General features: G+C 40.1%; 86 protein-coding genes and 1 CRISPR repeat array. Of the genes, 49 read left to right on the top strand and 37 right to left on the bottom strand.

Translation table 11 applies throughout. The features are described 5' to 3' along the window. Nucleotides 1-314 precede the first annotated feature (314 nt). Complete coding sequence (locus tag PL11201_RS00425; RefSeq protein ID WP_079676678.1) at nucleotides 315-908, top strand: peroxiredoxin; 594 nt, start codon at nucleotides 315-317, stop codon at nucleotides 906-908. Nucleotides 909-1020: 112 nt separating this feature from the next. Next, nucleotides 1021-1578 (top strand): peroxiredoxin family protein, encoded by a 558-nt coding sequence (locus tag PL11201_RS00420; RefSeq protein ID WP_079676677.1) that lies wholly within the window; start codon nucleotides 1021-1023, stop codon nucleotides 1576-1578. On the opposite strand, the gene PL11201_RS00415 is transcribed toward PL11201_RS00420, so the two are convergent. Next, nucleotides 1559-2191, bottom strand: a complete 633-nt coding sequence (locus PL11201_RS00415; protein WP_079676676.1) for a DUF4241 domain-containing protein — start codon at nucleotides 2189-2191, stop codon at nucleotides 1559-1561. The two genes, PL11201_RS00420 and PL11201_RS00415, sit on opposite strands and share 20 nt — an antisense overlap. Before the next feature lie 338 nt (nucleotides 2192-2529). Here PL11201_RS00415 and PL11201_RS00410 point away from each other — a divergent pair, with 338 nt between their 5' ends. From PL11201_RS00410 to glyS, 3 genes are all read left to right on the top strand, one after another. Continuing rightward, the gene (locus tag PL11201_RS00410; protein ID WP_079676675.1) at nucleotides 2530-3879 is read left to right on the top strand and encodes a glycerol acyltransferase; all 1350 of its coding nucleotides are present in this window, start codon (nucleotides 2530-2532) and stop codon (nucleotides 3877-3879) included. Between the two features lie 151 nt (nucleotides 3880-4030). After that, nucleotides 4031-4711: a Uma2 family endonuclease gene (locus PL11201_RS00405; RefSeq protein WP_079676674.1), complete on the top strand. Its 681-nt coding sequence runs from the start codon at nucleotides 4031-4033 to the stop codon at nucleotides 4709-4711. Nucleotides 4712-4871: 160 nt separating this feature from the next. After that, complete coding sequence (gene glyS, locus PL11201_RS00400) at nucleotides 4872-7025, top strand: glycine--tRNA ligase subunit beta (protein ID WP_079676685.1); 2154 nt, start codon at nucleotides 4872-4874, stop codon at nucleotides 7023-7025. 148 nt (nucleotides 7026-7173) lie between these two features. Here the strand turns inward: glyS and PL11201_RS00395 are convergent, their stop codons facing one another. Genes PL11201_RS00395 through PL11201_RS00380 form a run of 4 tightly spaced genes read right to left on the bottom strand, consistent with a single transcriptional unit; the run spans nucleotide 7174 to nucleotide 12845 of the window. After that, the gene (locus tag PL11201_RS00395; RefSeq protein ID WP_079676673.1) at nucleotides 7174-10386 is read right to left on the bottom strand and encodes a pentapeptide repeat-containing protein; all 3213 of its coding nucleotides are present in this window, start codon (nucleotides 10384-10386) and stop codon (nucleotides 7174-7176) included. A gap of 12 nt (nucleotides 10387-10398) precedes the next feature. Continuing rightward, nucleotides 10399-10887 (bottom strand): prepilin-type N-terminal cleavage/methylation domain-containing protein, encoded by a 489-nt coding sequence (locus PL11201_RS00390; protein WP_079676672.1) that lies wholly within the window; start codon nucleotides 10885-10887, stop codon nucleotides 10399-10401. Nucleotides 10888-10933: 46 nt separating this feature from the next. Continuing rightward, nucleotides 10934-12151 carry a DUF1822 family protein gene (locus PL11201_RS26345; RefSeq protein ID WP_159451485.1) on the bottom strand — a complete coding sequence of 406 codons (1218 nt, stop codon included), beginning with the start codon at nucleotides 12149-12151 and terminating at the stop codon, nucleotides 10934-10936. A gap of 34 nt (nucleotides 12152-12185) precedes the next feature. Further along, nucleotides 12186-12845: an RNA polymerase sigma factor gene (locus tag PL11201_RS00380; RefSeq protein WP_079676671.1), complete on the bottom strand. Its 660-nt coding sequence runs from the start codon at nucleotides 12843-12845 to the stop codon at nucleotides 12186-12188. 177 nt (nucleotides 12846-13022) lie between these two features. On the opposite strand from PL11201_RS00380, the gene PL11201_RS00375 reads away from it, so the two are divergent. Beyond that, on the top strand, nucleotides 13023-14531 hold the full coding sequence (locus PL11201_RS00375) for a UbiD family decarboxylase (protein ID WP_079676670.1): 1509 nt from the start codon (nucleotides 13023-13025) through the stop codon (nucleotides 14529-14531). 407 nt (nucleotides 14532-14938) lie between these two features. Here PL11201_RS00375 and PL11201_RS26975 read toward each other — a convergent pair whose 3' ends face one another. Then, on the bottom strand, nucleotides 14939-23272 hold the full coding sequence (locus PL11201_RS26975; protein WP_079676669.1) for a glycosyltransferase: 8334 nt from the start codon (nucleotides 23270-23272) through the stop codon (nucleotides 14939-14941). A 210-nt stretch (nucleotides 23273-23482) separates the two neighbouring features. On the opposite strand from PL11201_RS26975, the gene ftsH3 reads away from it, so the two are divergent. Then, entirely contained in the window at nucleotides 23483-25321 is a 1839-nt protein-coding gene (gene ftsH3 / locus PL11201_RS00365) for an ATP-dependent zinc metalloprotease FtsH3 (protein ID WP_079676668.1), read from the top strand. A 185-nt stretch (nucleotides 25322-25506) separates the two neighbouring features. On the opposite strand, the gene PL11201_RS00355 is transcribed toward ftsH3, so the two are convergent. After that, nucleotides 25507-26112, bottom strand: a complete 606-nt coding sequence (locus tag PL11201_RS00355) for a CPP1-like family protein (protein ID WP_079676666.1) — start codon at nucleotides 26110-26112, stop codon at nucleotides 25507-25509. Nucleotides 26113-26180: 68 nt separating this feature from the next. Continuing rightward, nucleotides 26181-26951: a peptidoglycan editing factor PgeF gene (gene pgeF, locus PL11201_RS00350; protein ID WP_079676665.1), complete on the bottom strand. Its 771-nt coding sequence runs from the start codon at nucleotides 26949-26951 to the stop codon at nucleotides 26181-26183. A gap of 68 nt (nucleotides 26952-27019) precedes the next feature. On the opposite strand from pgeF, the gene PL11201_RS00345 reads away from it, so the two are divergent. The 3 genes from PL11201_RS00345 (at nucleotide 27020) to PL11201_RS00335 (ending at nucleotide 30183) form a co-directional block, all read left to right on the top strand. Continuing rightward, nucleotides 27020-27838, top strand: coding sequence for a biotin--[acetyl-CoA-carboxylase] ligase (locus PL11201_RS00345; protein WP_234996580.1), 819 nt, complete (start codon nucleotides 27020-27022; stop codon nucleotides 27836-27838). Nucleotides 27839-27958: 120 nt separating this feature from the next. Further along, the gene (locus tag PL11201_RS26970; RefSeq protein ID WP_079676664.1) at nucleotides 27959-29524 is read left to right on the top strand and encodes a M23 family metallopeptidase; all 1566 of its coding nucleotides are present in this window, start codon (nucleotides 27959-27961) and stop codon (nucleotides 29522-29524) included. Nucleotides 29525-29607: 83 nt separating this feature from the next. Beyond that, a complete protein-coding gene (locus tag PL11201_RS00335; protein ID WP_079676663.1) occupies nucleotides 29608-30183 on the top strand; it encodes a Uma2 family endonuclease in 576 nt (191 codons plus the stop codon). A gap of 18 nt (nucleotides 30184-30201) precedes the next feature. Here PL11201_RS00335 and PL11201_RS00330 read toward each other — a convergent pair whose 3' ends face one another. The 3 genes from PL11201_RS00330 to PL11201_RS00320 all read right to left on the bottom strand — a co-directional run bounded on the left by PL11201_RS00330 (nucleotide 30202) and on the right by PL11201_RS00320 (nucleotide 32273). Then, a complete protein-coding gene (locus PL11201_RS00330; protein ID WP_079676662.1) occupies nucleotides 30202-30822 on the bottom strand; it encodes a J domain-containing protein in 621 nt (206 codons plus the stop codon). Between the two features lie 120 nt (nucleotides 30823-30942). Beyond that, nucleotides 30943-31557: an ATP-dependent Clp protease proteolytic subunit gene (locus tag PL11201_RS00325; RefSeq protein WP_079676661.1), complete on the bottom strand. Its 615-nt coding sequence runs from the start codon at nucleotides 31555-31557 to the stop codon at nucleotides 30943-30945. Between the two features lie 29 nt (nucleotides 31558-31586). Then, on the bottom strand, nucleotides 31587-32273 hold the full coding sequence (locus PL11201_RS00320; protein WP_079676660.1) for an ATP-dependent Clp protease proteolytic subunit: 687 nt from the start codon (nucleotides 32271-32273) through the stop codon (nucleotides 31587-31589). A gap of 55 nt (nucleotides 32274-32328) precedes the next feature. On the opposite strand from PL11201_RS00320, the gene PL11201_RS00315 reads away from it, so the two are divergent. The 5 genes from PL11201_RS00315 to mtnA all read left to right on the top strand — a co-directional run bounded on the left by PL11201_RS00315 (nucleotide 32329) and on the right by mtnA (nucleotide 37516). Next, entirely contained in the window at nucleotides 32329-33567 is a 1239-nt protein-coding gene (locus PL11201_RS00315; protein ID WP_079676659.1) for a vWA domain-containing protein, read from the top strand. A 297-nt stretch (nucleotides 33568-33864) separates the two neighbouring features. Then, nucleotides 33865-34401, top strand: a complete 537-nt coding sequence (locus PL11201_RS00310; RefSeq protein ID WP_144017627.1) for a hypothetical protein — start codon at nucleotides 33865-33867, stop codon at nucleotides 34399-34401. A gap of 105 nt (nucleotides 34402-34506) precedes the next feature. Then, nucleotides 34507-35733: an NAD(P)/FAD-dependent oxidoreductase gene (locus tag PL11201_RS00305; protein WP_079676658.1), complete on the top strand. Its 1227-nt coding sequence runs from the start codon at nucleotides 34507-34509 to the stop codon at nucleotides 35731-35733. A gap of 55 nt (nucleotides 35734-35788) precedes the next feature. Continuing rightward, nucleotides 35789-36385 carry a Uma2 family endonuclease gene (locus PL11201_RS00300; protein ID WP_200816671.1) on the top strand — a complete coding sequence of 199 codons (597 nt, stop codon included), beginning with the start codon at nucleotides 35789-35791 and terminating at the stop codon, nucleotides 36383-36385. Nucleotides 36386-36463: 78 nt separating this feature from the next. Continuing rightward, nucleotides 36464-37516, top strand: coding sequence for an S-methyl-5-thioribose-1-phosphate isomerase (gene mtnA, locus PL11201_RS00295; protein ID WP_079676657.1), 1053 nt, complete (start codon nucleotides 36464-36466; stop codon nucleotides 37514-37516). Between the two features lie 154 nt (nucleotides 37517-37670). Here mtnA and PL11201_RS00290 read toward each other — a convergent pair whose 3' ends face one another. Continuing rightward, nucleotides 37671-38249, bottom strand: a complete 579-nt coding sequence (locus tag PL11201_RS00290) for a Uma2 family endonuclease (protein ID WP_079676656.1) — start codon at nucleotides 38247-38249, stop codon at nucleotides 37671-37673. Nucleotides 38250-38386: 137 nt separating this feature from the next. On the opposite strand from PL11201_RS00290, the gene PL11201_RS00285 reads away from it, so the two are divergent. Both PL11201_RS00285 and PL11201_RS00280 read left to right on the top strand, forming a co-directional pair. Continuing rightward, a complete protein-coding gene (locus PL11201_RS00285) occupies nucleotides 38387-38695 on the top strand; it encodes a BMC domain-containing protein (RefSeq protein WP_079676655.1) in 309 nt (102 codons plus the stop codon). 71 nt (nucleotides 38696-38766) lie between these two features. Next, nucleotides 38767-39111: a carbon dioxide-concentrating mechanism protein CcmK gene (locus PL11201_RS00280; protein WP_079676654.1), complete on the top strand. Its 345-nt coding sequence runs from the start codon at nucleotides 38767-38769 to the stop codon at nucleotides 39109-39111. Between the two features lie 138 nt (nucleotides 39112-39249). Here the strand turns inward: PL11201_RS00280 and PL11201_RS00275 are convergent, their stop codons facing one another. The 12 genes from PL11201_RS00275 to PL11201_RS00230 form a co-directional block, all read right to left on the bottom strand. Continuing rightward, entirely contained in the window at nucleotides 39250-40116 is an 867-nt protein-coding gene (locus PL11201_RS00275; RefSeq protein ID WP_079676653.1) for an SDR family oxidoreductase, read from the bottom strand. Nucleotides 40117-40169: 53 nt separating this feature from the next. Continuing rightward, nucleotides 40170-40814 carry a response regulator gene (locus PL11201_RS00270; RefSeq protein WP_079676652.1) on the bottom strand — a complete coding sequence of 215 codons (645 nt, stop codon included), beginning with the start codon at nucleotides 40812-40814 and terminating at the stop codon, nucleotides 40170-40172. 64 nt (nucleotides 40815-40878) lie between these two features. Then, on the bottom strand, nucleotides 40879-42321 hold the full coding sequence (locus PL11201_RS26965; protein WP_079676651.1) for a response regulator: 1443 nt from the start codon (nucleotides 42319-42321) through the stop codon (nucleotides 40879-40881). 298 nt (nucleotides 42322-42619) lie between these two features. Then, the gene (locus PL11201_RS00260; protein ID WP_079676650.1) at nucleotides 42620-49015 is read right to left on the bottom strand and encodes an AAA family ATPase; all 6396 of its coding nucleotides are present in this window, start codon (nucleotides 49013-49015) and stop codon (nucleotides 42620-42622) included. 183 nt (nucleotides 49016-49198) lie between these two features. After that, nucleotides 49199-49360 (bottom strand): hypothetical protein, encoded by a 162-nt coding sequence (locus PL11201_RS26340; RefSeq protein WP_159451484.1) that lies wholly within the window; start codon nucleotides 49358-49360, stop codon nucleotides 49199-49201. A gap of 75 nt (nucleotides 49361-49435) precedes the next feature. Next, nucleotides 49436-49717 (bottom strand): type II toxin-antitoxin system RelE/ParE family toxin, encoded by a 282-nt coding sequence (locus tag PL11201_RS00255; RefSeq protein ID WP_079676649.1) that lies wholly within the window; start codon nucleotides 49715-49717, stop codon nucleotides 49436-49438. Beyond that, a complete protein-coding gene (locus PL11201_RS00250) occupies nucleotides 49714-49938 on the bottom strand; it encodes a hypothetical protein (RefSeq protein ID WP_079676648.1) in 225 nt (74 codons plus the stop codon). The genes PL11201_RS00255 and PL11201_RS00250 overlap by 4 nt, the downstream gene beginning before the upstream one ends. Before the next feature lie 69 nt (nucleotides 49939-50007). Continuing rightward, complete coding sequence (locus PL11201_RS00245) at nucleotides 50008-50235, bottom strand: Uma2 family endonuclease (RefSeq protein WP_339394333.1); 228 nt, start codon at nucleotides 50233-50235, stop codon at nucleotides 50008-50010. Nucleotides 50236-50306: 71 nt separating this feature from the next. After that, nucleotides 50307-50453 carry a hypothetical protein gene (locus PL11201_RS26335; RefSeq protein WP_159451483.1) on the bottom strand — a complete coding sequence of 49 codons (147 nt, stop codon included), beginning with the start codon at nucleotides 50451-50453 and terminating at the stop codon, nucleotides 50307-50309. A gap of 45 nt (nucleotides 50454-50498) precedes the next feature. Further along, the gene (locus PL11201_RS00240; protein ID WP_079676647.1) at nucleotides 50499-53189 is read right to left on the bottom strand and encodes a CHAT domain-containing protein; all 2691 of its coding nucleotides are present in this window, start codon (nucleotides 53187-53189) and stop codon (nucleotides 50499-50501) included. A 47-nt stretch (nucleotides 53190-53236) separates the two neighbouring features. After that, entirely contained in the window at nucleotides 53237-54679 is a 1443-nt protein-coding gene (locus PL11201_RS00235; RefSeq protein ID WP_079676646.1) for a lipase family alpha/beta hydrolase, read from the bottom strand. Between the two features lie 77 nt (nucleotides 54680-54756). Then, entirely contained in the window at nucleotides 54757-55941 is a 1185-nt protein-coding gene (locus PL11201_RS00230; protein WP_079676645.1) for a hypothetical protein, read from the bottom strand. A gap of 85 nt (nucleotides 55942-56026) precedes the next feature. Here PL11201_RS00230 and PL11201_RS00225 point away from each other — a divergent pair, with 85 nt between their 5' ends. Continuing rightward, a complete protein-coding gene (locus PL11201_RS00225) occupies nucleotides 56027-56947 on the top strand; it encodes a transposase family protein (RefSeq protein ID WP_079676644.1) in 921 nt (306 codons plus the stop codon). Nucleotides 56948-57098: 151 nt separating this feature from the next. Here PL11201_RS00225 and PL11201_RS00220 read toward each other — a convergent pair whose 3' ends face one another. From PL11201_RS00220 to PL11201_RS00210, 3 genes are all read right to left on the bottom strand, one after another. Further along, nucleotides 57099-58022 (bottom strand): caspase family protein, encoded by a 924-nt coding sequence (locus tag PL11201_RS00220; RefSeq protein ID WP_079676643.1) that lies wholly within the window; start codon nucleotides 58020-58022, stop codon nucleotides 57099-57101. Nucleotides 58023-58160: 138 nt separating this feature from the next. Next, nucleotides 58161-58706, bottom strand: a complete 546-nt coding sequence (locus PL11201_RS00215; protein WP_079676642.1) for a hypothetical protein — start codon at nucleotides 58704-58706, stop codon at nucleotides 58161-58163. A gap of 39 nt (nucleotides 58707-58745) precedes the next feature. After that, nucleotides 58746-59639, bottom strand: a complete 894-nt coding sequence (locus tag PL11201_RS00210) for a C39 family peptidase (protein WP_079676641.1) — start codon at nucleotides 59637-59639, stop codon at nucleotides 58746-58748. 222 nt (nucleotides 59640-59861) lie between these two features. Between PL11201_RS00210 and PL11201_RS00205 the strand changes: the two genes are divergently transcribed. The 8 genes from PL11201_RS00205 (at nucleotide 59862) to PL11201_RS00170 (ending at nucleotide 68675) form a co-directional block, all read left to right on the top strand. After that, nucleotides 59862-60464, top strand: coding sequence for a (2Fe-2S)-binding protein (locus tag PL11201_RS00205; RefSeq protein WP_079676640.1), 603 nt, complete (start codon nucleotides 59862-59864; stop codon nucleotides 60462-60464). 1 nt (nucleotide 60465) lies between these two features. After that, entirely contained in the window at nucleotides 60466-61461 is a 996-nt protein-coding gene (locus tag PL11201_RS00200) for an FAD binding domain-containing protein (protein WP_079676639.1), read from the top strand. Next, entirely contained in the window at nucleotides 61458-63566 is a 2109-nt protein-coding gene (locus PL11201_RS00195; protein WP_079676638.1) for a xanthine dehydrogenase family protein molybdopterin-binding subunit, read from the top strand. Before PL11201_RS00200 ends, PL11201_RS00195 begins: the two co-directional genes overlap by 4 nt. Before the next feature lie 30 nt (nucleotides 63567-63596). Then, nucleotides 63597-64727, top strand: coding sequence for an XdhC family protein (locus PL11201_RS00190; RefSeq protein ID WP_079676637.1), 1131 nt, complete (start codon nucleotides 63597-63599; stop codon nucleotides 64725-64727). Between the two features lie 198 nt (nucleotides 64728-64925). Then, nucleotides 64926-65513, top strand: coding sequence for a nucleotidyltransferase family protein (locus PL11201_RS00185; RefSeq protein ID WP_234996579.1), 588 nt, complete (start codon nucleotides 64926-64928; stop codon nucleotides 65511-65513). Then, the gene (gene sufU, locus PL11201_RS00180; protein ID WP_079676635.1) at nucleotides 65510-65998 is read left to right on the top strand and encodes a Fe-S cluster assembly sulfur transfer protein SufU; all 489 of its coding nucleotides are present in this window, start codon (nucleotides 65510-65512) and stop codon (nucleotides 65996-65998) included. Before PL11201_RS00185 ends, sufU begins: the two co-directional genes overlap by 4 nt. Nucleotides 65999-66142: 144 nt before the next feature. After that, entirely contained in the window at nucleotides 66143-66658 is a 516-nt protein-coding gene (locus tag PL11201_RS00175; protein WP_079676634.1) for an FHA domain-containing protein, read from the top strand. Nucleotides 66659-66689: 31 nt separating this feature from the next. Next, nucleotides 66690-68675 carry an FHA domain-containing protein gene (locus PL11201_RS00170; protein ID WP_079676633.1) on the top strand — a complete coding sequence of 662 codons (1986 nt, stop codon included), beginning with the start codon at nucleotides 66690-66692 and terminating at the stop codon, nucleotides 68673-68675. Nucleotides 68676-68685: 10 nt separating this feature from the next. On the opposite strand, the gene PL11201_RS00165 is transcribed toward PL11201_RS00170, so the two are convergent. Beyond that, nucleotides 68686-69243: a Uma2 family endonuclease gene (locus PL11201_RS00165; RefSeq protein WP_079676632.1), complete on the bottom strand. Its 558-nt coding sequence runs from the start codon at nucleotides 69241-69243 to the stop codon at nucleotides 68686-68688. Nucleotides 69244-69492: 249 nt separating this feature from the next. On the opposite strand from PL11201_RS00165, the gene PL11201_RS00160 reads away from it, so the two are divergent. From PL11201_RS00160 to PL11201_RS00135, 5 genes are all read left to right on the top strand, one after another. Further along, the gene (locus PL11201_RS00160) at nucleotides 69493-69708 is read left to right on the top strand and encodes a hypothetical protein (RefSeq protein WP_079676631.1); all 216 of its coding nucleotides are present in this window, start codon (nucleotides 69493-69495) and stop codon (nucleotides 69706-69708) included. A gap of 114 nt (nucleotides 69709-69822) precedes the next feature. Beyond that, a complete protein-coding gene (locus PL11201_RS00155) occupies nucleotides 69823-70740 on the top strand; it encodes an alpha/beta fold hydrolase (RefSeq protein WP_079676682.1) in 918 nt (305 codons plus the stop codon). Between the two features lie 114 nt (nucleotides 70741-70854). Continuing rightward, the gene (locus PL11201_RS25715; protein ID WP_144017626.1) at nucleotides 70855-73674 is read left to right on the top strand and encodes a calcium-binding protein; all 2820 of its coding nucleotides are present in this window, start codon (nucleotides 70855-70857) and stop codon (nucleotides 73672-73674) included. Nucleotides 73675-73904: 230 nt separating this feature from the next. After that, nucleotides 73905-74483: a 5-formyltetrahydrofolate cyclo-ligase gene (locus PL11201_RS00140; RefSeq protein WP_079676630.1), complete on the top strand. Its 579-nt coding sequence runs from the start codon at nucleotides 73905-73907 to the stop codon at nucleotides 74481-74483. A 68-nt stretch (nucleotides 74484-74551) separates the two neighbouring features. Further along, nucleotides 74552-75316 carry a carbohydrate ABC transporter permease gene (locus PL11201_RS00135; RefSeq protein WP_079676680.1) on the top strand — a complete coding sequence of 255 codons (765 nt, stop codon included), beginning with the start codon at nucleotides 74552-74554 and terminating at the stop codon, nucleotides 75314-75316. A 42-nt stretch (nucleotides 75317-75358) separates the two neighbouring features. Next, nucleotides 75359-76640: a CRISPR direct-repeat array (repeat unit 37 nt; unit sequence GTTTCAATCCCTGATAGGGATTATAGGTTATTTCAAC). A gap of 257 nt (nucleotides 76641-76897) precedes the next feature. Here PL11201_RS00135 and PL11201_RS00130 read toward each other — a convergent pair. Next, on the bottom strand, nucleotides 76898-78760 hold the full coding sequence (locus tag PL11201_RS00130) for a DUF1565 domain-containing protein (protein ID WP_144017625.1): 1863 nt from the start codon (nucleotides 78758-78760) through the stop codon (nucleotides 76898-76900). Between the two features lie 297 nt (nucleotides 78761-79057). On the opposite strand from PL11201_RS00130, the gene PL11201_RS00125 reads away from it, so the two are divergent. Both PL11201_RS00125 and thiS read left to right on the top strand, forming a co-directional pair. After that, nucleotides 79058-80128 carry a thiamine phosphate synthase gene (locus PL11201_RS00125; RefSeq protein WP_079676628.1) on the top strand — a complete coding sequence of 357 codons (1071 nt, stop codon included), beginning with the start codon at nucleotides 79058-79060 and terminating at the stop codon, nucleotides 80126-80128. Between the two features lie 13 nt (nucleotides 80129-80141). Next, nucleotides 80142-80354 carry a sulfur carrier protein ThiS gene (gene thiS / locus PL11201_RS00120; RefSeq protein ID WP_079676627.1) on the top strand — a complete coding sequence of 71 codons (213 nt, stop codon included), beginning with the start codon at nucleotides 80142-80144 and terminating at the stop codon, nucleotides 80352-80354. Between the two features lie 145 nt (nucleotides 80355-80499). Here the strand turns inward: thiS and PL11201_RS00115 are convergent, their stop codons facing one another. The 3 genes from PL11201_RS00115 to PL11201_RS00105 form a co-directional block, all read right to left on the bottom strand. Next, nucleotides 80500-81348 (bottom strand): metal ABC transporter permease, encoded by an 849-nt coding sequence (locus PL11201_RS00115; protein ID WP_079676626.1) that lies wholly within the window; start codon nucleotides 81346-81348, stop codon nucleotides 80500-80502. An 85-nt stretch (nucleotides 81349-81433) separates the two neighbouring features. Continuing rightward, the gene (locus PL11201_RS00110) at nucleotides 81434-83272 is read right to left on the bottom strand and encodes an aspartate kinase (protein WP_079676625.1); all 1839 of its coding nucleotides are present in this window, start codon (nucleotides 83270-83272) and stop codon (nucleotides 81434-81436) included. A gap of 246 nt (nucleotides 83273-83518) precedes the next feature. Further along, nucleotides 83519-83971: a GAF domain-containing protein gene (locus PL11201_RS00105; RefSeq protein WP_234996578.1), complete on the bottom strand. Its 453-nt coding sequence runs from the start codon at nucleotides 83969-83971 to the stop codon at nucleotides 83519-83521. A gap of 225 nt (nucleotides 83972-84196) precedes the next feature. Here PL11201_RS00105 and PL11201_RS00100 point away from each other — a divergent pair, with 225 nt between their 5' ends. The 10 genes from PL11201_RS00100 (at nucleotide 84197) to PL11201_RS00060 (ending at nucleotide 93901) form a co-directional block, all read left to right on the top strand. Further along, a complete protein-coding gene (locus tag PL11201_RS00100; protein WP_159451482.1) occupies nucleotides 84197-84988 on the top strand; it encodes a mechanosensitive ion channel family protein in 792 nt (263 codons plus the stop codon). 81 nt (nucleotides 84989-85069) lie between these two features. Further along, nucleotides 85070-85213 carry a hypothetical protein gene (locus PL11201_RS26695; protein WP_197046349.1) on the top strand — a complete coding sequence of 48 codons (144 nt, stop codon included), beginning with the start codon at nucleotides 85070-85072 and terminating at the stop codon, nucleotides 85211-85213. Between the two features lie 178 nt (nucleotides 85214-85391). Further along, nucleotides 85392-86276 (top strand): J domain-containing protein, encoded by an 885-nt coding sequence (locus tag PL11201_RS00095; protein ID WP_079676622.1) that lies wholly within the window; start codon nucleotides 85392-85394, stop codon nucleotides 86274-86276. A 57-nt stretch (nucleotides 86277-86333) separates the two neighbouring features. After that, complete coding sequence (locus tag PL11201_RS00090) at nucleotides 86334-87056, top strand: M50 family metallopeptidase (protein WP_079676621.1); 723 nt, start codon at nucleotides 86334-86336, stop codon at nucleotides 87054-87056. Between the two features lie 110 nt (nucleotides 87057-87166). Then, a complete protein-coding gene (locus tag PL11201_RS00085; RefSeq protein ID WP_079676620.1) occupies nucleotides 87167-88399 on the top strand; it encodes an ATP phosphoribosyltransferase regulatory subunit in 1233 nt (410 codons plus the stop codon). A gap of 108 nt (nucleotides 88400-88507) precedes the next feature. Beyond that, nucleotides 88508-88735, top strand: coding sequence for an indolepyruvate ferredoxin oxidoreductase subunit alpha (locus PL11201_RS00080; RefSeq protein ID WP_079676619.1), 228 nt, complete (start codon nucleotides 88508-88510; stop codon nucleotides 88733-88735). A 62-nt stretch (nucleotides 88736-88797) separates the two neighbouring features. Further along, entirely contained in the window at nucleotides 88798-89742 is a 945-nt protein-coding gene (locus PL11201_RS00075) for an AAA family ATPase (RefSeq protein ID WP_079676618.1), read from the top strand. A 112-nt stretch (nucleotides 89743-89854) separates the two neighbouring features. Next, entirely contained in the window at nucleotides 89855-90502 is a 648-nt protein-coding gene (locus tag PL11201_RS00070) for a PAP/fibrillin family protein (RefSeq protein WP_200816670.1), read from the top strand. 61 nt (nucleotides 90503-90563) lie between these two features. Then, entirely contained in the window at nucleotides 90564-91916 is a 1353-nt protein-coding gene (locus tag PL11201_RS00065; RefSeq protein ID WP_079676617.1) for a DUF58 domain-containing protein, read from the top strand. Continuing rightward, entirely contained in the window at nucleotides 91913-93901 is a 1989-nt protein-coding gene (locus PL11201_RS00060; RefSeq protein WP_079676616.1) for a transglutaminase-like domain-containing protein, read from the top strand. Before PL11201_RS00065 ends, PL11201_RS00060 begins: the two co-directional genes overlap by 4 nt. A gap of 20 nt (nucleotides 93902-93921) precedes the next feature. Here the strand turns inward: PL11201_RS00060 and PL11201_RS00055 are convergent, their stop codons facing one another. Beyond that, nucleotides 93922-94299 carry a PH domain-containing protein gene (locus PL11201_RS00055; RefSeq protein ID WP_079676615.1) on the bottom strand — a complete coding sequence of 126 codons (378 nt, stop codon included), beginning with the start codon at nucleotides 94297-94299 and terminating at the stop codon, nucleotides 93922-93924. Nucleotides 94300-94613: 314 nt separating this feature from the next. Between PL11201_RS00055 and PL11201_RS00050 the strand changes: the two genes are divergently transcribed. Continuing rightward, complete coding sequence (locus PL11201_RS00050; protein ID WP_079676614.1) at nucleotides 94614-96947, top strand: VIT domain-containing protein; 2334 nt, start codon at nucleotides 94614-94616, stop codon at nucleotides 96945-96947. A gap of 101 nt (nucleotides 96948-97048) precedes the next feature. Here the strand turns inward: PL11201_RS00050 and PL11201_RS00045 are convergent, their stop codons facing one another. Continuing rightward, nucleotides 97049-106021: a CHAT domain-containing protein gene (locus PL11201_RS00045; protein WP_079676613.1), complete on the bottom strand. Its 8973-nt coding sequence runs from the start codon at nucleotides 106019-106021 to the stop codon at nucleotides 97049-97051. Nucleotides 106022-106174: 153 nt separating this feature from the next. On the opposite strand from PL11201_RS00045, the gene pyrE reads away from it, so the two are divergent. Both pyrE and PL11201_RS00035 read left to right on the top strand, forming a co-directional pair. After that, nucleotides 106175-106801 (top strand): orotate phosphoribosyltransferase, encoded by a 627-nt coding sequence (gene pyrE, locus PL11201_RS00040; protein ID WP_079676612.1) that lies wholly within the window; start codon nucleotides 106175-106177, stop codon nucleotides 106799-106801. Nucleotides 106802-106953: 152 nt separating this feature from the next. Beyond that, complete coding sequence (locus tag PL11201_RS00035) at nucleotides 106954-107469, top strand: hypothetical protein (RefSeq protein ID WP_079676611.1); 516 nt, start codon at nucleotides 106954-106956, stop codon at nucleotides 107467-107469. A gap of 27 nt (nucleotides 107470-107496) precedes the next feature. Here PL11201_RS00035 and PL11201_RS00030 read toward each other — a convergent pair whose 3' ends face one another. The 3 genes from PL11201_RS00030 to PL11201_RS00020 form a co-directional block, all read right to left on the bottom strand. Next, on the bottom strand, nucleotides 107497-108717 hold the full coding sequence (locus PL11201_RS00030; protein WP_079676610.1) for a M20 family metallopeptidase: 1221 nt from the start codon (nucleotides 108715-108717) through the stop codon (nucleotides 107497-107499). A gap of 269 nt (nucleotides 108718-108986) precedes the next feature. After that, a complete protein-coding gene (gene bioD / locus PL11201_RS00025; RefSeq protein WP_079676609.1) occupies nucleotides 108987-109670 on the bottom strand; it encodes a dethiobiotin synthase in 684 nt (227 codons plus the stop codon). Between the two features lie 81 nt (nucleotides 109671-109751). After that, the gene (locus PL11201_RS00020; RefSeq protein ID WP_079676608.1) at nucleotides 109752-111734 is read right to left on the bottom strand and encodes a protein kinase domain-containing protein; all 1983 of its coding nucleotides are present in this window, start codon (nucleotides 111732-111734) and stop codon (nucleotides 109752-109754) included. A 185-nt stretch (nucleotides 111735-111919) separates the two neighbouring features. Here PL11201_RS00020 and PL11201_RS00015 point away from each other — a divergent pair, with 185 nt between their 5' ends. The 3 genes from PL11201_RS00015 to PL11201_RS00005 all read left to right on the top strand — a co-directional run bounded on the left by PL11201_RS00015 (nucleotide 111920) and on the right by PL11201_RS00005 (nucleotide 114569). Beyond that, nucleotides 111920-112912 (top strand): ribose-phosphate pyrophosphokinase, encoded by a 993-nt coding sequence (locus tag PL11201_RS00015; RefSeq protein ID WP_079676607.1) that lies wholly within the window; start codon nucleotides 111920-111922, stop codon nucleotides 112910-112912. Nucleotides 112913-113061: 149 nt separating this feature from the next. Then, complete coding sequence (locus PL11201_RS00010; protein ID WP_079676606.1) at nucleotides 113062-113538, top strand: hypothetical protein; 477 nt, start codon at nucleotides 113062-113064, stop codon at nucleotides 113536-113538. Nucleotides 113539-113633: 95 nt separating this feature from the next. After that, nucleotides 113634-114569, top strand: coding sequence for an NAD-dependent epimerase/dehydratase family protein (locus PL11201_RS00005; protein WP_079676605.1), 936 nt, complete (start codon nucleotides 113634-113636; stop codon nucleotides 114567-114569). The last annotated feature ends 145 nt before the right edge of the window (nucleotides 114570-114714 follow it).

The raw sequence follows: 114714 nt of genomic DNA, 5'->3' as shown, positions 1-114714 counted from the left end.
AAAGCTAAAAGCTACTTATAGTAAGTATTTACCTATTGCCCATTGCCCATTCCCTATTGCCTCTTGCTATATATCAATTAATGTCTGCCTGTAATTCCGAGATCGCCGTCCATTCTCGATTAATTGCCAACCAATACATAATCGTTTGTTCTATCTTGATTTTTGTTTAAGTCCCGCTGAGTCTTGTCTAACTGTACTCATTTCGACTATGATATAGTTGTAATAAATCGTAAAATGGCCAGACAATCGGGATCAAAATTATCCTGATTTTCTGCAACGAAACTATACTATCGTCAGTTTAAGGAGTATTATTCATGGCTGAGAGCCTGCGTGTTGGCCAAGTCGCCCCGGATTTTAAAGCAACGGCCGTTGTTGACCAGGAGTTCAAAGACATTTCCCTGTCTGACTATCGGGGTAAGTATGTGGTTCTGTTCTTCTACCCCTTAGACTTTACCTTTGTTTGCCCAACTGAAATTACTGCCTTTAGCGATCGCGCCGAAGAATTCAGCAAACTCAATACTCAAATTCTTGGGGTTTCCGTCGATAGTGCCTTTTCTCACCTCGCTTGGATTCAATCCGATCGCAAATCCGGTGGTGTGGGCGATCTCAACTATCCACTGGTGGCTGACCTGAAAAAAGAAATCAGCACTGCTTATAACGTGCTTGATCCTGAAGCTGGAATTGCTCTGCGCGGTTTGTTCATCATTGACAAAGAAGGGGTGATTCAACACGCCACGATCAATAACCTCGCCTTTGGTCGTAACGTGGATGAGACTCTGCGGACACTGCAAGCCCTGCAATATGTTCAAGCTCACCCCGATGAAGTCTGTCCTGCGGGTTGGCAACCGGGCGACAAAACCATGATCCCCGATCCCGTCAAGTCCAAAGAATTCTTTGCGGCGGTCTAAGATTAGGTTTTAGACAAGATTTAGGAACCCGTCTTTACAATTGTGTGAGGGCGGGTTTCGTCTATTCCGTAAGATTGTTTTACACTAAGATGAGTACAAACCACAAACTATTATGCTGACTTCTAACGATTTTACGGGTTTAATTAATCGTCGATTTTGGAATAACTTTTTTCCGATCCCCGCCACTAGCAATTTACAGATAGGGTTGAAAACCCCCGATTTTCAATTACCCGATATTACCAATGGTCAATTAGTGCGGTTGTCTCAGTTTCGAGGCGATCGCCCCGTGATTTTAGCCTTTACCCGCATTTTTACCGAAAAACAATATTGTCCCTGGTGTTATCCCCATGTTAGAGCGCTGAATGAAAATTATGAAGCCTTTGTGCAAAGGGGAATAGAAGTTTTGATGATTACCAGTACCGATGAACGCCAAAGCAAAATTGTAGTCAAAGATCTGGGGTTAAAAATGCCATTACTGAGTAATCCAAGCTGTGGCATTTTCCAGTTGTATCAAGTGGGACAAGCCCTGGGGGCGCCCTTACCCGGGCAGTTTGTCTTAGACAAAAAGGGCATCTTGCAATATAAACATTTGTTTTCTTTTTTTGATTACAATGCTAGTATTAAAACCCTATTGGAAGTAGTCGATCCCCTCACGAGTCCCAAAGCCTAAAATCCGTGACTAAACAGACTGGATTTCCCTGGGAATCATAACCCCAATAGGAAGGATAACAACCCTCACCCCAACCGGAATGAAAGGCAATAATATTCAATCCGGTTGATTCATCTAAACAGAAATTTGTCCAATCCCAGGTATCAACATAGGTCTGATCTAAGACTTGATCCAAATGATGATAATAACTTTCAAACTCACTATCAGAAAGAGAAGATAAGTATTTGACCACTTCCCCATCAATAAAACATCCCGTCCCAGAAGTGACGGTATAACCCGATTCTTGATCCTTTTGAGAAGATAGCGCTAATTCCCATCGAACCGCAGGTTGATCTCGAATAACTAACATCCCATAGGCGACCCGTTGCTCTTTTTGGTCATGGAATGTGGCGATACTCAGTTTCACCGGATAACGACCCGCAGCTAGGGTTTGAGTCAAACACAGATGAGAATTAGGGACAACCAAAGGATCACAAACGGCAATTTTCCCAGAGGTTAAAACTAATTCACCGAGGGTATGGACGGAATAGGTAATTTGATCGTTATGTTGATCAAGGGTAGTTTGAAAACAATAACCATGTTGAAATGCTTGATTCAAGTCAGTGGGATTCATCCTTTCTACCTGCCTTCTAAGTGAAAACTTGATGATTTGTCCTTTTAAAGCAAACCGTTTTTAGAGGTAAAGTTTGGTTGTCATTGTAACGAATTATGGGTAAATTTTAGAGATTGACAGAACAATTCAAGGGTTCTATGATAAGTCTTTTTACTTAATTTATGGTCAGGAATTATCAAAAAATCTAGGATTGATGTCCCTCCAAAGCCAAACTAGAACAGGGGTTTGATCAGAAATCCCTGGAATCAAATATTACAACAAAATTCTGATGGATTGCTATAATAATGAGTTGAGTTCAATCCGCTTTAATACTTATTACATTGATTCGACCCTAATTTATGGCTAATCTGATTAAAAATATACAACCCACCCTAGATTTTATTCCGCCTAATTTTAACCCTTTGGTGCTAAAAGTCTGTCAATGGGGGATACCATTTTGGATCAGATGGAAAACGCCCCTAGTTGAAATTAAGGTAGAACAAATTGAACGATTAGTTAATCTTTATCAACAATTTCAAAGCGAAAAAGTTAGATTTTTATTGGCTTTTCGTCATCCCCATACAGATGATCCCTATTGTATTGGTCAATTATTATGGCGATTTGTTCCTGAAAGTGCCAAACAACAGGAAATGGTCTTATATAATCCTATTCATGCCCATTTTATGTATGATCGAGGGATTCCTTTATGGGCAGGAAATATAGTTTCTTGGTTGTTTCCAAAATTAGGAGGAACACCGATTTTAAGGGGGAAAGTAGATCGTTTAGGGTTACGATCCGCCAGGGATTTATTTATGAATGGTCAATTTCCTTTAGCCGCCGCACCGGAAGGAGCAACTAATGGACATAATCAAAATATTAGTCCTTTAGAACCCGGAATTTCTCAATTAGGATTTTGGTGTGTTGAGGATTTAAAAAAAGCTGAACGCTCGGAAGAAGTTTATTTAGTTCCGGTTGGTATACAGTATTTTTATATTAAAGATAATTGGGAAGATTTAGAAAAATTAATTGCCCAATTAGAAAGGGATTGTAACTTACCCCCATCTACCCCAGACTTAACCTTTGCATCTCTCTATAGCCGTTTAATTCGGTTAGGAAATCATTTATTAGATATCATGGAAAATTTTTATCGTCAATTTTATTATCGGAATATTCCCCCAGATGAAACCCTTGATTTTTCTGATCGCATTAAACGATTATTAGACATTGCTTTAACGGTGGCTGAAGAATATTTTAATCTCAAACCCATGGGAGATTTAAGTAGTCGTTGTCGTCGCTTAGAACAGGCGGGGTGGGATTGTATTTATCGCTATGATCTCAAGGCAAATGATACCTGGTCGGCCGTAGAATTAGGATTAGCAGATCGGGTAGCAACCGAAGCTAGTTTGCGAATGTGGAATATGAGATTAGTGGAAAGTTTTGTGGGGGTAACAGGCAGTTATATTAAAGAAAATCCGACTTTTGATCGTTTTGCCGAAACCACTTTAATTGTTTGGACAATGGTAACTCGATTAAAGGGAGAAAACCCTCAAAAACGTCCCCATTTAGGAAAAAAACGCGCTAAATTAACCATTGGTGAACCGATTTCTGTGACTGAAAAATGGTCAGATTATCAAACAAACCGTCGTCAAGCGGTTGCTAATTTAACCCAGGATTTACAGACTGCTTTAGAACAGATGATTGAGCATTAAAATCCCATTCATCGTAGGGGCGAGGCGCGCCTCGCCCCTACACACTGAAAGTCGTTTTTTTAGGGTTAATCATCGTAATCCTACTTTTAAGCAATTCCTTGATACTTGCTATATAATAAATTAACCCAACCTCAAATGAGGAGGAACAAAAATGTCAATTACCGCAGAACAATTCGAGGCATTAATGCCCGATGGGACTCAGGTTGAAAGTGAGTATATAGAAATGGAAAGTACGTTACACTATCTCCAGTTAGCCTTATTAGTATCTTGTTTAGATTGGTTATGGAGAGATAGAACAGATTATTTTATTGGGGCAAATTTAACCATCTATTTTAGCCGTCAACAACTGAGAAATCGAGACTTTCGCGGGCCTGATTTTTTCTTGGTGAGAAATACTTCTAAACAGCCAAGAAAATCCTGGGTAGTTTGGGAAGAAGAAGGGAAATATCCCGATTTAATTATTGAACTTCTTTCTAACTCAACGGCAGAAACCGATAAAACGACTAAAAAGAATTTATATCAAGATCAATTTAGAACCCAAGAATATTTCTGGTTTTCTCCCGATGATTTAGAACTAAATGGTTTTAAATTAGTCGGACAGGAATATCAAGAAATTATTCCCAATACCGCCGGATTATTAAAAAGTGAAGTATTAGGGTTATTCCTGGGAATTTACCAAGAAAAACTACGGTATTTTACTTCAGAAGGTGATCTGGTTTCAACCCCTGAAGAAGCGGCATTAAAAGCAGAAAATCGGGCTAATGAAGCACAAAATCGGGCTGAACGTTTAGCCGAACAATTGCGATCTTTAGGTATCGAACCGATGGAATAAAGACATTTTCAAAAATCCTGTAGAGACGAGCCATGGCGCGTCTCCACAGGGATTAAAAATTCTCAAAAAATGATTAACCCTTGAGAAATGACCCCCTAACCTGCTATGGTAATTGTTGGTCACCTTAATTGTCTTAGTAACATTCTTTATAAAATTTCCTATGGTTAGTTTTTTACTTGAAGTGGGTACAGAAGAATTACCAGCCACCTTTGTTGAAACCGCCATTCAACAGTGGAAACAGAAAATTCCAGCTAGTCTCAGTGAACAATTTTTAACTTTCGAGTCGGTTCAAGTATACGGAACTCCTCGAAGGTTGGCGGTGGTCATTGAGGGACTTCCTAGCCACCAACCCGACCGAGAAGAAGAAATTAAAGGCCCTCCGGCAACTACAGCATTTAAAGATGGAAAACCGACTCCAGCGGCGGAAGGATTTATTAAAAAACAGGGCGTGACCTTAGAAGATTTAGAAATTCGTCCGACTTCTAAAGGGGATTTTGTCTTTGTTTTAAAGAAAATTCCCGGTCGATTAACGGCGGAAATTTTAGTCGAATTAACATCAGAATGGATTACCAAATTAGAAGGGAAACGGTTTATGCGTTGGGGGGATGGGGATTTGAAATTTCCCCGGCCGATTCGCTGGTTAATTGCATTATTAGAAGATCGGGTTTTACCGATTACATTGGTTAGTGGTTCAGAAGTAGTTAAAAGCGATCGCATTTCCCACGGACATCGGGTTCTACATCCTGAACCGATCTCTATTTCCCATGCTAAAACCTACGCTGAATCTCTCAAAAAAGCCTTTGTTCAAGTTGACCCCCAAGAACGAATTCAGACTATTCAAAAAGAAGTTAAAATCGCGGCGAATAGTGTGGGGGGAGAGGCCGAAATTCCTGAAGATTTATTAGCAGAAGTCGTTAATTTAGTGGAATGGCCGACGGCGGTTGTCGGAACCTTTGATCAGGAATTTTTAGATTTACCCGCAGAGGTGATTAAAACCGTCATGGTGACCCATCAACGGTACTTTCCGATATTAACAACGGAAACCAAAAATTCATCGCCCTTAAAGCCCTATTTTATCACGATTTCTAATGGAGATCCGGCTAAATCCGATTTGATTGCGGCGGGAAATGAAAGAGTAATTCGGGCGAGGTTAGCCGATGGACAATTTTTCTATCAATCCGATTTAAAAAATCCTTTAGAAAGCTATTTGCCCTCCTTAGAAGCGGTGACTTTTCAAGAGGATTTAGGTTCAGTTCGGGATAAGGTGAATCGGATTGGTAAAATTGCGAATTGGATTAGTGAGCAACTGAATATTAGTGAATCTGATCGCGATTCAATTCAACGGGCTGCGTTATTATGTAAGGCGGATTTAGTTACCCAAATGGTCTATGAATTTCCTGAATTACAAGGGATAATGGGGGAAAAATATGCTCGGGAAGGGGGAGAACCGGAAGCGGTAGCAACGGCAATTTTTGAACATTATTTACCACGGAATGCTACGGATAATTTACCCCAAACCCTAGTCGGTCAAGTAGTAGGTTTAGCTGATAAACTCGATACTTTAGTCAGTATTTTTGGTTTGGGAATGTTACCCACGGGTTCCTCCGATCCCTTTGCTTTACGTCGGGCGGCGAATGCGGTGGTTAATATTATTTGGGCGACGGATTTACCCTTAAATTTATATCAACTCCTGAAACAAATTGCGGTGGATTTTGTTAATACTTTTCCTAATGCAATTTTAGGATTAAATCATGAATTATATGATTTTTTCCTGCAACGAATTAGAACTTTATTGCAGGATGAAAAAGCGATTGATTATGATTTGGTGAATGCGGTTTTAGGAGAGAATGATCTGGAATATCAAGAACGGGCGTTACAGGATTTGTTAGATGTTCGAGATCGGGCTTTGTTCCTACAAACTATTCGTAAAGATGGCAGTTTAAACCAAATTTATGAAACCGTTAATCGTTCAACTCGTTTGGCGAAACAAGGAGATTTAAACACCCTGGAATTGCAACCGGAAATGACAGTTAATCCCGAGTTATTTCAAAAGTCCTCAGAACGGGAATTCTATCAGGCTTTAGTACAGTTAGTTCCGAAAACAAAAGCCTCTCAAGCTACCAGAAATTATCGTCAATTGGTGGAAGCCTTGGGGGAAATTACTCCCACGGTGAGTCGCTTTTTTGATGGCCCCGAAAGTGTTTTGGTCATGGATGATGATCCCAATATTCAACGTAATCGTTTGAATTTATTGGGGTTATTAAGAAATCATGCCCGGGTTTTAGCGGATTTTGGGGCAATTGTTAAAAGTTAAGGGCGATCGCAATATCATATAAGATTCCACTAGACAGGAGAATTGTTTCGGTTTACTATGATTTTCGTGAACTTTCAATTAAAATAATCCCGCTTGCGAGACTGAAACAATAGCAAAAGAATGACTAAACCTACTCCCCCTACAACGGTTATAAGATATCCTGACCAATACGACTTAATAACTGTTGACACTGTTGCTTAAATTCCGAGGTAGGGGGAAAATCAGCAATAGTCCCTTTAATCACCATTAAAGATTGACTTCCTAAACGTTGTTTAAGCTCCGAGGGAGGCATGGGTACTATTTGAAATAAAGCTTGCAATTGCTCTAAAATATTCGCCTGTTCTAAAGGGGATAAATCAAGATTTTGTTCAAATAGTTCTCGTAATTTTGCTAAATCTTCTAAACTGGTTTTCCCATCAGTTATTGTTGAAGATAAACCCCGTAAATCATCCCAAATTAAGGGCATTTCTGCCGGATTTTGAAAAATAATTGGCAACCAACTCGCACAGGGATATTGATCTTCTTTAGCGTGGAGTTTTTCTCTGGCTTCGCGCACGGCTGTATATAAGGTTTTTCCCTTAGAAAATGCTAGGAGAAAATATTTTAAAAATTCCGTAGCAATAGTATCAGGGACGGGTTCTCGCATCACAATAATTTGAGGAATTTGTAAATCCGCTAAATCCCGCGCTAACCCTAACCCATCACAGGAGTTAAAAATGGCTAATTTCAGCCCTCGATTAACAGCAAATCGGAGGGAATATTTTAAATCAGAAATGGTTAAATAATCCGTCGGATTAATATGAATAATCCCGGATTCTTTCTCGGTTAAACTATGTCCGGCAAAAAACAGAATATCCCAGCCAATTTCATCGCGGAGGTGAACATCAACCTCTAACCGTTGGGGTTGATCTAAAACTGTCACATCCGCACCGATAATCTGTTGTAAAATCGCTCGATCTTTCTGAACATTAATATCTTGATTATTTCCTAAAATCGCTAAAATTCTAACTCGCGTTCTCGGTAGGTTTAAATTAACAGATTCCACTTGGTCGTATTGGGGTAAACTCAAGGCAATTTCCGCTTTGGGGTAATGTTCAAAAATCTCCCAAACTTGCCAAGGAAGTCGCAGCAATGTCGGATGTTCTGTTTGCAGAATCAATCGAATTTCATCGGTGGAATTCAATTTTTGTTGTAACCGATCTTTCAGGGGATAAAATTCCTCTGATTTCAGCCAGATTTTGAGGTGTTTTTCTAACAGTTTTGCCGACTCTTTACATACATCTTCAGAGGAAAAAAGATTAACTTTTCTCCCACTAATCCTCACAGGAAGTTGAAGTTTATGATAAAGGATTTTCCACTGTTGATAGGTGGCTTCTAGTTCAGGAAAAGGGGGTAGGGAACCGGAAATTTCTGTGGTGGGTAACATTCCATCTTGTCCTAATTGTAACATCACCGTGAACCCAGTTTTAAAGTCTCCTTTAATAATCTTTAAAATTACTAATTTACCTACAACTAGGGGAGATTTTTTGATAAATTTACGGTCTTGAGTAATTTCTCGACTTGCCAATAGCCGAATTACTTCAGTCATATTAGAACTACGTTCACGATAGTTAGCAATTTCTGAGTCTTTGATTTTTAATTTATCTTGATATTCTGCTTCTAAGGTTTGTAAGGTTTCCTGATAGGTTTGAGTAAAGTTTTGATGAATTTTGGCTTTATCCGTTTCGGGGGGAACCTGCACCCGCACAATAAAAACGCCATCGCCTTTATTTTCAATTCTTTGGATAGTTAATTCGGTTTCTGAGTTTTCAACTTGAACTTTTTTAAAGGAATAAATAAACGCTCGCCAATCAACTCCTTCTCGGAAGATTAAATCAACGGTATCTATCGCTTCTTGAAATAATTTAGTAAATTCATCCGGCCCAAATTCTCCGCTACTGGGGCGACGTTCGCGGTCATCGGTTGCGGGTTTGGGATATTCTAATAGATAAATAAACTTACAATTCACCCATAATAAATTAGTGGTGCTGTCAATATTCCAAGTGCTTAAACCATAAGACCCGGTTAAACGAGCTTCTTTAAAATTAGTCCCTATAGCTTGGGTTTGGGTGAGGTTTGCCCATTCTAAATTTGCTGTTTCTAAGGTGGCTTCACTCAGATCAGATCCTCTTAAATTAGCATATTCTAGGTTAGCATTCATTAAGTTTGCTTCTCTTAAATTCAGACCAATAAATGTTTTTCTATATCCATCTAAACTAACAAGTAATTCTCGGACTTGGGCATTTTCTAAAATCGTGTTTCCGACTTTTGCCCATTCTAATTTTTCGGCTTGATACCAGCGTGTATGCTTGATATTAGCATCGCTAAAGTCGGTACTTTTTAATAGGGCTTGATTAAAATGGGCTTGGGTTAAGTTGGCTTTAACAAAGGAAGTTCCGCCCCAGGCAGAAATTGCGATCGCAAATTGTCGAATAATTGAATATTTTTCTTCTTCTTTTAAAACTTTATTGCCAATATTACTACTCACTAAGATCAGAATAGTTGCTAAAATTATTGATAATATTACTAAGGCAATTAGGGTGATGATGGCAGGTAAGGGGGCTGGCTCTCCATTAACTACGGAAAACACTTCAAAAACTCTATCATCGGCATTTCTAGTGACAATAGCACTGGCAATAATTCCAATTGCTAATGCTTCTACAATGATTAATAATTTGAAGATTTTGTTTAAGGTAATAGTTGCGATCGCAATGGCTAAAGCTAAGGTAAAAATAACTGTTAGCGTGGCTCCCATTGAAGCTGTAAGGGTGACAATCAGAGCCGGAATTGGGTTTCCTATTTGGTTTGAGTTCATTAAATAGCTGATTCTAAAAACTCGCAACTCTGATAAAATCGGAGTTTTAGCATTTCCTAATGCAGCTAAAATTCCCCCGACAGGAATCAAAACTGCAATCGTAATTCCTAGATTTTGAATTGTTTTTTCTAACCCATTTTTGAGACTAGATATTAATAGGATACCATTCACAAAAATCACAATTAATCCCACGATAAAACTTACCATAAATGGCACAATTGGTTCGGGTTTAGGAGTCATCAATGCAATCGGTTGACCAACGGCTAGTGTAGCAGCGGCTCCTGCTAATCCTGATAGGGCTGCTGCTATCAATAAACTGCGGTAAATGCCCTGTTGTGATAATCCCGCTTTAGCCCCTCGAAAGTTTGCCCCCGTGAGGTTGGCTTCAGTAAAATCACAACCCCGAATATCGGCATTAGAAAAGTCTTCTAGGGATAAATCTTTTCCTTTAAAAGAACGATTTTGATAATTTTTTTCGGCTTGAGAATGGAAAGAGTTAGATAACATATTTTTTGATAATTAAGGACAGAATTTTTTGGGATTTATCGACACTTGTATAAGCAGAAATAAAGGATCTGGGTTAGAAATAGGAACAGCTTCACATTTGATTTTATTGTTTTTTAGATAAATAATTTGAATATAGGAATTCAACTCATTTTTTTTTGACCTGGCAATATGGATGGCTCCATGTAATATCGTATTATCTGAGAAAAATTCAATAGAATAGTTTTCCGTTTCGGTTTTGCCATTATATTCTAATGCTGTTAATGATGTTGCTAATACTTGATTTTCATTAATATAACTTTCATGTAGTTTTTCTAAATAGTTAAGAATTTTTATTGCTTCAGTCTCTTTAGCCCGATTGATAAATTTTAGAAATGAGGAAGTTGCAATTACTGACAAAATGCCAATAATTATAATAACAACTAATAACTCAATCAAGGTAAATCCTTGATCAGAGAATTTCGAGTTACGCTGAGATGCACCGAGACGGAATATAGGTTTCATGGGTTAGGTCTGGGTAAGTTCGGTTGAACAATTTTTCAGACAAAATCTAAATCAAAAAATCTTCCAGGATAAAATCATCTTTGGTTGTTATTTTGACACTAAATTTTTCTCCGATCAAGCCTTGTAACGCAATTGATACAATTTCATTCTCTGCGGTATCCTCCAATACAATATCTTTTTTATCATTTAAAATTATTACTTTTAAATCTTTAGGGAGAGGCGATTTATCTGTAGAATAAACTTCCAATAAAATCCGCACTTCTTCCTTAACTCTGGAAATCAAGTTCATAGTTAAAACTAAGGCTGTTTCCTGAATATTAATCGACTTAACTTTTCTCACCCCTAAAACAGAATGGTGCGGTTGCAACTGTCGCAAAGTTGCTACAGCATTCCAAAGAATGCCATCATCTTCGGTGGTTTGAATTTGTTTAACTAAGGTTTCAATCTGGGTTATTTCCGCTTCACCTCCTGGGAACTCAGGGTTTGATTTACCTCTCCATCCTTCTAACGCGGGAGTTGCAGAAAATATTCCAACAACCTCCTCAAAAGTTTGCCATCCCGTCTGAACAATTCCCTGAAACCATTGATTTAAGGGAATAGGTTGTGTCGTTACTTTTGCCTTGAGTTGTTCTAATAATAAGGTTTCATCTAATGTCAACACTGCTTTTACATAGAGATGATAAGCCACCACCGGAACTTCTAATAGGGTTTTCCAGTCTAATTCCTGTTGCTGAAATTCGGGGTTATTTGTAGTTCCCTTATTCAAACCCAAAGCTAAAATTTCTTCTAAACTAGGAGCTTTTTCAATAAATCCTTGTTCAAAGTCTCCCATATCTAATAAAAGGTCATAAATTTTCCGAGATAATCGTTTTCCTACAGGTCTTAATAAATTACAAGTTAGCATCGGAATTACATTGCAAGTTTCTGCAATTACATCCTGTTTTAAACCGGAAATTGTTGTCGGAATTAAGAGATTAGTTGAACTAAGATAGTCAGTTTTTACAGACAGTAACATCACCGAAATAACTTGCCATTCCGGTGTTTCGTCGATTTCTAGTTCCGGTTCCGTGACAATTATCACATAGCGAGGCGGTGTATTTCCATTGAGAAAATCAAAAATAGCAGGGGAATAAAAATGCTGTTTTTCTTCTGGGGTAAATTCCAGAGGACTGAATACTTGACGACTGACTTCCCAAATTTGTCCGGGTTTAATTTCTTCAGGACTAATGATGGGCAATTCTCGGTTAATTTCCATTAATTTCATTGTTGGTTCTCCTTTTTTGGTCAAATAGGCTATTTTAGTTATCCCAGTTTTCTTGAGAGCGCTTGGGTTTTCGACCCTGACGAATGTTTTTTAGTTCCTCCTCTAATTGTTTAACGTTTAACAAGTCTAATTTTTTCCCAACTAAAAGAGCTAATTCCCGATATCGCTTGGAAACCTCCGATTGCTTCAAACCTAAATCTTGAGCGATTTGCTTTTGTTTTTTTTCAAATTTTAATCCTTGCCAAATTTGAAGATACTGTTTTTTGGGATTTTCTTGGTCTACAGAAATAATTGCTGTTTGAATTTGGGCGTTTGTATCGGTTGTTTCTAAATCTTCTCGGATATCAGGAAGATGATTAGTAATCTCTCGACTTTGATTTTTTAAAAATTCCCTTTCTGTTTTAATTTTACGCAGTAAATCTATAATACAATTAGAGGCGACTCTGGAACACCAATGATTAAATTGTTCTAGGTCTCCCTGGGTGAAGTTACCTCTTAAAGCTTGTATTAACACTTTTTCAAATGCTGTTTGAGCCGCATCTTCCCAGTTGTGGGACTGTCCTGAAAATCTGTGTTTGGCTATGATTTGACAGAGTTGATAATATTTAGGATCTTTCAAAAGTTCTCGACAAGCATTCCTATCTCCTTGAAGATAACGCTTGAGCAATGCTTCTGGTGGTTCTGATAATCGCATAGCAAAACCTGGTTAGGTGGAAAGTGGATGATTTTAAAAAGGATATATTTCCCTCAAGTCAGTTATAGCATTAACTTCAAAAAAAATTAAATTTACTCATATTATTTTCCTACAGAGTCGCATTATTTCTCGAAAACTGTCATAATATAAAAATAGATGTAACAATTCTTAAACACAATGGCGAGAGACCTAAGGGGCTTTTTAAAACAGTTAGAAGAACGGGGACAATTACGCAGGATTAAAACCTTAGTTGATCCTGATTTAGAAATTGCGGAAATTTCTAACCGAATGTTACAAGCTGGTGGCCCTGGTTTATTATTTGAAAATGTCAAAGGTTCACCCTATCCGGTGGCGGTAAATTTGTTGGGGACAGAACAACGGGTTTGTTGGTCAATGAAGATGGAAACCCCCCAGGAGTTAGAGGAATTGGGAAAAAAATTAGGGATGTTACAACAACCTAAACCTCCGAAAAAGATATCCCAAGCAATTGATTTTGGCAAGGTTTTATTTGATGTCGTTAAAGCCAAACCCGGACGCAACTTTTTTCCCCCTTGTCAACAGATTATCATTGAAGGAGATGATGTTGATTTAAACCAAATTCCGATGATTCGTCCCTATCCTAAAGATGCGGGAAAAATTATTACTTTGGGATTAGTAATTACCAAAGATTGTGAAACCGGAACACCAAATGTCGGGGTTTATCGGTTACAATTACAATCTAAAAATACCATGACCGTCCATTGGTTATCGGTTAGAGGTGGGGCGAGACATTTACGCAAGGCGGCGGAGAAGGGAAAAAAATTAGAAATTGCGATCGCATTAGGAGTAGATCCGTTAATTATTATGGCGGCGGCGACTCCCATTCCTGTGGATTTATCCGAATGGTTATTTGCGGGATTATATGGCGGTTCGGGTGTACAATTAGCTAAGTGTAAAACGGTAGATTTAGAAGTTCCGGCGGACTCAGAATTTGTATTAGAAGGAACCATAACCCCCGGAGAAATATTACCCGATGGGCCCTTTGGCGATCACATGGGATATTATGGCGGTGTAGAAGATTCTCCATTAGTAAGATTTAACTGTATTACCCATCGTCAAGATCCGATTTATTTAACCACTTTTAGTGGTCGTCCGCCCAAAGAAGAAGCAATGATGGCGATCGCTTTAAACCGGATTTATACCCCGATTTTAAGACAGCAAGTGTCGGAAATTGTAGACTTTTTCCTCCCCATGGAAGCCCTGAGTTATAAAGCTGCAATTATCTCCATTGATAAGGCTTATCCAGGTCAAGCAAGACGGGCAGCTTTAGCGTTTTGGAGTGCTTTACCTCAATTTACTTATACCAAATTTGTGATAGTTGTGGATAAGAGTATTAATATTCGAGATCCGCGACAAGTCGTATGGGCAATTAGTTCAAAAGTTGACCCGTCCAGAGATGTTTTTATTCTTCCCGATACGCCTTTTGATACCTTAGATTTTGCTAGTCAAAAAATCGGATTAGGGGGAAGAATGGGGATAGATGCAACTACAAAAATACCCCCGGAAACTAATCACGAATGGGGAGAACCTTTAGAGTCAGATATTGATACGGCCGAAATGGTAACTAAACGTTGGGCAGAATATGGATTAAATGATCTGAATTTAACCGAAGTAGACCCCAATTTATTCGGCTACGATATCAGATAGAAGTGTATAAATCGTTGTTGCGCTTCAGCGCACTTCTTATTGGACTAAAGCCTAAAAACAGGGTTTGTTTAAGTAAATGTTCATAATTATTTGCATTTATAAAAAAATTGTTGTTGATGCTTCAGGCTTGATAAGAGATGCGCTGAAGCGCAACAACGGCCTAAAAACGCGGTTTGTTTAACTAGGTGTTTATAATTATTTGCATTTTATAGAACAATTGTTGTTGATTTTTGGGGTTTTATAAGAGATGCGCTGAAGCGCAACAACGGCCTAAAAACAGGGTTTGTTTAAGTAAATGTTCATAATTATTTGCATTTATAGAAAAATTGTTGTTGATTTTTGAGGCTTTATAAGAGATGCGCTGAAGCGCAACAACGGCGCAACAACGGCGCAACAATATTATTGGTTTATTGATGGCTTAACTGTTCATAATCTGGACGAAACCATTGGGGTAAACGGGATAAATCTTGAATTTGTAATTGTTCAGGGCGACAATATAATAACACCGCCAATAGAGGTTTAATCGTCTCTATTTGATTCAATTCTTGATTCATTTGAGCGGCTAAGGTTTTAATGAATTGCTGTTCTGTAGTTGTTAAAGTTTCTTGAGAAAAACCACTATATAATAGGCTTCGATAGACTTGACCCAATGAACTTTGATAAACCGATTCTAATTGTGTGGCTTCCAAACCTAACCAAAAATCAGCAAATTGTCGGCGAATTTGACGTAAATCATCAACAATAGCAGCATTAGACGGGTCAATTTTATATAAATTCACACATCCAATTAACCGATTTTGGAATGATTCGATAGGAGTTAATGGTTGATTTTGACTAACATCAGATACCGTCACTTTTTCTAAAGCTGATGGATTTTCAAAGACCCGTTGATATTCTTTTAATAACCATTGAGGTAAACGGGTTTCTGCATTTGCAACAACCATTTTTCCCTGGGGATAATATAACATTAACACCATTAAATGATTTAAAGAATCAGACTGTTTGAGTCCAATCGCCTGTTGAGTAATCTGGTTAACAAATTTTTCTTCTTCAGGGGTTAATAGTTCCCGTTGAATGCCTCGATTTAAGAGAATTTGATATCCCTTTCCTAAATCCGTTGTATACATTCGTTCTAACTGTTCGGTTGGAATTTTTAACCAATGTTCTACCATAATTTTCCGAATAGAACGCAATTGATTAACAATGGCTTGATTATGGGGTTCTAATTCATAATGATTGATATGAGTTACCAAAACCGATAAATACTGTTGAATTGCTTCTCGACTATTGAGTTGAATAGATGGCGGTTTGGGTTGGTTTTGTTGCCAAGTTTGGAATAACTGTTGGAAAATTACGCCCATTTTAGTCGAGTAGGTGCGACTATCCAAAAATTCAGGATTTTGCTGCATTTTTTGTTGAATTTCTTGGCTTTTTTGTTGTCGCAGTTGAGGGTTATTAGCAAGGGTTATCGCTAAATTAATATAGGATTCTTCACTATTAGCAATTAAATCAGGAATAGAGAGCGATCGCAACAAAGAAGCCGCCATCAAGGAACGGAATGATCCACTATCTCGGACGACAAAAACCTCTCCCGCTTGGGATGTTTTGGGGGAAAACGAAGGAATCACATCCCCATCTCGCACAACAGGAACTAAACCCACTTCTAAAGGATCAACTAAAGAATTGACCCCGGAAAAAGGATAGGAGTCTAAATAAATATCAGCTAATTTCAGATATTCTTTAATATCACTGCGACTCCCTTGGGGTTTAATCATAATTAAACGACTCGGATTAACACCATGTTCTGCTAAAACGGCTTGAAAATTATTAATCCAGGGAAGCGCCCTATATTGCGATGCCCAATTGGGGTTAAAGGGATATAAAACCAACACGGAATTAGGAATTTTTGCTAATAGTTTAGCCCAGGTTTCTCGCAGTTCAGGAATAATTTTATAGAAATTTGCACCGGAGATAAAAACAACCGCTTGTTCAGCAATTCCTAAACTAGAACGATGGGGAATGACTTGGGGAAGTTCCGGGGAAGTTGCATAATAACTAAAACAGTGCGCCGTACCTTCTAAAAGAATTAATTTTTCCCGATATTGGGCTTGGGGATTCTGTTTGATTTCCGTTAAAGTTCCCGAAATATAGTAATCCATATTCCGCATTCCTGTAGTTACACAGGATGATGTTGATGTGACTTGAATGCGGGCTAACCGATGTAATCCTAATAGGGTTATCCCGTGATTAACGGCTGTTACATTGGTTCCAATTAACAGAATATCTAAATCATCATTCCGAATTAATTGCACCTGTTCTGAGACATTTTTAGGCAGTTTTACAAAGCGTTCTACCCGACTTTGACAATATTGTTCTAAGGGATGATTATTCGATTGTAGAGCATATAAAATCACCTCGAATTGAGTTGAATCTAAATACTCAAAAACAGGTAAAGTTGAGTAGGTTTCCGTTTGGGGTAGGAAATGATTACTCAGAATTCCTACGCGAATCTTTTGACGAGTTGGACGTTGGGGAAACTGATAGTCTAAGGAATAACCCAAATGAGTGAGGGCAAATTCCATAATTTCCGCCCGTTTAATATAAATATCTTTGAGATTAGCGGTATTAAAATATAGAGGAATAAAGTTAGCAATTTGGGTGAATTTCCAGGCTAATTCCTGCCAAATTGGAAACTCAGGATGACTGGTAAACCGCTCATGGATATAGGGAATCCAATTTTCTAAATAACGATAATAGAGTTCAGTTTCCCCGCGCTCTTGGAAAAACTGAGGGACGGCCAACATAAATTCAAAATAATCAGGTAAAAACCATTTAGGAATTGGAGCTTGAATATACCAATTAGGGGATAATTGATAGGGATAGCTATATAAAATAATTGCCAATAAATACTGTATTCCTTTGGGTTGATTTAACCCTTGTTTTAGATAGGTATACCAATCTTGAAGTTGAGCTTTTTCTAGGGATGTTAAGGCTTCATTTTTTAACCCACTATTGAGGAGAATTTTATGCGCTTGACCAATTTCTCCTCCATAGGTTTTTTCTAAATAATCCGATTCTAACCCTAACCAGTATTGAGCTACAATCTGCCGAATTTGACGCAGGGAATTGAGCAGGGATTCTGGGTTATTTGTTTTCTTGTATTCTTCAGTTAAATGGGAAACTTCCGCCAAAATTTGAGCCGGAGTTAAGGTTTTGAGTTGAGCTTTAGGTGGTTTTTGAGGAGTAAATAACTCGATAATAGCTTGTTTAACAACATCAGATTGACTACACTTTAAGGCTTCTTGAATTTGGGCAATTACGGCTTTAGCATCTCCATTAGCTAACAGTTGTTGAGCGGTATTAATGGCATATAAACCATAATGTTCTCGGGCTTTATTCGATAAATTAATTGCCAAATTTTCGGGTAAATAGGATTGAGAAAGTTCAATAGATTTCAAAGTATCTGAAATATTAGCCCCAATGGAAATTAACTTAGAACTTTCGGAGGTTGAATGTAAACGATAACAGGCTAAAGGTTGGGGTTCATAAGCAACAGGATAATAGGCGGAAATTCGTTTCCACATTTCCCAGTCGGCGGCGGAGCCTGCATTTTCAGAAAATCCTCCTAATGTTTCATAAACACTGCGTTTAACCACCATCGCAGCAAATTGAATGCGCTGCATCACAGCAATTCGTTCTAACCAATTAGAAATAATCCCATTTGTTTCCTGTTCTAACGCGGAAAGGGAGCGTTGTTTTCCCTGTTCATCAATATAATAATGGCGACAAAATCCAGCCCCGGCGGTGGGTTCTTTTTCTAATAGTTCTCGCATCCGAGTATAAAATCCAGGGAGGACTAAATCATCCTGATGTAAAAGATGAATCCATTGCCCCGTAGACCGTTGAATACAATCATTCCAGTTAGGAATTAACCCTAAATTTTGCGGTTGTCGATAGAATTTAACTCGATTTTTACCAATATTTTTAACGATAGCTTCAATTTCTAAATGAGTCGAACAATCATCAACTACAATAATCTCCATTTCTTCAGAATTCGGTGCTTGACTCAGAACGCTATTTAACACCTGTTCGATATATTTTTCACCGTTATAACTAGGAATAATCACCGACCAAAAGGGTCGAGGTTGAGGGGAAAAAACCGGATCAATTCGAGGTGAATTAAGTTGACTGAGTTTAGATAAATTAATATAAAGTTGAGACTCATCAATTTTTTCCATTCCCTCGCCTTTGAGTTGAATTTGCTCATCACAAGTTTCTATGATTTGGGGTGATAAGGTTTTCATAAATTGAAATCGGGTGGCGGGGTCAGAAAAACGGTTCCAAATTCTTAATAAATTAGTTTGTACTGTTTGTTGATGGGTTCCTAATTCAACTACAGAGTTTAATAATTCTGTGATTAATTTGATATAAAAGGGGAGATGAAACTGTGATAAAACTTGATTCGCTAAATCACAGGATAAATTATTCACTAAAATTTGATAGTTTTGATCCGTGGGTTGAATTTTAGAATGATTCAAAAATTGAGCTAACTTTTCCCGGGAGGAGGTATATCTTTTAAAGATTAAAACTTCTTCTTCACGACTTAAATCTTGTTGATGACTTAAGGAGTTTTCTGATAAGTTCAAAGTCCCTAATATTTCTGGAATAAAATGGAATTCTCCCGCATTAGCAATTCTAATATAAAAGTCTTGATCTCCTCGAACCTTGAGGGTTTGATCAAATAATCCATAATTATTATGTAGAGATTTTCGCCACATCGGTTGAGAACCAACTTGGGCTGAAAATAATAATTTAAAACGGGAAAATTCCGGCCATTTCCAGTGGGGTTTGCCAGTTAATTGTTCTAAATTAATAACTTCTCCCGGTGATACCGCTTGCTGATCGGCGTGTACTAAGATGACTTCTGAATGTTGATCTAAATAGGTAGATAACCTTTCTAAAGCATTTAATTTGAGACGATCATCGGTATTTTGATTGGTGATATATTCACCCCGGGCGATCGCAATTCCTCTATTCCAGGCTTGATAAATCGGTTCCCTTGCTTCGGTTTTAATATAAATAATCGAGTCAGGATATTGTTTTTTAAACTCAGAAACAATCTCTCGTTCATTTTCCTGGGAACCGGAATCAATAATAATAATTTCTAATTTTCCTTGTTGAAATAAAGTCTGACTCACTAAATTTTCTAACCTTCCCGACATCATTGATGCTGAATTATAGGTAGAAATAATCGCAGATACTTTGATTTTGGGTGCAGTTAAAACCTTTTGTTTTAAGGCTAAAACTTGATGATCTTCCAACACAATTACAGGGGGAGATGGCTGTTCAGAAGGATATTTTCCTTGCTCAATTAATTGTAACTCCTCTTGAACAATTTGCTTAACTTCTTGAAAATATTGCTCTCGATAAATTTTAGAACGTTGGGTATCATAGGTACGAAATCCGCCAATTAAACTTCTCAATAAATACAAAGGAGCATAACGAGAAAAGCGTAACCAAAGTTCAAAATCTCCCGCCAAGTTGAGATTTGTTTGTAATTTTGATCCGGCTTTTTCCCAGAGCGATCGCGTCCAAAATGTACTTTCTTGTTGAATCCAAGTATGTTGTAATTGTTGATATTGTTCGACCCATTGTTTATCTAAAAGCATTTTTCTTGACCATAAAGGCGTCTGCATTTGACTATGAATATGTCTTCCATTTCTATCCCATTCCGTCGGAATTCCCATCACCCATTCCACCTGTTTATTGTGCCTAAATGTCGCCGCCAGTTTATAAAAAGCATCGGGATGGTATTTATCATCGGAATTTAACCACCCCATAATTTCACCAGTGGTTTTTTGAAATCCAGTATTAACCGCCGCATAATGACCGCCATCCGCTTGACTTTGCCAATGGGTTAAATACTTATCATATTTTTTAATAATTTCAACGGAATTATCCGTACTTCCCCCATCCATAATCATGTATTCTAAGTTAGGATAATTCTGACTCAAAACTGAATCAATACACTCCTCTAAAAATTCACCTTGATTCAAAGAAGGGGTAACAATAGAAATTTTAGGTAAAGATGAAGCAACAATCAATTGAGGAGATACAGATCTGACATTTATTGCGGATTTTTGCCAGAGAATATTATAGGAAATCGGTTGACCAAATTCTTGATAGGATTTTTGAGTCGTGGGTTGCCAAAACTGGCGATAAGCTGTTTCTGACATTCCATATAAATCAGGATCAAGTTTAATTTGGTCAAAATCAATCATGGAATTTAAGGTGTTTTGGGTCTTAAATAAATAGGGTAAAAATTGATTTGTCCAAACTTCTGCGGGTTTCACTACCACATCAAAACAATGTAAGGAAAAACCATCGGGTCTTAAAATTCGATCAATATCTTGGGTAATTTGATCAAAAGTTGTTTGATTTTCAGAAATATGTTCTAGGGTAGAAATACTAAAAACACAATCAAAATATTGATCAGGAAGTTCAGAATTAAAGTTGCCAATATAGTCTAAAACAATCCGAGAGTTGGCATAATTTTGAATTTGATTGGGGCCATTTCCTACTCCTTCAAATTTATCTAAATTCCAGCATTCATAGTCCTGTTTTAATGCTTCTAAAACCCGAGAATTTCCCCCACCAATTTCTAATAATTTTGAACCTTTGGCTAAATTCTGGGTAATAAAATTATAGACCAATAAATCTTGATAAATTTTCAGGTCACAAGCATCGGGATTAATATTACTATAGGCTTTAAACCGTTTAAATTGATTAAAATGACTCCGTTTAGAATAGGTAAAGTCTTGAAAATCCAGTGGTTTTGTTGATGTTTTTAAATTTTGCACGGTTTGAATGAGAGTCTGTTGAATAATGTCAGCCATTTTTGACCAGGAATATTGGGAAGATTGTTGTAAACCCGCTTGAATTAAAGGTTGATAAATTTCGGGTTTTTGAATTTGTTCTAAGGCTTGTAGCATTTCTAAAACCAGGTCTTCATCCACATAATAAGCTGCATTTCCGGCGATTTCTGGAATTGAACCTTTTCGACAGGTAATCACCGGACAACCGCAAGCCATCGCCTCTATAATAGGCATTCCAAACCCTTCATATTTAGAGGGATAAACTAATGCAGTTGCGCCAGAATATGCCTGTTTTAATTCTTGATCACTGAGTTGCAATACATGAATTCTAAACTGTTGAGCATAGGGATAAAATTCAGCTTCTAAAGTGGGTTCTCCTCCAACACAAACAATTTCAAAATCCCGATTATTTTTCAGTTGAGTGAGTGCTTTAAAGAATAATAGAGTATTTTTGTAGCCCCCAGCCCCTAAGCGTTGACCCACTAAAATAAAATAGGGTTTATTGATGCTATTTTTAAATTTAAACTGTTGAACTTCTCCTGGGGTTGCTGGGGAAAATACAGCCGGAACTCCACAATGGGCGACGGTAATTTGATTTTTATTAATCTTAGGGAAAAAGTGAATTAAATCTTGGGCTGTGTTTTCAGAAATCGTAATATAAGCCGATGCGTGTTTAATTCCATGATGTTTTTCTCGCCACATGGGAATGGTTAAATCCAGTCCCAATTTTTCTGGAATCATATCATATCCCATAAACACAGAAGGAGTTGTTAGGGGAGTAGTATAATAGGTGGAAATAAACAAATCTGCATTTTCTTGATCACAGATATTTTGTAATAGTTGGCGATCTTCTGCAATTTTATCATAATTATATTCAGGAATTTGATAATATTTAATCCCAGGAATTTTAGGGGTAGTGCCTTCTCGGTCTAAAACAATAATCTGTTGAGCAAAACCCTGGGTAGACCAAATTTCTAGTAAGGATTTCCACACCCTGGCAATTCCAGTGTTACGAATTTGGAAAAATACACCATCAATAATAATTTTAATTGATTGCTGATCAGGATTCATCGATTGACGACTAGCTACAGCTTTTAAAAAATCCTGTTCCGTGAGTGAGGGTAAAGTCTGGGGAGAAATTTCTATAGATATGGCTTTTTTCCATGCTGATCCTGATATTTTTTGTTCGGTTAATAGATGTAAACTACTGCCATCAGAATATAAATTTAACTTGAATTTCTCAGCTATTTTTAATAAAGATTGATAGGTATAAATCCCAATATGTTGACCTTCATGGAGAGCATAGTACCACCATTGATCCGGTTGAGGATGATCCGCCGGAAGTAGTTGGGTACTGAATAATAAATTTTTGGAAAACTTCAATAATTTTTCAATTTCCTCCAGGGGATTAACAAAATGTTCAAACACTTCAAAAGCCGTAACTAAATCATATTTTTCTTGTTGATTTCCTTCAAATCCCTGATAAAATATATTTTGACAATATTGATCATAGCCATAAAAATTAAACCCAAAATCCCGCATCAACCGCACAAATAAACCATAACCGCAGCCATAATCTAAAAACTTGCCTTTGGGATTAAAACATGATATAATTAATTCCTGAGTGATTTGAGAAAATTTAAAATTGCGTGACACTAATCCGACATCACTAATGGCAATTGGATCAGCATAAGCGACCTCTAACCAATAGGGCTTTTCAGTTTGGACAAATCCACAAACTGAACATTTAAAATAATCAACAGCATAGCGATTTAAAATTGTAGCTTGAGCAAAATAGGGAGATAAGGAACTACAAATTTTACAAAGGGAATTTTGGGTGAGTTTTGATTGACTTTCAACTTGCACTATGGTTTGACCTTAAACTGAACTGTGCGAAAAATCTTTTACTATATTACTGCGCGCGAGTGCCGGGGCGATCAATAGCTTTGTCCTTAACCCATTTAGATCACCGAACAACACCAAACGCACTGTTGATGAAAAATACGTTAAGATTAGTAACAATACCATAACAATGAGTCCTGTAGACTCGCCGCAACAGTAGGAGGATAGACCTCGGTGAATAAACGCTGGAGAAATGCGGGGTTATACGCCCTGCTTGCCATTGTCGTCTTAGCATTAGCAACTGCCTTTTTTGATAAACAGCCCCAAACTCGGGAAAGCTGGAAGTATAGTACCTTTATTCAAGAAGTCAAGAGTAATAAAGTTGAACGGGTCAGCCTCAGTTCTGATCGCTCCAGGGCCTTAGTCACGGCCCAGGATGGGAATAAAGTGATTGTTAATCTTCCCAACGATCCGGCTCTGATCGATATCCTGACCGAAAATAATGTTGATATTTCAGTTCTACCCCAAAACGATGAGAGCTTCTGGTTTAAAGCCCTAAGCAGTCTGTTCTTCCCCGTTTTACTTTTAGTGGGGTTATTCTTCTTACTCCGTCGCGCTCAGAATGGCCCGGGTAACCAAGCCATGAACTTTGGTAAGTCCAAAGCCAGAGTCCAGATGGAACCCCAAACCCAAGTCACCTTCGGGGATGTGGCGGGTATCGAGCAAGCTAAACTCGAACTCAGCGAAGTAGTAGACTTTCTGAAAAATTCTGATCGATTTACGGCCGTTGGTGCAAAAATTCCTAAAGGGGTGTTATTAGTAGGCCCTCCAGGAACAGGAAAAACCCTATTAGCCAAAGCCGTCGCCGGGGAAGCGGGCGTTCCCTTCTTCAGTATCTCCGGTTCGGAATTTGTGGAAATGTTCGTGGGTGTGGGTGCGTCCCGGGTGCGTGACCTGTTTGAACAGGCGAAAACCAATGCCCCCTGTATCGTATTTATTGATGAAATTGACGCCGTAGGTCGCCAACGGGGTGCAGGTTTAGGCGGTGGAAATGATGAGCGCGAGCAAACCCTGAACCAATTATTAACGGAAATGGACGGGTTTGAGGGCAATAACGGAATTATTATTATTGCTGCTACCAACCGCCCCGACGTTCTCGACTCCGCCTTAATGCGTCCGGGTCGCTTTGACCGTCAAGTGGTGGTTGACCGTCCCGACTATAACGGCCGGGCAGAAATTCTGCGGGTTCATGCCCGGGGCAAAACCCTGGCCAAAGATGTGGACTTAGATAAAATTGCCCGTCGTACCCCTGGGTTTACCGGGGCTGACCTGTCCAACCTGTTAAACGAAGCCGCGATTTTAGCGGCCCGTCGCAACTTGACGGAAATTTCCATGGATGAAGTCAATGATGCCATTGACCGGGTGTTAGCGGGCCCCGAGAAGAAAGATCGGGTGATGAGCGAAAAACGCAAAACCCTAGTCGCCTACCATGAAGCCGGACACGCCTTAGTAGGGGCCCTAATGCCCGACTATGACCCGGTACAGAAAATTAGTATTATTCCTCGGGGACGGGCCGGGGGGTTAACCTGGTTTATGCCCAGCGAAGAACGCATGGACTCCGGTTTGTTTAGCCGCTCCTATTTGGAAAATCAAATGGCCGTGGCTTTGGGTGGCCGGGTTGCCGAAGAAATTATCTTCGGGGAAGAAGAAGTCACCACCGGAGCGTCTAATGACTTACAACAGGTGACTCGGGTAGCCCGTCAAATGATTACCCGTTATGGGATGAGCGATCGGCTTGGCCCGGTGGCATTAGGCCGTCAACAGGGGAATGTGTTCCTGGGACGGGATATTATGTCAGAACGGGATTTCTCCGAAGAAACCGCCTCCACCATTGATGCCGAAGTCCGTCTGCTGGTAGATGCCGCCTATAAACGGGCAAAACAAGTATTAGTAGAAAACCGCCATGTTCTCAATCAATTAGCCGATGTTTTAATTGATAAAGAAACGGTGGATGCCGATGAATTGCAAGAATTGTTAGCCAATAATGAGGTCAAAATGGCGGCGGTTGTTTAATTCAAGTCCTAAATATTGAATCCGTTTAAATAAAAATAGGGCTATTTCTGTTTCCAGAAATCTAGCCCTATTTTTATGAAATTCGGCCCAAAAAGTCAGGAAAAAGACTGCTAAAGTCTTTTCTTCACTGTTCCCTGTTGCCTGTTGCCTGTTCCCTAATTCCGGTAACTTTGAACCCTGGGGAATTAACGCAAAAAGCAAGCCACAAGCCACAAAACAATAAAAGTAATAAAAGCAATAAATCGTTCTACTGCGATCGCTCCGGCGAGGGAACTCAATAAACTTCCTAATATTAACCCTCCAATTAAACCCACAACGGTCAGTAAAACAGCCCGACCAAACTTATTCTCTTTGCGGTTAAGAAAATAAAGACAAGATCCCACACCCAAGGCTAAAGTTAGCTGTAATAACGAGGTAGCAAAACCCGAATAAAGGCTCAAACCTGCCAATGTGACATATACCCCAGAAGGCCATAATAAATCAGCACGACTGGGAGTATCCCACAGTTGGTTTAACCAATTGGGTTTTGAATTTGCCGCAGGTTGAACACCAGAGGGCGGAGTTGGGGTGACTCGTTCGGGAAAACGAATTCGTTCCGGGACTTTAATTTTGCCCTCTTGTCGCATTTTTAACCGATCCATCAAAATGGCATCATAAGCCGCCTCGATCGATTGCAGCAGCTTAATTTCGCCACTATATTGCTGTTTTAGGCGATCCCGAGCTTCCTGAATTTCATCAAAGGAGGCATCAAGGGTAACCCCAAGCTGTTCGTAGGGACTTTGCTCGCTCATCGGACTTTTTCTTAATACCGTTTTATTTATTGTAAGCTTAACTCAATCTTGATCCAAACCAATGAATCCTATTGACTGACAATCCCTGACCACTGCACCCGTTTTAATTGTTCCCGACGGTAAGAAAAGAATGCCTCCGGGTCTTGATAGGTACAATGGGGTGCGATCGCTACTTGTTCGGGTGTAATCCCTAACTGTTCTAGTTGTAAGCTATTAAATCTTCGCACATCTAAACGAACTTTATCCGGTTCGGGATCGGGGAGTAGGGGGGAATTGGGGAGGTGATAGACGGGTTCTAGTCCCTCGGTATCAGAAACCAAACTTTGGGCTAACTGGGTCGCCACATCTAGGGAAACCTGATACACCTGTCCCGAAATTGCTGGCCCCAAAGCCACCCGCAGATCTTCGAGTTGACTCCCCTGGGCTTGAAAATGGGCGATCGCCTCTGGAACAATCTTAGCGGCCGTCCCCCGCCATCCGGCATGAACCGCCGCCACTTTCCCCGTTTGAGCATCGGCAATTAACACCGGAACACAATCGGCCGTGGCCACCCACACCGCCTCGGAGGAATTTTCCGCAAATAAACCATCCGCTTCTGTCAGGGGTTGATCTTCTAATGCTAAATGATCCAAGGGGTCAACGGTTCCGGTTTTCAAGACCCGATTTCCATGCACCTGCTTGACTCGATATACATTCACCCCAGGTTGTAAAACATCCACTAAGTCCGAGGGAGTGCGAGGACTAAAGGAACGGGTAAAAAACCCATGTTGCCAATCTTTGAGCAAACTACAGGTTAGATAGGGTAATCCATCCCAGGTTTGCCAATGCCAAGTGTGCATAAAATTATGATTAGGAACTGTTGCGACTACAAACAACCTTGATTTTAACCCTCGATTAAATAACTTGCGTGACCTTCAACTTATCCCGTTTAGAATCTGCCTTACAAACCTTGATGGAGCACCGTGGAGAGACGCGCCATGGCACGTCTCTACCGAATATTTATTATTTTGATAGCTTAATTTCCACGAATCAAACCGCCTGGGAACTCTTAGAACAGGGGGAACCTTCGGAAACTGTTGTTATCGCCGGACAACAAACGGCTGGACGGGGACAATGGGGCCGACAATGGCAGTCGGGTCAGGGGGGTCTATTTTTATCAAAAATTGTTGAACTCAGGCTTCCGGTGACTCAAAAAGCCCAATTGAGCATCAGTTCCGCTTGGGGTATTGCTACGGTTTTGCGCGATCGCTCCTGTCCCGTACAACTCAAATGGCCGAATGATTTAATCTTAAATCAGCGCAAACTCGGCGGCATTCTCACCGAAACCAAAATTTCCGGGCAATTTATTACTCAAGCGGTGATCGGAGTTGGTTTAAACTGGGAAAATCCCGTTCCTGAAATGGGGATTAATTTACAAACCTTTTTTGCCGATGCAGCTACACCGCCGACGATTCAATCCTTAGAATTCCTTGCCGCCCTAGTCCTACAGGGATTAGACCTAGGGATTCAACACTTATCAGATGTTAAGGTTAAGAAAATGTTAACGGGCTATAATCAACTCTTAACCTGTATTGGGAAACCGATCCAGATTGGGGATCAAATTGGTGAAATTATTGGAATTTCGGAACAGGGGAACCTACGAGTCGGTCTTTATCCCAAAACCGAAATCGGTTTTTCTCAAGAAATTGACCAACCGCCGGGTACAATAAGTATCGGCTACGGTTAGTTAAACAATTAAACCGTAGGGGCAGGTTCCGAGACTATCTGGAATTATTAGTAATTATCTCCCTAAACCCGCCCCTATAGTTAGTTAAACGGTTAGATCATTATTGGTTGTGTGAGGAAGATGACGGAACAGAAAAAATATCCAACATCCAATACCCGCCAAGGACGTTGGTACTTGGGTTCAAGAAGTTACGCCCTTTTGGGTTTAGGTTGTCTTACGGGTTTAGTCCTATTCAGTAGCCGTGTAATTGCTACGGATGAATTTTCTATACCCGTAGAAGCAGAACCTGTGGAAGCGTCTGTTCCCAGCGTTCCTGAAGCCACGACAGGATACAGTGATAGTCTGACTGTTCCGAATACTGAACCCGAACCTACCCATAGCGAACCCCAAGCTGTTCCAGACTACGCTACACCTGATCCCAGTTATTCTGAACCCGCTTATAATCCTGAACCCGAATATTATTCCGAACCGAACCCACCAGAAATTCCCAATATTGTCCCCCCACCTGAACAAGAGATTGTTTTTCCAGACACACCCCCCGCAGCCGAGTCTCCAGCCAATGCTTATATCGACCCAACGGACTACAAAATTGGGGCAACGGACGGATATGAAGCTCCCTCTACAGTGGTATTCTCCGAACGTTCAACTGGATGTGAAGCCTCTTTAGCATTGGGACAAGCCGCCGGAGATTTATGCTCTCCTTCTCCCGTATATCCCTCCTCAATCTATCAGGCGGAAAACAATCAAGTTCCTTACATTGGCAATAATAATTTAGGTTCTGTTCCTAATCCCCTCCTAGATGGAGGTAACTTTGCCCCAACTCAGCCCAATTCCTCTTACTCTAATGGGTTTGTTGCCAACTCCCCTGACTATGGCGGAGGCGGTTATGAGGCCAACTATACTTATACCAGTCAGCCGGAAGCCGTTGATTATGGTTCTGGCGGGTCATACTCCGGAGAAGTCGCCGTTACCGGGTTTAGTCCGATTCAAGTGGGCCCGATGATGGTCAGCAGTATGAGTAATTCCGGTTTGACCTATTATAATCGCACCCAACGTCCGGCGGCGGTGCGGGGAAATGGCAATACCAGCGTACTTTTTCCCTTGACCATTCCCTCCCCCATTACCTCTTTATTTGGTTGGCGTGAACACCCGGTTTTGGGTTATGGCCGTTTTCACACCGGGATTGATTTAGGGGCCGATGAAGGCACACCCGTTGTGGCTTCCTATTCCGGTCAAGTGTCCGTCGCCGATTGGTTAGGGGGCTACGGGATGGCGGTGGTATTAAATCATTCGGAAAAATCCCAGGAAACCCTCTATGGTCACCTATCGGAATTGTTTGTTAAACCTGGAGAGCTAGTTCAACAGGGGGAAGTGATTGGACGGGTGGGAAGTACGGGGGTATCAACCGGGCCCCATTTACACTTTGAGTTACGGAAGTTGACCAGTCAAGGTTGGGTGGCGATTGACCCCCGAAATGATATTGAGGTGGCGCTGGCTCAACTATTAAATACCATGAAGGTGGCGCAAGTTCCCTCCTCAGAATTTATTGCCAAATTAACAGAAGATGTGGAAACCGGAATGCCTAAATTACCCCCGTTACCGCCAGGTGTGGATGTGATGATTCCTAATTTAGAACCTCCGACTCTGAATTTTGGATTTGCAGAGAATCTTAAGAGTCCTGGTTAATTTGTGACATCCTCCCAATTTCCTGAATATGTTAGATTTTTAATAGGTTGGGTTTTAATCACCATCATCAAGGAGATAAAAACATGACTCAATTAATTTTAAATAATTCAGAAACCATCCCCATTACCCATGAGCAATTCTATCAACTTTGTATCGCTAACCGTGACTTACAATTAGAGCGAACTGCCCAAGGAGACTTAATTATTATGCCACCCACCGGAGGCGAAACCAGTAAGCGAAATTCAGATATTAACTTAGAATTAGGGTTATGGAATCGACAAACAAAATTGGGTATAACCTTTGACTCATCTGGTGGGTTTACCCTTCCCAATGGTGCAGATTTTTCTCCCGATGCGGCTTGGATACCCTTAGAAAAATGGGAATCCTTGACCGCAGAACAGAAAACTAAATTTCTACCTTTATCTCCTGATTTTATTATAGAATTGCGATCACCTAGCGATTCCTTAAAATTACTCCAAGATAAAATGCAGGAGTATATTGATAATGGCACTCGGTTAGGTTGGTTAATTAACCCCCAACAGCAACAAGTTGAAATTTATCGTCAGGGACAAAAAAAACAAGTTTTAGACAATCCTACAACCTTATCAGGAGAAGATATTTTACCGGGATTTGTTTTAAATCTCCAGTTAATTTGGTAATAAGTTAGGTTTTTAAGATTAATAAATCTTTTCCAACTGTCTAAAATCCCGTTCCACTTCCGCCCATAATGCCCGATTATGCGGGTCGGTTTTTAAGGCTTTTTTTAAATAATTTCTAGCTTTATCAACTTGCTTTTCTATAATCAATTGTCGTCCCCATCTTTGATAGGAAATCGCTTGCCATTGGCGAATTTCAGGATCATGGGGAATCCGTTGGGCTAACCCTTCAACTAATGCGATCGCCCGAGGAAAACGCTTAGATTTTAAAAGATTTTGTAACTCTAAATAGAAATTTTCCTTGATTTTTTGCTCCTCTGGGGTTAATTCAGGATTAAACTCAATTGGCGGACTTTTGGAGGTGATTTTAACTTTTGTTGATTGATATTGGGGAACTTTAAATTCCGATGTCACGGGTTTTGTAGAAGCCGTAACAGGTTCTAATTCTGCTTCTGGTTTAGCAATAGTTAATAAAAATTTATAGGCTTCTGTAATCGCCATAAACTTCTCTCGGGCGACCTCATTGCCAGGATTGACGTCAGGATGATATTGTCTAGCTAGTTTACGATAAGAGGTTTTCACGGCCTCCAAACTTGCCCCGGATCTTAATCCTAATTGTCGATAATAGTCGGTTGTATCCATCACTAATTGTATCAGTGACTCAATTTAATAATATGAGAGATGAATTTCACACATAGAAAAACAATTAGAGGATAAATGGATGGGAAAAACCCATCCATTATTATAGTGAATTGTTAACCCTTAACCTGCGGTTAAAGCCGCGGTAGCCCGTTCTTCAATTACTTGGTCAATTAAACCATAATCCTTGGCTTCTTGGGCAGAGAGGAAATAATCCCGATCCGTATCTTTTTGAATTTTTGCCAAAGTTTGCCCCGTACGCTGCACTAAAATATCATTCAATAAACTGCGGATTCTCAAAATTTCCCTGGCTTCAATTTCGATATCCGTAGCCTGCCCTCTTGCCCCGCCCAAGGGTTGGTGAATCATAATTCTGGCATGGGGTAAGGCCAAACGCTTGCCGGGGGTTCCTGCGGCTAATAGAAAAGCTCCCATGGAAGCCGCTAAACCCACGCAAATTGTGACCACATCGGCTTTAATATATTGCATGGTATCGTAAATCGCCATACCTGCTGTTACCGATCCTCCCGGAGAATTGATATACAAATAAATCGGTTTATTAGAATCTTCCGAGTCTAAATAAAGCATTTGTGCCACAATTCGATTGGCTAAACTATCGGTGACTTCTTGACCCAAAAACAAAATCCGTTCTACACCTAAACGGGTATAAATATCAATCCATCTTTCGTATTGACTACCTGGAAGACGGTAAGGAACACTCGGAATCCCAATCGGCATAGCTTTTCCCTTTTTAACTTCAATTAATTTTAAACCGTTGCTACCAATGCGGGCAGTTCTTTTCGACTTTTTAACACCTTATCAATTAAGCCATATTCCTTGGCTTCTTCTGGTGTTAAATAGAACATCCGATCGGTATCTTTAGAAATTTTTGCCACCGTTTGTCCGGTACTTTTTGCTAAAATTTCTAACATGGTTCTCTTATTATCGAGAACTTCTTTTGCCCGAATTTGGATATCCGTTGCTTGACCTCTTGCCCCACTTTTGGTTTGATTTAAAACAATGGTGGCATTCGGTAAACTCGCCCGAAAACCTTTAGTCCCCGCGGCTAAAATCATGGCTGCGGTTCCCATGGCCTGACCAATACAAATAGTATGAACTGGAGGCTTAATATAGCCCAAAGTATCGCAAATCGCAAAGGCTTCGGTTTCAAATCCAATAGCATCTCCTCCATACCAGGAAGTTCCCGTGGAGTTGATGTAGAAATAGATAGGTTTATCAGGATCGTCGAACTGTAAGTAAAGCAGTTGAGCGATAATCAGTTCAGTAACATCAATTCCCACTTGACGTTTGATGTCATCGGACGAATACAGGGGAAGTCCCAGATAGACAATCCTTTCCTTCAACAGAAGGGATTCTAAGTCTGGTGGGGGAGTCCGAATCGGGCTATCGGTGTAAGAATATGCCGATTGCACAGCTTGAATGGGTTCTCTCATCAGGAATTCTCAACCTTAAACTTATAGAAATAGTAGCGCAACTTCAGGTAATCCTATGAAACTCAGTTTACAAGCTATTCTTAGTGATCCCAACTTTGATCTGTCCGTTGGCAATAGTCAACGTCAGTTGGCGATCTCCATTTCGGCGTTTCCCTCTCAAAGTGATGCCGATGTCCCTTTGAATTTGTGCCTAATTTTAGATCATAGCGGTTCTATGAGTGGAAAACCCCTAGAAACCGTGAAACAGGCGGCGATTGAGTTAGTGGATCGATTAAAACCTGGCGATCGCATTTCTATTATAACCTTTGATCACCGCGCCAAGGTTTTAATTCCCAATCAAGATATTACGGATTTGGACAATATTAAACGGAAAATTCAAGGCTTAAAATCCTCCGGGGGGACGGCCATTGATGAGGGGCTAAAATTAGGGATTGAGGAATTAGGAAAAGGCAAACAAGAACGAATTTCTCAAGGGTTTTTATTAACCGATGGTGAAAATGAACATGGAGATAATGATCGTTGTTTAAAACTCGCCAAACTTGCCGCTACTTATAACTTAACGATTAATACTTTAGGGTTTGGAGAAGATTGGAATTCCGATGTTTTAGAAAAAATTGCCGATGCTGCTGGGGGAACTTTAGCCTATATTGAATATCCCGAACAAGCGTTAGATGAATTTAGCCGTTTGTTTAATAAAATGCAGTCGGTGGGGTTAACTAATTCCTATTTATTATTGGATTTAATGCCCCATGTCCGGTTAGCTGAACTCAAACCCATCGCTCAAGTTGCCCCCGATACCATTGAATTACCGATTCAAAAAGAAGGGGATAAATGGATTGTCCGTTTAGGAGATGTGATGAAAGATGTGGATCGGGTGGTTTTAGCTAATTTATACTTTGATAAATTTCCCCCGGGAAAACAAGCGATCGCCCAGGTTCAAGTCCGCTATGATGATCCATCCTTAGATTTAAAAAATTTATATTCTGATTTGGTGATTGTGGAAGGTAATTTTGTCGGTGATTATCAACCCAAAATGGATGGGTTTGTGCAACAACAAATTTTAACCTTAGCCAAATATCGTCAAACTCAAATTGCCGAAACCAAACTGCAACAAGGCGACCGGGCGGGGGCTGCAACCATGTTACAAACCGCCGCTAAAACTGCTTTACAAATGGGGGATAAAAACGCAGCAACGGTGTTACAAACCAGTGCGACTCGCTTACAATCGGGAGAAGAATTATCCGAAAGTGATAAGAAGAAAACCCGGATTGTGTCTAAAACTGTGTTGAAATAAGCGGGAACACCGCAACAGGGAAATCCCATCCTGAAAATTAGGGGTTTGGGATAATCAGGGTTTCCCAGGGATATGAAATAGTGTAAAGCCAAACTTTCCAATTTTCTAACTGTCTATTTTCTCAATAACAGACACAACCCCTAAAACCCTGATTTTGCTTGATTTAATCAGGGTTTTCCCTTGAAATAAACCCCCCAATTTTCTCTCAACCTTGTAGAACTTAGAATAGTAGCACTCACTAACCACTAAAGCCATTCAATCCCCAGGTAGAGTGAAATCAAAGCATGAGGAAAATGTATGATTTCCAATCGAGTTCGCACCTGTTTAATTGCCACAATTGTTCCTTTTATGATTAGTTTGTTCATGCCGATGTCGGGAAATGCCCAAACCCCCAGTAGTAACGGCAATACTGATATATTTATTCTAAAAACCCAAGATGCCAGCCATAATATGTTTCATGTTCCTGTGATTTATAATTTTGATTGGTTCAATGATGGAGATAAAATTGGCTTGACTGGTGGCATCAATGAAACGGATTTAGACTATACGGAATTAATCGATTTTGATGGAGATGGACGGGCTGATGATGTGGTAATTAAACTCAAATCTACCCAAGAGATTTTAGGCGTTGTCCTGAATGCCGATGACTTTGTTTTAGAAGGAGAATTTGTTTCTATTCCTTCGCCTGTGACTCAACCTATTGCTTGCTTACCTAAAACCAATACAGTCACCTGTCAAGTTCCAGCTTTCAACCCAATAATATTACAATCTTCATCGAGCGTAACTTCCTCAGAAAGTCTTCAACCCAAAGGAGAAATCAATTCTCAAAATTAAACCGGATAAAATATTGACCTCTGGGCATCTATTCCCGATCATCGGATCAAATTAACAGTAATTTGTTAAACTATAATAACTCTTTAAACTTGAGATTTTATTCCGATGAAACGTTTTGATGTTGTGATTATTGGTGCGGGGCCAGCCGGAGGTCAATGTGCAAGACAACTCACCCAGGCGGGTCAACACGTCTTATTAGTCGAACAACATGAAACTTTTTCTAAAAATGATTTTTCCAGCGCCGCTACACCGTTAGAAACTTTGGAAAAATTCCATTTACCGCAAACTGTGGTCGGGAGTTTTTGGCAAAATTTAGTGATTATTACCACCAATGTTCATCAAAAATGGCAGTCTCCAAAGCCTTTGGGGGCTGTTTTTGATTTTGCCAAATTACGAGAATTTTTAGCCACGGAAGTTATTAACCAGGGTGGCGAGGTTTGGATGGGATATCGCTATCTTAGGCATTTTAAAGAGAATCAAAATACAATGGTTGAATTAAAACAACGGTCTACCGGGGAAATTATTTTAGTAGAAACTCAAGTTTTAGTGGATGCGACCGGGCCGACTCGGGCGGTGATGTATACTAAAAAAGCACCCCAACCTAATTATTTAACGGGCACAGGAATTGAATATTTAATTGAACTTTCAGAAACAGATTATCAAACCTATTCTCAAGATCTAATTTTCTTTTTAGGTCATCGTTGGATGCCTCGGGGCTATTCTTGGATTTTTCCCATGGGAAATAATCGCTTAAAAGTGGGGTCTGCTCAATTAAATCGTTCCCATGAATGGGTTAATCAAACTCAGACTTTACGTTCCTATGTGGAATTATTATTCAGGGATTATTTAACAGAAATTCCCTATAAAATTATTAACCATCATGGGGGAATGTTAAAATATTCTAGTGGTTTAGAAGATATTTATTATCGGGATAATATTATTGCCATTGGGGACGCGGTTTCTATGGTTAATATGTTGGGCGGGGAGGGTATTCGTCACGGAATGCAAAATGCGAATATTGCCGCGGGATATATTCAAGATTATCTATCGGGAAAAATAACTAATTTTGCCGGATATCGTCAAGAAATCAAACAAACCTATACTCAAACTTGGAACTGGTCAGAACAAATGGGTTTGAGTAAATATTTACAATATAGTGATCAATCTATTGATAAAGGGGTCTATTATTTAAGGGATTTATCTTTAGAAGATATGATGGCTATTTTATTTGACTATGATTTTAAACGATTATATAAAGCAGGGTTTAAATATTTTCGCTATAAAATTAGTCAGATTTGGACAAGATTAAAACTTAAACTCAATTTAACCTAATTTTGATTATAATAGATCAATATCACCCGATAGGTTCATGGGAGGACAAGCCACGATGACCCATGCAACGACTGAAAAAATCATGTCCTTGCAGGAGTTTCTCAATTATGATCAGGATACCGATGCTGGTTATGAGTTAGAGGATGGGAGACTTCTATTAATGCCGACTGAAAGCGAAATTAATCGACGTATTGCTTGTTTTTTGTTTGCCTATTTTCTACAATTAGGTGTTTCCTTTTCTCGGTTAACTTTTAAAACGGAATTGGTGGTGATGGGAAGTCGAACTACGGTAAGAATTCCTGATTTAATGGTATTAACAGAAACCTTAGTACAGGTGATGGAGGGGGCAAGTCGCTCCTTAATTACCCTAGATATGCCACCCCCTCAAATGGTGGTGGAGGTTGTCAGTCCTGGTCAGGAAAATCAACAGCGAGACTATCGTTATAAACGATCACAATATCAAGCCCGAGGTATTCCTGAATATTGGATTATTGACCCCATCCAACAACAGATTACCGTCTTTAGTTTAGTAACGGGACTCTATGAACAGGCTATTTTTACCGGGGATAGGGTGATCAATTCTGCTTTCTTATCAAACTATAACCAGTCCTATCCTTTGACAGCATCACAGCTATTACAAACCCAAAATTAACTCCGTTATTAAAGCTCAATTTAGACTTATAATTAAATAACTGGCAACAATATTCTACTATCAACTTTAACTCTAAAAATGACCTCAACTTTAACTCAAGTTTATCCGATTATTTGGGAAAGCGATCGCGCTTCCCTCATCGACCAAACCCGTCTCCCTGATGAATATACCCGGGTAGAAATTACCACCTATCAACAAATGGCAGAAGCGATTAAAACCATGATTGTTCGGGGGGCTCCAGCCATTGGAATTGCCGCCGCCTATGGGTTATATTTGGGGGCGAGGGAGATTCAAACCTCAGACCGTCAGGAATTTTTGAACCAACTAGAACCCATTGCCCAAGTCCTGCGGGCAACCCGTCCCACGGCAGTTAATTTGTTTTGGGCCATTGATCAAATGTTGCAAACTGCAACCGAAACCCTCGGCACAATTGAGGAGATTAAAACAGCCTTATTAAACAAAGCTAATACGATTCGGGAAGACGATATTAACACCTGTTTTGCTATTGGAGAAGCGGGATTAATCGTATTACCTAAAACCCCGGAAAAACTCAATATTCTGACCCATTGTAACACGGGTTCCTTAGCCACAGGAGGGTATGGAACTGCATTAGGAGTAATTCGTTCCGCTTGGAATTCAGGACGATTAAATCGAGTGTATGCTGACGAAACTCGCCCCCGGTTACAAGGAGCTAAATTAACCACTTGGGAATGTGTACAAGATCAAATTCCAGTCACATTAATTTCCGATAATATGGCAGCCCATTGTATGAAACAGGGGTTAATTCATGCAGTGATTGTGGGGGCTGATCGAATTACGGCTAATGGCGATGCGGCGAATAAAATTGGTACCTATAGTTTAGCCATTGTGGCTAAAGCCCATAACGTTCCTTTCTTTGTCGCTGCACCCTTATCAACGGTAGATTTTAAATTAGAAACTGGGGATGAAATTCCGATTGAAGAACGAGATCCTACGGAACTTTATCAGGTAGGAACTACTCGAATTTGTCCCGAAGGAGTGGAATTTTTTAACCCGGCTTTTGATGTGACTCCGGCGGAATTAATTACCGCTATTATAACAGAAAAAGGGGCGGTTATTCCTGGGGAATTAAGACAGTTTTCTATGAGTTAATCAACCACAAAGGCACGAAGACACAAAGGAATGAAGGGGGTATAGCAGGGAACACCGGAGGAAAAGACAGGTACATCCATCTGGTGTCCTAACTGCCTTAGTGGTTGCTATATTAAAGAGTTATGGATAGTTGTTAATATTACCGTCTATTTTTTTATTGATAACTGGCAATAAAGATTTGATCGGCGGTTAGGTTTATATTGGTGAATTGTGAGGAAAAAATGCGATCGCTTCCTTGAAATGTGCCAATTTCCGTATAAAAATCATTGACCAATTTTAATACTAATAAGGTTTGTAATTGTGGGTCAATAATCCAATATTCAGGAATTCCTCGATCTTGGTATTGCATTCTTTTAGCAATATAATCTCTATCTCTTTGTAATTCCCCAGGACTAACTACTTCCATAACAACTAAAGGAGGAGCCATAAAAAAACGTAATGTATTGCGCTTTTCTAATTGTTCGATATGTTCCTCTCGAATAATTGTTAGGTCTGGATAGCGATTTTTAGGTTCTCCCCTGACCTCTAGTTCTAAACCCTGTCCTCTGACTCTTAAATGACCGATTAGCAAGGCAAATTGTACAAACAAAAATCCAGCAATTGCAACATTTTTTCCTGACTCGGGAGGTACTTGAATTAATTCTCCATTGAATAGTTCATACAAGTTTTCTGTACCATCATCAAAAGATAAGTAGTCTTCAAAATTTTGAAATCTTACTTGAGCTTGAGTCATATTCAATTGATCATTACTTCATAATATCCATTTTATGCTCAACAGCCCCCGGATAGCTAACAACAGTAAACCTATCTTGACGTGCCATTGAGTCGTACAATGATCTTGATCGGTTCCGTTTTTACTAGGAGACTTCAATGCCAGAGGCAGTGGGTGTCATACAAACCCTGGGTTTTCCAGGGGTTTTAGCCGCAGCAGATGCGATGGTCAAGGCTGCGCGAGTTACCCTGGTTTACTATGATTTAGCAGAACGGGGTGAATTTATAGTGGCAGTTCGTGGCCCAACATCGGAGGTGGTTCCTGCTGTACAAGCTGGTGTTGAAGCGGCAGAAAAGACGTTTGGCTGTTCGGTGATCACTTACTACGTTGTTCCCAACCCCCCTGAGAACATTGTGGATGTTATGTCTATTGGCTACACAGAACTGAGTGAACGTTTTCGCACTTAAGATAATTTCTATTTTGCGAAAAATATTCAATTTCCACACTTTTAAAGTCTAGTTAATTTAGGAGAAATTCAATGGCAGAACAAGCAGTTGGAGCGTTAGAAACGAAAGGATTTCCTGGGGTTTTAGCCGCCGCCGATGCCATGGTTAAAGCGGGTCGGGTGACCTTGGTGGGCTATATTCGGGCAGGAAGTGCGCGGTTTACGATTATGATTCGGGGCGATGTTTCCGAAGTGAAAACCGCCATGGATGCCGGAATTGCAGCCGTCGATAAAGCCTATGGTGCCGCCTTAGAAACCTGGGTGATTATTCCCCGTCCCCATGAAAATGTGGTCGCTGTTTTACCGATTGATTTTAATGAAGATGTGGAGGAATATCGGGCGGCGGCGGAAGGGTTTACTTTACCCAGAGGTCGTTAATTCAGTTATTAATATTAACCCTCTTTTGTCGCAGGAAGGGACAACCTTGATTTATCGGTTGCAAGGGGGTCACTTCCCACTTTAATTATTCAAGATTTTTTGAATTTAATTCCAGGAAGTTATCAATATTTTTTTTATTTATATTAATCTACTTAATTCCTCCCGAATTAATGGAGGCTGATATCCTAAATTAAAGGCTTTATAACTATCTAAAGAAACATCGGGAGGACGAGGCGCGAACATTTTAATATCCGCTTGAGAACAGGGTTTAATTAAATGCTTTGGAAGCTCTAAAACATCAGCCATGAGTAAGCCAAATTCATAGCGGGAAATCCGTTCTTTCCCGCCTAAATGCAAAATTCCTGATGTAGTTTCTAAGGCTAATAATAATCCCTTAGCGGCAGTATTTCCCCCTACAGGAGTTCTAAATTCATCGGCAAATAAATTTAACTCTTTTCCGGCTTTTAAAGTTTGAATAAAAGGCTGAATAAAACTGCTGGCATGGTTAGGAGCATCCCCAAACATTAAGGGCATTCTGCAAATAGCTGTTCGAGGATAGCGTTCTAATATTCCCTGTTCAGCTAATACTTTCTGTTCTCCATAATAACTAATCGGGGATACGGAATCGGTTTCGCTATAGGGTGGATTTAAACCATTAAATACTAAGTCTGTTGAAGTAAAAACACAGGGAATATTGAACTCAGCACAAAGGTTAGCAATTTCTAAAGAACCAATAACATTAATTTGATAGGATATCTCAGGATAATGTTGACAAAAGTTAGGTTGAGATTGAGCCGCCGCATGAATAACGGCATCAGGTTTAATTTCTCGAAACAGATTTTTGAGTGCTTGAATATCGGTTAAATTTGTCTTCAAAAGACAAATATTAGGGATATTAATAGTTTTAGAATGAGTTAAGCCATATACTTGCCATTGAGTTTGAGCAATTCGGCAAAGATGCCATCCTAAAAAACCACTAGCCCCTGTAATTAAGAGTTTATTCATGATTAATATGATAGACTACAGAGTGTGAACAGCATTAAAAAAATAGGTTTTTTCTAGGGATTCCGCCAGGTACTGGCAATTCCTCGTTTTAGGGCGACCAATGCAGCTTGCGTTCGATCATTAACGTTCAATTTGCCAAAAATATTATTAACATGAAATTTAACGGTACTTTCAGTAATATGCAAAATTAAACTAATTTCTGGATTACTTTTTCCTGCAACAATTAAACGAATGACATCTAATTCACGGTCACTTAATTGAGGACTACTCATCCGTTCAGCTAATTTTGCTCCTACCAAAGATGGAATATAAGTTTGACCTTTAGCCACTGTCCGAATGGCGATTAATAATTCATTAGGGTCAGTATCTTTTAGCAAATAACCCTTAGCCCCTAACCGTAATCCTCGATAAATTTCCTCATCACCATCATAGGTAGTTAACACAATAATTTGAGCATTCTTAAACTCATTTACAATCACTTTAATAGCAGAAGTTCCATCCATGTCCGGCATTCTCAAATCCATTAACGTGATATCCGGTTGATATTTTCTAAACAATTCAATTGCTTCCTGTCCATTCCCGGCTTCAGCCACAACAGTTAAATCTTCTTCTCTATTTAATAAACTGACTAAACCCTGTCTAACAATCGAGTGATCATCAACAATTAAAACTCTAATTTTATTCAGTTGATTAGTCATTTTTATACACCCTTAAAATTCAAAGATTGCAGTTGCTATTAGATGACAAATTTCCTATTAATTTTTAGTTTTTATCAGGACGACGAACTAATACAATCACTGATGTTCCTTGCTTTAATTGGCTTTGAATGGTAAGTCTTGCTCCGATGCGCTCCGCACGTTCTGACATTCCCAAAAAACCGAAACCATTTTTAACGGCAAGAGGATCAAATCCCTGTCCATTATCTTGAATTCGCAAAATTAATTGCGTTGGTTCATAGATTAATTCCAGGGTAATCAGACTAGCATGGCTATATTTAATCGCATTTGTCAAGGCTTCTTGTCCGATTCTCAAAAGATGATTTTCGACTTCAGAAATTAAAAAATAAGGAGTTCCAACCACATCTAATAAAAGAGTTGCCTCAGTATAGGTTTTCATCTGATTGATTAAACAATTTAATGCGTTGCATAAATCACCTTCTTCTAATAATTTGGGACGTAATGCTGCCACGGAACGTCTGGCTTCAGCCAGTCCTGATTGAGCTAAAGTCCGTACCGTTTGAATATGATTAATCGTCGCTTCAAGTGTTTCTGGTATCACTCTTAATGCGGCTCCTGAGTGAATAATAATTCCCGTGAAAGCCTGGGCTAAACCATCATGAATTTCTCGTGCCATCCGGTTTCTTTCTTCTAAAATACAAGCGTCTTGAGCTTGTTTATGAATCCGAATATCTTGACCAATCCCAATGCGTTCCCCTTGATTTAAAGGAATAAATGCCCAAGCCGTTTCTAAGGATTCTTCCGCTTTTATTTTAAGCTGAAATTCTCGCCATTCTGATGTTGCGTTCTGAAGATGGTTTAAAAAAACTTGACTATCTTCATAATTAGGATATAATTGGGTAAGAAAATCTCGATTTTTGAAATCTTTTATTGTCCAACCCAATGTATTTTTTAAAGTTTGATTAGCGAATTGAATTTGGTTGTGATCATCCAACAAAACTAACATTACTGGAATTTGATCAAAGATCGTTTGTAAAACTTCCTTTTGTTGCTTAATCTGTTGTTCTACTCGCTGGCGTTCGGCAATTTCTTCAGCCAGTTGTTGGTTTTGTTGTAATAGCTGTTTTGAGAGTCTTCTCAGACGTAATTGATTTTCAACTCTGACTAAAACCTCTTGATATTCAAAAGGTTTAGTAATATAATCAGTTGCCCCCAAAGAAAAGGCTTTAACTTTATCAAAAACTTCTTGTAAAGCACTTAAAAATATAATAGGAATATCTTGTTTTTGTTCACAAGATTTAATTTGACTACAGACTTGATAACCATCTAATTCAGGCATCATAATGTCTAGTAAAATTAAATCCGGTCGGTTAGATTCTAAAAATTTTAGAGCTAATTTTCCGCTAGGAGCGAGATTAACTTTATATCCTCGACTCGACAACATTCCGCTTAAAAGATTTAAGTTTTCTGGTACATCATCAACAATTAAAATCTGCCCCAAGGCAGAAGAATTAACAGAAATATTCATTTTTTTTTGATGAAAAGGCCATTAATCGGGTTCAGCAGACACAGAGATGCGCGTTGAAACCTGCATGAATTTAATTTAGCAAGCATCAATAGGGAAATTCAACCTAGGAAGATGGGAGTCGGATATTAGACTATTTATAGCTTAAATTATAGACTTTTGCGGTTTTTTAAGCATTTTTTTAATCTAGCAAGCTGGTATCAGTTGTAGGGGCGGGTTCGTCGAGATGCGCGGTGATTCACTCCTATCTCAAAGAACCCGCCCGCGACTCGTTATTAGTCCAAAACCCATTACTTATTAACTATTTCCTACTCCCTTCTTCCACAACCATTTCAATTAAATTCAGTAATTGTTGATATTGAAAATGCTGGATTTGATGGGCGATCGCATTTCCTAATTCTAAATTAAGACTCTTGATTTCTGCGGTGATAGCTTCCATTTTTTGTTGATCCAGATTAACAATTGATTCAAATAAATCTGTTACTAAATTAGAAGGTAAATTCGCTATACTTTGAGTTGTTAAAACCTTTAAATTTACCTTAGATAAAAGAGAAATATCTGATTCTTGATAAATAAATTCTACTCCTAAATGTTTTTGTAAAATTTCAAATATTTTCATATCTCGAAAGGGTTTTCTAATAAAATCATCGCAACCGGATGATAAAACAATTGCTCTTTCCTCATCAAAACTACTCGCAGTCACCGCAATAATTACGGTTTCTTGACCTTGTATTGTATTTTTAATATGTTGTGTTGCTGCATAACCATCCATCACAGGCATCCGCATATCCATAAAAATTAAATGGGGTGAATATTGTTGACAAGATTCAATCGCTTCAATGCCATTACTGGCTTCATAAACTTCAAAGCCTAAACTGGATAATAATTGAATTAACATTGTTCGGTTATCCCGACGATCATCCACCACTAAAATTCGATATTCAGGTTGATTAGGAGCTAAACTCATCACTTTTTGATCGGGAATTTGAGGTTGAGAATCTATCCGATCAAGAATAATAATTTTAATCTCAAAATTAAAAATAGTTCCTTTTCCTACTGAGGATTTTACTTTTAAATCTCCGCCCAATAGCTGAATAAAAGACCGGGAAATCGCTAATCCTAATCCCGTTCCCTGTTGAGAATTCCGACCAGATTGGGTTTGTACAAACGCTTCAAATAGAGTTTCTAATTCTTCCGGTGCAATCCCGATTCCCGTATCTTCGATCTCAAAGAATAACTGATCCGTTTCCGATTTAACCCTTAAACAGACCCCTCCTTCTGAGGTGAATTTAACGGCATTTGCTAATAAATTTATTAAAATTTGACGTAATTTTACTTCATCTGTTCGGATATATTGAGGGAGATAGGGTGATTTTTCAAAGAGCAACTGAATTCCTTTATTTTGAGCTTGAAAATAAAATAAATCCTCTAAATCTTCTAATAATTGATCAAAATTAAAATCATTTTCATTCATGGTAGTTCGTCCCGACTCAATTTTTGATAAATCCAAAACTTGATTAATGAGAGTTAATAAATGTTCCCCACTTCGGGTAATAATTCCTAAATTTTCTTGCTGTTCTGAAGATAAATTAGAAGCACGATTAATTAGTTGAGAAAATCCTAAAATGGCATTAAGAGGAGTTCGGAGTTCATGACTCATATTGGCTAAAAATATACTTTTGGCTTGGTTGGCGGCTTCTGCGCTGGCTTCTGCTCGTTTTCTTTCTGCAATTTCTTGTTGGAGTTCTAGGGTACGTTCTGTAACTTGTTGTTCTAAAGTTGCGTTATAATCTGCTAAGAGTTTTTCCGCTTGTTTGCGTTCGGTGATGTCTTGAAAAGTGGCGATCGCATATTTAACTTGACCGGTTTCATCCACAATCGGTGTACTAGAAACTTCTAAAGAGATAATTTGATCCAGATGATGAATCTCCATATCATCAACTTTAACTGTTTCACCCGCTAAAGAACGAACAATTGGCATTTGATTTGTGGGATATAATTGCTTTGTTCCGGCTCGATAAACCTGACCAACTTTGGCAAATTGCTGATAATTAAGTTCGTGTATAGTATTCATTCCTGTTAGTTGAGAAGATGCTTGATTAGCATAATTAACTTGCCCATTCTTATCCAGAACAGTAACACCAATTGGCATCGCATCAATAAATTGAGTGAGTTGGCTTTCCCGTTCTTTAACTTCAGTGTAAAGTTTAGCATTGGTAATAGCGATCGCGGCTTGTCCTGATAATAATTGCAAAATTTCTAACCTGTCAGGAGTGAAAACTTGTGCGGTTAAACGATTTTCTAAATAAACAATTGCACTGAGTTGTCCTTGGTTCATCAAAGGCGCACATAAAATCGATTTTGGTTGATGGGTTTGAATATAAATATCATTTGTAAATTGTCCTTCAGAGGTTGCATCATTTAGCACGACTTTTTCTTTAGTTCTAGCTACATAGCCCACAATCAACTCTGCTAATTTTTGACAATTTTTAACTGGAATAGATTGTAAAACTTCCACTCCTTCATGATCTAAAGCACACTCAGCCTCTATTAAAAGTTCTTCTTGATTTTTTAAAATTAAATAACCGTTTTGAGCACCAACATTCTCTATTAAAACATTCATGAATTTAGAGAGTAACTTTTCAAGAATAATTTCTTCAGAAATAGCTTCGGAAGCTTTCATGATGGTATTGATATCTAAAGAAAAACTCGAATGCTTGCCAGTTGTTGAGACAGACGTTGAGATGTCTTGAGCAATTTCTTTATTAATTGTAAAGAACTGATGGTATTGTGTTTCTAAATGTTGGACTTTAGCGGTTGCACCCCAGAGTTCATATAAGTAATGGGCTTCCTGCATATAGGATTTAGCAACAAGCTCTCTATTTTTTGAGAGATAAAACTTAGCAGCCAGTTCACAAGCAATCGCTGCTTCATGAATATATTTGTTTTCTTTGGCACTGGAAATGGCACGATCATAATAATCCATCGCCTGTGTCTCTTTTCCTAATACTCGACACCGTTCAGCTTCCACTAATAAATACTTTTGCAAGTTATTCACCCGAGCATGATGTGCCCATTTTTTCATCTTCTTCTGATTGCGAAGCACTTTCTGGAGCAAACGCTGACGCTCCAATTTCTTTGCATCCATCACCAATGCAAGGCGAACCAGGGAATCATAAAAATAAAAATGGGGAACCGTTAGAACAGCAGTGCCCCCATCGAAATACCCTTCAGTAAGTTCAGCATGAGCAGCGGCTTGCGAAGCTTGACCAAATAAAAAGCAAAGCATCATTTTGCTAAAGTACAGGTGAGCCAGTGCTTCGCAATCACATCGCTCCAGTAGCACAGGCAGCACCACCCGTTCGTCAAAAACCTGACCCACTAAAGAACAAGGATTTTCTCCTTGACCCCGCAAATTCAAAACCATCTGATGCCATCGCTCTTGGACTTCAACAACGAAGGTCTGCCCCATTTCACACATGGCTTGAGTATAGTTGCCCATCTCAGAGTCAAGTTGCGTCAATTCCAAGCCACTAAGAAAGGCGTAGCCACAGTAGTAGTAGGCGCAATTAGCCGCATATTCCCAATCTCCGGTTTCCAGTGCAACTGCATAGGCATCCAACAGAGGCTTTAAGATTTCCTTAACCGGTTCTACCCAATGGCGGATAAAAACCAGAACCACCATCTCTGTTCTCACTTGAACTGCCCTGTCATTGAAGTGGGAGCTTACCTCCAGGGCAAGCTGACCAAATTGATAGCCCAACTCAACGTCTCGCAACAAGCCACAGAGCATTCCACCGTAGCTACCATAAGCGCAAAAAGCAGATTCAGGAAGGTTACCCCACTTCAGGGATAGGCTCAGGTAATGAAAGATGATCAACAATAGTAATCTAGGTGTTGTGATATAGGCAGCTGTGCTAATTGCATAGAGGAGACGCATGACTGCTTTTGGGTAAGGATCGCTAGTTAAGGGCAGGTCAACAAACCTGGAAATCGGTCGTAATCCAATGGCTAATTTCGTCCGTAGTAATCCCCACCAAACATCACGCTGACTCGGCTTTTTGGGTAACCTAACTTTTAGCAATTTCAGCACACCTAATCCTGTATTAATCGCTTTAGTAAACTCGCCCTGAAAGATGTAAGTATTAATTTTTAATTGATACACTTTGACTTGATCGAGTACCGTTTTAGTATTTGATAAAACTTCTTGAATATATTGTTCTAATAAAGCCATATCTGTATTAACATAGGCAACTTCGGCAGCTTCTTCATAAAGTGAGAGGGTTAGAGAATATTGATGCTGCCAACTATTCGGGGCTAAGAGTTCGATTCCGGTTTGCAAATAATTGAGAGCGGGTTGATAGGCAGCCGAGAGTTTGGCTTTTTGACCCGCTTTGAGATTTAATTGAGCCAATTCATCTTTTTCAGACTGACTAGAAATCAGTGGCAGGCTGAAATTGAGTTGATTAACAACATCAAAGATTTTCTCCTCTTGTTGATCTAAAGTGGTTGTTTGTAATAGGAGTCTGCCAAGTTGCTGATGAATGATCGGTTTATCCGGTTCGGGGATAAGGCAATAGGCAGCTTGTTGAATTCGATCATGGGCAAATTTGTATTCGAGGGATTGAAATGGGGGAGTTGATAAAAGACGATTTGTAAATTCTTGAGTTGCGATGGGCTCCGCTCCGCAGAAGGCGATCGCGAGTTCTATATCCTCCATATTATTGATGGGAATAACTAAACCTTCGGCAACGGCTGGACGAAGTGCATTAACCGTTTCTTTTAAAGGGTTTTGATTGATTAAATTCAGGAGGTTCACTTCAAACTGATTTCCAATACAAGCAGCAATTTTTAAGGTTTTCTGGGTATTTTTGGGAAGCTTTTGAATTTTGTTAATCATCAGTTCCACAACGTTATCCGTGAAGCCTCGCTTTTGAATTTTTTCTAAATTCCACTGCCAACTTAAGGTTTTATAGTTAAAATCTAAGAGTTGCTCTGTATAAAGGGATTTGAGAAATTCATTCATAAAAAAGGGATTGCCACCCGTTTTTATTTGTAATAATTGAGCTAAGGGTGTTGCTTGTTTTGCTTCACAGTTGAGGGTCTCGGAAATAAGCTGAATCACGGTTGGCAAGTTTAAGGGCGAAAGAAAAAGTTGCTTAAAAATTGTTCCATTCTTGGCAATTTCATCTAATGTCGCTATTAAGGGATGGACAGCAGAAACTTCGTTATCCCGATACGCACCAATTAAAAAAAGTCCGGCTGAAGCCTGACTCATCAGAAGTTGCATTAATTTTAAAGATGCCCCATCTGACCACTGTAAATCATCTAAAAATATGACTAACGGATGGTCAGGTTGCGTAAAAACTCTGATGAAATTTTTAAATACTATGTTAAATCGATTTTGAAATTCTGTTGCTCCCATATCAGAAACAGGAGGTTGCTTTCCAATAATTAATTCGACTTCGGGAATAACATCGATAATAATTTGACCATTTATCCCTAAAGCAGTTAATATTTTTTGTCGCCACTCCTGTAGCTGTGCTTCAGTTTCAGCTAACAATTGTTTAACTAATTCTTGGAAAGCATTGACAATTGCACTGTAGGGAATATTGCGTTGATATTGGTCAAATTTGCCTGAAATAAAATAACCTCGTTTTTGAGTAATAGGTTTATAGAGTTCTTGGATAATAGCAGACTTGCCAATTCCCGAATAACCCGCAATTAAAAAGAATTCACTTTGCTCATAAACTCGCTCAAAAGCTGTTAATAAAGTTTCAATTTCTGCCTCTCTACCATAGAGTTTTTGCGGAATTTTAAATTGATCCGAAATATCTTGACAAGCTAAGGGAAATATTGATATAGTTTTAGTATTAATTAACTGATTTAAACAGATTTCTAAATCTGCTTTGATTCCTAATCCACTTTGATACCGCTCTTCGGCATTCTTCGCCATTAATTTCATGACTATATCTGATAAAACTTGAGAAATTTCTGGATTAATTTGTGAGGGTGATAGGGGCTTTTTAGCCATATGAAAATGAACTAATTCTAGGGCATCGGTGCTATCAAAAGGAAGTTGGTGGGTGAGCAGTTCATAAAAAGTGATACCCAGGGAATAAAAGTCAGTCCGATAATCTAAACTGCGATTCATTCTTCCCGTTTGCTCGGGAGACATATAGGGGAGAGTTCCTTCTAAAACATTAGGGTTTTTGAGAGTTGGGTTTTCCCTTGTTAATTTTGTGGAAATGCCAAAATCAATAATTTTTACTTGCCCGGTGGTGGGGTTAAAAACAATATTGGAGGGGTTAATATCTTTGTGAATAATATTAGCCGCGTGAAGAAATCCTAAATTTTCTGTGGTGGCGATCGCAATTTTCAAAAATTCTTCTAAGGTAAATTGTCTTTTTTTCAAGCATATTTTTAAAGATTCCCCCCCAAAATCCTCTAAAAACATCACCAAAGTATTTTGATAGGGTTGCAAATCATACACTTTAATCACCCCCGTTAAATCCAAGGATTGAGTAATTTGATATTCCGTGCGATAACGAGCGAGTTCCTGGGGTGTAGGGTAATTTTCCTTAAGGATTTTAACAATAACAGGTTCGTTATCTAGCTTTCGGATAGCACGATAAACTAGGGAATTCGTACTTTCATAGATGCAAGTTTGGACTTCAACACCGGGGATAGTCAGCATATTGAAACCGTTCTCCAACAGCAGGCAAACGAGGCTAAATCTGTCTTTAGATAGATGTTTTTTGTGAGTTAGTATATCCCTAATTGGCTAGATACTAACGATAAACATTCTAACTATTTAAAAAAGTAGCATAAGTTTGCCTGATCAGGTATAGCGGTATCAGGAGCAACAATATTAATAATTTTAAATAATCCCGGCTTGTTGAAAAACTTGCAGAGGCGTGAGTTGCAATCCTTCTAAGGCGATCGCTCTTTTTTTATAAGAGGGTTCTGTAAGTACCTTAGTAATAAAGGATTCTAAAGTTGTATTCATTCCAGCATGAGTAATGGTTAAAGTCGCTTTCAATTATTTCAAGAGTGGTAAAATAGCAAAAGTTAGGAGAGGTTTTAAGAATAATGCGATCGCCCTTAACTTTTAAGTTTAGTAGACATCATCATGGTTTCCGAGGTTCAACAGTAAGATAATATTTTCCGAGTCATTGATAACAGTAAACTCGAACAAAATACGATAACGATAGTCAATTGATGCTGACCAAATCCCATCAAATTCACCCGAAAGTTTATGAGTTTTTAGAGTAGGATGAAAAGGATCAGTAGCCAGTTGACGGAGAGTTTCTTCAATCGCTACTCGCAACTGCGGATTTTGGCGAATTAATCGTCTGTAGGCTCTTAGAGATTTGGGAGTCCAAGCAATTTTTCTCAAGTATCTAACTCCCTAAGAAAATCATCTACAGAACCCACTATAATCATGCCTTCAGAGGCTTCCTGTCGAACTTCTCTAATTTCTTGGAGTAGTTGTTCTCGACGGTTTCTCTGTAGGCGCTTCACTAAGATTTCAACGATTAGGTTTTGTTCCTCGATTGAGAGGGATTCTACTGTATCCAGTGCTTGTTGAAGCCTTGAGGTTTGTAATCCTTCGGACATAGCTCATGGATGAAAATTACCTTTATGATTATAACATGATAAGCTCTCTTGACCTCTCCCTACCCTCTCCTAAAAGGAAAGGGAAAAGGAACAATGTTCATACCATTCTATCCCCACTTCTCCTCGGTTTTGACACCATTGGGTTAACAGGGTATATAGGGTTCCTGTGAGTCGGGAGTGAAAACGTTTAGGAGCCATTTTTGAAATTGCTTCTCCATTAATCAATTCATAGTTTAAGTCGGTTTCGGGAAGGATCAGAAATTCGTCTAGGGTGAGTTGAGTTTTGAGTGTTACCATCAGTTGATTACTCAAATAGGTGTTGGCTTGAGTTCGGGTATTGAATTGATTATAACAAGATTACATAACATTTATTTGGATAGATTTTGAACCTGGAGAGTTCTGTTATTTTCAGGACAAGCTAAAGTTTGATAATGGGGCAATACAGCGGCAAAAAATATTAATATAAAACTGGCAAGTCTAGTAATTTTATTGGCGATTTTTTGGTGGTTTTGCATGACATTAATCTCCTGTAATTATTGAGCTAATTTTAAATACAATATTTAATCTGGTTTCATGTTAGCAAAATGTTCTAATAACATCCGGTGAACAAAGATATATCCACCCCCAACTTTTTGCATAAATAGACAATCCGTGGCATAGTTTAAAAATCCTGCATAATTCCAGGGAGCATATTGATTGAAGGAAAGAATCAGACGTAAAGTTAAATGTTGAATACAAACCCCAATTCCACCAAATATAAGTCCCAAAAATAGCCCATATAACCCTCCTCCTATTAGCCCAGGTAACATCGTTGCTATCCCTACTTTCTGGCTCGTCATTAATGCTAATATGGGGGCAAAAATCAACCCCTGGGGTAGACCGACTATCACTCCTCCTAACAGCCCCAATAACCCCGCACTTTTAGCGGATTTCCAAATGCCTTGATTCGGAAAAATTCGAGTCTCTATTTCTGGGCCTCTAAAACCTCGACTCATACAATAAAGTAGAGTTCCATAGATAAAATTAGATAATCCAAACAGAAGTAATGCCCTAGTTTCTCCCAGCAGTTTATAGTCCCCGATGGCATCACTTGTAACATTATTTTTTACAATTAGTACGGCTTGTATCCCAAAAAATATCCCAGAAATTATACCAAAAATCAGTCCGCCTAATACACTATTTTTGGCTTCTTGCCAAGACCATTTGATACTTTCTACAGGTTTAATTTCTAATTTACTCAAAGCCATAATAATTCCAAAAATCATTCCAACTAATAGTCCTCTGACAATACCCAGTAGTAGCCCAAGAACTATTCCATTTTGCATTCCCATGAGTTGATCTAAAAAACCAAGAGTTAAAGAAATTGGGATCGAAATTAGCCCAGAAACTAAAGCACTGATCAGAATTAAAACCATCCGATAAAAAACATTAATTTGGACTGGGTTTTGTAACCAAGTGGGTTGTAGTTGCTCAATAAAAAATACGGTTTGCGAGGATTTAATCATCCCTTTTGCTAACCAATTTAGCCATTTTTTTGTTTGATCTTGGGGATATAGATTGTTTTTCTTGCTTCGTTGAAACATTCGTTTAATATAGGTATCAAATAAACGTTGATAGCGTTTTTCCGGTGAACTCAGTTGATGTAAGAGTTCTTCCTCTGAAAAATCTTTATAAGCTAAACTCATTACACTTAAAATCAAAGGATTTGTAGCAAACTCCTCCAGTTGCTGATCCTGTTTTAACAGTTGTTTCAAATGAATTAGTTGGTTTCCCACTTCATCTAAATATTGATAAACCTGTTCAGAGGTTAGGGGTTGAATACAAATGGCACTACTTAACTTTAAACGTTCGGAAAGGGCTTCATATTCTCGCACTCGACTACAGACTACAATATCAGTAACCCCATGGGTTTCTATAAATTGATTCAATCCCCGCACAAAAGCATTCCGATATTTTTCTGCGACTTCATCTAAACCATCTAATAGTAAAATTAATTCCTCTTGTTTAATCAAACTTTTACCCAAAGAAGGAGGAACTTTATATCGATTATTGAGTTCTTCAACTAACCAGTCTGCAATATTTTGTCGTTTATTAACCCAAGAGGAAAGGGTAAAAACAACGGGAATGGGTAGACTTAAATCCTGTTCACTGCGAGTTACTAACCGTTGTGCTATTTTTAATAATGTAATGGTTTTTCCGGTTCCGGGTTCCCCCAAAACCAGCAAAGTTTTTCCGGTTCCCATCTCCGTATAAATTTCTGTTTCTTCGAGTTCTTCAAAGGATTCATCCAGTTCCACAGGAACATCATCAAAAGCACGTTGAACAGCATCAGGACGTTCTTTGATATTAAATTCAATTAGAGCATTAGTATGCAGAGACTTTTCTAAAAATCCTTTAATCCAAGATTCTTTCACTCGGTGAACTAATGCTTGTCGATAACGATATTCTTGTTGACTTAAGGGTTGAACTCTAGCGGGTGCTTGTCCAAAATCATCCCAAACATCTCTCGCTTGTTCTCGATATCTTTTGCGGTAAATTTCTCTTTGAACCGCTTCTATTAAATCCGGTGAAACCCTGAAATTAGAAGACGATCTTGTATTGGGAATATGGACAAGTTCTGCTTTCTTTTTTAGAACTGGTTTTAAGTGTTCGGGTATAGGAACTTCGTCATCAATAATATCAATCAGTTCACACTGACGAGTGGGTTCAACACTGCGGGACTGAGGGGTAATTTTTTCGGGAATTTTAATTAAAATTGCTACACAACCCTGTTGATAGGATTCATGAATAGATTTACCATAAGCTAAGGCTTGATAAAATCCGGTAGCAAATGCGATCGCCGCATCATCCCGAATTTCTTGACTCATCCCAATTACATAGTTAATATGCTCAACAATCGCTTGAGCTTGTACTTCTGAATAACAAGCATTTAATAAAACACATTCAACTTTATCATTAAATAATCCAAGAAGATGAGAAAAAGTATGGGTACTGATTAACTGTTCTCGTCCGGCTTCATTTTGCAGCACTAAACCGGGTTCTCCACTTCCATGTCCGCAGAAATGAACAATTAGGGGTTCATGTTCTAGGAATAGTTCCTGCAAATCTTCAGGACGGACAGCTAACTCAATTTCAACTTGTAATTCTGCTTCTTTTCCATGTCGGTTGATTACTTTTTTTAAGTCCCGAATTTCTCGATCTAAGTTCAGGTCTTTTCTGGGATTAGAAGATAAAATTAAAATTTTTTTCATGTTTTTTTTCCGATATTATTGAAAAAGAACAAATCATCTTTCTGGTTCTAGTTTCTAACTACTTCAAACAGGTTATGTACTGGATGGGGTGCTTCTACACTGTGATTTTCTGTTCCTACAGTTACTCGATATAATCCAGGTTGTAAGTCATCCAAAGTGAGAACCCATTCCTGTTCTTTTTCCTGAAAATTAAGGTATATAGGAGGTTTTTGATCGGAAACAGATATAATTTTCGCCTTGAGTTTTCCAGATTCTAAACCCGATGAACTAATCACTCTTGCACGCAGATGAATGGGTTCATTCGCTAAATATAAATCTTCTAAAGCTAAACTAATAGCACTTTGACTCGCTCTGACCGTTGCCAAGTTAAACTGACTCATTTCTAGTCGATTTTGTAAATCTTGTAGAATTTGATTTTGGTTTTGTAAAGAACCATGAGACTCAGCAATAAATATATTATTAAAACTGCTAGAAAGCTCAATTGGAATAGCAGAGATTTGAGGAACTGTGCCATCACCATCAGCTAAATCAGGTCTATTTTGTAAGATTTGGGGGAGTTTTTCACTAGCAATGATTTTGCCGTTGCTGAACTCTGCCGATTGTAACGTGGGTTGTTGGATACCTGCAATTGGAACAAGGGTAAAGGAATTACGATAGGTTTCATCGTTGAGATGTTTGTTAACGGCTGTTTCAATTTCTCGATGGAAATTTAGGGCATCTTGAGCACGTTTTTTAACAATATTAGGTAAATGATCCGCTTCAGCAATTCTTAAATATTCATCTCCAATTTCAAGGATGGGATAAATAGGAAGCAGTTGATAAATGGAGGTAAAAGAACGCAAGACTTCTGTGAAATCTAAGAATTGCATTTTGTAGCCATTGGCCAAAAAATTAACAGCATTCAGTGAGCCTCGATAGGGAGTTCCAAAGGTAAATAAAGCCCGACAATCTCGCCAACCTTCCAAGACTTCTAAGTAATAACGAGAGACTAATCCACCCATGCTATGAGCCATTAAAATCACTTTGGCATCCATAGCACCACTGGCTTCTCGCCAGCGTTTTAGTCGTTGATCAATTAATTTTTTTAATAAACGGGCAGAAACCCGGTTATCTCGTCGCCAATCATAGGGAAAATGATAAAAATTAGCAGCTTTATCCTCTGGATCATTGTAGATATTACCCTGAATAACATCAAAATTTTCAGTAATTAAACGGGATGTTTTGGTGTAGCCATCAATCTTAACTAATCCAGGGACTAAATGAGTATCTTCTACTAATTGAGTCGCGATAATTCCATCTCCTAAACTTTCAGCTTCAGGATCGTCTTGATCAATTTTAAGATGCTCAATAGTAGTACCTAAATTGGTTAAGGCTTGCCAAATCGCTTGACCAGAAACCGCCCAAAGATCTTTACCGTCTTTTTGTAAAACGCTCCCCGTAATACCTGGGAGAATCACGACTAAATCTTTCATGGGAATTTTTTTAGACATTTTAATTCATCCTTTTACTAATTTTTTTTTATTTTTTCCCAAAATTTATTAGGTAAGATGCAAGCCTAACAACCTATTTAAAATCGTTTAATTGTTACCCGTATTTCCTTGACTAACCACTCTGAATTTGGATCAGGTTCATAAACCATGGCGCGGTTGACGGTGGGTGGAACATCTATATCGGCACCGATAATCTTCAGCAAACTATTTAAAGGACTAGCAATTCTGTTGGGAACATTTTGTACTAAATTTTCTAGTTCTCCATTAAGATTTCCTTTTTTATTGAATTCTTCATCTAAATGGGGTAATTCTAACCAGCGAAAATCTGCTAATCCCCGAGTTGCAAATAATTTGATAGTTTCTGTGACTTGATCATAACCTTCTGCTTCTGGAACTTTCAGACGTATGCGCCCAAGAAATAATTCTTCTTGACTTTGAAGTGAATAAAACGGGGTTGAAGTTCTCTTAATTGGATATTGAGAAATTTTCCAAGTTGGATCTAAATTAAATACGGCAATATTCAGGGGTTCAAAGGAATTATTTTTAATCCTGAAATGCACAATATCTCGATTTTTAAACGTAACATTATTCCAGCTAGAAAAAGGTTTTTTATTAGCATCACATAATTCTAATTCCAGACATTCTGCCAGCTCTGAAGCGGGATTATCCAGTTCTTGAACCGCTTGATATTTAGCTAAATGAACTAAACGATTAACAACGGTTTGAGGTGCGTCAGGTTGCTCAATTTTGAGTGGGGGTCTGAGATTTTTAATCGGCATTCCACTACAGATTTCATACTCTCCATTTCTACCTACTGCCACTTGATAATGGGCTTCTTGATCATCATTGGGTTCTAATTCAATCACCCAACCATTATCTTTTAAAGCTTGTCGTACCGCTTCTAAGGCGGGTTGTTGTTTTTCAACTAATTCTGAGGGTAATTCATTTTCTTTGTCTCCGACTTGTTTATCCTTAAATAAACGCACTCGACGGACTAAATCTACGGGGGCTGACACCATAACCGCCGGAGAACCTTGTTCAATTTTTCCTTTAATTTCAATTCCACCAACATCAATTTCTAACACTTGAGTGAAGGAACTGGATGCTTCTACTTCTGTGACTTCAATAATAGCTTGCTGTAATTTTTTATCAGAAAAGTTTGTGGTATTCAGAGGATAAATAGCGAATCTTGTCCCACTACTTAATCCTTGAGCAAGTCCGGCATTTAAAGTGATTTCCTTTTGTTTTTCATCAACTTCCATGACAGTAACTGTGTATTAGACATCTCCGAAATAAAAATGGGGAGGGATAGCAAGATGGTAAAATTTGATTTTACCCCAAGGAGAGATGACTAAATTAAGAGGCTATCTGGACAAGAATCCCCAGCAAACAAAAAGGCTATTAGGGATGGAATATGAACAGTTGATAGAACTAATTCAAGCCGCGGAGTTATTAGAACAAGAAAAACGACAAGAACGAGAAAAAGCTAAGATCAGGTTGATTAAAGCAGGTGGGGGTCGTCACCAGAAATTATCTGTGGAGGAACAAATCTTACTAACTCTAATTTATCTGCATCAGATGCCCACATTTCAAATGTTAGGGTTACAGTTTGAAGTGAGTGAATCAACAGCGAATGATATTTTCCATAACGGGATAAAAATATTGAGAGAATTACTGCCAGCCAGTTTACTTGAGCAAGTAAAAAAAAACGAGAGTGATTGGGAGTGGGTAGAAAAAATTCTGCTGGAATATGAGTTAGTAGTAGATAGCTATGAACAGCCCATGCAAAGACCAACAGACAATGAAGAGCAGAAAAAATATTACTCAGGAAAGAAAAAAACACATACCTTTAAAAATCAAGTCATTGTCATGCCGAGCGGGAAAGAAATAGTGGATGTAGCTGTGGGTTATACCGGAGCAACAAGCGATCTGAAATTGTGGAGAGAAAGAAGGGAGGAATTGGGGAATCATCAAAAATACAGGGGGGATAAAGCTTATGTAGGGGAAACAGCAATTAATACACCACATAAGAAACCGAGGAATCAAGAAATATCCCTTGAAAATCGAGAAGAAAATCGGTTAAAAGCCAAACAAAGGATTGTAGTCGAACATTTAATAAGACTGATAAAAATTTATCGAGTTGCTTCAGAAAGATTTCGGTTAAAGAGCCAAAATTATGAAGCAGTAATCTTGACAGTATGTGGACTAATAAGATGGCGAATAGGAGCGATTGTATTATCATCTAAGAATTGCCCAGAATACTTTTGAAAAATGATTGAATATCAGAAATAAAATTCATTAATTATTATTAATGTAACTGAAAAAGCCTATGAATCCGTTACTTTAGGAGAAACCGGCACAGGAGTGCTAGAGACTCAAAAAGTAGCGATAGAGGGCATTTGAGGATTTTCGGAGATGTCTATTGGGTAGAAATGCGATCGCTTCCAAATACTAAGCGTTCTGCTTCACCGAATAACATGGGTAATTGACTGGGAAACTTGCTTTGAATTTTGGCAGTAATCCGATCATGAAGGGATTTATAGTTGATTGATGATGTTGTGCTACTGAGGGTATCAATCATCCAATAGGTTAAGGCTCCATGTCGATCTTTGCCATTAACATTATATTCATAGGCATATTCTGTGGGGCGACAAGCTGCTAATAAAACATAATCTTTTGAAGGGGGTAACCATGCCAATGAATCAATATTTCCTTCTGTTAATATCTGCCAATTCCGAATTAATTGATCCCGGGAAGCTACGGCACTATCGGCGGGACGTTGAGCTAAATCAGGGGACTCTGAACCTCGAATATCACAGTCGCCTCGGGTTGCTCCTCCTGAATGACAACTATCTAAAATAACCGTGACGGTAAGTTGTTTATCGGTCATATTTTTAAGCAGGGTTGCTATTTCCACATCTCGCAAATAATGCCCTTCTAATTCACCTACATCCATGGGCACTAATCCTTCATCATATTGCCCCTCTCCTTTGAGTTCTGGATAGATGGTTAATGCCCGTCCCCCATGTCCAGAATAGTGAATATAAATTCGGTCTTGAGGTTGGGCAATTTCTGTAATAGTTTTAAAGGTTTCTATGATGTTTTTATAGGTGGGTAAACTGTCTTGAGATCGGACGGTTTCTAGTCCATTAGGATGGGAGGAAGTTAGCTTAAAAATTTTCTCGGTTGGGATTTTAAGGGCTTTTTGCAGATAGTCGGCGACTAGGTTAATGTCTTTCACACATCCTTGCAGATTTTTATACAATGAATTGGGAAGATAGTAGTCAATTCCGATTAATAAGGCGTAGAAATTAGAGGGCAACACATGAGTAGATTCTGTCATTGTTCTTCTGCTCTTTATACGAGAGTGTTCAAGGAAAAGAAAGTTATTCTATCTGTAGGGGTAATTCATGAATTACCCCTAGAGTTTATAGAGGTAATGCGTATTTTTTCTCCTTAATTATAGCTCAAAAAATTGGGTTTATTGGGTAGCGATCGCTGCGGAAGAAATGATTTCCGAAATAGATAAATCAGGGGAGTCTATGGAATAACTAATTTTAGTCTTCCAAAGTTCAAAAATGGTTTCATAAGTAGCAGAGGAAATGCTAGTAGTAGCCGAAGCCAGGGTTTTAATAATCAAGACCGCCAGAATCATAGAAATAGAAGACACTAATCCTAAATGACTGGCTAAAGCCGGAGCTAATAAAGCCGCCGCTTTATCGGAATTTTCCTGATAGGTGGCTTGAATTTTTTGTTTCAATTCCTGATCATCAAACAAATCACTACACATTAAGTGATGGGCTCTGACACTCAATTTTTTAAAGAGGCGATCGCCAAAATTAATAGTATTCTGATCAAATCCGCCTTTAGGTGCTACCATTAACTCTACTTCTAAACCATCAAAAAAATACCACAAACGGGAGGTCAAACTATTTGTAATTTGTTGTTCCTGAATCGCGAGTTGTGCTTTCAGGATATCTTCATCAAGTTCTATTAGTTTTTGAGTAATTTTATCTAGTTGACTCATGATTTTTTGAAGTAATAATCGGAGCTAAAAATACTAACTTTAGGACAAAGGAAAATGACACCAACTTTCACCATCTACATCCCAAACCGCGCGCAAATCGGGATAGCTGTAGCGAACATCTCCACCGCTTGCATCCGTATCATATCCCCCTCGATATCCCAACCATTTGCCATTGGGATCATTGCAAATCCAAACTGCGGCTTGATCGTCATAGCCTTTGATCACAATAATATGACCGGAATCGGTAAAATAACCATGAACAATGACTGGATTTCCTTGGGCTAAATGTTGTTTAATTTCTAGTTCTGTGGTAACATTTTTGAAAGTAGTATTTTGCAGTTTTCCTGGGCCGTATTCTTGACCCCATTCTCGCAGAAGGCGCTGAAGAAATTCAGGAAGATGGCGAGTTTTTTCTACACCAGTATATCCATACTGTTCATCCCATTCTTCTGTTTTACGAAATAGCACATCCTCCAGTTGCACATCATTATTAATATCTTGGGCACTGCGAGAATCAATGCCATAATATTTGAGAACCATGGCTACAGAAGTCACGTTACAAGAACCGACAGGATGTTCCTTATTATTGAGTTGAGAATGATAAGGAACTTTCAAATCCACTTTCGGAGGAAGTACCGGGGGATATTGTTGACTGGCTTCTGTTCCGCGAGAAGTGGCTGTTAATACAATTTCCACATCATTCCCAAAACAGTAATATTGTTTGGGTGCAGTTTCAATCGAACGAGTATCAAATTCATCTAAATAAACTCGAATATATTTCCCTTGTAAATTGGGAGTATAAGCACTAATCGGAATTTCATCTCCAGCTTTATACATTAGAATTTCATCAGGAGATAAATAGGCGGTTTCCAAGGGGCGAACTTTCAGCAGAGAATCTGAAGTAAAACGCAACGTATATTCTAAGGTGTTCATGTTTTTCTCCACCAAACGGGACTTTTAGGTTGTTCAAACTGGTTAAATCATAAAATTAGAAATAGAAAATAGCTCTATCTCTAAGTTCAGTCTTTAACTAACCCTTGGGTGGGGGAAAAACCTATACTTTTGGCTAGGTCAAAATCAGTTATCAGTTTATTGCATGACCGATTATAATTAGGTGTTAAATTCAACCCTAATCCCAACATAGGTGAAACCCTAATGCAGTTAAAAGATCAGCCTGAAATTGTATTAGCACAAGGGGAGGAGCAAATTCTCCTGACTCTTGAGATTAATGGCACAACCCACAGGGTACAATTAGAACCACGAGTTACCCTCCTCGATGCACTACGCGAATATTTGGGACTGACGGGGACGAAAAAGGGATGCGATCGCGGACAGTGTGGTGCTTGTACCGTATTAATTGACGGACAACGGGTGTACTCCTGTCTGACTCTGGCAATTATGCAGCAGGGAAAAGAGATTACCACCATTGAAGGATTAGCCCAAGACGATACCTTACACCCCCTACAAACCGCTTTTATCGAACAGGATGGGTTTCAGTGCGGCTATTGTACCCCCGGACAGATTTGTGCGGCGGTAGCCTTAATTCAGGAAGTAGAGCAGGGATGTGCAAGTGCGGTGACACCGTATCTGACCCAACCTCCGCCACTTCAGGAACTCTCAGACCAGGAAATCAAAGAACGTCTCAGTGGTAATCTCTGCCGATGTAGTGCCTATAATGGCATTGTGGCGGCGGTGCAACAGGTGATCGGACAAACTCCCCCACCTGCTGATGCTTTAGTTTTGGTTACGGATAACTGATATGAGAAATTTCACTTATATTCGCGCAACATCCCTAGAGGATGCGGTACAGGGAATCCAAGATCACCCCCAAGCAACGGTAATTGCCGGGGGAACAAATTTAATTGATCGGTTAAAAGGATATCTCGAACCCTCCTCCCACCTCATTGATATTTCTCGCCTCCAGATGCAGCAGATCGAATCTCTCTCCCAGGGGGGATTACGCATTGGTGCTTTAGCGAGTAATACAGCCGTTGCTGATCATCCGATCATTCGTCGGGACTATCCCCTGCTTTCCCGTGCCATTTTATCCGGTGCATCCCAACAAATTCGTAACGTAGCGACCGTTGGGGGAAATCTCCTACAACGCACACGCTGTCCCTATTTCTCCGATCCGGCTTTTCCCTGTAATAAACGACACCCCGGAAGTGGTTGTTCTGCGAGCACCGGAATTAACCGTCTCCACGCCATATTCGGGGCGAGTGATCACTGTGTGGCGGTGCATCCCTCGGATTTTTGTGTGGCGTTAGCTGCTTTAGATGCTGTTGTAGAAGCCCAAGGATTATCAGGAAAACGAGAAATTCCGATAACGGAATTTCACCGTTTACCTGGAAATACCCCCGAACAAGATACCAATTTACAACCGGGTGAACTAATTACATCGGTGATTTTACCTCCCCTAGTCTTTGCTAAATCCGGTGTTTATCTCAAATTGCGCGATCGCACCTCCTACAGTTTTGCCTTAGTCTCCGTGGCGACGGCCATGGAAGTCCGGGATCATCAGATTCAGGCGGTTCGGATTGCCTTGGGGGGTGTAGCCCATAAACCTTGGCGGGCTGTAGCCGCAGAACAGTTTTTACGGAACAAACCCGCAACAGTCGATTCATTTAAACAAGCATCAGAATTAGCTCTACAAGAGGCTAAACCCCTAGAACATAACGGTTTTAAAATAGAAATGGCAAAACGGGCGATCGAACGCGCGCTTATGGCCTCGGTTCAAACAGGAGGACAGGAATGAGCAATGTGATGGGAAAATCCGTTAACCGCCAGGAGGGACGGGCGAAAGTTACTGGAAGTGCCACCTATGCAGCAGAACATCAAATTTCGGGACTGGTTTATGGGGCTTTAATCACCGCCACGGTTGCCAAAGGTCGGATTAAAACCCTCCATCTCCAGGAGGCTCAAGCCAGTCCAGGGGTGCTGCATATTGCCACGGCTGAGAATATACCTCCACTCTCCCCCGTCGCCAATGATTGGGCAACTTCCCAAATCTATGAATCCCGGCTGCCCCTGGCCGATCAGGAAATTCACTACCCTGGACAAATTATTGGGTTAGTGGTGGCCGATACTCCAGAACGCGCCCGTCATGCGGCTACGTTAGTTCAGGTGGAATACGAAACCGACACTCCTTTGATTAATCCCAAAAGTGCCTTATTTATCACCGCCCCCAGAACACCGGGTTTAGAACAGGGGGATACCGCTAAATCCCTAGAAACCGCCGAATGTCAGATCAGTGCCACCTACACAACGGCCATGGAACTCCACGCCATGATGGAACCCCACGCCATTATCGCCCATTGGCAGGATAACAACTTAACCGTTTATGAACCAAGCCAATGGGTGGCGCTGCATCAACAAACCTACGCTACCCTGTTTGGCATTCCCCCTGAACAGGTGCGGGTCGTGACTCCCTATATTGGTGGGGCTTTTGGTGCGAAAGCCTTTCCTTGGCCCCATGGAATTCTCTGTACAGCCGTTGCCCGGGAAATCCAACGCCCCCTGAAATTAGTGCTCCCCCGTCAACAGATGACGATGATTGTGGGAAACCGTTCAGCAACGGAACAACACCTTAAAATCGGGGCAACTGCGGACGGTCAACTTCTAGCCATTGAACATCATGCCAAATCCCAGACTTCCCCCGTCAATCCCACGTTTGCCGAAAATTGTATTGCGGTGACTCCGGTGATGTATGCCACGCCCAATTTATCCCTTAAACAAGAAATTGCTATTTTAAATGTGGGGATGCCTACCTATATGCGAGGGCCAGGGGAAACACCGGGAATGTTTGCCTTAGAATCGGCAATGGACGAACTCGCCTGGACGTTAGGAATTGATCCCGTAGAATTACGGTTAAAAAATGCTACCCCCGTACATCAACGCAGCCAACTCCCCTTTTCCGCTAAACATTTTGCCGACTGTTTGCAGGTAGGGGCCGAACAATTTGGCTGGAAAGATCGCCCCCAACAGCCCCGCAGTCTCACCCGGGACGGAAAATTTGTCGGTTGGGGAATGGCGGCGGCGACCTTTCCGGGTCTGCGTTTCATGGCCTCGGCAACGGTGCGTTTATTCCCCGATAGTACAGTCCAGGTGCTGACCTCTGCAAATGATGTGGGGACGGGTGCTTATACGGTGATTGCCATTAGTGCGGCGGAAACCCTGAATTTGCCCGTTGAGAACATCCGGGTGGAAATTGGGGATTCTCGGTTACCCAATGGTGGTCTAGCAGGCGGATCAATGATGACCGCAACCTTGGCCCCGGCTGTTGTGAATGTCTGTGAAGAACTGCTTAAACAGGTGAATGCCAATACCACAACCGAGGCATTACAGGCGTTACAGGAATCAGGACAACCATTTTTAGAGGCGACGGGATCATCTCAACCGGGGACGGAAAGCCGGGAATGGGCGTTTCAATCCTGGGGGGCTCATTTTTGTGAGGTAGAAGTGGATGAACCCTTGGGTCGAGTTCAGGTAAAACGCTGGGTGTCGGTGATGGATATTGGTCGGGTGATCAATGCCAAGGCCGCCGCCAGTCAAATTCGAGGGGCTGTGATTATGGGCATTGGGGATGCTTTGATGGAGGAATGTCAGCTTGACCCCCATCTGGGATTACCAATTGTTTATGATTTGGCTACCTATCACATTCCTGTCCATGCAGATATTCCCCGCATTCAGGTGTCCTTCGTGGGTGAACCGGATCGGAATTTTAACCCCGTGGGGGCTAGAGGGTGTGGTGAAATTGGGATTACGGGGGTAGCCGCGGCGATCGCCAATGGGATTTATCATGCCACAGGTAAGCGACTGCGGGATTTACCCATGACTCCCGATCAGTTGTTAGGTATGTGAACGGTTCTTCTCCAACCCAAAACCCCTGTCATGAATGAACTTAAAGCTATTATTAAAGCTTTTGATGAAGCTGAAAATCATCATCAAAAAACAGCCTTAGCAACGGTTGTGGAAGTTCAGGGTTCAGCCTATCGTCAAATTGGGGCAAAATTGTTAATTTTTGCAGATGGAAAACGAGTCGGTTCTATTAGTGGAGGCTGCTTAGAGAATGATGTCTGTGAATGGGCAAAACAAGTCATCGAAACGGGTCAACCGCAATTAATTATTTATGATACAACTGCCCCAGAGGATATTATTTTGGGTTTAGGATTGGGGTGTAATGGGGTGATCAAGGTTTTAATTGAACCTTTAGAAAAGCATACATATAGACAACAAATTCAGTTTATTGATGGGTGTTTAAATGCTCGAAAATTAGGAGCGATCGCCACTCTATTTCAAATCCAAGAAAATTCTCTAATAGATTTTAAGGTATTGGTTAATGAAACCGGAGTGATGATTAACTCTATTGAAGATTTTCAATTATCTGAAGCCATCATTCAAGATACTAAAACTGCTCTCAATTATCAACAATCTCAGGTGAAAACCTATCTCTGGAATCAGACTGAAGTTCCAGTTTTCATTGATATTATTAAGCCGGCTATTTCTTTAATCGTATTTGGAGGGGGTGAAGATGCCATTCCCTTAGTGAATTTAGCAAAAGAACTGGGTTGGATGGTGACCCTTATTGATCATCGACTTGATGCAGCCACCTCCGGCCGTTTTCCCTTAGCCGATCAAATTATTATTGCTCATCCTGAAGAAATTGAGTATAATTTAAGTCGAATTTTAGCTGATTTTGATGATTATACAGTGGCGGTGATCATGACTCATAATTATCTATGCGATCGCACTTTATTAAAATTTCTTCTCCCCTCGTCTTTACTCTATATTGGATTATTGGGTTCCCGACAACGCACCGAACAAATTCTACAGGAACTTCAAACGGAATTAGACTTAAATTCTGCACTGCTTGATCATTTCTATAGTCCCATTGGATTAGATATTGGGGCAGAAACCCCATCAGAAATTGCCCTTTCTATTCTAGCAGAAATTCGCGCCGTATTATCCCATCGTTTAGGTGGATCATTAAAATATCGGGTCGGGTCAATTCATCAACTATAGCAATCCGTGTAGGATTTGTGATAAAAACCCGTAGGGGTTGGGTCTCCCAACCCTCTTTGCGCCTGGGTTGGGAGACCCAACCCCTACGATAAAACGTTACAACCTCGGCACGGATTGCTATATAGCGCTATATAACTAGGTTACAAGGTTTATTATTGTCTTAACCTTAATTGGTAGCGCTATATGACGGGATCAAAAATGGGTTTAATTATTTTAGCCGCCGGGGGGTCAACTCGCTTAGGTCAACCCAAACAGCTATTATTATTTAGAGGAAAAACGCTTTTAACCCATACCGTTGAACAGGCGTTAAATTCCCAGTGTCATCCGATTATTGTGGTTTTAGGATCGCAAGCTGAACAGATAGAATTAGAAATTAATTCCTTTCCCATCATTATTGTTAAAAATCTTAATTGGAAACAGGGGATGGGTCGTTCTATTCAAACAGGAATTGAACAATTAAAAGCAATTCAACCCGATAGTCTAGGGGTGGTAATTACCCTTTGTGATCAACCCTTTATTTCTGCTGAAATTATTGATAAACTGGTAGAAACCTATGAACAGACTCAAAATTCTATGGTTGTATCTGAGTATAATAATATATTGGGAGTTCCGGCTTTATTTTCTCAAAATTTATTTGGAGAATTAATTAATTTGGATACAACCCAAGGCGCAAAATCTTTAATTAAAAGTTATCCTAATCATCGATGTATTGTGCCTTTTCCGTTAGGGATTCTGGATATTGATACCCCCCAGGACTATGAACAGTTATTACAGATTAGACTATGAATTTTCCTCCTTCCCAACGCCATATTTCTCAGCAAGTTATTTTAGAACACGCCCAAAAACCTCGCCATCGAGGGAAAACAAACCCGATTCATTTATCCCAGGAACAAAATAACCCTTACTGCGGAGATATTGTGCAATTAACGATTGAATTAGACTCTACAGGTGATCTTATTAAAGATATTAAATTTGAAGGGCGAGGTTGTGCCGTTTCCATGGCATCTGCTGATTTAATGGCAGAAGTATTAAGGGGAAAAACAATAACAGAATCTTTGTTAATTATTCAAGATTTTTTGAATTTAATTCAAGGAAATTATCAATTTAATCAACCTTTTGAAAAACTCAATGTTTTTACAACTATTGTTCAGTTTCCTATACGGATGAAATGTGCAGCTTTAAGTTGGTCTACCCTGGAAACAGCCTTAAAATCATATCTTCACAACCCTATTTTGATAGAGTGTGAACGGCGATCGCATCTTTCATCCTAAACCATTAAGATCTAAAAGTGATCATTTTTGCTCCACAAAGGCAATTTTATCGGAAAATTAGGATAGAATTGAAAGTTAAGGATAACCTAAAATAGCATTTGGTCAACTGAAATAAAAACCTTCAGTGTTTGAATATTAATACTCATGAATGAACTGACGCTAAAGTGGACAGAAGCAGGTCAGTCCCGCACCCAAACCCTGAATGATCAAAAAACCTATCGGGTTGGACGAGATCCCACACGCTGCGATATTGTATTATCCCATCCAACGGTATCGGGATTACATATTGAAATTTTTTTTCATCCAGCTAATCATAACTTCTATCTGAAAAATTTACGAGAAACTAACCCACCGATGATCAATAATCAAAAGTTAATAACGGGTGAGGTTATTTTAAATTCCGGGAATAATATACAATTAGGACAGCAGCAAATAGAAGTAATTTCTATTGATTTTGAACATTTTTCAATTGCACCAACGCTATTATTTTCCCCCGATGAACTAACATCAAAAGCTCCTGTTTATCTCAATCCTGTACAATATGGTTTACAGTGTCCTCAATGCGATCATGTTTCCTCTTATGAACAATTAAATGTAGGTTGTCCTTGGTGTGGGACGTCCTTAGCAGCAGCAGTTAGTGTGGTTTTATCCACCCAATAGATAAACCTCAAAAATCAAGACTAAAAAACGGATGCAAATTCGACTAAGTTGGCAAAATTTAGAAACAGGAGAATGGCGAACCCCGGTTCTAACCCTACCCATTGCATTAGGAAGGGTTTTTGAACGAATGCCTTCTACGGTGAATGGAGAAAAGGTTTCTCGGATTGTTTTAACAGGAGAAAGAGTCTCCCGTTTTCATGGGTTAATTACCCGGGAACAAGGAAACTTGGTGGTCACCGATACCGGAAGTCGCAATGGAATTTTAGTGAATGGAATTGTGCAAACTCGTTGTTGCATTCAGGAGGGAGATACTTTACAAATTGGTCAATATAATATTACAATTTCTTTTATTACTAATACTTTTACCATTCCCAATCAAAAATTATCACAAATTTCCTTTAATTCTCAAACAAATTTACCTGTTCCTAATATTTCTACTTCGACAATATCCTCATCAAATCAAGAGAGTTTCCCACCCCCATCCTTTCTCGATCTCGCTCAAGTTTCTTTAACCCAATTACAAGCCACAGGATTACCCATTGAGCCAATCGATTATCTAACAATTGGGGCAGGATTAGGGAGTTTTATTTGGGTTGATTCCCTGAGAATTTCGGGTGTTAAATCCCATCAAATTATCGCCTTGGGAATGGAAGATAAACCCTATAATCGTTATCAGAGATTGTGTTTAAATTCCCAAATTCCTCCCCATGAACGGTTACGTTCTAACTCGGATTCCTGTCCTGATAATCTTTGGGGATGGCCGAGTTATGCTTTACGAGAATCCTATGCAGAATGGTGCAAAGGCAAATTTTCCACCGCTTTAAATTTACTCTGGCAAGTGTTTTCTGAACCGACGTTTGCCCAAACCTATACCCCCCGTTCCGGTTATGTTTTTGATGCGATTGATCGAGAAACTAATCGCATTGCCTGGTCAAATATCTATCGCTATGGCCGGGTAAAAAATATTAGAAAAACCACCGATGGACGTTATGCAATTGCCTATTCCCGTTCCACAGAAAATCGTCGAGATTATGGGTTTATCATTGCCCGATATGTTCATTTAGCGACGGGTTATCCGGCGATTCAATTTCTCCCCGATTTACAGACTTATCGAGAACAAACCCAAGATTTTAAATCCGTTGTCAATGCCTATGAAGATCATCAACATATTTATGATCATTTAGAACAATCGGGGGGAACAGTAATTATCAGGGGTCGGGGAATTGTGGCTTCTCGAATTTTACAGCGTCTTTATGAAGCGAGGGCGAAAAATTCTCAGATCCAAATTTTACATTTAATGCGATCGCCCAAAGCCCAAGGAAATCAATTTCAACAAGCAAAAAGAACCATTGAAAATCATTTTGAATTTCAACCCTTTAACTGGCCTAAAGCCTGTTGGGGCGGTGATTTACGCCGACAATTAGAAACTGCTAATCCTCAAGAACGATTACAACTCCTGGAACAGTGGGGAGGAACTACCACAGCTAATCGAAAAGACTGGCGAAATATCATTAATCAAGGACTGCGCCAAGGGTGGTATCGGATTACTTTTGGAACCGTTGAACAGGTGGAACCCAGCCCTACAGGTCGCACCTTAACTACCATTCGAGAACATGGGTTAAATGCCCATCTTCAGTTAGAAGCGGATTTTATTATTGATGCGACTGGGTTAGAGGCAAAAGTCAATACCAATCCTTTATTAAAAGATTTGGTAGTTCATTACAATTTGCCCTTGAATGCCTTGGGACGGTTGAGTGTGGCGAATGATTTTGAACTGGTGGAAATGCGGAGTTCTACGGTAATAAATGATGCTTTAGGGGGTCGGATGTATGCCACGGGTGCAATTACCCTGGGTGGCCCCTATGCGGCCGTTGATAGCTTTTTGGGGTTGCAATATGCGGCGTTAATTTCCCTGGAAAGTTTGGCTTCTATTTCTGCGCCCGGTTTGGGAAAATTAAAGGGATGGCGATCGCTTTTACAATGGTTCAAATGGGTGAATAATCAACCTCCAAACTAAATTAATAATTTCAAACAATCCCAGCTTGTTGAAAAACTTGCAGAGGTGTGAGTTGCAATCCTTCTAATAGGTTATCAGTTAAAATTGCCTCATCTCGTTTTGTTTGAGGGGGTGCATCGGGATAAAAAATAGTAATAGTTTTAGCTTTAGGGTCAACAACCCAAACCCTCAATACCCCCGCATTGAGATAATCAATCGCTTTTTCACTCATTTGGCCAAAGGTTTGATCCGGCGAGATAATTTCTATCACTAATTCCGGGGGAATGGGGCAAGCTTCATCAATAAATCGTTCTAAGGGAAGACGACTATAGGAAATATAAAGTAAGTCAGGGATGGGAACCCAATCTCGATTATTTTTTTTCAGAATAACAGCCCATTCTATCCCCACTTCTCCTCGGTTTTGACACCATTGGGTTAACAGGGTATATAGATTTCCTGTGAGTCGGGAGTGAAAACGTTTAGGAGCCATTTTAGAAATTGCTTCTCCATTAATCAATTCATAGTTTAAGTCGGTTTCAGGAAGGCTAAGAAATTCGTCTAGGGTGAGTTGAGTTGTGAGTGTTACCATCAGTTGATTGCTCAAATGGGTGTTGGCTTAAGTTCGGGTATTGAATGGATTATAACAGCATTTTTTAAACATTCCATTGTTGTGTTCATTCGGTGCTTGAGTAATCATTGTATTAGGTGCTTAATCGCTTGTGGTGATATTGGTCACATAATTTCTACGGAAACATCACTTAACCAGACCTAAATCAATCACCCCCCAAACCGGGGGAATACGAGATGATAAAAGTGTCGAGTTCAAGGTCTAGCCATGATGCCCTACGTTAATCTTCTGCCCGGTGCGATTACTGAAATGGTTGCTTCCATCGCTGATAACCACTGTTTAACCCAAGCCGACCGCTACGGATTAATGGCCGCGATTTTGGACGACTCCTTACCCGAAGAAGAACGGATGTGTATTGACCGGGTGTTACGGTCACTGTTGCGCGGAAAAATTGCCGTTGTGAATGAAGTCTCTGCGATCGCCTAAATTCAACACCACAACCCATATTTTGTGAACTCGACAAACTCACAATGGGGAATTACGAATTACGAATGGGTAATCTTGCGATAAACTGATGACTGATGACTGATGACTGAAAATATGTTTCCGAGTTTTCTCCCCGAATCTGTACACAAATTAACCGAAGCCACTTCGATCGCCTTGGCTAAAAATCTCAAATGTGAACCTATTTCTACCCCCTTACGAAAGCAACCGATTCAAACTACTTATATTCGTCAAGGGCAGGGGAGAACCCCAATTTTATTAATTCATGGATTTGATAGTTCTGTTTTTGAATATCGGCGATTATTACCATTATTAGCTTCAGAAAATGAAACTTTTGCCGTGGATATTTTAGGGTTTGGATTTACAGAACGGGAAACAGAATTTAAGTTAAATCGCTCGGAAATAGCGACTCATTTATATTCATTCTGGCAAACTTTAATTAATCAACCTGTGATTTTGGTTGGGGCTTCCATGGGGGGTGCAGTTGCCCTGGATTTTACCCTATTGTATCCTGAAGCGGTGAAATCTTTGGTATTATTAGACAGTGCGGGCATGAAACCAGGGCCAGTTATGGGTAAGTTTTTATTACCGCCTTTTGATTATTTAGCTACGGAATTTTTAAGGAATCCTAAAGTCCGTCAAGCGATTAGTGAAAGTGCTTATTTTGATAAAACTTTTGCGTCTGTTGATGCTCAAATTTGTGCCGCCTTGCATTTAGAAGCGATGGGTTGGAATCAAGCATTAATTCGCTTTAGTAAAACCGGAGGCTATGGAAAGTTTGGTAATCAATTGCAAAAAATTCAACAACCGACCTTGATTTTATGGGGCGATCATGATAAAATATTAGGAACCAAAGATGCGTCTAAATTTAAAAACGCTATTCCCCATTCCCAACTAATTTGGGTGAAAAACTCCGGTCATGTTCCCCATTTAGAACAACCCGAAACCACAGCGCAATCTATTTTAGACTTTGTTACAAATGAATCATCAAAAAGAGAGTCTATACTTAAGTAATAAATAATAAAGTTTGAATGAGAAATAACTCATATTCCCTGATGCTTTCAAAGCAGATAGAAGAAGTGAACAGAACTTAAAAGATTAATTTCTGTTGAACAGAGGGATATAAACATGGCTGAACTACTGGTACTGAATAATCAAGATTCTGGGTTAGGATCATTAAGAGAAGCGATCGCGCAAGCCAATTCCGGTGATACGATTAAATTTAGTCCCGCTCTAATCGGCGGAAATACCATCACCCTGACCACCGGACAATTAGACATTCCTGTGGGTAAAAATTTAACCCTGGATGGAATGGATAATTCTAACCTGATCATCAGTGGAAATAATCAATTTAGAATTTTTTATCTCAATTCAACCTCCGTTACCCCCACCACTTTAAACCTCAAAAATCTGACCCTGAATAATGGCTATACCCCCGAACGAGGCGCGGGAGTTGCGACCACCCATCAAGGAATTTTAGCGATTGATAATATTAAATTTAATGATAATGTCGCTGATGGTGGTGGCGGAGCTATTTTTAGTGCTTTTGAAGGGAATTTAACCGTTAATAATAGTCAATTTAATCGCAATAAAGCGATCGCAGCTAATGACGAACGGGGAGCCGGAGCCATCGCTTTTTGGGGGCCAAAGAATATTACCGTTACCAATAGTCAATTTATTGATAATGAAGGCATTAATGGCGCAGCAATTAACAGTTTAAATGGCAAACTAACCATTGAAAACTCTAGTTTTTTAAACAATAAAACCACGGCGGCTTTCTATGATAATGGAAAACCCAACCCTTTTTTACGGGGATTTGGTGGGGCTATTTATACCGATCGCGCCAGTACCACTAATGAACCATCAGGAACCATTAGTATTGTTAATAGTAACTTTGAAGGAAATATCGGTCGAGGAGAAGGAGGGGCAGCTTATTTATTTACTGGAACCCAAGATAACGTTATTTTTGAATCTAATGTTTTTAAAGACAATCAAATTTTACCACTCCCGAATGGAGGAAATAATGGGAATGGGGGTGCTGTTGTTCAAATCAGTAATGGATTAAATCGGGGATTTAATATTAGCAATACTGCTTTTATTAATAATACCGCAGCGAGTCAAGGTGGTGGTATTTGGATGATGGATGCTCCCACAACCATTACTAATAGTACCTTCTCAGGAAATCGAGCCGAAGCCACCACAACTCAAGGGAATGGCGGGGCGATGGCTGTTTATGGCCCGACTAATATTATTAATACAACCATTGCTGATAATTACGCGGGATGGGTCGGAGGTGCAATTTCTGCATCATCAGGGGCGGAAGTTACAGTTCAAAACACAATTTTTAATAATAATACCGCCAATAATGGGGGAAACTCTTGGAATATTCAGCAGCAGACTAACCGAAGTTTCACGGATTTGGGTGGGAATATTCAATGGCCAGGAAATCCCAATCAAACCGGAAATGATTATAATGCTACTACCAATATTCAGAAAATTGATCCTCAATTGGGAACCCTTGAAAATGTCAATGGAACTTATTTTTATCCTTTATTAATCGGTAGTCCTGTGATTGATACAGGGGTCAATAATTCATTAACAACCGATCAAAATAATCAACCTCGTGTTGTTGATGGGGATCAAAATGGAACCTCAATTATTGATAGTGGTGCTTATGAGTTTTCAGTTACCCCAATTCCGACTCCCGCACCAACTCCCACACCAACTCCCGCACCAACTCCCGCACCGACTCCCGCACCGACTCCCGAACCAACACCCGAACCAACTCCTGCACCAACACCCGCACCAACACCCGCACCAACACCCGCACCAACACCCGCACCAACTCCCGCACCAACTCCAACACCAACTCCCGCACCAACTCCCGCACCGACACCCGCACCGACACCCGGTTCAACACCGAGTCCGACACCGAGTCCAACTCCAGTATTAACCCCAAGTCCAACACCTGAACCCAATCAAGATGACTGTTCCTGTCAACCTTTTGCTGCTTTAGACATAGAAACAAGTCGTCAACAAAATATCATTCAGAACACCTTAAATGGTACTGAAAATAATGATAGTTTGATGGGAACTGATATTAGTGAAGCTATTAATGGTGGGGATGGAGATGATATTTTATTGGGGATGAAAGAGAATGATAATTTAGCAGGAGATATCGGTAATGATACGATTTTTGGCGGTCAAGGCACAGATTTTATCAATGGCGGTACTAGTTCAGACTTACTTTATGGAAACAAAGAATCAGACTTTATCTTTGGAATGGAAGGAGAAGATCGGATTTTTGGCGGTAACGGTGATGATTATTTAAGTGGTGGAACTGAAAATGATATTTTATTTGGCAATACTGGTAATGATTTAATCTTTGGAGATGAGGGAGATGATACATTATTTGGTGAAGATGATAATGACTCTTTAAGTGGAGGATTAGGCAACGATATTTTATTTGGAAATACGGGTGATGATCAACTTCAAGGAAATGAAGGAAATGATACAATTTATGGGGGTAAAAATGATGACTTACTGTGCGGTAATCAGGATGATGACTTGTTATTTGGTAATTTAGGAGCCGATATTTTAGAAGGATGTGAAGGGAATGATACTTTGTATGGGGGTCAAGAAAATGATTTAATTAAAGGCGGAGTTGGGAATGATTTTATTAGTGGAGATTTAGGAGAAGATACCTTAATTGGCGGCAGTGGAAATGATCAATTTGCGATCGCCATCAACGCCGGAAACGATACAATTCTTGATTTTAATATTCAAGAAGATAAGATCAATTTGTTAGGGGGATTAAACTTTGAACAATTAATATTTGTACCCACGAATAACGCCACTTTAGTTCAGTTAGAAAGTAATGGAGAAGTATTAGCAACCTTAATCGGAGTTGACCCTTCTAACCTTAATATTAGTCGGTTTACGACTTAATCTAACGGCTAGATTTTTTGTCTCTGCTTTAGCTCAAAAATTCTTGGGAGAGAGCAGAGATAACGATAAACTTAGGTGATAAATTAATCAGGACTTACGCAGAATACCCAATTATACACCATCTGTAGGGGCGAACGGCCGTTCGCCCCTACTAGATATGGTTGTTTTGCGTGTATTCCTGTTAATACTGGAAAATATAGTAAAATTTAGATTTATTAAATAAAAAAATAATGCCAAATTCAACCAAAATAGAATTAAGACGTTTACTCATTAAACAGCGTCGTTCTTTATCCCACATAGATTGGAAATCAAAAAGCGATCTTCTTTGTCAAAACCTACAACATAACCCACTTTTTCAACAAGCAAAAACGATTTTATCCTATTTCAGTTTTCGCCAAGAACCCGATTTAAGTTTATTATTAAGTAACACCGATAAAAAATGGGGATTTCCCCGTTGTGTTGAACAATCTTTAACCTGGCATTATTGGCAACCTGGGGAAACCTATAATATCAATAGTTATGGTATTATTGAACCCGATGCAAACTTGATGCAACTACAGTCCAGTGAAGTTGACTTAATCTTAGTTCCATCCGTTGCTTGTGATGCCCAAGGATATCGGTTAGGATATGGAGGTGGATTTTATGACCGAATGTTGAGTTTACCCGAATGGAATTTAATTCCAACAGTGGGAATTATTTTTGATTTTGCTTATCTTCCTCAATTACCAATTGATGCTTGGGATAAACCTTTAAACGCGGTTTGTACAGACTCTCAATTTATTAATGTTTCCTATTGTTTACCCGCTTAATTAAATTGAACAATAAAACCATAAAAACAGTAATTATTTATATTATTCTCGGAATAATTGCTGTATTAATGCTATTTCCTCTGATTTGGTTAGTGAGTACCGCCTTTAAATCTCCCAGTGAAAATATCTTTCAATTTCCACCCCAATTTATTCCCCGTCAACCGACATTTCAGAATTTTATTAAAGTCTGGCAAACCAATCCTTTTGGACGTTATTTATTTAATAGTTCTTTTGTCGCCCTATTAACAGTCAGTTTAAATTTATTGTTTTGTTCCTTAGCCGCCTATCCCCTAGCGCGATTAAACTTTAAAGGTAGAGATGGCATTTTTACAGCCATTATTGCCACCATCATGATTCCTTTTCAAATTGTGATGATTCCGTTATATGTGTTAACTGTACAATTAGAATTAAGAAATAGTTATTTGGGAATTATTTTTCCCAGTATTGCCTCCGCATTTGGCATATTTCTGTTAAGACAAGCCTTTCAAAGTGTCCCGAAAGAATTAGAAGAAGCCGCCAGAATTGATGGCTGTTCAGAATTAGGAATCTGGTGGAATGTGATGATACCTGCGGCTAAACCCGCGTTAATTACCCTAGCAATATTTGTGTTTATTGGGTCGTGGAGTGACTTTCTCTGGCCGCTATTAGTTTTAGACCAGCCGGACTTCTATACCATGCCTTTAGGAGTAGCAACCCTAGCCGGAACATTCTCCCTCGACTGGCGATTAATTGCGGCGGGCTCTGTGATTTCTATTGCCCCTGTTTTACTATTATTCTTAATATTACAACGCTATATTGTACCGACAGATGCCGGGTCAGGGGTAAAAGGGTGAATTAGTTGAATTACGAATTACGAATTACGAATTACTAGATTCGTTTCAATCCCTGAAAGGGATTATAGGTGATTTCAACCCATGGAGGGGCGCCGCGATTTAATAATGCCTTATCTCGTTTCAATCCCTGATAGGGATTATAGGTGATTTCAACTTTCGACTTTTGGGCTAAGTCTCATCAGGCGGATTCCGAGTTTCAATCCCTGATAGGGATTATAGGTTATTTCAACGAAAGTATTAGTATAAATGTTGAAGCCGCTAATTTGTTTCAATCCCTGATAGGGATTATAGGTTATTTCAACTTAGCCGCTTTCCCTAAGTCTCTAGCTGCGTTGCCGTTGAAGTTTCAATCCCTGATAGGGATTATAGGTTATTTCAACTTTTGAAATCATCAACTATCATGATATTTTCAATGTTTCAATCCCTGATAGGGATTATAGGTTATTTCAACCAAACCCCTTTTCAAAATGTAGACCCCCCGACTCAGTTTCAATCCCTGATAGGGATTATAGGTTATTTCAACAAAGTCTGGCTCCAGTGAAATTGTCAAACAGCTAGTTTCAATCCCTGATAGGGATTATAGGTTATTTCAACACCCGATCTTGAGACTCAAGTAGAACGTGTGCGCGTTGGTTTCAATCCCTGATAGGGATTATAGGTTATTTCAACAGTAATCTTGTTGCTAGTTGGAAACAAAAACAAAAGTTTCAATCCCTGATAGGGATTATAGGTTATTTCAACTGTCATAATTCCCATTCCCGAAATCAAAGAAGAAGTTTCAATCCCTGATAGGGATTATAGGTTATTTCAACTTACGGCTTGATCTGCCGTCCCCGCACTACTAATATCGTTTCAATCCCTGATAGGGATTATAGGTTATTTCAACACCCATGATAATTTCCTTTTAATTTTCCTTATTATTAGTTTCAATCCCTGATAGGGATTATAGGTTATTTCAACTTTATAATGCTCCCAAACGGCTTTGAGATTAGGCTGTTTCAATCCCTGATAGGGATTATAGGTTATTTCAACGTTTTTATCATGCCAAACCCGAACCTTTATTAATTGTTTCAATCCCTGATAGGGATTATAGGTTATTTCAACCAAGGACAGGCTAGGGAATCTTGTATTCTCCCCATTGGGTTTCAATCCCTGATAGGGATTATAGGTTATTTCAACGAAACAAGGGGTGCAGTTGAGTCAGCAGCAAGTTGAAGTTTCAATCCCTGATAGGGATTATAGGTTATTTCAACGGAAACTGCTCAAAAACATAGGAAGCAGACTCATGTTTCAATCCCTGATAGGGATTATAGGTTATTTCAACCGCAGGCTTCTGAAACCCTTGATATATTTGGTTTTCGAGGTACGATTCTGACAACCTGATCTAAATGTATCATTTCAGCCATCGACTTGTCAACGGGCAAAAATAAAAAAACGCCAAAACCCTTTTCCCATAAGGTATTCAGAAACTCCGACAACCTCTTTTCTGCCTTAAGACACCTCAAACCCATAACAGACAGAGCTTTCAGAGCCAAAATTTCCCCTCCCATTTTGAACAGCTATAGGTTGTCGCCAAAAACACTAATTCATCATCTCAATTCTGGCTCGCAACCCACTGCGGGTTAACTGTTGCAAGAGTGAATTTGCCCGATATTGATCTCGAAACGCCCCCGCTTGCACCACAGAGCGACCCTGTACCACCGTTGTAAAGGCTTCAGGGACAACCGACCGCACACGGCGAAGGTCTGCATCACTGTTACTTTCCACCACCACCCGATACCGTAATCCCAAGGCCGTCGGACTTAGAGGGATATCCCCCAGGTTTCCACTCGCCACCTCATTTGGGAGTAAACCCCCCCCCGACCCAATCGGAATATCCGGCCCGGGAACCGCTAAAATCCCGATAGCCGCGACAGAAGTCGGTTGAGATTGGGGCGGTTGAGTAATCGCTTGGGGGGTTTGGCGGGGTCGGGTACGGGGGGGAACCGGAACAGGAGCCGGACGACCCAAAATCAAATCAGAAACCACTGGCACTAATAATCCCAGCACCCTATCACCTCCGGTCTGGGGTCTGGGGGCAGGTTGGGGAGGACGACTATTTGGCAGGCGGGGTAAACGGGAAGACTCCGGGGGCGGAACTGGAATCGGAATCCCCGCTGCTGGAGTGGTGGGGCGAGTTGGGGCGGCGGGAACCGGAATTCCGTTAGGGTTAGCCGTATTGGATTCTGGAAGATAGACCGGAAGGGAAGAAGCCGTATTAATTGGGGTCATGGTGGTGGGATCATTGGCCACCCCCGTCCGAGACCCTGGGGCGGTGGTGGGGTTCGAGAGTTGACGGGCTAGGGGAGATGTCCCCGCCATCGCTGTTTGGTAGGGGGACAGTTGGATTGGCCCAATAATTTTGTTGGCCGCCAGTTGATTCCCATAGGCCAGGATTTGTTGACCCTTTGTACCGTTATTGAGGTCATAACGGCCATTATTGCGAATTACGTTCCCCCCGGGTTCTTGGGTATTTCCTAAGTCTGGTAAGGATTCAGCGATCGCTACAATTCCATCCCGTTGATTTCTTTCAATTTGATTATTTCTTAAAATCGGTCGGGCATTGGCTTGAATCACAATCCCATCTTTATTATCAAAAACCCGATTTCCAATCACAAAAGGGGCTGCATTTTGAGCAATATTAATCCCAAATCCGGTATTTTGAAACTCATTATTTCTGATTTCTGGGCGAGAATTTCCATAAATCGTGATCCCATTTGCCCCATTTTGAATAAAAGAATTGTCTTGAATAATTGGCGCACTAATTCCGACAATAGAAATCCCATCATGGCTATTGCCCGTAAACGTATTTTGAGAGACAATTAAAGAACTCGATTCGATCCAAAGTCCATAACCTCGCTGATTGGGATTAGTAATTGTTACGCCACTAATTCTGGAGCTATTTGCCCCCAACATCGTAATATTTTGTTGAGCCGAAGTTTTGCTGGTGTACCAGCCGCCCCCAGTGATGATGATATCTTTTCCCTTGGTATTGGGATTCCCCTGAAGGGTGACATTATTATGTAAAATAATCGGGAATTGTTCCCCCGTTTGGCTGCTATAGGTTCCCGGCGCCAAAATAATTGCCGTATTTGAGGGAGCCATACTTACGGCTTTTGTAATTGTTTTGAACGGGGATTGTTGCGTCCCTTGTCCCCCATCATTTCCCAGGGTAGAACTTACATAAATCACCGGAATAGAACGATTAGTAGTCGCTGGAGCCGTTTGTTGATTTCTCGGGGGAATCGCTAACCCGCAGAGGGGGTTAAATAGTCCTAATCCCAAACTGATTAATAAAAATGGCGAAAAAGATCGCAGTACCATTAATGAAAATGGGGAAGTCAATGCGATCGCAGTTCGGGGAAAAGATGAACGAAGTTGAGAAATATCAGATAACCTTGTCATTGTTGGGAGGGGGAGATAAAACTGATATCGATTAACCCGTTGTTGCGCTTAAGCGCATCTTTATCATAAATTGCGGATGTGCCCAAGCACTACAACCGGGGGGAGAAATTCACAGGAGTCTGACGGACTAAAATTAGTTTAAAATGTCATTTGCGTCAAATCAGCCTCAATTTTACCTTAAACTTAACATTTTGGCTGTTAAGAATTTTGAACTTTGTTCACACGCACCCAGCATTAAAATCAAACTGGGGAAATTATACCCCGAATCTCACAAAATTACCAACAGAGGAACATTGAATGGATCAACAATATACTCCCCTAGCACAGCCGATTCTCTATCGGATTTTAGATGCTAACCTAGACCGCACCCGGGAGGGCCTGAGAATCATCGAGGAGTGGTGTCGGTTTGGGTTAAATAGCGGGGAACTCGCGGAAGAATGTAAACATCTGCGCCAAGAAATCGCCCGTTGGCATACCATGACCTTACGTTCCTATCGCAACACCGTTGATGATCCTGGCACAGAATTAACCCATCCCCAAGAGGAACAGCGGTCAGGCATTGAACAACTGTTACAAGCCAATTTCTGTCGGGTACAAGAAGCCTTAAGGGTTCTTGAGGAATACGGGAAATTATATGATCCCGAAATGGGGCGCACCTTTAAACAAATGCGCTATCAAGTTTATACCCTAGAAAGCCGTTTACTCGCCCATGAACGTCATAAGGTTTTACAAAATTCCTATCTCTATTTAGTCACGTCCCCCGGGGAAAAATTATTCGCCATTGTCGAAGCAGCCCTACAAGGGGGATTAACTTTAGTTCAATATCGGGATAAAACTTCTAATGATGAAATTCGATTAAAAACTGCCCAGAAATTATGTCAACTCTGTCATCGCTATGATGCTTTATTCTTAGTGAATGATCGAGTTGATCTTGCCGTCGCCGTTGACGCCGATGGAGTCCATTTAGGCCAAGAGGATATCCCGATTCAATTAGCCCGACAAGTCCTTGGCCCTCAACGATTAATTGGTCGTTCTACCCATAGTCCTGAAGATATGAAACGAGCCATTCAAGAGGGTGCAGATTATATCGGCGTCGGCCCGGTTTATGAGACTCCTACCAAGGCAGGGAAGGCAGCTGCGGGTTTAGAATATGTTCGTCATGCGGTTAAAAATTCCACACTTCCTTGGTTCGCCATTGGTGGAATTGATATGAATAATTTTGATGATGTGATGGCGACAGGGTGCGAACGGGTTGCCGTTGTGCGTTCGATTATGAATGCCGAACAACCGACTTTAGTCACCCAATATTTTCTATCCCAATTGCATCGGGTTAGAAACCTCCGATCCCACAAAGTTTTACCTAACTAACCGAAAATTAAGCATGAAAGAAACAATTACGGTTAAAGTTAATGGGGAATTAAAAACCTGTTCTTCGGGGCTAAAACTTCCCCAGTTTTTACAACAACAAGGTTTAAATCCCCGTTTAATTGCCATAGAATATAATGGTGAAATTCTCCATCACCAATTCTGGGAAACTACCGAAATCCAACCCGGGGATATCTTAGAAATAGTGACTATTGTGGGTGGGGGATAACTTACTATTCCCTATTCCCTTGTTACTGAGCGAAGTCGAAGTATTGCCTATTGCCTATTGCCTATTGCTTATTGCCTATTGCCTATTGCCTATTGCCTATTGCTTATTGCCTATTGCCTATTGCCTATTGCCTATTGCCTATTGCCTATTGCCTATTCCCTGGCTCTATTTTTAATAATCCTTGGGTGGGACTGAATAAAAACGCCAAGACAAATAATCCAAATGTTACTAATACAATGGCTGGGCCAGAAGGGAGGTTATAAAAGTAACTGAGGTACATTCCGCTAATACTGGAAATTACCCCAATTATTACTCCTAATATCATAACTAAATGCAGACGTTCTACTAATAAATAGGCTGTGGCTGCGGGGGTAATTAATAGGGATAATACCAGGATGACACCGACGGCTTTTAAACTGGCAACAATGGTTAAGGCAATTAATCCCATTAATCCTAAATTCAGCAGGTTAACGGGTAAACCTGTGGCTTCAGCACCCAGGGGATCAAAGGTATAAAACAGGAGTTCTTTATAGATTAAGGTGACTACAGTTAGGATAATCATGGCAATGATAAAAGTATCCCTAACATCCTCTGTTGTTACTCCGAGAATATTACCAAATAGAAAATGATTTAAGTCAATTTTATTGTCTTTTTGAACTAAAGTAATTAGGGTTATTCCTAATGCAAAAAAGGCGGAAAATACAATTCCCATTGCGGCATCTTCTTTAATTCGAGAATAGGTTCTGATGATATTCATGCAAAGGGTACTTAAAATTCCCGCAACAAATGCTCCGACAAAGATATTAGCATTGAGGATAAATGCGATCGCTAAACCGGGTAAGACCGAATGACTAATGGCATCTCCTAATAATGCCAGTCGTTGCACCATTAAATAGCTACCGACAACGGCACAAATAATTCCGACTAAAATCGCTATGGTGAGCGATCGCTGCATGAAACTATATTGTAAAGGTTCAATCAAAAGATTAATCATTAGATTTAAACTCAAATAAAGTTATATTATGGCTATTTGTAGGGGTAATTCATGAATTACCCCTACAAAATTTTGGGAGATTCTATCAAGCAACAGGGGCGCGTTCTGGAACAATAAAGGTTTTATCGCCCGATAGTTCAAAGATTTCATGAACCGCTTTTAATGCTTCTACGCCCTGGTCTTCATCCACTAAACAACTGACTTTAATTTCAGAAGTCGCAATCATAGAAATATTAATATTTCTGTTAGCTAAAGCCTCAAACATTTTAGCAGCTACCCCGGGATGATGTAACATTCCCGAACCAACAACACTCAGTTTGGCAATGGATTTATTTACAATAATTTCACCACATCCTAATTCAGATACTGCCTGTTCTAAAATCTGTTGAGATTCATCTGCGTCTCCCTGGGCAACAGTAAAGGCAATATCTCGGGTTAAAATCCCATTAATTTGATGACAGCGTTGGGATTGAATAATCATATCCACACTAATATTATGATCGGCTAAAAGGGAGAATATTTTGGCTGCCATCCCCGGACGGTCGGGAATATAACGAATTGCTAAACGGGCTTGTTTAACATCCAATGCCACCCCACGCACGGGGGGTAAGGTTTGATTCTGGGGAGTTTTTTCTACTTCAAAACTGTGGGAGGGTTTTTTAGGAATATTCACCTCACAGGATTGACATAAAGCTGTAACAGCCCGTTCACAATCTTCAGCGGCAATCACACAACTCACCTTAACTTCTGAAGTCGAAATCATCTGAATATTAATTCCGGCTTGGGCGAGGGTATTAAACATTTGAGAGGCAACTTTAGGGCGACCAATCATTCCCGCTCCCACAATACTAACCTTAGCAATAGGACGATCATCGACCGTCACTTCCGCATTACCAATATCGGAACTATTGGGTTTTCCTAAAGCGGGTAATAAGGCATTGGAAATGGCGATCGCTTTGGTAAAATATTTCCGTTCTACGGTAAAGGTAATATCATTAATATTGCCTTCGTGAATAGATTGAATAATCAAATCAATATCTAAATTTTGTAAAGCAATTCCGCCGAATAATTTAGCCGCAATGCCCGGGTGATCTGGTATTCTTAATAAAGAAACCGCCGCTTGATCCGTATCAAATTCAACACCATCGACCGGACGAGCTAATTCTAAGCCTTCTAAGGGTCGAGGCTGGGATTTCGGAGGAATAACTTTTGTTCCAGGATCGTCTGTCCAACTGGAACGAACCACTAAGGAAACGCCATAATTTCGGGCTATTTCTACAGCACGAGGATGCAAAACTTTCGCTCCCAAACTGGCGAGTTCTAACATCTCATCACAGGTGATTTCTGTCATTAGTTGGGCATTGGGAACTAAGCGGGGATCGGTGGTTAAAATCCCTGGAACGTCAGTATAAATTTCACATAAATCCGCTTTTAAAGCCGCTGCTAAAGCCACCGCCGAGGTATCAGAACCGCCCCTTCCTAGGGTAGTAATTTCTAAATCATCTTGACTACTAACCCCTTGAAATCCGGCGATAATTACCACTTGCCCTTGATTTAAGTGACGTTCTATGCGTTCAGTTTCAATATTTAAAATTCGGGCGCGAGTGTGTTCGGCTTCGGTGACAATTCCTACTTGCGCACCAGTTAAAGAAATCGCGGGTTGTCCTAATTCCTGCAATGCCATACTTAATAAAGCAATGCTGACTTGTTCTCCGGTTGAGAGTAACATATCCATCTCTCGACGGTTAGGAGTCGGAGAAATTTGTTGAGCTAAACTAACTAATTGATCAGTGGTTTTTCCCATAGCAGAAAGAACGACAACCACTTGATGATCTTGGGCTGTTTTTAATACCCGTTGAGCAACAGATTTAATGCGTTCAACGGAACCAACAGAACTACCACCGTATTTTTGAATAATTAGCATATTAACTTCAGGGTTAGCAATTGGGATTTGACAATTAAACTAATTTAAGATCAGGCTGAATCAACCTATTGTATTCTACAGGAAAATAGGAGAAAATCATCCTCAAGTTTGGAAAAATATTTCAAGGAATGTTGACATAAAGGGTATGGAAGTTGGGATTGGGGATGCTAATATCATAGCACAGAGAAAGAAAACCCTGATCATTTGATGATCTAATCGGAGTAAAATATTAAATTGGCTCTGTTGCTACCTCTTTAAATTTATAATTTCTGGTGCATTAGATAGGGTTTTTGCGACGGTTTTCACCAGTTCAAATTCCGAAGCATTCCAAAGATGAGGAAGTTGACAATAATGAGCAATTAATAAACCCCAGAGTTGGTTATCAACAATCACAGGAACAACTAAATTAGCCCGAACATAAATACTACGCAAAAACTTTTGATAACAGGGATGAATAGCTTCGGTTTCAATATCGGCGATCGCGCTAATTCTTCCCTGTTGATAAAGTTGAGCATATTCCTGATTAAAACAATTGTCTGCACCCGTAGAACCATAGATTGAGAAGATTGCTTGACTCAAAGATTCAAAAGTAACTTGCCCTTTCCATTGATAATAAAAATAATATAAAATTACTCGATCACATTGCAGTTGAGTTCTGAGTTTATCCAGTTCTGTTTGGATTAAGATATCTCGTCCCATGCTCGTTTTCAACCGCAGTGCAAACCTTTGTAAACCGGGATCACCTGAATTTGGTTGATTTTCAAGGTCTTCGATGTTATTGAATTCGTTAGGGGTTGGGGAAGAATTCATTTAAAGCCAGCAAAATCATATTTCAGTTGGTGATTATATCATAAACTGATAATATTGAGCCGATGAATGCTCGAAAGTGCATTAAATTTTAGCTTTTTTTTGGATTTCCAGCTTATGCTAACAGCCGAACAACAAAAGGAATTATTGATTCAACTTTCTCAATTAATTGCTAAGTTGGGTATTCAATTTATCATGGCAATTCTGATCCTACTCATGGGTCTATGGTTGGCAAAACTTATCCAAAATTTAAGTAAACGTCTGATGATCAAGGCTCAAGTTGAGCCAACCCTAATTAGATTTTTTGTTAACTTAATTTACATGGCAACGGTTACCTTTGTAGTTTTAACTGCCCTGGGAAGGCTGGGATTGAAAACCACATCCTTTGTAGCGGTTTTAGGCGCTGCTGGGTTAGCTATTGGTTTAGCTTTGCAGGGGTCTTTATCTAATTTTGCTTCAGGGGTATTTATGATTTTTTTCCGCCCCTTTAAAGTCCATGATTATATTGAAGGGGGGGGAGTAGAGGGAATAGTTGAGGAAATCCAAATTTTCACGACCCTGTTAAAAACACCCGATAATAAAACAATTATTATTCCCAATAGTAAACTCTACGGAGATAAAATAGTCAATCACTCAATTCAACCTATCCGTCGGGTTGATATTAAGTTAAATATCAGTTATAATACAAACTTGGATCAAGTTAGGGAAATTTTTACGACTCTAGTTAAAAATGATTCACGGATTTTATTAGAACCAATACCTGATCTGGAAATTCAGGAAATAGCGGCGGGTGGGATTAAAACTTTATTAACGGTTTGGGTAGTTAATTCTGACTATTTGCGGGTACGTTCCGATCTGAATCAACAGCTTAAACAGAGCTTAGAGGGGGCGGAGATTCAATTGGTTTGATCCATTTGTTGTTAAGGTGCGATCGCCAAAATTAGAATTATTTGTGCTATAACTACTCATAAGAGTTAGGCAAACTAAAATATGGCATCCGACTTAGATCGTGGAATCATGAAATTTAAAGGGGCGGACAGTCCCACGGCAATTATTATTTCTTCTGTGCTGGTTTTGGGAGGTATCGGCGTTTTAGTTTGGTGGGCACTGCAAACAGCCTATTCTCTGTCTTAATCAGGAACTACAACGGATATTGATATTAAAAGGTCAGTCTCCATTAATATTTTAGCAACTGGGTTTCTGGCAGAGATCCGGTTTTTTTTTACTTCTAACTGTGGGAAACGGGTTATATTAGGATCAAAGAGGTGCGATTAATCTTCGTCGCAGGTCTAGCCAAGGAAAGCAAAACAGTATGTTTGAAATTAAACAAGGGTTATTTCAGTTTGAATTTATGGATAATCACGGGATTTTAGGGGTTTCCCTAGAAGCCGAATTTGACGATATCCGCAGACGCTATATGCAGATTGCTCGTCGTTTGCATCCTGATACCTGTCCGTTTGAGAACCCCCAAGATCGGGAGTTAGCCAAACAATTATTAGCTAAATTAGTCAGTCCGGCCTATAATCAGTTTTCTAAGGAAGCTGAACGCAAGGAATATACACTGCTGTTAAAAACCATTGGCGATCGCATTGTTAAAGAACAGCATAACCTAAAACCGCAAACCGAATCCGCTCAAAAACTTCTGCAAGCCTCCGATTATCAAAATGCCTATGAAAGTGCGATCAAAGCGTTAGCAAAACATCAATATGAATCCCCGGAAAAGGTATTAGAAATTACCGGGCAAATTAGTGAATTAAACCTGGTTTATTTACTTCGTAAAAACCAAAAAGGTGCCGCTCCCCCATCTGCTAAATCCCCCGAACTAACTCCCATCCCGTCCACAGCAACACCCAAAAAAGATTCCTTTGTCGAACAAGCCTGTCACCGTGCCGAACAGTTGATTGCAAGTCAAAACTATACCCAAGCGGCTTCAGAATTAAAAGACGCCATTAAACGGCAACCTGATAATAGTCATTGTCATGGTTTATTGGGGTTAGTTTATTTAAAACAAAATCAACCCAAACTAGCTACTCCCCATATTAATCGAGCCCTACAACTTGATCCGAAACAACCCCAAGCCCTAGAAGCAAAAAAAGAACTAGAAAAGTCCACAACTCCCGCCGGGATAAAATCGAAAACCGCTAAATCCTCCGGTGGCGGTTTGTTTGGTGGGCTATTTGGCGGCAAGAAAAAATAGAAATTATCGCAATCAGGGGCATCGAATCAAAAGTTATTCAGACTGTTTAATTAAATCATGTCTAAACTCACGGGTTTATCATCTTCTAAAATTGGATTAACTTGGTTAATTGTGGCAGCTATTGTCACCATTATTTTATGGCAATTTCCTTGGGGAAGTTATATTTTATATCCCTTCTCTATTTTAGCAACTTGGTTCCATGAAATGGGACATGGATTAACCGCTATTCTGTTAGGGGGCAATTTTTATAAACTATTAATGTTTCCCGATGGTTCAGGAATAGCCTACAATTCCGTGTCTTTTGCGGGTCGCATTGGAAAGGCATTAGTGGCGATGGGAGGCCCTATGGGGCCAGCTTTGGCGGGGGGACTGTTAATTTTATCTAGCCGTCGCTATAAAACCGCCCGTTGGTGTTTAATCGCTTTGGGTTCGGTGATGTTGCTTTCGGTATTATTGTGGATACGGACTTGGTTTGGGGCCGTTGCGATGTCTCTGTGGGGACTATTTGTTTTATTAATAGCTTGGAAAACTCCCCAAGGAATTCAGGCTTGGACGGTACAATTTTTGGGTGTACAAGCGATTGTCAGTACCTATCATCAAAAAGAATATTTATTTGGGCAAAGTTCAGTTAATATTAATGGTCAACAGTTAGTTTCCGATACCGGAAAAATAGCCGAATATTTATTTCTTCCCCACTGGTTTTGGGCAACATTAATTATTATTATTTCTAGTTTAATTTTTTGGGTAAGTTTGAATATCGCCTATGGCTCCAATGATTAAAAATCACAGTTTTAATTAATTTTTATTCCGTGGGTAACAGAATAGGGTATGGTAAGGAAAGTTACAAATTGATCGGTTTGTAACTCTATGTTAATTCTTAATTCTCCAGTATGGTTTATCAACCCCCATCAGGTGCGCGGGATTTACTGCCCCTCGATGTTGCTCAAAAAATTTGGATTGAACGGCGCTTACAACAGGTGTTTCACCGTTGGGGCTATCATCGAATTATCACCTCCACCCTAGAACGGTTGGACACCCTGATGGCGGGAGGGGCGGTACAACCCTCAACGGTAATTCAATTGCAAGATGCCGAAAATCAGGGTTTAGGACTGCGCCCGGAATTAACCGCATCCATTGCCAGAGCCATTGTCACCCGCATGGGGAAACTACCCTCATGGCCCCAACGCCTCTATTACAATGCCAATGTCTTCCGCAAAGGTAAAGCTCTGGATCACGGACAACAGTTAGAATTTTATCAAGCGGGGGTGGAACTCCTGGGTGCGGGGGGGTTACGCGCCGATTCAGAAATTCTGTTATTGTTGCGGGACTGTCTGCAAAATTTGGGCTTGGGTAATGCCGATTTGATTGTGGGAGAAGCGGGTTTAACTCAATCGTTATTATCACCTTTTCCTGCGAAAGAACGGGAAAAAGTTAGAACGGCGATCGCTAATTTAGATAGAATTGGTTTAGAATCCCTATCCCTTTCCTCCGAACTTCGAGAGCGCGCTTTATTTTTATTTGATTTACGCGGTCGTCCCGAAACCGTATTATCCCAAGTTTCTCAACTTGATTTAGATTCCTCCCAACGAGAGGCGGTTAATAATCTCAAATCCTTAATGGAATTATTACAAAACTGTTGGGAAAATTCCGAAGTTAAACCCTCAATTACCCTAGATTTAAGTTTAGTTCAAACCTTTGATTATTATACCGGAATTGTGTTTATTGCCGTGAGTGATACCGCATCTGGAGCCAGGGTATTAGGACAGGGCGGACGTTATGACCAACTCCTAGGACTATACCATCCCCAGGGACAAACTGAACCCGGAATAGGGTTTTCTTTTAATATTGAAAGCCTGCATCAAGTGTTATTAGGACGGGGTGAACTCCCCCATCAAACCCCTGCCAGTGATTGGTTAGTGGTTGCCCAAACGTCTCAAGCCGATGCAGCCGCCTTTGCCTATGCCAGTCAGTTAAGACAGTCTGGTGAGTTAGTGCGGGTGGAAGTGGAGTTAGGGCGTCGGGAAACCCCCGAAGATATCCGCGACTATGCCCGACGTCGAGGCATTCATCAAATTGCTTGGGTGAATATTAACGGCGACCCAACCATTGAAAAAATTCTCTGAATTTAGAGTGGGAAAAGGGGAGAAATTTCTAATTCAGTTTTCTCCCTCGCAAATTCGCCCATTGTTAACCCGAATTACATCTTATTTTCAAGGAGGATAAAACCAACCATGCCCCATAGTATTGTCACTAATATTTGTGAAGGTGTCGCCGATTGTGTGGCGGCTTGTCCCGTTGCCTGTATTCATGAAGGGCCGGAAAAAAATATCAAAGGGACTGACTGGTATTGGATTGATTTTTCTATCTGTATTGACTGCGGAATTTGTCTACAAGTCTGTCCAGTAGAAGGGGCAATTGTAGCAGAAGAACGCCCGGAATTACAGAAAACTCCCCAATAAAAAGAGAATGGGAAATAGGTAATTACCCATTCCCCATTCCCTGAAAAACCTGATGATTTAATATGGAACATAATATATCGGGTCAAGAGATTTATCAAAGAATTAATAATAATATTCAGCAGGTAATGAAAGGGCAATCCCTAGGGATTAGAAAGCTATTAGCTGCCTTTTTTAGTGGGGGTCATGTTCTACTTGAAGATTATCCCGGAACAGGAAAAACCACCCTGGCTAAAGCCCTTGCCGCTTCCATAGAGGCTAGTTTTAAACGGATTCAATTCACCCCGGATCTTTTACCTTCAGATATTTTAGGGGTTTCTATTTTTGACCAGAATGAGCGCAGCTTTCATTTCCATGAAGGGCCGATTTTTGCTAATATTGTTTTAGCCGATGAAATTAATCGCGCCTCTCCTCGAACTCAATCCGCTATGTTAGAAGCCATGGCAGAATCTCAAGTGAGTATTGATGGGAATTTGAGAAAACTCAAGGATTTATTTTTCGTGATTGCGACTCAAAATCCCGTGGAATCTCGGGGCACCTATCCCCTACCCGAAGCCCAAATGGATCGATTTGCCATACAATTTAGTTTGGGTTATATTCTGCCTGAAGATGAAGTAAATTTACTCTCAGATCAAATTAATCAAAATCCGATTGATACCCTAAAATCCTGTGTTTCCTTGCCAGAAATTTTTGCTTTAAAACAACAGGTAAAACAAATTAGAATTAGTGCGGAAATCAAGCGGTATATTGTAGATTTAATTAATGCCACTCGCACCGCCGCCGATGTACAATTAGGAGCCAGTCCCAGGGCTTCTATTGCCTTAATGAAAATAGCCCAAGCCTTAGCTTTATTTGATGGCTATGAATTTGTTACCCCCGAACATATTCAGGAATTAGCTATTCCAGTTATTGCCCATCGTTTAGTCTTAGAACCCCGTTCAAGATTTACAGGGAGAACTGCCCCAGTTATTGTAGAAGAAATTATTAAATCTGTTCCTGTTCCTGCTTAGATTTAGGAGAAACACGGTTTTTGAATAAATTTTATTTTAGGTACTCAAATTTCAGGAAAAACCAGGTTTCTGAAAGGGTATAATCAATAATAGTCTAATAAATTAAATCACCATGGAAATGCTATTAACCCAAACCGACTTAAAACAACAATTAATTACTAAAATTAAGTCGATTCAATCCCAACTGGGCGGAATAGAAGGAACTCCCGTCACCAACGTTAAAATTAAACCGGATCTTGCTCAAGAAATCGAGGCGATGGTCATTCAATTAGAGGCGAAAAACCCCAACTATCGACCCTTACTATTTAAACCCTTATTATTAGATGGAGCTTGGTTGCTGCTCTATTCTACAGCCCGAGAAATTCGTAATTTAGCATCACTTCCTTTAGGGTTAAAAGTTGGGAAAATCTATCAAATTATTGATGTTGCTTCCGGCAGTTTTTTGAATCAAGCCTTCGTTAAACATCCATTAGGATTAATTTCTGGGTATGTGAAAGTAACAGCTAATTTTGAAATTGTTCGTGATGATAATAACTTACCCAATAACCGCCTAAATGTTTATTTTCAACAACGATATTTAGCCATTTCTAATATTGTAGGGGTTAAAACTCCGCAACTGGAACCCGCCCGGGTTGTCCCGGCAAAAAATCCCGTTGGACGCATCCCCAGTTTAGAAATTACTTATCTCGATGAAACCTTCCGTATTGGTCGAGGAGGAGATGGGAGTTTATTTGTTTTGGTTAAGAGTGAATTACCATAATCGCAGCAGGTAGACGCTGACACTGGCAAACTCCGATGTTAAATCATTCAATTAAAGAGAAATGAAAAGGTTATTTTATCGCCTATTTTATTTCAGTTATGCCGTTAAACAATCTCGCCGAAAACGATTTACAACCCGTGGGTTAATCGTGCTTTCGGGTATTGTATTTACGGCTTTTTTGGGATTAGATACTAACCAAAGTTTGACCTATCAAATATTTACCTTTCTAGTCTCTCTCCTGGTTGTTTCTCGGATTTCGGGTCTAGGGTTTCGGTTCCGTTTTAATGCCACTCGAACTTTACCTCGATTTGCCACGGTAGGTATCCCGTTTAAATCTCGTATTACTATTCATAATAACACCAATAAAACTCAAATAGGATTACAAATTGTTGAAAATTTTGCCGATCCTCGCCCGACTTTACAAGAGTTTATTGAAACTCCCGAACCCTTAGAAAAACAGCGAAATCCTGTTGATCAAATATTAGGTTATTATCGCTGGTTATGGTTAATTGATCAAAAACAATATGCCCTAGAAAAACCCCAGGATTTGCCTTCTCTTCCCCCTCGACGTTCAACGGAAATTGAGATGAATATTCTACCCCGTCGTCGAGGGATTTTGCAATTCACCTGTTTGACCGTTTCCTGTGCTGATCCTTTCGGTCTTGTCAACGCCAGAAAGACAATTTCTTTACCCCAATCTTTATTAATTCTTCCTGCATTTTATCAGGTTCCACCGATTAAACTTCCCGGGTCAAAACAATATCAATCCGGTGGTGTTAGTCTCGCTTATTCCGTGGGAGATTCGGAAGAATTTAGGGCTTTACGAGATTACCGTCCGGGGGATTCTTTAAGAAAAATTCATTGGAAAAGTTGGGCAAAATTAGGCAAACCAGTTGTGAAGGAGGAACAGGATGAGTTTTTTGTCCGCCATGCTTTAATTTTAGATACCTTTCACCCTTTAAAGTATAGTGAATGTTTAGAAGAAGCGATCGCCATTGCTGCTTCGGTCGCCTATGAAATTCAAACTCAAGAATCTCTTTTAGATTTAATGTTTGTGGGTCATGAAGCCTATTGTTTTACCTTTGGTCGAGGGTTAAGTCATACGGACAAAATGTTAGAAATTTTAGCCTCGGTTGTCTGTTGTCAGGATAAAACCTTTGATTCTATTATTCCGATTATCATGGATAGGGTTTCTCTAATTAGTGGGTGTATCTGTATTTTTATTGATTGGGATGAACACCGCAAAACCCTAATTAATTATCTCAATAGTATGGGGATTCATACTTTAGTTTTAGTTGTGACAGATGAGCAAAATTCTGAACAATTGCTTAATTTAGAATCTCTCAATAATAATTTTACGACTTTTTATCCATTACATTTAGGCAAAATCCAAGAGGAGTTAATGCAATTATGAAAACCCCAGCTTTGCTGTTAGGTACAACTTTAATTTTTTGGGGATGGCAAACGGGGCTATTAATTTTTGCCCTACCTATGGCTTTAATTCTTGAAGGTTATCGCTGGATTCAGTGGCGATGGGATGTATCCTCAGAGGATATTAAAAATATAGAGAATTTTTGTTTAATTGTGGTGGTTTTAGTGACCCTGGTTTTGATTCTAAGTAATCGCTCAATTCAATTTATTTATACGCTTTTACAATGGCTTCCCGTACTTTTTTTCCCCTTGGTCATGACTCAAACCTATTCTGTTAGCGATCGCATTAATATTCATAAACTCTTTTTGTTTTTAAATATTTTCTCCTCATTGAAAAACACTGAAGGTTTTTATCTCAATTTAACCTATCCCTATTTTGTCCTGTGTCTGATCTCGACCAGTGCAGCGAATCTTCAAAATTTATCGTTTTATGGGGGGATGTTTATTCTGGTAGCAATTCCCCTATTTTTGGGTCGATCTAAACGATTTTCTCCTTTAATTTGGACAGGGTTAATGATAGGAGTAGGAACTTTAGGTCTGGTTGGATTTGTCGGACTCCATCGCCTCCATTTAACCTTTGAACAAGCGGTGATCGAACAATTAAGCGGTCTATCCTCCCAGGATGCTGATCCCTTTCAAAGAAGAACAGCCATGGGTGATATCGGAGTATTAAAACTTTCTAATAGCATATTTTTTAGAGTAGCTACAGAGGATCAACAAACAACACCTATTCTTCTGAGACAATCTACCTATAATAAATATAATTTATCGACTTGGTTAGTCACTAATCCTGAATTTCAGTCGATTCAATCGGCTCAAAATTCAACCACTTGGCTATTAACAAAACCCCATCCAAACCATTCTCAAATCACAATTTCTGGACAGCTACAGGAGGGAAAAGGCTTGTTAAAACTGCCCAATGGAGCATTTCAAGTGAATCAATTACCTGTTTTAAGTTTAGAAAAAAATCAATATGGGACGGTTAAAGTAGAAGGTAAACCCGATTTAATCTCCTATCAAATTCTATTCAATTCTAGTGTTAATCTTGATAGTCCTCCCACGGAAGCGGACTTACAAATTCCCAATTCAGAAAAACCAGCTATTGCTCAAATTGTCAAGGAATTAGATTTAAAAGGAAAACCTCCTCAAGAGATTTTAAACCGGGTTCAGGATTTTTTTGATAATAATTTTAATTATTCTTTGCAATTACTCGGACAAGACCTAGAGACCACATCACTCTCTACTTTTTTACTCAAAAATCGATCAGGACATTGTGAATATTTTGCCACAGCTACAACACTTTTATTGCGGGAAATGGGAATTCCAGCCCGTTATGCGATTGGATTTTCTGTGAGTGAATTTAGCCCGTTAGAGAATCAATTTATTGTTCGAGGTCGGGATAGTCACGCCTGGACTTTAGTATATTTAGATGGAGTTTGGCAAAATTTTGATACCACTCCGGCGGGATGGTCAGCTTTTGAAGATGCTGCTGCACCTCCATGGGAATTGATTACCGATATCTGGTCTTTTTTGGGGTTTCAATTGACCCTATTTCTGAAATATATTCAAACCATAAATCTGTTAAAATATAGTAGGTTATTCATGATTCCGGTGTTGTTAATTGTTGGGTTTCAGGCTAAAAAACGAGTCCATCGTTTCAAGTCTACAAAAATCCGATCACAACCTATTTTAACCGCTCCCAAACCGGGTACGGATTCAGACTTTTATAGAATTGAGAAGTCCCTGAATGAGTTGGGTTTTTTTCGTCATCCCTCCGAGTCTTTAAAATCTTGGATGAAACGATTAAAACGGGAGTCACCTCAAAACCCGTTAATGAATGATTTATCCTCTATGGTTGAACTTCATTATCGTTATCGTTTTGACCCTGAAGGAATTAATCAAGCGGAAAAACAAAAATTAAACGAGATGATCGAATCTTGGTTAAATAGTTATCAAAAACTCGATTAATGACGTTCTAAAATTGTGGTTTACTTCAAAACATAATAGGCTAAAACACTTTGAACCTCATAGATATTTAACCTTCTGTTAAACTCCCGTTCTATGGGGGTAGAACTTCCCGATATCCAGATTTTTAACTCTGCATCCAGGTCAAAATGCCCTGATGTTTCAATGCTAAAATGAATAATACTCCGGTAAGGAATAGAGTGATATTCAATTTTTTTTCCCGTAATTCCTTGTTTATCAACAAAGATTAATCGTTTATTGGTGAATACAATCAAATCTCGCACTAACTGATAAGCTCTTTCTACAGACTCACCCTCTGCTAAAAGTTTTACCAGTCCCGCCTGTAGCTTTTCAGAATCGATTTCTGATGCGTTACCTAACAAACCATCCATTAATCCCATAATTGATCTCCTAACTCAAATTAAATAATGTGTTTTTTACAAGTTAAGTACCTACACAAAATTATTTGCACATCCGATTTCTTGCTCTCTATTTGTTTCAATGGCTTTAGGGCAACGAGCGTGTGTAATTAATTTTGTTTACTTACTTATGTCTATTATAGCTGTATTTTTGGGTTTCTGCACAGACTATTTCAATCTGTAGAATAGATTATTTTAGTTAAAATATTGAATCTAAAATTAATATAAAATAATCCCTGTTTCTAATAAAGCGGATTTATACTAAAAACAGTTAACAAAATGGAGGTCATATTTCCATGCCTCAAACCCTTAAAAATCAACCGGGTGGATTATACATACAAACCCTTGACCAACAACCGATCACCTTTCCCCTCAAACATACTAAGGTTATTGCTAAAATTAGCGGGAATCTGTCCCGGGTAGAAGTCACCCAGAGTTTTGAAAATCCCTTTTCCACAACTTTAGAAGCGGTTTATATTTTCCCTTTGCCCGATGAAGCCGCCGTTGATGAAATGTTAATTAAAATTGGCGATCGCACCCTGAAAGGCAATATTAAGAAACGGGAAGAAGCCCAACAAATTTATGAACGAGCCAGACGACAAGGACGCACCGCCGGACTCTTAGAACAGGAGCGGGATAATATTTTTACCCAATCTCTGGCTAATATTCAACCCGGTGAACAAATTGATGTGATTATTCGTTATTCGGATAGTCTGAAATTTACCCGGGGAAACTATGAATTTGTGTTTCCCATGGTAGTTGGCCCCCGTTATATTCCGGGGACGGCGATCGCACCCCCAAATCAAGATACGGATTTAGTCCCCGATGCCTCTCGTTTAAATCCGCCGATTTTGCCGGAGGGAATGCGATCGCGCCATGATATTAATATAACCATTGAACTTGATGCAGGAGTGCCGATTCGAGCGATTGATTCTCCCTCCCATCAACTTCAGATTGACCATACCGGACAAAATGCCCGCATCACCTTAGCAGAGGGGGATACCATCCCCAATAAAGACTTAATTTTGCGGTATCAGGTCGCGGGCAAACAGACCCAAACCACGGTTTTAACCCAATCCGATGAACGGGGGGGACATTTCGCCGTTTATCTGATTCCAGCGATTGAGTATGGGACGGATCAGATTATTCCCAAGGATGTGGTTTTTCTGATTGATACCTCGGGTTCTCAATGGGGTATGCCACTCATCCAATGCCAGGAATTGATGCGACGGTTTATCCAGGGATTGAATCCAGCAGACACCTTTAGTATTATTGATTTTGCCAATACGACCCAACAGTTATCTCCGATGCCGTTGGAAAACACACCCCAAAATCGTGCTCAAGCCTTGCAATATATTAATCAGTTAAATGCCGATGGAGGTACGGAACTCTTACGCGGCATTCAGGCGGTTTTGAACTTCCCTGTGGCCGATGTTGGGCGGTTACGGACGGTGGTGTTGTTAACCGATGGATATATTGGTAATGAGAATCAAATTCTAGCGGAGGTCAAGCAGCATCTTAAACCCGGAAACCGCCTGCATAGTTTTGGGGTGGGAAGTTCGGTTAATCGCTTTTTGATCAACCGGATTGCTGAGTTGGGGCGAGGAATTTCTCGGATTATTCGTCATGACGAACCCGTGGAGCCCGTGGTCGAACAATTCTTTTCTCAGATTAATAACCCAATTTTAACGAGTATTCAGGTATCTTGGCAAGGAGAGGGAGAAAAACCCGTTATTTATCCTACTCTAGCACCGGATTTATTTGCAGAACAACCCTTAGTCTTATTTGGGAAGAAACCCGATGACAATTCTGGGGTTTTGCAGATTCGGGGTTCTGTGGCTGGGGGTACGGTTTATCAACAGGATTTTAACCTGAATTTTCAACCGGGGGGAAATCCGGCTGTTGCTCAACTGTGGGGACGCTCTCGGATTAAAGCGTTGATGAATCAGATGGTGCAAGGGGATACAAAGAGGGGAGTGGAGGCGGTGACGGACACGGCTCTCACTTATCAGTTATTATCTCAGTATACAGCCTTTGTGGCGGTGAGTGATGACGTGCGGGTCAATCCCAGTCAGGCTTCTGTCTCGGTGCAAGTCCCTGTAGAAATGCCGGAAGCGGTGAATTATCGGGGGATTGCATCTAATCATCTTAAGTTGAATCAATTCCCCGGGTCATCGGCGTCGATGAATACCGGAGCATTGGAGAGCCCAGAATTAGAAGATGATGGGGGTTTCTATGATCTTTTCGATCAACTCCCCGGGTCATCGGCGCCGATGAATACCAGAGCATTGGAGAGCTTAGAATTAGAAGATGATGGGTATTTCTATGAGCTTCCATGTCCTGTTTTAAGGTCTTTAGAGATAGTCAGTGCGACGGGATTAGATGAAGAAGCGATCGCTTTTTTAACTCAACATTTACAATCAATTGAAATTCCAACTGGAATTAAGGGTAATTTAGTGTTTGAGTTAAAGATTCATAAAGGACGAGTTAAACAGGTGATATTAGATGAAGAAGGTTCTACTATTCAGGATGCTAAAATCATTGAATTAATTCGGCGATCGCTCCTAACCTGGAAACCGGATCAAACTGACCCCATCACTGTTGTTTTAACTTTGAAAATTGAGGGTTAATGTTAATACGGGCGGGTTATTTTAGATATGAGTTAATCACCGCGCATCTTGATGAACCCGCCCCTACAACTGATAACTGATAACTGATAACTGACAACTGATTACCAGGGGCTTCCTATCATTGTAAATCCTGACCAATAATAGGGATGGGATAGGCTGGTAATATTGGATTCTGTGAGATCTGCCGGGAGAGGAATAGTGCCAAAAGTTGTAATTAATTGCTCATTTTCGATGCGAGTTTTGCCTTGAATCATCGAAATTTGTGCGTCTTGTAAAGCGATCGCTTTAATGGGAGCCTGCTTCAAATATTCATAAAACTCACTCATTAATCCTAAAGTTCCCTGGTCACTCACATACCATAAACTTGCTAAAGCCGATTTAACTCCCGCTTGCACCGCTAACCCGGCAAACCCTAATTCTGACCGTCGATCTCCTAATGCTGTTCGACAAGCACTTAAAGTTAATAATTCCACCGTGGGATTATCCCAACCCAAGTTAGGAAGTTCCGTTAAGGGTAATTTTTCATTCCATAATTGAATAAAAGAATTACTTGGAGATCCGGTTTTAAAATCAGCGTGGGTGGCTAAATGAATCACTTTAAAATCCAATCTACGCCGTTGGGATTTCAGATTATCTAGGGTGAAACGCTCGTTTAAGAATTTTTCACCAGGCCAAATTTCAGTAATATTTTGGAGTTCAACTGGAACCGCCGGAAGTGGGTTTTGTTGTTGAAATTGACTAGCTCCCATTGCCAAAACTTCTGCTTGAACTAGGGATTGATACCGAAAGTCAATTAAGCTGGTACTCGGGATTAAACTAATCGCATATTTTTCAACTAAAAATTGTTGACCATCCCATAAAACTGCCATCGGCAAACTCCGTAAACCCGCATCTAGGGAGAATAGAATTGTAGAAACTCCTAATCTTTTCAAATCATCTTCTATCGGTTGAACCATCCATTGATAAAGTTGTTGCGCTGGAACTTGATAACTAACACTATCACGTTTTCTGGGGTTAGTAATTTCGCTTTGTAATTCTCGAACAACGGGGAATAATTTTTCTTTGGTGGCTTCAGGAACGCTATGTCGCAGGGGTTCACCGGAGGAAGGAACCACAATGATTTCTAATTGATCTTCCCTAGAAACAATATAAACAATCGCATAAACCTGTTTAGTTTTTATCTCCAATTCTTTTAAAAATTGTTGAACTTCTAAACGATTCAATGGGGTTCCTTGGACTCCTAAATATTGTTGAAATTCTTGATTTCTTGACTGTTCTAATGCTAAAAAGGTAGAATCTAAATTATCAAAGCTAAAAGCAATATCTGCCGTTGATAAAAGCTCCTGGGACAGAAAATTATTATTATAATTAATAATAACTTCAGGAGGAGTTTGTTTCTGTTCTTGTTCTTGGTTATTAGGAGGAATTAATATATTTTGTTGCAGGATCACTCCTGTATCAATCAAGGGTTCGTTTCCACTAGGACTAGGGGGAATAATATTAGGGGCGTCATCGGTTTCAATGGCAATATTTCCCGATGTAAACGAACCTTCAAAACTTTGGGGTGGCAGAATGCTAAAGTCCCCTGTGGTAATGGTGGCGGCAGTTCCATTCACTGTTAAGTTACCTCCGATTTCAAAGAGTGCAACGGGAGGATTCAGTGGCCCTCCAGCGTGACGCAGGTTAATCGAACCCCCACCCAGACGTCCCGCCGTGGAGATACTGGCCCTTCCGGTGGGGGAAAATCCGGTGGGGAAGGAGTTGGTAGCACGGAAGTAGCCTTGGGTAGATTCGGCAAAAACGTTACCCCCGCGACCGTTGGGGGATTCGGCGTTAATAAATTCCACCTGAACATCATTAACCGGGTCGAGGAAAACGTTACCCCCCTGGGTTTGACCTTGGGTATCAATTTGTCCGGTGGTAATGGTGGTTTGGGCTTTGACCGTAAGGTTACCGCCCGTCGAACCCGATGTCAGTATATTCCCAGTTGTAACACTTCCGGTTATGGCTTCTAGGGAAATAGTTCCGCCTTGACCATTGGGGGATGAACTATTTAAGGTATTAGTAGTAATATTACCCCGGGGGGTACTTAGGGAGATTTCCCCACTATTAGCGTTGGGAGATGAACTATTGAGGGAATTAACCGTAATATTCCCGTTGCGGCTATTGAGGGTAATTCCTGGGGATGCAGTAATATCGCGGGTGGTAATATCATTATTGGCGGTGACTACAACCGTACCATTACTGAGGGTATTAGCATTAAAGTTAACTAGATTACTCGCATTAATACTGAATCCCCCTGACCCTAGGGTAATGGGGGCGTTAGCTTGGACGGTTCTAGCGGTAATCCCTAAACCGTTGAGGGGAGATTCGGTGGTAAAGGTATCTAAATTTACATCATTATTCCCCGCATTAAGGGTTAACTTTCCTTGTCCAGCAAGGGTTGAACCGATAAAATCAATCGCTCCGTTACCAATACTAGTATCTAATGTAACTAAATCTCCAGAAATATTAACGGTATTTACGGAGGAAAAGTTAAGTCCGGCGCTGGTGTAGATATTGCCAAACAGGTTAAGGGCGTTTGCCTGTTGAAAAATTAATCCACCTATGGGGTTATTATTATTACCAACGGTATTCAGGGAAATTGTTCCGTTTCCGGCGTTGAGCGTGAGGGTTGGGGAACCCGTTATCGAACTATTATTAAACAGGATATTACCATTATTTCCAGCAGTATTAATCGTAATTGAATTTTCGAGTTGCGTTCCTCCTAAAGCATTACTAAAATCAACATTATTATTGGTAGTTAAATTGCCTTGTAGGGTCGTGAGTCCGGTAGTATTCACTTGCAAACTAGACAGGGGGTTACTATCACCCACACTGGAAAAAATAATATTACCACTCCCCGCATTTAGAGTTAAGTTACTATTTCCATTAATAGAATTATTAAAAATAATAGCCCCACTATTATTAGTCCCCGATGAAGTTAGGGTAATTTCAGGGGATGCTAGTTGTACAGGACTATTATACTGTTGTTGACTTCCAGTTCCATTATTACTCGAAGTATTAATATTGCTATTTAAAATAATTGGATTATTTCCAGTGTTTAAATTCAGGGTTCCTGCTGTACCAGAAATTGCACTGGTATTAACTTCTCCTAAATTGAGGGTTTGGGGGGTACTAATGGTAATATTTCCCCCATTATTCGGGGAATTGGTATTCAGAATACCGGGGTTTGTCGTAATATTTCCCGCGGAACTATTGAGGGTGATGGGTTGACCGTTGGTGGTGATATTTCCGGTAATAATATTATTGGTTGCGGTGATTTCAACGTTACTACCATTGGTGGTGATAACATCTTGGGGAAGGGTGACAGCATTACTAGAATTAATCCGCAAATTTCCCGTATCCAGGGTAATAGGAGAATTACTATTAACGGTTTGGGCATTAATTTCTAACCCTCCCAGGTTGACCGTATTATTAAATTGAATATTGCCATTTCCCGCTTGTAGAGTTAAACCATTATTATTAGAGGGAATACTATTAATTGTATTGTTGAAAATAATATTTCCGCTTCCAACAGTTCCCGAGGTATTTAGGGTAACAGGTTGATTTAATTCAACGGGATTATTTAAGGTTAAATTACTACCCGTCCCGCTATTTCCCGAGGTATTAATAGTTCCGGTTAGCGCAATCTTTTCTCCCGTCACCGTTAGAGTTCCAGCTTGGTTAGTTTGGGTACTGGTATTAATTTCCCCTAGGGTAATATTAGCAGGGGTTGTTATCGTAATATCACCGCCATTGCTATTAGGGGAACTGCTATTAATAATTCCGGCACTACTATCAATATTGCCCGTATTGCTATTTAATATAATCCGTTGACCTTGGGTAGTTAGGTTAGCGGTGGTGATATTATTTTCAGCATTAATATTAATAGTGGCGGTATTCGTAGCGGTAATAGGTTGGGTTAAATTAACAGTTTCACTGCTATTGATATTAACTCCTTCTCCTGTAACATTAATTTCCCCATTACTGTTAACCTCTCCACTGGTTAGATTTAAAGTATTTAGGGGATTTGTTGCGCCGATATCTTGATTAATATTAACCCTTCCCGTCCCTGCTTGTAGGGTTAAATTAGCACTCCCTGAACTATTACTATCAACGGTATTGTTAAAGGTAACATTTCCACTTCCGGCGGTTCCAGATGTGGTTAAAGTAATGGTATCGGCATCTAAAATTACCTGGGAATTAAAGGTCATATTATTCCCCGAACCAATAGTAGCAGAAGTATCTATATTATTAGTTAAATTAATTGTATTTCCGGCAAGGGTCAGGGTTCCCGCTTGACTGGTTCCTAAATTAGATTCTGTACGGGTACTGACTGCACCCAGGGTTAAATTTTGAGCCGCATTCAGGTTGATTTCTCCCCCGTCTTCGGTGGTTGAACTACTATTCAGAATACTCGATGCGGTATTAATATTTCCGGTATTACTGGTGAGAGCAATTCTTGACCCATTACTAATAATATCTGATGTGGTAATATCTCCGGTGGCACTAACATCAATAGGACTATTATTAGCGGTTATGGTATCCCCTAAATTAACATCTTGAGTTGCATTAATATTAATTCCCCCATTCTCTACCCTTACAGTGGACTGAGTAACCACATTTCCGCTATTAATAGTTAAGGTTTGTAGAGGAACATTATCCCCTATTGCTTGATTAAAAATGGCATCTCCTGTTACAGTTTCCAGGGTTAAACTGTTACTCCCCGCATTACTATCACTATCCCCATTAATTGTTCCATTAAAGGTAACATTCCCACCGCTATTATTTCCCCTGGTTGTGATTGTAACCTGGGATTCAGGTAGAATAACATTAGCATTAAAATTAATATCACTTCCTTGACCTTGGGTCGCTGAAGTATTAATATCTCCCGTTAAATTAATGGTATTATTTCCTGAAGAAATATCGAAGGTTCCGGCTTGACTATTGCTAGAATTAGAGGTGGTACTGGTGTTAATCTCTCCTAGGGTAATTGTTCCCGAGGCGTTGAGGGTTTGGTTGCCACCATTATTATCAGAAGTGCTGCTATCTAAAATGCCAGCTTGGGTATTAATTTCCCCATTGGTACTGGTTAAATTAATCGTTTCACCTCCGGTAATTAAGGTTCCGGTATTGATGGTATTAGTAGCAGTTAAATTAACCGCACCTCCAGTTATGGCGGTGGAAAGACTATTTAATGTTCCGGCGGTGGTATCAATATTATTACTACTTTCTAAGGTAATATTTCCCCCGGCGGTGGTCATATCCTGAGTCGTAATATTTCCCGTTGCTAAAATATTAATAATACCGTTATCGGTCGTTAAAACATTCGCCAAATTCACCTCTCCCCTGGCATTAATGGTTAACCCAGAGTTTGCCAGATTCATCGGTGCTATACTATTAATAGTATTTCCCGTTAGGGTTAAACCATTTAGGGGAATAAGATTACCTACACTATCATTAAAATTGATATTGCCCGCTTGCAGAATTAACGTATTACTTCCCGGGGTAATCCCATTAATTGTATTATTAAAAATAATATCCCCACTACCTGTACTGCCAGTAGTATTAAAAGTAATAGTCGGTTGGGCAATTTGTAAGGGGGCAGAAACCGTAATTGTATTTCCCTGACCTGTGGTGGCGGAAGTATTAATATTATCAGTTACCGTAACACTATTATTAGCAGAAGTTAAACTAACACTTCCTCCTTGGGTGTTTCCACTCGCATTAATAGCACCAACCCTAATATTACCCGCCGCATCAATAGCAATATTTCCCCCACTACCCTGACTAGAACTACTATCAAGGGTTCCAAAACTACTATCAATATTTCCTTCGCTACTTTTGAGAGTAATGTCACCCCCGGCATTGGTTAAGGAATTAATCAATAAATCTCGATTTCCTGATATTGTGATACTTCCTAAACCCGTGGTAGTAATGGGGATATTTTCTCCAATAATTACACTATTTGTATTTTCGCCATTATTCACACCATCGATTAAAATTGACCCCGTATTACTTTGAATTTGACTCCCTCCAAATATTCCCACCGCCCGACTCTGGGCAACTGCCCCACTGCGACCTTGAATATTAATATCCCCACTCCCCAAACTATTAATTTGAGCGGTATTAATTAAAAGAATCCCATTATTATCGCCCCCAGTCCCATTCCCAGTTCCAGTTAAATTAATGCCCCCGGTTCCTGATGATTGAATTAGACTATTTCCTAATAAAATACCCTGTCCACCCAAAGAAGATGAACTCACGCCAGTTAAATTCAGATTTCCATTAAAAACCTCAATTCTAGGGTTATCTAAAATAAAAATACCATGACTATCGGGAGTCTGACTACTACTACCCACTAAAGTAATATCTCCGGTTCCCGTAGCAGTAATATTTCCGCCACCAAAAAGGGCAATTCCATGACCACTATTTCCGGTAGCACTACTAAGTCCATCTAAACTAATATTCCCAGTTCCCGTTGAAACAATTTCGCCTCCATCCCCAATAAAAATTCCTGGACTTGAAGCTAAACCCCGCCCCAAACCATTAATTGAAATATTACCATTGGTAGTTTGTACCTGTGCATTGGCAATAAAAATTCCCTCGCTAATGTTACCCTCACCACTCACCCCCGATAGATTAATTGTCCCGCTTCCGGTGGTGGAAATAAGAGTGCCATTCAAGATAGAAAGACCATCATTATTATTTCCCGTGGCGTTATTATTTCCATTTAAGTCAATAATTCCCGTCCCCGTAGAAGCAATATTACTCTCACTCAGATAAACCCCCACACTACCATCGGTTCCGGTGGGAGTTCCTGCTATTTGAATTGCACCATCAACGGTTAAAATATTGCCTTGGCTCAAATTTACCCCAAAACTATTTGATCCATTTTCGCTATTTCCGGTTAAGTTAATATTCCCTGTTGTGCTTTGTAATGTGGAATTATTATTAATTAGAATCCCAATATTATTTGTTTGAAGTCCTTGACTATTACCAATAATATTAATGGTTCCTGTCTCTGATTTAATCGTAGATTGGTCTAACCAAACTCCTACATTTGTATCGGTTTCTGTACCACTAGTTCCGGTTAAATTAATATTGCCATTCCCCGAATTTAAGCTACTATTGGTCAGCAGAATCCCATGATTAAAAGGTTGGTTATCAACACCAATTCCATCTAGGGTGATGTTTCCCCCTAAACTATTAATTTGACTATTATCAATCCAAATCCCAGAACGAAAAAGCGAATTTCCTCGACCCGTTGCGGTAAAAGATCCTCGGTTTGTATCAATATTTGCATTACGAATAAAAACAGAACCACTATTATTTTTGTCAAAATCCGCATTAAAATTGAGATTTAGTTTATCATTATCATTCGGGATACTATCACTAATTGTCTGTCCATCCAGAATAATATTCCCGGCCGCATTTAGGGTTAAATTTCTTTCTCCCCCAATTCCATTAAAATCTAAGGAAGTTTGAAAGGTAATATTCCCATCTTGGGAATTAGTTCCCACATCTCCGGTTTCTACAACAACATTCCCCTCACTCAGTGCTGATTTTAAGATAAAAACACTTAATCTAGCATTATCATCGCTGGTATTAAATAGAAATTCATCTGGGTTTAAAAAGTTTTCATTAATATTTGTATTGCCTTGAGTATCATCAACAATATCAATATTATTCGGGTCAAGTAACCAAGTTCCTCCTAACCCAGCAGGGGCAGAAATATTGGGGGCGGCGTTAATATCTAAAATACCGCGACTACTGGTTTCAACAAATCCCCCATTGCCACTTTGCATTCCTCCCTGCACTTGAATTGAACCATAAACTTGAGTTAAGTCCTCTGACCAAACAATAACTTGTCCACCATTTCCTGTGTCTAAAGCATTAGCATTGATAAAAGAATCGGGACTAATAAAGGTTTTTTGTGCCTTGGGAAAATCCCCGAGTCCTTTATAGTCTCCCCCGATTAAAACCGTTCCTCCTCCGGTTAACCCAGAGGCATTTAAGGTACTATTAATTAAGCCGATTCTTTCTCCAGTTAAGGCTAAGTTTCCCCCAAGTTGGGTCGGGGAACTTACATCAATAGTTCCTGATAAAATTGTAGTTCCAGGTGTGGTGGGAACCGTAATTCCCGAAGCAGTTAAAACAACCTGTCCCTGTTCATTGACCCTAACTTGACTCGCATTCACTGAATTTCCTCCGGTGAGTAATTCAGGTAGGGATAGGGGGGTAAAGGGGGAATGATTTTGAGGAATATCTGAGGTTAATTCTAAATTTAATAGGTGTCCATCCTGGGAAAGTCGAACTAAATTTTCCCCTGTCACTGACGCAATTGTAATATTCCCGGCGGGGGCAGAAATTGTTCCAGTATTTAAAACCGTTCCTGCTAATAAGGTTATATTCTGCCCCGGGGAAACCGTGAGATTTCCTAAATTAACTAAACTCCCAGGGTTTTCGGAATTAAATACAAAATCCCTGGGAGTTCCGACTAAGGTTTGCCATTGATTTTCCCCGATAGATTGGAACCAATTTTGATTCCCAAATCCAATCGAGCTTGCCGTTGTCGCGGTAAAAGAGGCGGGAATATTTAAACTAGCATTTTCCCCAAAAACAATTCCCGCTGGATTGATCAAAAATAGGTTGGAATTTCCGCCCGTAACTTGAATTAACCCATTAATAAAAGAGGCTTCTCCCCCGGTAACTCGTCCTAATATATTCTGAATATTGGGATTAGAAATAAAGTTCAGAATCTGACCTTGAGAAAGTCCTAACTTTTCAAAACTATGGAATAAATTTGCTCCATTTCCCGATAAACTGCCACCATTAATATTAAACTGATTTCCCTGCTGGGTGACTTGGGTTCCGGTTCCATCCTGTGCCGGAATAATAGTTTGTGCCGTGATTGCATTGGGAAATAGGCAAACCAACAGTACCGATGGAACCATGACCCGGGGAGTGAATAGAACCGGAATTTGTGCACAAGGTTGCAACTTGGGGAGGCGCGTTTGTTTCCGATTCATATTTCTAACCTATCCAGAGAAACTTGTCTCTATCCTAGGCTGATTTTTTCTAAATGGCAACTCTTAATCTTGATAAGAAATCATAAATCTTTATAAAATTTATCAACTTCTATAGTAAACTAAGAAAATGCACTCAATCCCTTCTAATCATCAATGGATCAACATCAACATCCGGTAATTCTGAATCAGTCTGTCGCCACAACGGACTTAGCAACCCTGCGCCATTGGCTACTGGATTTATTTTGTCAGGTCGCTTATAAAGAAGGAGATTTTATACTTTCTTCCGGTCAACCGAGTTCCTACTATATTAATGGGAAACAAGTCACTTTACACCCTCATGGCGCTTTAGCCATCGGCCGTTTGTTATTAGCAATGTTACCCGAAGATACCCAAGCGGTGGCCGGATTGACCCTCGGTGCTGACCCCATGGTCTCGGCGGTAAGTGTGGTTTCTGCCTATGAAAATCGGCCAGTTTTTGCCTTAATTGTTCGCAAGGAAGCCAAAGGACATGGAACCCAGGCCTATATTGAGGGGCCAACTTTACCCCCCGGTGCCCAGGTGGTAGTCCTGGAGGATGTAGTGACCACGGGACAGTCGGCGATGAAAGCGGTCAAACGCCTACAGGATGCGGGATATCAAGCCCATCATATTATCGCTTTAGTAGACCGACAACAGGGGGGCGGGGAACTCTATCAGCAGGAAGGCTTAGAATTTCAGAGTCTATTTACGATAGATGACTTAAAAGCCCATAATGCTATAGCCCTAGGGAACAGGGAATAGGGAACAGGGAACAGTAAGCAGTGAAAGGGTTTCAGAACTCAAAAGTGTCCTAACTGTAATGCGTAGCACTATAGTAGCAATTGTGCCAGAATATGATATCCTCCTGAATACTTTCAATTTCGCGACGTACCATCCCTTCCCAAAAATTATCGATGAACAGCAAACATTTAATCTTGCCTGGATTTGCGCTTTTGTTGGGTACAGTGTTCCTGGGGACTGCGGTTGCTAGGGAACTCACCGCAGATGAGAAAACAGTCATTTGTAAACTCAAGGAAGTAGTTAAGGATGCGGGGAGAGACGGTTTTGAATTAGCATTTTGGCCAATTGTCCGCAAGGGGCCAGCGAAAGCAAATGCTCCTCTAACCATCAGACTTGATCCTGCAATAGAATATTTATTTGTGGGCTACTGTGACGAAAATTGTACCGATGTAAATTTAAGTATTAAAACTCTGGATGGGAAGGTTTTACAATCAGAAAAAGATACATTATCTGTGATGCCATTTAAACCTCCGGCTGCTAATATTTATGAACTCAATCTGAATATGACCAGTTGTACCACAAAGGACGGATGTGTTTATGGCATTGGTATTTTAGCGCCGAAAGGAGTTCAGGTTCCCCATGCTCCATCCTTACCCAAAGATATTGCTAAATTTGAGTTTTGCAAATAAAAATAATCAGTCATCATTTATCAGTTATCAGAGTTTTGAAATACAGAATTTTTCCACACACCGCACAAACATTTCTACCCCCATAGCTAAGACAGTTTCATCAAAATCAAAACGGGGATGATGATGGGGAAAAGCCAAATTTTTGTCCGCATTTGCCGAACCCAAAAAGAAATAACAACCCGGAACAGTTTGGAGAAAATAGGCAATATCTTCCGCCGCCATGGTTTGGCATTCTGGCACAACCCCCGCCGGAGTTTCAACTAAAGTTTCCGCCACACTTTGTACCAACTCCGTGATTCGTTTGTCATTAAACACGGTCGGATATAAAGAGGCATAATTAAGTTCATAACTTGCTCCATGACTTTGGCAAATTCCGGCAATAATTTGTTCAACTCGACTTCCAAAAAATCCCTTATAGGTAGGATTAAAATAGCGCACTGTCCCCAACATTTTCGCACTATCAGCAATCACATTATCGGTTTTTCCCGCCTGAAGGGAACCCACACTAACAACGGCGGCATCTAAGGGATTAACATTGCGAGAAACAATGGTTTGTAGGGCTAAAACAATATGGGAAGCCACAACAATTGAATCAATAGTTTGATGGGGAATCGCACCATGTCCGCCCTTTCCATAAATTGTACATTGAAATTTTTCTACCGCCGCCATTAACGCCCCACTACGGACTCCCACAGTTCCCAAGGGTAAATTATTCCATAGGTGTAACCCAATTAAAGCATCCACATTCGGGTTTTTTAAAACCCCCGCCTCAATCATCGGTTTCGCACCGCCGGGCCCTTCTTCGGCGGGTTGAAAAATAATTTTAACTAAACCTTGAAAACTCTGACGATGATGGGCTAAATAATAGGCTGTTCCCAATGCGATCGCCGTATGACCATCATGACCGCAGGCGTGCATAATTCCCTGATGTTGGGATTTATAGGGAACATCATTTTCCTCTTGAATGGGTAGGGCGTCTAAATCGGCGCGAATCGCTAAAACTGGCCCAGGTTTTCCACTATCAATAATAGCCACAATTCCGGTTTTAGCAATTCCGGTTTCATGCTCAATTCCCCATTTTTTGAGTTTTTCGGCAACAAATTCCGCCGTTAAAGTTTCCTTAAATCCTAATTCGGGATACTGATGTAAATGGCGACGCCATTCGATTAACTGTGGCTGTAAGTTACGAATATCTAGTCGTAGTCGTGAGAGATTAACGGAATTTAAGCAGGGAATTGTAGAAACCATCGGTATGCGGAAAATCTGAAAAATTTATTAAGGATTAAAACTTATTATAACATTATTTTAATATTTGTAGGGGCGGGTTTTGAATTAATCTTTCAATTGTATAAATCATCTACCTAAACCCGCCCCAATTATTACCCAATAAATTCCTGATTAACTGAAGATTAATGGTGGATTTGGGCGGGTTTTTTCAGATTATTTCTGCTTAACCTAAATTCTGACAGAACCCGCCCCTACGGTTTATTGGTAACTTTAAAATTAGATTATTTTAATTAATTAAAAATAGTTTCTAAATCTAAATTCGAGGCAATTTGAGTCAATTTTTCCCGATCGGTTGGTGTATCAAGATGCGGTAAAATTCCTAAAACTGGGATTTGGGTTAAAGATTCAATTAAAGGGGTAGGAGTCCAATTTTCAATGTCCTGTTCTGAACAGGGTTCGACACAATTTAAGACCAAACCTTTTAGGAATACTCCCGTTTGTCGAGCTAAAGCAACATTAGCCACAACTTGGGCGATCGCACCTAAACGCACCGGAACTACTAAAATAGTTGGTAAATGCCAATCCCTTGCCAAATCGGCAACAATCAATTCATTTGTCACCGGAGATCCTAAACCGCCCAACCCTTCTATTAACACAAAATCCCGACGCTGCTGTAACTGACATAACTGCGACCAAACTAACTGTAAATCGACTATTTTTCCTTCTAATTCGGCTGCAATTGGAGGAGCAAGAGGGGCTGCAAAATGCAAAGGATTAATGTCTTCAATCGACTGACCTAAATCAAAAAGTTGAGTATATAATTCCCGATCCCCCTGGCCAGTTTGAATCGGTTTAAATACCCCTAAACTTCGAGATAAATAATAGGTTTGCCAATAGGAAATTAATGCCGTTGTTAATACTGTTTTCCCCACATTTGTATCCGTTCCGGCAATCAATAAAGTCTTGTTCACCATGCTCACCTATCTCAATATTTTTGATGCTTAAATAGTCTAACGGAAAAAGTTAACCCCGATGCCGTCCCAGCGTCCTAAGCCTTAAAACTTAGATCCCGTTGTCGGTTTAGATTCCGTTCCAGGAACCGGACTCGGCTCCAGTGTTTCCTCCTTGGGAGGTTCCGGGGCCAGACTCGGTTCCAAGGAAGGTTCGGGGGTCTGTTCCGGTGTTGGAATTGGAGTCGGTTCGGGAGTCGGTACAACAGTAGGTTCGGGGGTGGGTTGAGGTGTAGGTTGAGGCGTGGGTTCAGGTGTAGGGGCAAAAGTCGGTTGAGGTGGGGGTGCGGGTGCAAAAGTTGGTTGAGGTCGAGGTTGGGGTTCAGGTGCAAAAGTTGGCTGAGGTATCGGTTCAGGTTCAGGTTCGGGTGCGGGTTCAGGGAGAGTCACCGGGGGAAGGGTATTAATTAAAGTCAGTTCTAACTTATAGTTGCTTTCGGGTAGTCCTGGGATAGCCTTGAGAATCACCGTATAATCCCCGGTGGAGGGGAGAGTTCCCTGCCATAACGATACCGATGCGGGCTGATTAATTGTTTGTCCATCTGGGCCAACCAACGTCATTAATACTCCATCTCCACTAACCGACGCATAAAACTGTTGTCCCGCTTCCGCAGGAACCACATAATTAATCGCTTGATTCGCCTTGAGATTACCCTCAACTACCTTGGCATCCCCAACGGCTAAATTTAGGCGTTCTGTGGAGGGCGTTGACACCCCTGGAGTCGGTGTCGGCAGCGGGGATGGCAAAGTCGGAGGCGGTGTCAAGTTTGGTAATGGTATTCCAGGTAAGGGAATAGACGGACTCGCGCTGGGCGGATTTACCTGGGAAGTCTGATCATCAGGGGAACGATCATTGGCTTTCAGCAATCCTTTTACCAAAGCCCAAGAACCCCAAGCCGCTAAACAGGCTACCAGAAAACCCACTATTATCACCGTTGCGGGTTTTTCCCAAATAGGTTGAGAACCCAAAACATCGGGGTCAGGAAGTTGGGGAGGGTTGGGAGTCGGAACCCCAGGAGGATTCTGGGCCGGCTGTTGCACGGGTTGACTGACTAACGGCCGTCCTACCGCCAGGGTGGGAAGCTGGGAAAAATCAGGGTTCGGAGGTTGGGGAGTGGATGGAGAGGTCGGGCGCGGTTGATTTTGCTGTGTCGAGGGAAAATTTAACGGCTGATTCAGGGTTTGTATGGCTTGTTCAACTTCTGGGGCCGATTGATAGCGATCGCTCGGTTGCCGACTTAACATTTTATCGATAATTTGAGCGAAATTAGAACTAACCTGAGTATAGGGTCGCCAATTCCAAGATAAAGTCGTTTGATCTAATAAATATTGAGGTTCTTGCCCGGTTAATAAAACAATTGCCGTCACCGCTAAGGCATATAAATCACTGCTAGGAAATGCCTGTCCCGTTTGAATTTGTTCAAAGGGGGCATAGCCTAATTTTCCCACCCGAGTCGCCGGAGGCAAGGTTAAATCAGGGGTATTAATCCGGGTTGCTAATTCAATCACCACCCCGAAATCAATTAAGATCGGGAGTTGATCTTGATGACGTAAAATAATATTATCAGGAGAAATATCTCGGTGAATAATTCCTAAATTATGAATATGGGCTAAAATCGGCAACATTTGCCGTAAAAACAGCACAATTTCTGCCTCTGTAAAGGTTTTTGGAAAGCCTGAAGGGGTGTTTTTTCTCTCCATTAATAGGGCGTGGTAAGTTTTGCCCTCCACATAATCTTGAACTAAAAATAACCGTTGGTTTTCTTCAAAAACCGCCCCAAATTGGGGGATTTGAGCATGACGAATTTGGTAGAGAATTTGCGCTTCCCGGCGGAATAGTTCTTGGGATTTTTGCAGGGCGTAGGTTCCGGTTTGGACAGGAATAAATTCTTTCAGGGCGCAGCGCTCGTTAAACCTTCCTTGATCTTCAGCTAAATAGGTACGACCAAAACCCCCCTGACCTAAAATGCTAATCAAGCGGTAGCGGTTTTGTAGAATTGTTCCAACGGGAATAGCAGTTTGAGTCATGCTTCAATGGCGGTGAGTACAGCGAAAAACCACTAATAAAAAATCAATCCCTTATATTATAAGGCTTAGACACAACCCTCAAGGTTAACACCGATGACTGACTACCGATTATGGATTACCGATTACTGATAAATCCATGATAAAATTGTGACAAATGAACTGTGAATGAACTGTGAGGGTTCGCCGTGATCCGTTCTGCTATATTACCCCTTCCTTACTCTGAGCCATTGGTTGCTGATCATGGTCGGTTACGACTATTTTCAGGCTCGGCAAATGTTCCTCTTTCCCAAGAGGTAAGCCGTTATTTAGGAATTGACTTAGGGCCAATGGTTCGTAAGCGATTCGCCGATGGAGAAATTTACATCCAGATTCAAGAGTCCATTCGAGGCTGTGATGTTTATTTGATCCAACCCTGCTGCTATCCGGTCAATGACAACCTGATGGAGTTATTGATCATGATCGATGCCTGTAAACGGGCTTCTGCCCGCCAAATTACAGCTGTTATCCCCTATTACGGATATGCTAGAGCCGATCGCAAAACCGCAGGTCGCGAGTCAATCACCGCAAAATTAGTGGCCAACCTGATTACTGAAGCGGGTGCTAGTCGGATTCTGGCCATGGATTTACACTCGGCCCAGATTCAAGGGTATTTCGATATTCCTGTTGATCATGTCTACGGTTCTCCGGTAATTTTAGATTACCTGATCAGCAAACAATTACCCGATCTGGTAGTTGTTTCCCCCGATGTCGGTGGAGTAGCCCGGGCTAGAGCCTTTGCTAAAAAACTCAATGACGCCCCTTTAGCGATTATTGATAAACGCCGTCAAGCCCATAATGTCGCCGAAGTTCTGAATGTAATTGGTGATGTTAAGGGTAAAACCGCCGTTTTAGTTGATGACATGATTGATACGGCTGGGACAATTTCTGAAGGCGCTCGTTTACTCCGTCGAGAGGGGGCGCGTCAAGTCTACGCCTGCGCTACCCATGCGGTCTTCTCTCCTCCCGCCATCGAACGTCTATCGAGTGGGTTACTTGAAGAAGTCATTGTGACTAATACAATTCCGATCGTACCCGAAAAACAGTTTGATCAGTTAAAGGTTTTGTCTGTTGCTAATTTGGTCGGTGAAACGATTTGGCGGATTCATGAAGATAGCTCCGTGAGCAGTATGTTCCGTTAATCAAGTATCCGCATGATCGGTAATCAGTGATCAGTTATCAGTAGGCTGGGAAATTAATTGAAAGACTTTCACCTAGGTTTGCTGATCAGTCTTTGTTCTAACTATTAGCCACAACTACTATAGCTCGATTAACAGACTCGGTGAAATCCATGATTAAATTCCCTGATCCTTTCCATCCTTTTTTATTAACAGGTTGTTGCGGTATGGGGATTATTTTTTTATCCCTATCCTCCGCTCAAGCTCAAGATCCAATTGATATTCCAGTACCCGTAATTCAGGGAACTCCCGCCCAAACCTATACCCCTGGGGCTTGGCAACCCGTGGCCAGAATTAATCCCAATCAACCGATAACAGTGACCATCACCAATCAAACTGGATATAATTTAGAAACGGGATTAACGACGGGAAAAACAAATACTAAAATTGCTCCAGGGGGCCAGGTTACGATGAATAATGTTCCGGTTAATTCTGATATTGTGATTAATTCCATCGATAGAGCCGCCGTTCTGGATTATGGAATTGATGTGCAAGATAATGGGGTTAATGTTACCGTAAAAACGGGTGCTGGTGTTGCCGGAGATAATGCAATTAATATTCAAAATACCGGGGCAATTTATATTTATTAATTGCTGGTTTTAGACCGGAGAGTTTTTCGTAGTGAGCCCTTCAGGGTTCTATAGATCTAGTTCTTGTCATTATTGAACTTTTTTAGGGGATAAAAATGCGAATTTTAATCATGGGTGGAACCCGATTTATCGGGGTTTATTTAACTAAAATATTAGTTGAACAAGGGCATGAAGTTGTTCTATTTAATCGTGGTAAAAAACCTGCTCCCGTTGAAGGAATTCAACAAATTCATGGCGATCGCACCGATGCCAACCAAATTCAAGAAAAACTGGCTAACCAACAATTTGATGCCATTTTTGATAATAATGGACGGGAACTTAATGATACAAAACCCCTCGCAAATTTATTTAAAGATCGGGTGGAACATTTTGTTTATATGAGTTCGGCTGGAGTGTATTTAAAATCCGATCAAATGCCCCATATTGAAGGAGATGCCACTGACCCGAAAAGTCGTCATTTAGGCAAATACGAAACCGAGAGTTATTTGCAAGCCCAAAATTTACCCTGGACATCGATTCGTCCTACCTATATTTATGGGCCATTGAATTATAATCCCTTAGAATCCTGGTTTTTTGATCGGATTGTGGCGGGTCGTCCAATTCCCATTCCCGGGAATGGATTTCACCTGACCCAGTTAGGTCATGTCAAGGATTTAGCAACCGCAATGGCTGGGATTTTAGGGAATCAAAAAGCTATTGGTCAGGTGTATAATATTTCGGGAGAACGTTATGTTACCTTTGATGGTTTAGCAAAAGCCTGTGCCATGGCGGCGGGGAAATCCTTAGATACAATTCAACTAATTCATTATAATCCTAAACAGTTTGATTTTGGCAAACGCAAAGCATTTCCCATGCGAGTCCAACACTTTTTTGCCGATGTGCATAAAGCCATTCAGGATTTAAACTGGAAACCCGAATTTGATTTAATTTCCGGTTTAAAAGATTCTTTTGAAAATGATTATTTAGCCCGGGGTTTAGATCAAACAGAAGTGGATTTTTCAACGGATGATGAAATTATCGCCAATCATTAATTAGGTTGATTAATACCGCGATTCTTTTCCAATTCCCCACGAATATCAAGGGTCGCTGAAAACTCCTGATAATATAGCAAGAGGCAATAGGGAATGGGCAATGGGCAATAGGTAAATACTTACTATAAGTAGCTTTTAGCTTTCA

It is taken from the genome of Planktothrix sp. PCC 11201 (assembly GCF_900009135.1).
In the GTDB taxonomy this organism is placed as follows: Bacteria; Cyanobacteriota; Cyanobacteriia; order Cyanobacteriales; family Microcoleaceae; genus Planktothrix.
Note: the sequence above shows the minus strand (reverse complement) of the source record. Positions and strands in the feature narration are given on the sequence as shown.

Bases quoted from the DNA above. Each gene is read 5' to 3' on its own strand.
- PL11201_RS00425 (WP_079676678.1), top strand. From the start codon at position 315: ATGGCTGAGAGCCTGCGTGTTGGCCAAGTCGCCCCGGATTTTAAAGCA.
- PL11201_RS00420 (WP_079676677.1), top strand. From the start codon at position 1,021: ATGCTGACTTCTAACGATTTTACGGGTTTAATTAATCGTCGATTTTGG.
- PL11201_RS00415 (WP_079676676.1), bottom strand. From the start codon at position 2,191: ATGAATCCCACTGACTTGAATCAAGCATTTCAACATGGTTATTGTTTT.
- PL11201_RS00410 (WP_079676675.1), top strand. From the start codon at position 2,530: ATGGCTAATCTGATTAAAAATATACAACCCACCCTAGATTTTATTCCG.
- PL11201_RS00405 (WP_079676674.1), top strand. From the start codon at position 4,031: ATGTCAATTACCGCAGAACAATTCGAGGCATTAATGCCCGATGGGACT.
- glyS (WP_079676685.1), top strand. From the start codon at position 4,872: ATGGTTAGTTTTTTACTTGAAGTGGGTACAGAAGAATTACCAGCCACC.
- PL11201_RS00395 (WP_079676673.1), bottom strand. From the start codon at position 10,386: ATGTTATCTAACTCTTTCCATTCTCAAGCCGAAAAAAATTATCAAAAT.
- PL11201_RS00390 (WP_079676672.1), bottom strand. From the start codon at position 10,887: ATGAAACCTATATTCCGTCTCGGTGCATCTCAGCGTAACTCGAAATTC.
- PL11201_RS26345 (WP_159451485.1), bottom strand. From the start codon at position 12,151: ATGAAATTAATGGAAATTAACCGAGAATTGCCCATCATTAGTCCTGAA.
- PL11201_RS00380 (WP_079676671.1), bottom strand. From the start codon at position 12,845: ATGCGATTATCAGAACCACCAGAAGCATTGCTCAAGCGTTATCTTCAA.
- PL11201_RS00375 (WP_079676670.1), top strand. From the start codon at position 13,023: ATGGCGAGAGACCTAAGGGGCTTTTTAAAACAGTTAGAAGAACGGGGA.
- PL11201_RS00355 (WP_079676666.1), bottom strand. From the start codon at position 26,112: ATGAGCGAGCAAAGTCCCTACGAACAGCTTGGGGTTACCCTTGATGCC.
- pgeF (WP_079676665.1), bottom strand. From the start codon at position 26,951: ATGCACACTTGGCATTGGCAAACCTGGGATGGATTACCCTATCTAACC.
- PL11201_RS26970 (WP_079676664.1), top strand. From the start codon at position 27,959: ATGACGGAACAGAAAAAATATCCAACATCCAATACCCGCCAAGGACGT.
- PL11201_RS00335 (WP_079676663.1), top strand. From the start codon at position 29,608: ATGACTCAATTAATTTTAAATAATTCAGAAACCATCCCCATTACCCAT.
- PL11201_RS00330 (WP_079676662.1), bottom strand. From the start codon at position 30,822: ATGGATACAACCGACTATTATCGACAATTAGGATTAAGATCCGGGGCA.
- PL11201_RS00325 (WP_079676661.1), bottom strand. From the start codon at position 31,557: ATGCCGATTGGGATTCCGAGTGTTCCTTACCGTCTTCCAGGTAGTCAA.
- PL11201_RS00320 (WP_079676660.1), bottom strand. From the start codon at position 32,273: ATGAGAGAACCCATTCAAGCTGTGCAATCGGCATATTCTTACACCGAT.
- PL11201_RS00315 (WP_079676659.1), top strand. From the start codon at position 32,329: ATGAAACTCAGTTTACAAGCTATTCTTAGTGATCCCAACTTTGATCTG.
- PL11201_RS00310 (WP_144017627.1), top strand. From the start codon at position 33,865: ATGATTTCCAATCGAGTTCGCACCTGTTTAATTGCCACAATTGTTCCT.
- PL11201_RS00305 (WP_079676658.1), top strand. From the start codon at position 34,507: ATGAAACGTTTTGATGTTGTGATTATTGGTGCGGGGCCAGCCGGAGGT.
- PL11201_RS00300 (WP_200816671.1), top strand. From the start codon at position 35,789: ATGACCCATGCAACGACTGAAAAAATCATGTCCTTGCAGGAGTTTCTC.
- mtnA (WP_079676657.1), top strand. From the start codon at position 36,464: ATGACCTCAACTTTAACTCAAGTTTATCCGATTATTTGGGAAAGCGAT.
- PL11201_RS00290 (WP_079676656.1), bottom strand. From the start codon at position 38,249: ATGACTCAAGCTCAAGTAAGATTTCAAAATTTTGAAGACTACTTATCT.
- PL11201_RS00285 (WP_079676655.1), top strand. From the start codon at position 38,387: ATGCCAGAGGCAGTGGGTGTCATACAAACCCTGGGTTTTCCAGGGGTT.
- PL11201_RS00280 (WP_079676654.1), top strand. From the start codon at position 38,767: ATGGCAGAACAAGCAGTTGGAGCGTTAGAAACGAAAGGATTTCCTGGG.
- PL11201_RS00275 (WP_079676653.1), bottom strand. From the start codon at position 40,116: ATGAATAAACTCTTAATTACAGGGGCTAGTGGTTTTTTAGGATGGCAT.
- PL11201_RS00270 (WP_079676652.1), bottom strand. From the start codon at position 40,814: ATGACTAATCAACTGAATAAAATTAGAGTTTTAATTGTTGATGATCAC.
- PL11201_RS26965 (WP_079676651.1), bottom strand. From the start codon at position 42,321: ATGAATATTTCTGTTAATTCTTCTGCCTTGGGGCAGATTTTAATTGTT.
- PL11201_RS00260 (WP_079676650.1), bottom strand. From the start codon at position 49,015: ATGCTGACTATCCCCGGTGTTGAAGTCCAAACTTGCATCTATGAAAGT.
- PL11201_RS00250 (WP_079676648.1), bottom strand. From the start codon at position 49,938: ATGTCCGAAGGATTACAAACCTCAAGGCTTCAACAAGCACTGGATACA.
- PL11201_RS00245 (WP_339394333.1), bottom strand. From the start codon at position 50,235: ATGGTAACACTCAAAACTCAACTCACCCTAGACGAATTTCTGATCCTT.
- PL11201_RS26335 (WP_159451483.1), bottom strand. From the start codon at position 50,453: ATGCAAAACCACCAAAAAATCGCCAATAAAATTACTAGACTTGCCAGT.
- PL11201_RS00240 (WP_079676647.1), bottom strand. From the start codon at position 53,189: ATGAAAAAAATTTTAATTTTATCTTCTAATCCCAGAAAAGACCTGAAC.
- PL11201_RS00235 (WP_079676646.1), bottom strand. From the start codon at position 54,679: ATGTCTAAAAAAATTCCCATGAAAGATTTAGTCGTGATTCTCCCAGGT.
- PL11201_RS00230 (WP_079676645.1), bottom strand. From the start codon at position 55,941: ATGGAAGTTGATGAAAAACAAAAGGAAATCACTTTAAATGCCGGACTT.
- PL11201_RS00225 (WP_079676644.1), top strand. From the start codon at position 56,027: ATGACTAAATTAAGAGGCTATCTGGACAAGAATCCCCAGCAAACAAAA.
- PL11201_RS00220 (WP_079676643.1), bottom strand. From the start codon at position 58,022: ATGACAGAATCTACTCATGTGTTGCCCTCTAATTTCTACGCCTTATTA.
- PL11201_RS00215 (WP_079676642.1), bottom strand. From the start codon at position 58,706: ATGAGTCAACTAGATAAAATTACTCAAAAACTAATAGAACTTGATGAA.
- PL11201_RS00210 (WP_079676641.1), bottom strand. From the start codon at position 59,639: ATGAACACCTTAGAATATACGTTGCGTTTTACTTCAGATTCTCTGCTG.
- PL11201_RS00205 (WP_079676640.1), top strand. From the start codon at position 59,862: ATGCAGTTAAAAGATCAGCCTGAAATTGTATTAGCACAAGGGGAGGAG.
- PL11201_RS00200 (WP_079676639.1), top strand. From the start codon at position 60,466: ATGAGAAATTTCACTTATATTCGCGCAACATCCCTAGAGGATGCGGTA.
- PL11201_RS00195 (WP_079676638.1), top strand. From the start codon at position 61,458: ATGAGCAATGTGATGGGAAAATCCGTTAACCGCCAGGAGGGACGGGCG.
- PL11201_RS00190 (WP_079676637.1), top strand. From the start codon at position 63,597: ATGAATGAACTTAAAGCTATTATTAAAGCTTTTGATGAAGCTGAAAAT.
- PL11201_RS00185 (WP_234996579.1), top strand. From the start codon at position 64,926: ATGGGTTTAATTATTTTAGCCGCCGGGGGGTCAACTCGCTTAGGTCAA.
- sufU (WP_079676635.1), top strand. From the start codon at position 65,510: ATGAATTTTCCTCCTTCCCAACGCCATATTTCTCAGCAAGTTATTTTA.
- PL11201_RS00175 (WP_079676634.1), top strand. From the start codon at position 66,143: ATGAATGAACTGACGCTAAAGTGGACAGAAGCAGGTCAGTCCCGCACC.
- PL11201_RS00170 (WP_079676633.1), top strand. From the start codon at position 66,690: ATGCAAATTCGACTAAGTTGGCAAAATTTAGAAACAGGAGAATGGCGA.
- PL11201_RS00165 (WP_079676632.1), bottom strand. From the start codon at position 69,243: ATGGTAACACTCACAACTCAACTCACCCTAGACGAATTTCTTAGCCTT.
- PL11201_RS00160 (WP_079676631.1), top strand. From the start codon at position 69,493: ATGCCCTACGTTAATCTTCTGCCCGGTGCGATTACTGAAATGGTTGCT.
- PL11201_RS00155 (WP_079676682.1), top strand. From the start codon at position 69,823: ATGTTTCCGAGTTTTCTCCCCGAATCTGTACACAAATTAACCGAAGCC.
- PL11201_RS25715 (WP_144017626.1), top strand. From the start codon at position 70,855: ATGGCTGAACTACTGGTACTGAATAATCAAGATTCTGGGTTAGGATCA.
- PL11201_RS00140 (WP_079676630.1), top strand. From the start codon at position 73,905: ATGCCAAATTCAACCAAAATAGAATTAAGACGTTTACTCATTAAACAG.
- PL11201_RS00135 (WP_079676680.1), top strand. From the start codon at position 74,552: ATGCTATTTCCTCTGATTTGGTTAGTGAGTACCGCCTTTAAATCTCCC.
- PL11201_RS00130 (WP_144017625.1), bottom strand. From the start codon at position 78,760: ATGACAAGGTTATCTGATATTTCTCAACTTCGTTCATCTTTTCCCCGA.
- PL11201_RS00125 (WP_079676628.1), top strand. From the start codon at position 79,058: ATGGATCAACAATATACTCCCCTAGCACAGCCGATTCTCTATCGGATT.
- thiS (WP_079676627.1), top strand. From the start codon at position 80,142: ATGAAAGAAACAATTACGGTTAAAGTTAATGGGGAATTAAAAACCTGT.
- PL11201_RS00115 (WP_079676626.1), bottom strand. From the start codon at position 81,348: ATGATTAATCTTTTGATTGAACCTTTACAATATAGTTTCATGCAGCGA.
- PL11201_RS00110 (WP_079676625.1), bottom strand. From the start codon at position 83,272: ATGCTAATTATTCAAAAATACGGTGGTAGTTCTGTTGGTTCCGTTGAA.
- PL11201_RS00105 (WP_234996578.1), bottom strand. From the start codon at position 83,971: ATGGGACGAGATATCTTAATCCAAACAGAACTGGATAAACTCAGAACT.
- PL11201_RS00100 (WP_159451482.1), top strand. From the start codon at position 84,197: ATGCTAACAGCCGAACAACAAAAGGAATTATTGATTCAACTTTCTCAA.
- PL11201_RS26695 (WP_197046349.1), top strand. From the start codon at position 85,070: ATGGCATCCGACTTAGATCGTGGAATCATGAAATTTAAAGGGGCGGAC.
- PL11201_RS00095 (WP_079676622.1), top strand. From the start codon at position 85,392: ATGTTTGAAATTAAACAAGGGTTATTTCAGTTTGAATTTATGGATAAT.
- PL11201_RS00090 (WP_079676621.1), top strand. From the start codon at position 86,334: ATGTCTAAACTCACGGGTTTATCATCTTCTAAAATTGGATTAACTTGG.
- PL11201_RS00085 (WP_079676620.1), top strand. From the start codon at position 87,167: ATGGTTTATCAACCCCCATCAGGTGCGCGGGATTTACTGCCCCTCGAT.
- PL11201_RS00080 (WP_079676619.1), top strand. From the start codon at position 88,508: ATGCCCCATAGTATTGTCACTAATATTTGTGAAGGTGTCGCCGATTGT.
- PL11201_RS00075 (WP_079676618.1), top strand. From the start codon at position 88,798: ATGGAACATAATATATCGGGTCAAGAGATTTATCAAAGAATTAATAAT.
- PL11201_RS00070 (WP_200816670.1), top strand. From the start codon at position 89,855: ATGGAAATGCTATTAACCCAAACCGACTTAAAACAACAATTAATTACT.
- PL11201_RS00065 (WP_079676617.1), top strand. From the start codon at position 90,564: ATGAAAAGGTTATTTTATCGCCTATTTTATTTCAGTTATGCCGTTAAA.
- PL11201_RS00060 (WP_079676616.1), top strand. From the start codon at position 91,913: ATGAAAACCCCAGCTTTGCTGTTAGGTACAACTTTAATTTTTTGGGGA.
- PL11201_RS00055 (WP_079676615.1), bottom strand. From the start codon at position 94,299: ATGGGATTAATGGATGGTTTGTTAGGTAACGCATCAGAAATCGATTCT.
- PL11201_RS00050 (WP_079676614.1), top strand. From the start codon at position 94,614: ATGCCTCAAACCCTTAAAAATCAACCGGGTGGATTATACATACAAACC.
- PL11201_RS00045 (WP_079676613.1), bottom strand. From the start codon at position 106,021: ATGAATCGGAAACAAACGCGCCTCCCCAAGTTGCAACCTTGTGCACAA.
- pyrE (WP_079676612.1), top strand. From the start codon at position 106,175: ATGGATCAACATCAACATCCGGTAATTCTGAATCAGTCTGTCGCCACA.
- PL11201_RS00035 (WP_079676611.1), top strand. From the start codon at position 106,954: ATGAACAGCAAACATTTAATCTTGCCTGGATTTGCGCTTTTGTTGGGT.
- PL11201_RS00030 (WP_079676610.1), bottom strand. From the start codon at position 108,717: ATGGTTTCTACAATTCCCTGCTTAAATTCCGTTAATCTCTCACGACTA.
- bioD (WP_079676609.1), bottom strand. From the start codon at position 109,670: ATGGTGAACAAGACTTTATTGATTGCCGGAACGGATACAAATGTGGGG.
- PL11201_RS00020 (WP_079676608.1), bottom strand. From the start codon at position 111,734: ATGACTCAAACTGCTATTCCCGTTGGAACAATTCTACAAAACCGCTAC.
- PL11201_RS00010 (WP_079676606.1), top strand. From the start codon at position 113,062: ATGATTAAATTCCCTGATCCTTTCCATCCTTTTTTATTAACAGGTTGT.
- PL11201_RS00005 (WP_079676605.1), top strand. From the start codon at position 113,634: ATGCGAATTTTAATCATGGGTGGAACCCGATTTATCGGGGTTTATTTA.